Origin of the sequence: Corynebacterium sp. HMSC065D07 (assembly GCF_001810695.1) — a bacterium.
Lineage (GTDB): Bacteria > Actinomycetota > Actinomycetes > Mycobacteriales > Mycobacteriaceae > Corynebacterium > Corynebacterium hesseae.
In genome coordinates, this window is the sequence record NZ_KV802476.1 from 1 (window position 1) to 111,621 (window position 111,621).

At 60.9% G+C, this 111,621-nt stretch carries 107 protein-coding genes, 1 tRNA gene and 3 pseudogenes (1 of these 111 only partly in view); 55 read left to right on the forward strand and 56 right to left on the reverse strand.

Annotation, left to right across the window (positions count from 1 at the left end; all coding sequences use genetic code 11):
* Window positions 1-181, forward strand: a pseudogene (locus HMPREF2760_RS12645) (hypothetical protein); the annotation flags it as partial.
* Window positions 182-264: 83 nt separating this feature from the next.
* Here the strand turns inward: HMPREF2760_RS12645 and HMPREF2760_RS11555 are convergent.
* The 5 genes from HMPREF2760_RS11555 to HMPREF2760_RS11575 all read right to left on the reverse strand — a co-directional run bounded on the left by HMPREF2760_RS11555 (window position 265) and on the right by HMPREF2760_RS11575 (window position 2,847).
* Window positions 265-337 (reverse strand) — tRNA-Arg (locus tag HMPREF2760_RS11555).
* A 71-nt stretch (window positions 338-408) separates the two neighbouring features.
* Complete coding sequence (locus HMPREF2760_RS11560; protein WP_010187687.1) at window positions 409-702, reverse strand: mycoredoxin; 294 nt, start codon at window positions 700-702, stop codon at window positions 409-411.
* Window positions 702-1,247, reverse strand: coding sequence for a dihydrofolate reductase (locus HMPREF2760_RS11565; RefSeq protein ID WP_070520619.1), 546 nt, complete (start codon window positions 1,245-1,247; stop codon window positions 702-704). The genes HMPREF2760_RS11560 and HMPREF2760_RS11565 overlap by 1 nt, the downstream gene beginning before the upstream one ends.
* Entirely contained in the window at window positions 1,247-2,053 is an 807-nt protein-coding gene (locus HMPREF2760_RS11570) for a thymidylate synthase (RefSeq protein WP_070597462.1), read from the reverse strand. Before HMPREF2760_RS11570 ends, HMPREF2760_RS11565 begins: the two co-directional genes overlap by 1 nt.
* A gap of 35 nt (window positions 2,054-2,088) precedes the next feature.
* The gene (locus HMPREF2760_RS11575) at window positions 2,089-2,847 is read right to left on the reverse strand and encodes a 3'(2'),5'-bisphosphate nucleotidase CysQ (RefSeq protein ID WP_198530301.1); all 759 of its coding nucleotides are present in this window, start codon (window positions 2,845-2,847) and stop codon (window positions 2,089-2,091) included.
* Window positions 2,848-2,881: 34 nt separating this feature from the next.
* Here HMPREF2760_RS11575 and HMPREF2760_RS11580 point away from each other — a divergent pair, with 34 nt between their 5' ends.
* The 5 genes from HMPREF2760_RS11580 (at window position 2,882) to HMPREF2760_RS11600 (ending at window position 11,574) form a co-directional block, all read left to right on the forward strand.
* Complete coding sequence (locus HMPREF2760_RS11580; RefSeq protein WP_070597463.1) at window positions 2,882-7,825, forward strand: Lhr family ATP-dependent helicase; 4,944 nt, start codon at window positions 2,882-2,884, stop codon at window positions 7,823-7,825.
* An 87-nt stretch (window positions 7,826-7,912) separates the two neighbouring features.
* Window positions 7,913-9,181, forward strand: coding sequence for an alpha-hydroxy acid oxidase (locus HMPREF2760_RS11585; protein ID WP_070597464.1), 1,269 nt, complete (start codon window positions 7,913-7,915; stop codon window positions 9,179-9,181).
* 27 nt (window positions 9,182-9,208) lie between these two features.
* On the forward strand, window positions 9,209-10,030 hold the full coding sequence (locus HMPREF2760_RS11590; protein WP_070597465.1) for a DNA-formamidopyrimidine glycosylase family protein: 822 nt from the start codon (window positions 9,209-9,211) through the stop codon (window positions 10,028-10,030).
* 10 nt (window positions 10,031-10,040) lie between these two features.
* The gene (locus HMPREF2760_RS11595) at window positions 10,041-10,454 is read left to right on the forward strand and encodes a YccF domain-containing protein (protein WP_046646988.1); all 414 of its coding nucleotides are present in this window, start codon (window positions 10,041-10,043) and stop codon (window positions 10,452-10,454) included.
* 52 nt (window positions 10,455-10,506) lie between these two features.
* On the forward strand, window positions 10,507-11,574 hold the full coding sequence (locus tag HMPREF2760_RS11600) for an HNH endonuclease signature motif containing protein (protein ID WP_070597468.1): 1,068 nt from the start codon (window positions 10,507-10,509) through the stop codon (window positions 11,572-11,574).
* Window positions 11,575-11,708: 134 nt separating this feature from the next.
* Here HMPREF2760_RS11600 and pgi read toward each other — a convergent pair whose 3' ends face one another.
* The 3 genes from pgi to HMPREF2760_RS11615 all read right to left on the reverse strand — a co-directional run bounded on the left by pgi (window position 11,709) and on the right by HMPREF2760_RS11615 (window position 14,778).
* Entirely contained in the window at window positions 11,709-13,343 is a 1,635-nt protein-coding gene (pgi, locus tag HMPREF2760_RS11605) for a glucose-6-phosphate isomerase (protein ID WP_070520639.1), read from the reverse strand.
* Between the two features lie 101 nt (window positions 13,344-13,444).
* Window positions 13,445-14,347 (reverse strand): chymotrypsin family serine protease, encoded by a 903-nt coding sequence (locus HMPREF2760_RS11610; RefSeq protein WP_070520642.1) that lies wholly within the window; start codon window positions 14,345-14,347, stop codon window positions 13,445-13,447.
* 68 nt (window positions 14,348-14,415) lie between these two features.
* On the reverse strand, window positions 14,416-14,778 hold the full coding sequence (locus tag HMPREF2760_RS11615; protein WP_070520647.1) for a chorismate mutase: 363 nt from the start codon (window positions 14,776-14,778) through the stop codon (window positions 14,416-14,418).
* Window positions 14,779-14,899: 121 nt separating this feature from the next.
* On the opposite strand from HMPREF2760_RS11615, the gene pcrA reads away from it, so the two are divergent.
* On the forward strand, window positions 14,900-17,425 hold the full coding sequence (gene pcrA, locus HMPREF2760_RS11620; RefSeq protein WP_070520652.1) for a DNA helicase PcrA: 2,526 nt from the start codon (window positions 14,900-14,902) through the stop codon (window positions 17,423-17,425).
* Window positions 17,426-17,429: 4 nt separating this feature from the next.
* On the opposite strand, the gene HMPREF2760_RS11625 is transcribed toward pcrA, so the two are convergent.
* From HMPREF2760_RS11625 to HMPREF2760_RS11645, 5 genes are all read right to left on the reverse strand, one after another.
* A complete protein-coding gene (locus HMPREF2760_RS11625; RefSeq protein ID WP_070520656.1) occupies window positions 17,430-18,185 on the reverse strand; it encodes a M23 family metallopeptidase in 756 nt (251 codons plus the stop codon).
* A 386-nt stretch (window positions 18,186-18,571) separates the two neighbouring features.
* A complete protein-coding gene (locus tag HMPREF2760_RS11630) occupies window positions 18,572-21,268 on the reverse strand; it encodes an FtsX-like permease family protein (RefSeq protein WP_070597470.1) in 2,697 nt (898 codons plus the stop codon).
* 1 nt (window position 21,269) lies between these two features.
* Window positions 21,270-21,986: an ABC transporter ATP-binding protein gene (locus HMPREF2760_RS11635; RefSeq protein WP_070520666.1), complete on the reverse strand. Its 717-nt coding sequence runs from the start codon at window positions 21,984-21,986 to the stop codon at window positions 21,270-21,272.
* Complete coding sequence (locus tag HMPREF2760_RS11640) at window positions 21,983-22,534, reverse strand: PadR family transcriptional regulator (protein WP_070520673.1); 552 nt, start codon at window positions 22,532-22,534, stop codon at window positions 21,983-21,985. The genes HMPREF2760_RS11635 and HMPREF2760_RS11640 overlap by 4 nt, the downstream gene beginning before the upstream one ends.
* Before the next feature lie 252 nt (window positions 22,535-22,786).
* The gene (locus HMPREF2760_RS11645) at window positions 22,787-23,539 is read right to left on the reverse strand and encodes a M23 family metallopeptidase (protein WP_070520676.1); all 753 of its coding nucleotides are present in this window, start codon (window positions 23,537-23,539) and stop codon (window positions 22,787-22,789) included.
* A 366-nt stretch (window positions 23,540-23,905) separates the two neighbouring features.
* On the opposite strand from HMPREF2760_RS11645, the gene HMPREF2760_RS11650 reads away from it, so the two are divergent.
* The 3 genes from HMPREF2760_RS11650 to purH are packed head-to-tail and all read left to right on the forward strand — an operon-like array spanning window position 23,906 to window position 27,837.
* Window positions 23,906-25,618 carry a cell division protein PerM gene (locus HMPREF2760_RS11650; protein ID WP_246818499.1) on the forward strand — a complete coding sequence of 571 codons (1,713 nt, stop codon included), beginning with the start codon at window positions 23,906-23,908 and terminating at the stop codon, window positions 25,616-25,618.
* A gap of 41 nt (window positions 25,619-25,659) precedes the next feature.
* Entirely contained in the window at window positions 25,660-26,265 is a 606-nt protein-coding gene (purN, locus tag HMPREF2760_RS11655; RefSeq protein ID WP_070520680.1) for a phosphoribosylglycinamide formyltransferase, read from the forward strand.
* A 39-nt stretch (window positions 26,266-26,304) separates the two neighbouring features.
* Window positions 26,305-27,837: a bifunctional phosphoribosylaminoimidazolecarboxamide formyltransferase/IMP cyclohydrolase gene (gene purH / locus HMPREF2760_RS11660; protein ID WP_070520683.1), complete on the forward strand. Its 1,533-nt coding sequence runs from the start codon at window positions 26,305-26,307 to the stop codon at window positions 27,835-27,837.
* Between the two features lie 115 nt (window positions 27,838-27,952).
* Here the strand turns inward: purH and HMPREF2760_RS12650 are convergent, their stop codons facing one another.
* Window positions 27,953-28,396 carry a hypothetical protein gene (locus HMPREF2760_RS12650; RefSeq protein WP_232755556.1) on the reverse strand — a complete coding sequence of 148 codons (444 nt, stop codon included), beginning with the start codon at window positions 28,394-28,396 and terminating at the stop codon, window positions 27,953-27,955.
* 277 nt (window positions 28,397-28,673) lie between these two features.
* Here HMPREF2760_RS12650 and HMPREF2760_RS11665 point away from each other — a divergent pair, with 277 nt between their 5' ends.
* Together HMPREF2760_RS11665 and HMPREF2760_RS11670 are read left to right on the forward strand one after the other, a co-directional pair.
* Window positions 28,674-29,588 carry a hypothetical protein gene (locus HMPREF2760_RS11665; RefSeq protein WP_070520686.1) on the forward strand — a complete coding sequence of 305 codons (915 nt, stop codon included), beginning with the start codon at window positions 28,674-28,676 and terminating at the stop codon, window positions 29,586-29,588.
* Window positions 29,588-30,547 (forward strand): serine hydrolase, encoded by a 960-nt coding sequence (locus HMPREF2760_RS11670; protein ID WP_230310895.1) that lies wholly within the window; start codon window positions 29,588-29,590, stop codon window positions 30,545-30,547. The genes HMPREF2760_RS11665 and HMPREF2760_RS11670 overlap by 1 nt, the downstream gene beginning before the upstream one ends.
* Before the next feature lie 17 nt (window positions 30,548-30,564).
* Here the strand turns inward: HMPREF2760_RS11670 and HMPREF2760_RS11675 are convergent, their stop codons facing one another.
* The gene (locus HMPREF2760_RS11675) at window positions 30,565-31,230 is read right to left on the reverse strand and encodes a hypothetical protein (RefSeq protein ID WP_070520688.1); all 666 of its coding nucleotides are present in this window, start codon (window positions 31,228-31,230) and stop codon (window positions 30,565-30,567) included.
* 144 nt (window positions 31,231-31,374) lie between these two features.
* Between HMPREF2760_RS11675 and HMPREF2760_RS11680 the strand changes: the two genes are divergently transcribed.
* Window positions 31,375-32,715, forward strand: a complete 1,341-nt coding sequence (locus HMPREF2760_RS11680; protein WP_070597472.1) for a serine/threonine protein kinase — start codon at window positions 31,375-31,377, stop codon at window positions 32,713-32,715.
* Between the two features lie 134 nt (window positions 32,716-32,849).
* Window positions 32,850-33,530: a DNA-binding response regulator gene (locus HMPREF2760_RS11685; protein WP_118781208.1), complete on the forward strand. Its 681-nt coding sequence runs from the start codon at window positions 32,850-32,852 to the stop codon at window positions 33,528-33,530.
* On the opposite strand, the gene HMPREF2760_RS11690 is transcribed toward HMPREF2760_RS11685, so the two are convergent.
* From HMPREF2760_RS11690 to rpmB, 6 genes are all read right to left on the reverse strand, one after another.
* Window positions 33,527-34,243 carry a TetR/AcrR family transcriptional regulator gene (locus HMPREF2760_RS11690; RefSeq protein WP_070597474.1) on the reverse strand — a complete coding sequence of 239 codons (717 nt, stop codon included), beginning with the start codon at window positions 34,241-34,243 and terminating at the stop codon, window positions 33,527-33,529. The genes HMPREF2760_RS11685 and HMPREF2760_RS11690 overlap by 4 nt on opposite strands.
* Before the next feature lie 88 nt (window positions 34,244-34,331).
* Window positions 34,332-35,126 carry a hypothetical protein gene (locus HMPREF2760_RS11695; protein ID WP_070597477.1) on the reverse strand — a complete coding sequence of 265 codons (795 nt, stop codon included), beginning with the start codon at window positions 35,124-35,126 and terminating at the stop codon, window positions 34,332-34,334.
* Window positions 35,127-35,366: 240 nt separating this feature from the next.
* Entirely contained in the window at window positions 35,367-35,621 is a 255-nt protein-coding gene (rpsR, locus tag HMPREF2760_RS11700) for a 30S ribosomal protein S18 (protein ID WP_010187626.1), read from the reverse strand.
* Between the two features lie 15 nt (window positions 35,622-35,636).
* Complete coding sequence (rpsN, locus tag HMPREF2760_RS11705; RefSeq protein WP_010187625.1) at window positions 35,637-35,942, reverse strand: 30S ribosomal protein S14; 306 nt, start codon at window positions 35,940-35,942, stop codon at window positions 35,637-35,639.
* Window positions 35,943-35,945: 3 nt separating this feature from the next.
* Window positions 35,946-36,110: a 50S ribosomal protein L33 gene (gene rpmG / locus HMPREF2760_RS11710; protein WP_010187624.1), complete on the reverse strand. Its 165-nt coding sequence runs from the start codon at window positions 36,108-36,110 to the stop codon at window positions 35,946-35,948.
* 2 nt (window positions 36,111-36,112) lie between these two features.
* Window positions 36,113-36,349, reverse strand: coding sequence for a 50S ribosomal protein L28 (rpmB, locus tag HMPREF2760_RS11715; protein ID WP_005279911.1), 237 nt, complete (start codon window positions 36,347-36,349; stop codon window positions 36,113-36,115).
* 474 nt (window positions 36,350-36,823) lie between these two features.
* Here rpmB and HMPREF2760_RS11720 point away from each other — a divergent pair, with 474 nt between their 5' ends.
* From HMPREF2760_RS11720 to HMPREF2760_RS11750, 7 genes are all read left to right on the forward strand, one after another.
* Complete coding sequence (locus HMPREF2760_RS11720; protein ID WP_070520710.1) at window positions 36,824-37,093, forward strand: type B 50S ribosomal protein L31; 270 nt, start codon at window positions 36,824-36,826, stop codon at window positions 37,091-37,093.
* A gap of 15 nt (window positions 37,094-37,108) precedes the next feature.
* On the forward strand, window positions 37,109-37,282 hold the full coding sequence (gene rpmF, locus HMPREF2760_RS11725; RefSeq protein WP_010187615.1) for a 50S ribosomal protein L32: 174 nt from the start codon (window positions 37,109-37,111) through the stop codon (window positions 37,280-37,282).
* A gap of 239 nt (window positions 37,283-37,521) precedes the next feature.
* Entirely contained in the window at window positions 37,522-38,220 is a 699-nt protein-coding gene (locus tag HMPREF2760_RS11730) for a response regulator transcription factor (RefSeq protein ID WP_070563351.1), read from the forward strand.
* A complete protein-coding gene (locus HMPREF2760_RS11735; RefSeq protein WP_070597479.1) occupies window positions 38,217-39,827 on the forward strand; it encodes a HAMP domain-containing sensor histidine kinase in 1,611 nt (536 codons plus the stop codon). Before HMPREF2760_RS11730 ends, HMPREF2760_RS11735 begins: the two co-directional genes overlap by 4 nt.
* A 111-nt stretch (window positions 39,828-39,938) precedes the next feature.
* A complete protein-coding gene (locus tag HMPREF2760_RS11740; RefSeq protein WP_070597481.1) occupies window positions 39,939-41,417 on the forward strand; it encodes a S1C family serine protease in 1,479 nt (492 codons plus the stop codon).
* Window positions 41,418-41,526: 109 nt separating this feature from the next.
* Window positions 41,527-42,120, forward strand: coding sequence for a MogA/MoaB family molybdenum cofactor biosynthesis protein (locus HMPREF2760_RS11745; protein ID WP_070597483.1), 594 nt, complete (start codon window positions 41,527-41,529; stop codon window positions 42,118-42,120).
* Complete coding sequence (locus HMPREF2760_RS11750; protein WP_070520730.1) at window positions 42,120-42,359, forward strand: hypothetical protein; 240 nt, start codon at window positions 42,120-42,122, stop codon at window positions 42,357-42,359. Before HMPREF2760_RS11745 ends, HMPREF2760_RS11750 begins: the two co-directional genes overlap by 1 nt.
* An 87-nt stretch (window positions 42,360-42,446) precedes the next feature.
* Here the strand turns inward: HMPREF2760_RS11750 and mscL are convergent, their stop codons facing one another.
* The 3 genes from mscL to HMPREF2760_RS11765 form a co-directional block, all read right to left on the reverse strand.
* The gene (gene mscL / locus HMPREF2760_RS11755) at window positions 42,447-42,875 is read right to left on the reverse strand and encodes a large conductance mechanosensitive channel protein MscL (RefSeq protein ID WP_070597485.1); all 429 of its coding nucleotides are present in this window, start codon (window positions 42,873-42,875) and stop codon (window positions 42,447-42,449) included.
* Between the two features lie 374 nt (window positions 42,876-43,249).
* Window positions 43,250-43,894, reverse strand: a complete 645-nt coding sequence (locus HMPREF2760_RS11760; RefSeq protein WP_070597487.1) for an SAF domain-containing protein — start codon at window positions 43,892-43,894, stop codon at window positions 43,250-43,252.
* Between the two features lie 55 nt (window positions 43,895-43,949).
* Window positions 43,950-44,516, reverse strand: a complete 567-nt coding sequence (locus HMPREF2760_RS11765) for a 5-formyltetrahydrofolate cyclo-ligase (RefSeq protein WP_070597489.1) — start codon at window positions 44,514-44,516, stop codon at window positions 43,950-43,952.
* Window positions 44,517-44,586: 70 nt separating this feature from the next.
* Here HMPREF2760_RS11765 and HMPREF2760_RS11770 point away from each other — a divergent pair, with 70 nt between their 5' ends.
* The 4 genes from HMPREF2760_RS11770 to glpR all read left to right on the forward strand — a co-directional run bounded on the left by HMPREF2760_RS11770 (window position 44,587) and on the right by glpR (window position 49,022).
* The gene (locus tag HMPREF2760_RS11770; protein ID WP_070520743.1) at window positions 44,587-45,516 is read left to right on the forward strand and encodes a UTP--glucose-1-phosphate uridylyltransferase; all 930 of its coding nucleotides are present in this window, start codon (window positions 44,587-44,589) and stop codon (window positions 45,514-45,516) included.
* Window positions 45,517-45,604: 88 nt separating this feature from the next.
* Window positions 45,605-46,897 carry a molybdotransferase-like divisome protein Glp gene (gene glp, locus HMPREF2760_RS11775; RefSeq protein ID WP_070520746.1) on the forward strand — a complete coding sequence of 431 codons (1,293 nt, stop codon included), beginning with the start codon at window positions 45,605-45,607 and terminating at the stop codon, window positions 46,895-46,897.
* 18 nt (window positions 46,898-46,915) lie between these two features.
* Window positions 46,916-47,632: a GNAT family N-acetyltransferase gene (locus tag HMPREF2760_RS11780; protein ID WP_070520749.1), complete on the forward strand. Its 717-nt coding sequence runs from the start codon at window positions 46,916-46,918 to the stop codon at window positions 47,630-47,632.
* Window positions 47,633-47,792: 160 nt separating this feature from the next.
* Entirely contained in the window at window positions 47,793-49,022 is a 1,230-nt protein-coding gene (glpR, locus tag HMPREF2760_RS11785) for a divisome protein SepX/GlpR (RefSeq protein ID WP_338025100.1), read from the forward strand.
* Window positions 49,023-49,041: 19 nt separating this feature from the next.
* Here glpR and HMPREF2760_RS11790 read toward each other — a convergent pair whose 3' ends face one another.
* Together HMPREF2760_RS11790 and HMPREF2760_RS11795 are read right to left on the reverse strand one after the other, a co-directional pair.
* Window positions 49,042-49,659: a DNA-3-methyladenine glycosylase I gene (locus HMPREF2760_RS11790; protein WP_083299262.1), complete on the reverse strand. Its 618-nt coding sequence runs from the start codon at window positions 49,657-49,659 to the stop codon at window positions 49,042-49,044.
* Window positions 49,660-49,700: 41 nt separating this feature from the next.
* Entirely contained in the window at window positions 49,701-50,330 is a 630-nt protein-coding gene (locus tag HMPREF2760_RS11795) for a methylated-DNA--[protein]-cysteine S-methyltransferase (protein ID WP_318278302.1), read from the reverse strand.
* On the opposite strand from HMPREF2760_RS11795, the gene HMPREF2760_RS11800 reads away from it, so the two are divergent.
* Both HMPREF2760_RS11800 and HMPREF2760_RS11805 read left to right on the forward strand, forming a co-directional pair.
* The gene (locus tag HMPREF2760_RS11800; protein ID WP_070520761.1) at window positions 50,293-50,706 is read left to right on the forward strand and encodes a DoxX family protein; all 414 of its coding nucleotides are present in this window, start codon (window positions 50,293-50,295) and stop codon (window positions 50,704-50,706) included. The genes HMPREF2760_RS11795 and HMPREF2760_RS11800 overlap by 38 nt on opposite strands.
* Complete coding sequence (locus tag HMPREF2760_RS11805) at window positions 50,693-51,382, forward strand: zf-HC2 domain-containing protein (RefSeq protein ID WP_070520764.1); 690 nt, start codon at window positions 50,693-50,695, stop codon at window positions 51,380-51,382. Before HMPREF2760_RS11800 ends, HMPREF2760_RS11805 begins: the two co-directional genes overlap by 14 nt.
* On the opposite strand, the gene HMPREF2760_RS11810 is transcribed toward HMPREF2760_RS11805, so the two are convergent.
* A complete protein-coding gene (locus HMPREF2760_RS11810; protein WP_148138861.1) occupies window positions 51,379-52,992 on the reverse strand; it encodes a dolichyl-phosphate-mannose--protein mannosyltransferase in 1,614 nt (537 codons plus the stop codon). The genes HMPREF2760_RS11805 and HMPREF2760_RS11810 overlap by 4 nt on opposite strands.
* 38 nt (window positions 52,993-53,030) lie before the next feature.
* On the opposite strand from HMPREF2760_RS11810, the gene rsmI reads away from it, so the two are divergent.
* The 6 genes from rsmI to HMPREF2760_RS11840 all read left to right on the forward strand — a co-directional run bounded on the left by rsmI (window position 53,031) and on the right by HMPREF2760_RS11840 (window position 59,803).
* A complete protein-coding gene (rsmI, locus tag HMPREF2760_RS11815; RefSeq protein WP_070597491.1) occupies window positions 53,031-53,879 on the forward strand; it encodes a 16S rRNA (cytidine(1402)-2'-O)-methyltransferase in 849 nt (282 codons plus the stop codon).
* A gap of 296 nt (window positions 53,880-54,175) precedes the next feature.
* A complete protein-coding gene (locus HMPREF2760_RS11820) occupies window positions 54,176-56,017 on the forward strand; it encodes a BCCT family transporter (protein ID WP_070597493.1) in 1,842 nt (613 codons plus the stop codon).
* 77 nt (window positions 56,018-56,094) lie between these two features.
* Window positions 56,095-57,927 (forward strand): methionine--tRNA ligase, encoded by a 1,833-nt coding sequence (gene metG, locus HMPREF2760_RS11825; protein ID WP_070597495.1) that lies wholly within the window; start codon window positions 56,095-56,097, stop codon window positions 57,925-57,927.
* A gap of 5 nt (window positions 57,928-57,932) precedes the next feature.
* Window positions 57,933-59,126, forward strand: a complete 1,194-nt coding sequence (locus tag HMPREF2760_RS11830) for an MFS transporter (protein ID WP_070597497.1) — start codon at window positions 57,933-57,935, stop codon at window positions 59,124-59,126.
* A 100-nt stretch (window positions 59,127-59,226) separates the two neighbouring features.
* Window positions 59,227-59,508: a type II toxin-antitoxin system RelE/ParE family toxin gene (locus tag HMPREF2760_RS11835; RefSeq protein ID WP_070565735.1), complete on the forward strand. Its 282-nt coding sequence runs from the start codon at window positions 59,227-59,229 to the stop codon at window positions 59,506-59,508.
* Window positions 59,509-59,542: 34 nt separating this feature from the next.
* Window positions 59,543-59,803: a HigA family addiction module antitoxin gene (locus tag HMPREF2760_RS11840; RefSeq protein ID WP_070520778.1), complete on the forward strand. Its 261-nt coding sequence runs from the start codon at window positions 59,543-59,545 to the stop codon at window positions 59,801-59,803.
* Window positions 59,804-59,986: 183 nt separating this feature from the next.
* On the opposite strand, the gene HMPREF2760_RS11845 is transcribed toward HMPREF2760_RS11840, so the two are convergent.
* The gene (locus tag HMPREF2760_RS11845; RefSeq protein WP_070597500.1) at window positions 59,987-60,490 is read right to left on the reverse strand and encodes a GNAT family N-acetyltransferase; all 504 of its coding nucleotides are present in this window, start codon (window positions 60,488-60,490) and stop codon (window positions 59,987-59,989) included.
* Window positions 60,491-60,498: 8 nt separating this feature from the next.
* Window positions 60,499-60,993 (reverse strand): GNAT family N-acetyltransferase, encoded by a 495-nt coding sequence (locus HMPREF2760_RS11850; protein WP_083304530.1) that lies wholly within the window; start codon window positions 60,991-60,993, stop codon window positions 60,499-60,501.
* A 24-nt stretch (window positions 60,994-61,017) separates the two neighbouring features.
* Here HMPREF2760_RS11850 and HMPREF2760_RS11855 point away from each other — a divergent pair, with 24 nt between their 5' ends.
* The 5 genes from HMPREF2760_RS11855 (at window position 61,018) to HMPREF2760_RS11875 (ending at window position 66,933) form a co-directional block, all read left to right on the forward strand.
* Window positions 61,018-61,842: a TatD family hydrolase gene (locus tag HMPREF2760_RS11855; protein ID WP_070520929.1), complete on the forward strand. Its 825-nt coding sequence runs from the start codon at window positions 61,018-61,020 to the stop codon at window positions 61,840-61,842.
* A gap of 246 nt (window positions 61,843-62,088) precedes the next feature.
* Window positions 62,089-63,237 (forward strand): resuscitation-promoting factor, encoded by a 1,149-nt coding sequence (locus tag HMPREF2760_RS11860; RefSeq protein WP_070597502.1) that lies wholly within the window; start codon window positions 62,089-62,091, stop codon window positions 63,235-63,237.
* A 33-nt stretch (window positions 63,238-63,270) separates the two neighbouring features.
* Window positions 63,271-64,113 carry a 16S rRNA (adenine(1518)-N(6)/adenine(1519)-N(6))-dimethyltransferase RsmA gene (rsmA, locus tag HMPREF2760_RS11865; protein WP_070597504.1) on the forward strand — a complete coding sequence of 281 codons (843 nt, stop codon included), beginning with the start codon at window positions 63,271-63,273 and terminating at the stop codon, window positions 64,111-64,113.
* A complete protein-coding gene (locus HMPREF2760_RS11870) occupies window positions 64,110-65,048 on the forward strand; it encodes a 4-(cytidine 5'-diphospho)-2-C-methyl-D-erythritol kinase (protein WP_070597506.1) in 939 nt (312 codons plus the stop codon). The genes rsmA and HMPREF2760_RS11870 overlap by 4 nt, the downstream gene beginning before the upstream one ends.
* A 49-nt stretch (window positions 65,049-65,097) precedes the next feature.
* Complete coding sequence (locus HMPREF2760_RS11875) at window positions 65,098-66,933, forward strand: ABC-F family ATP-binding cassette domain-containing protein (RefSeq protein ID WP_070597508.1); 1,836 nt, start codon at window positions 65,098-65,100, stop codon at window positions 66,931-66,933.
* A gap of 36 nt (window positions 66,934-66,969) precedes the next feature.
* Here HMPREF2760_RS11875 and HMPREF2760_RS11880 read toward each other — a convergent pair whose 3' ends face one another.
* Window positions 66,970-67,884, reverse strand: coding sequence for an AEC family transporter (locus HMPREF2760_RS11880; RefSeq protein ID WP_070597510.1), 915 nt, complete (start codon window positions 67,882-67,884; stop codon window positions 66,970-66,972).
* A gap of 147 nt (window positions 67,885-68,031) precedes the next feature.
* Here HMPREF2760_RS11880 and HMPREF2760_RS11885 point away from each other — a divergent pair, with 147 nt between their 5' ends.
* Complete coding sequence (locus HMPREF2760_RS11885) at window positions 68,032-68,622, forward strand: hypothetical protein (RefSeq protein WP_070597512.1); 591 nt, start codon at window positions 68,032-68,034, stop codon at window positions 68,620-68,622.
* 99 nt (window positions 68,623-68,721) lie between these two features.
* Window positions 68,722-69,042 (forward strand): putative quinol monooxygenase, encoded by a 321-nt coding sequence (locus HMPREF2760_RS11890; RefSeq protein WP_070529295.1) that lies wholly within the window; start codon window positions 68,722-68,724, stop codon window positions 69,040-69,042.
* A gap of 69 nt (window positions 69,043-69,111) precedes the next feature.
* Here HMPREF2760_RS11890 and HMPREF2760_RS12975 read toward each other — a convergent pair whose 3' ends face one another.
* Entirely contained in the window at window positions 69,112-71,679 is a 2,568-nt protein-coding gene (locus HMPREF2760_RS12975) for an acyltransferase family protein (RefSeq protein ID WP_246823696.1), read from the reverse strand.
* A 226-nt stretch (window positions 71,680-71,905) separates the two neighbouring features.
* Here HMPREF2760_RS12975 and HMPREF2760_RS12980 point away from each other — a divergent pair, with 226 nt between their 5' ends.
* Complete coding sequence (locus tag HMPREF2760_RS12980) at window positions 71,906-72,088, forward strand: hypothetical protein (protein ID WP_070597514.1); 183 nt, start codon at window positions 71,906-71,908, stop codon at window positions 72,086-72,088.
* A 58-nt stretch (window positions 72,089-72,146) separates the two neighbouring features.
* Here HMPREF2760_RS12980 and HMPREF2760_RS11905 read toward each other — a convergent pair whose 3' ends face one another.
* A complete protein-coding gene (locus tag HMPREF2760_RS11905; protein WP_239248546.1) occupies window positions 72,147-72,944 on the reverse strand; it encodes an HAD family hydrolase in 798 nt (265 codons plus the stop codon).
* 99 nt (window positions 72,945-73,043) lie between these two features.
* Between HMPREF2760_RS11905 and HMPREF2760_RS11910 the strand changes: the two genes are divergently transcribed.
* Window positions 73,044-74,078 carry an enoyl-CoA hydratase/isomerase family protein gene (locus HMPREF2760_RS11910; RefSeq protein ID WP_070597516.1) on the forward strand — a complete coding sequence of 345 codons (1,035 nt, stop codon included), beginning with the start codon at window positions 73,044-73,046 and terminating at the stop codon, window positions 74,076-74,078.
* Window positions 74,079-74,081: 3 nt separating this feature from the next.
* Here HMPREF2760_RS11910 and HMPREF2760_RS11915 read toward each other — a convergent pair whose 3' ends face one another.
* From HMPREF2760_RS11915 to HMPREF2760_RS11925, 3 genes are read right to left on the reverse strand one after another with little or no spacing between them, the layout of a single operon-like run.
* Window positions 74,082-75,218 (reverse strand): DUF6882 domain-containing protein, encoded by a 1,137-nt coding sequence (locus HMPREF2760_RS11915; RefSeq protein ID WP_070597518.1) that lies wholly within the window; start codon window positions 75,216-75,218, stop codon window positions 74,082-74,084.
* A gap of 20 nt (window positions 75,219-75,238) precedes the next feature.
* Window positions 75,239-76,381 carry a glycosyltransferase family 4 protein gene (locus tag HMPREF2760_RS11920; RefSeq protein WP_070597520.1) on the reverse strand — a complete coding sequence of 381 codons (1,143 nt, stop codon included), beginning with the start codon at window positions 76,379-76,381 and terminating at the stop codon, window positions 75,239-75,241.
* Between the two features lie 6 nt (window positions 76,382-76,387).
* Window positions 76,388-77,584, reverse strand: a complete 1,197-nt coding sequence (locus HMPREF2760_RS11925) for an NAD-dependent epimerase/dehydratase family protein (RefSeq protein ID WP_070597522.1) — start codon at window positions 77,582-77,584, stop codon at window positions 76,388-76,390.
* Between the two features lie 247 nt (window positions 77,585-77,831).
* Between HMPREF2760_RS11925 and HMPREF2760_RS11930 the strand changes: the two genes are divergently transcribed.
* Window positions 77,832-78,488 carry a hypothetical protein gene (locus HMPREF2760_RS11930; protein WP_070597524.1) on the forward strand — a complete coding sequence of 219 codons (657 nt, stop codon included), beginning with the start codon at window positions 77,832-77,834 and terminating at the stop codon, window positions 78,486-78,488.
* A gap of 127 nt (window positions 78,489-78,615) precedes the next feature.
* Here the strand turns inward: HMPREF2760_RS11930 and HMPREF2760_RS11935 are convergent, their stop codons facing one another.
* Together HMPREF2760_RS11935 and HMPREF2760_RS11940 are read right to left on the reverse strand one after the other, a co-directional pair.
* The gene (locus HMPREF2760_RS11935) at window positions 78,616-79,161 is read right to left on the reverse strand and encodes a gamma carbonic anhydrase family protein (protein ID WP_070597526.1); all 546 of its coding nucleotides are present in this window, start codon (window positions 79,159-79,161) and stop codon (window positions 78,616-78,618) included.
* Between the two features lie 6 nt (window positions 79,162-79,167).
* Window positions 79,168-79,575, reverse strand: coding sequence for a hypothetical protein (locus HMPREF2760_RS11940; RefSeq protein WP_070597528.1), 408 nt, complete (start codon window positions 79,573-79,575; stop codon window positions 79,168-79,170).
* A 35-nt stretch (window positions 79,576-79,610) separates the two neighbouring features.
* Between HMPREF2760_RS11940 and HMPREF2760_RS11945 the strand changes: the two genes are divergently transcribed.
* Both HMPREF2760_RS11945 and HMPREF2760_RS11950 read left to right on the forward strand, forming a co-directional pair.
* Window positions 79,611-80,480, forward strand: coding sequence for a patatin-like phospholipase family protein (locus tag HMPREF2760_RS11945; RefSeq protein ID WP_070530593.1), 870 nt, complete (start codon window positions 79,611-79,613; stop codon window positions 80,478-80,480).
* A gap of 122 nt (window positions 80,481-80,602) precedes the next feature.
* Window positions 80,603-82,168, forward strand: coding sequence for an aspartate-alanine antiporter-like transporter (locus HMPREF2760_RS11950; RefSeq protein WP_070597530.1), 1,566 nt, complete (start codon window positions 80,603-80,605; stop codon window positions 82,166-82,168).
* On the opposite strand, the gene HMPREF2760_RS11955 is transcribed toward HMPREF2760_RS11950, so the two are convergent.
* The 3 genes from HMPREF2760_RS11955 to pth (HMPREF2760_RS11965) are packed head-to-tail and all read right to left on the reverse strand — an operon-like array spanning window position 82,165 to window position 85,398.
* Complete coding sequence (locus HMPREF2760_RS11955) at window positions 82,165-83,796, reverse strand: peptide chain release factor 3 (protein WP_070520842.1); 1,632 nt, start codon at window positions 83,794-83,796, stop codon at window positions 82,165-82,167. The genes HMPREF2760_RS11950 and HMPREF2760_RS11955 overlap by 4 nt on opposite strands.
* Before the next feature lie 24 nt (window positions 83,797-83,820).
* Window positions 83,821-84,678 (reverse strand): SDR family NAD(P)-dependent oxidoreductase, encoded by an 858-nt coding sequence (locus tag HMPREF2760_RS11960; RefSeq protein ID WP_070530588.1) that lies wholly within the window; start codon window positions 84,676-84,678, stop codon window positions 83,821-83,823.
* 42 nt (window positions 84,679-84,720) lie between these two features.
* Window positions 84,721-85,398, reverse strand: coding sequence for an aminoacyl-tRNA hydrolase (gene pth, locus HMPREF2760_RS11965; protein WP_070597531.1), 678 nt, complete (start codon window positions 85,396-85,398; stop codon window positions 84,721-84,723).
* 39 nt (window positions 85,399-85,437) lie between these two features.
* Here pth (HMPREF2760_RS11965) and HMPREF2760_RS11970 point away from each other — a divergent pair, with 39 nt between their 5' ends.
* The gene (locus HMPREF2760_RS11970; protein WP_070597533.1) at window positions 85,438-86,421 is read left to right on the forward strand and encodes a nitronate monooxygenase; all 984 of its coding nucleotides are present in this window, start codon (window positions 85,438-85,440) and stop codon (window positions 86,419-86,421) included.
* A gap of 64 nt (window positions 86,422-86,485) precedes the next feature.
* The gene (locus tag HMPREF2760_RS11975) at window positions 86,486-87,940 is read left to right on the forward strand and encodes a glyceraldehyde-3-phosphate dehydrogenase (RefSeq protein ID WP_070597535.1); all 1,455 of its coding nucleotides are present in this window, start codon (window positions 86,486-86,488) and stop codon (window positions 87,938-87,940) included.
* A gap of 177 nt (window positions 87,941-88,117) precedes the next feature.
* On the opposite strand, the gene HMPREF2760_RS11980 is transcribed toward HMPREF2760_RS11975, so the two are convergent.
* The 14 genes and pseudogenes from HMPREF2760_RS11980 to HMPREF2760_RS12040 form a co-directional block, all read right to left on the reverse strand.
* A complete protein-coding gene (locus tag HMPREF2760_RS11980) occupies window positions 88,118-89,518 on the reverse strand; it encodes an ABC-2 family transporter permease (protein WP_239248527.1) in 1,401 nt (466 codons plus the stop codon).
* A gap of 124 nt (window positions 89,519-89,642) precedes the next feature.
* Window positions 89,643-90,386: an ATP-binding cassette domain-containing protein gene (locus HMPREF2760_RS11985; protein WP_070597539.1), complete on the reverse strand. Its 744-nt coding sequence runs from the start codon at window positions 90,384-90,386 to the stop codon at window positions 89,643-89,645.
* An 86-nt stretch (window positions 90,387-90,472) separates the two neighbouring features.
* Entirely contained in the window at window positions 90,473-91,144 is a 672-nt protein-coding gene (locus HMPREF2760_RS11990; protein ID WP_070515891.1) for a response regulator, read from the reverse strand.
* Window positions 91,125-92,330, reverse strand: a complete 1,206-nt coding sequence (locus HMPREF2760_RS11995) for a sensor histidine kinase (protein WP_070597541.1) — start codon at window positions 92,328-92,330, stop codon at window positions 91,125-91,127. The genes HMPREF2760_RS11990 and HMPREF2760_RS11995 overlap by 20 nt, the downstream gene beginning before the upstream one ends.
* Before the next feature lie 30 nt (window positions 92,331-92,360).
* Window positions 92,361-93,266, reverse strand: a complete 906-nt coding sequence (gene ppk2 / locus HMPREF2760_RS12000; protein ID WP_070447108.1) for a polyphosphate kinase 2 — start codon at window positions 93,264-93,266, stop codon at window positions 92,361-92,363.
* 75 nt (window positions 93,267-93,341) lie between these two features.
* Window positions 93,342-93,806, reverse strand: coding sequence for a PepSY domain-containing protein (locus tag HMPREF2760_RS12005; protein WP_246823697.1), 465 nt, complete (start codon window positions 93,804-93,806; stop codon window positions 93,342-93,344).
* A 95-nt stretch (window positions 93,807-93,901) separates the two neighbouring features.
* The gene (locus HMPREF2760_RS12010) at window positions 93,902-94,780 is read right to left on the reverse strand and encodes a fumarylacetoacetate hydrolase family protein (RefSeq protein WP_070597543.1); all 879 of its coding nucleotides are present in this window, start codon (window positions 94,778-94,780) and stop codon (window positions 93,902-93,904) included.
* A gap of 5 nt (window positions 94,781-94,785) precedes the next feature.
* The gene (gene pth, locus HMPREF2760_RS12015; protein ID WP_070597545.1) at window positions 94,786-95,334 is read right to left on the reverse strand and encodes an aminoacyl-tRNA hydrolase; all 549 of its coding nucleotides are present in this window, start codon (window positions 95,332-95,334) and stop codon (window positions 94,786-94,788) included.
* A 98-nt stretch (window positions 95,335-95,432) separates the two neighbouring features.
* The gene (locus HMPREF2760_RS12020) at window positions 95,433-96,089 is read right to left on the reverse strand and encodes a 50S ribosomal protein L25/general stress protein Ctc (RefSeq protein WP_070597547.1); all 657 of its coding nucleotides are present in this window, start codon (window positions 96,087-96,089) and stop codon (window positions 95,433-95,435) included.
* Window positions 96,090-96,354: 265 nt separating this feature from the next.
* Window positions 96,355-96,492, reverse strand: a pseudogene (locus tag HMPREF2760_RS13125) (DNA alkylation repair protein); the annotation flags it as partial.
* Window positions 96,493-96,566: 74 nt separating this feature from the next.
* Window positions 96,567-96,626: pseudogene (locus HMPREF2760_RS13130) on the reverse strand (hypothetical protein); the annotation flags it as partial.
* Between the two features lie 158 nt (window positions 96,627-96,784).
* Window positions 96,785-97,759, reverse strand: coding sequence for a ribose-phosphate diphosphokinase (locus tag HMPREF2760_RS12030; RefSeq protein WP_070520869.1), 975 nt, complete (start codon window positions 97,757-97,759; stop codon window positions 96,785-96,787).
* A 36-nt stretch (window positions 97,760-97,795) separates the two neighbouring features.
* Window positions 97,796-99,247 carry a bifunctional UDP-N-acetylglucosamine diphosphorylase/glucosamine-1-phosphate N-acetyltransferase GlmU gene (gene glmU, locus HMPREF2760_RS12035; protein ID WP_070565805.1) on the reverse strand — a complete coding sequence of 484 codons (1,452 nt, stop codon included), beginning with the start codon at window positions 99,245-99,247 and terminating at the stop codon, window positions 97,796-97,798.
* Between the two features lie 64 nt (window positions 99,248-99,311).
* The gene (locus HMPREF2760_RS12040; RefSeq protein ID WP_070565807.1) at window positions 99,312-100,571 is read right to left on the reverse strand and encodes an MFS transporter; all 1,260 of its coding nucleotides are present in this window, start codon (window positions 100,569-100,571) and stop codon (window positions 99,312-99,314) included.
* A gap of 70 nt (window positions 100,572-100,641) precedes the next feature.
* On the opposite strand from HMPREF2760_RS12040, the gene HMPREF2760_RS12045 reads away from it, so the two are divergent.
* Window positions 100,642-102,276, forward strand: coding sequence for a multicopper oxidase family protein (locus HMPREF2760_RS12045; protein WP_070565809.1), 1,635 nt, complete (start codon window positions 100,642-100,644; stop codon window positions 102,274-102,276).
* On the opposite strand, the gene HMPREF2760_RS12050 is transcribed toward HMPREF2760_RS12045, so the two are convergent.
* Entirely contained in the window at window positions 102,273-102,608 is a 336-nt protein-coding gene (locus HMPREF2760_RS12050; protein WP_246817364.1) for a hypothetical protein, read from the reverse strand. The genes HMPREF2760_RS12045 and HMPREF2760_RS12050 overlap by 4 nt on opposite strands.
* Window positions 102,609-102,793: 185 nt before the next feature.
* Window positions 102,794-103,288 carry a GIY-YIG nuclease family protein gene (locus HMPREF2760_RS13135; RefSeq protein WP_246816504.1) on the reverse strand — a complete coding sequence of 165 codons (495 nt, stop codon included), beginning with the start codon at window positions 103,286-103,288 and terminating at the stop codon, window positions 102,794-102,796.
* A 253-nt stretch (window positions 103,289-103,541) separates the two neighbouring features.
* Between HMPREF2760_RS13135 and HMPREF2760_RS12060 the strand changes: the two genes are divergently transcribed.
* The 7 genes from HMPREF2760_RS12060 to cas1e all read left to right on the forward strand — a co-directional run.
* A complete protein-coding gene (locus HMPREF2760_RS12060) occupies window positions 103,542-106,352 on the forward strand; it encodes a CRISPR-associated helicase/endonuclease Cas3 (RefSeq protein ID WP_070565811.1) in 2,811 nt (936 codons plus the stop codon).
* 100 nt (window positions 106,353-106,452) lie between these two features.
* Window positions 106,453-108,198, forward strand: a complete 1,746-nt coding sequence (gene casA, locus HMPREF2760_RS12065; protein ID WP_070565813.1) for a type I-E CRISPR-associated protein Cse1/CasA — start codon at window positions 106,453-106,455, stop codon at window positions 108,196-108,198.
* On the forward strand, window positions 108,191-108,859 hold the full coding sequence (gene casB, locus HMPREF2760_RS12070; protein WP_070565815.1) for a type I-E CRISPR-associated protein Cse2/CasB: 669 nt from the start codon (window positions 108,191-108,193) through the stop codon (window positions 108,857-108,859). Before casA ends, casB begins: the two co-directional genes overlap by 8 nt.
* 33 nt (window positions 108,860-108,892) lie before the next feature.
* Window positions 108,893-110,047 (forward strand): type I-E CRISPR-associated protein Cas7/Cse4/CasC, encoded by a 1,155-nt coding sequence (cas7e, locus tag HMPREF2760_RS12075; protein ID WP_070562520.1) that lies wholly within the window; start codon window positions 108,893-108,895, stop codon window positions 110,045-110,047.
* A gap of 16 nt (window positions 110,048-110,063) precedes the next feature.
* Window positions 110,064-110,780, forward strand: coding sequence for a type I-E CRISPR-associated protein Cas5/CasD (gene cas5e / locus HMPREF2760_RS12080; RefSeq protein ID WP_070565817.1), 717 nt, complete (start codon window positions 110,064-110,066; stop codon window positions 110,778-110,780).
* Window positions 110,777-111,469, forward strand: a complete 693-nt coding sequence (cas6e, locus tag HMPREF2760_RS12085) for a type I-E CRISPR-associated protein Cas6/Cse3/CasE (RefSeq protein WP_070597552.1) — start codon at window positions 110,777-110,779, stop codon at window positions 111,467-111,469. Before cas5e ends, cas6e begins: the two co-directional genes overlap by 4 nt.
* Window positions 111,469-111,621: the beginning of a type I-E CRISPR-associated endonuclease Cas1e gene (gene cas1e / locus HMPREF2760_RS12090; protein WP_070597553.1), read on the forward strand. It continues 786 nt past the right edge of the window; the window shows 153 of its 939 coding nt (coding positions 1-153); its start codon is at window positions 111,469-111,471; the stop codon falls past the right edge of the window. Before cas6e ends, cas1e begins: the two co-directional genes overlap by 1 nt.

Here is a 111,621-nt window from a genome sequence, read left to right on the forward strand (position 1 = left end):
TCCACTACGTGTCCACGATTTGCGGGCAACCCCACTACGCCGCCTCTACATCGGACGCAGATGGGGCGGGGAACCAATCACCATGGTCTGCATCGACAACCACGTCGACGTCAAAATAGCCATCACTGGGGCACAAATCGCCGCCTACACACTCACCGAAGAAAAGATCTACTACAACTAGAAAGACAACGAACTCAACCCCAGTCGGGGCAACTAAAAAATCTCGAGACACCGACCGGAACGATGTCTCGAGACTTCACAGCGTGCCCCAGAGAAGATTCGAACTTCCGACACCGGCTTTAGGAGAGCCGTGCTCTATCCCCTGAGCTACTGGGGCGGGGGTGCGTTGCGCACCTAGGTAAGACTAGCAGCCCCGCGTGGGGCGGCGTTAAATGCGTCGCCTTTCGTTTATTCGCCGGCCAGCTCCGCGTACTTGGCGCGGACCTCGCTGGCGGAAGGGTTGGTGGCGTGGGTGCCGTCGGAGTAGAGGACGGTGGGCACGATGCGGTTGCCGTCGTTGACGGACTCGATCCAGGCGTTGATGTCGGCGGTGTCGGGGGAATCCGCTTCGACGTTGACGAGCTCGTATGGGGTTTCGGTGCGGTCCAGGTTTTTGATCAGCTTGGCACAGAACGGGCACCAATCGGCGAAGAAGATGGTGACGTGCTCAGTGGTTTCGGGAGTGGCAACGTTGGTGCTCATTAAGCAGCAGCCTTTCTGTCGTAGGTGAGGAAACGGTATTTCATCGGCAGCTCGCTGGGCGGCTGGCCGGGAATGGTGAGGTGGCCTGATTCGGAGGTCAGCCAGTCACTATCGGCAGATAGGCTGAATTCCTCCGGAACGCTCGGGGCCAGGACGGCATCTGCGCCGTAGGCATCGCCGACTTGTACACCCATGAGGGTGAGCTCGATTGTATCCACGCGGTCGAGGGCGGAGCTGTAGAGCTGGCCGCCGCCGATGATCCAGGCGTCGTCAAGCGTGGCGTCAAGTGCGGCGTCGAGGTTGTCCACCACGGTGGCACCCGCGGACCATTCGCCCGGCTGACGGCTGGACAGCACAATGTTCTCCCGGCCTGGCAACGGGCGGAACTTGGGGTTGAGGGACTCCCACGTCTTGCGGCCCATGATGACAGGCGCGCCCATGGTGACCTCTTTGAAGTGCTTGAGGTCCTCCGGCACGTGCCAGGGCATGACCACGCCGTCACCAATGACCCCGTCGAGGGATTGAGCCCAGATTGCGCCCAGCATTAAACGGACACCTGCGCCTTGATGGTGGGGTGGGGGTCGTAGCCGATGACCTCAAAATCATCGAAGTCATAGTCAAAGAGGCTTTCGGCCTTGTGGAGCTTGAGCTGCGGGTACTCGCGGGGCTCGCGGGAGAGCTGTTCCTTAACCTGCTCGATGTGGTCGTTGTAGATGTGGCAATCCCCACCGGTCCAGATGAGCTCGCCTACCTCTAAACCTGCTTGCTGCGCAAACATGTGAGTCAGCGCCGCGTAGGAGGCCAAGTTGAAGGGGACACCGAGGAACATGTCCGCCGAGCGTTGGTAGACCTGCATGGAGAGTTTGCCGTCGGCGACGTAGAGCTGGAAAAGCAAGTGACAGGGCATGAGCGCCATCTTGTCCAGCTCAGACACATTCCACGCGGAGACCAAGTTGCGGCGCGAATCCGGGTTGTTTTTCAGGGTATCGAGCGCGACCTGAATCTGATCGATGTGCTGGCCATCCGGCGTGGGCCAGGAGCGCCATTGCACGCCGTAGACGGGGCCCAGCTCACCGTCCTCATCGGCCCACTCGTTCCAGATACGGACCTTGTTTTCCTGGAGCCACTTCACGTTGGAGTCACCGCGCAGGAACCACAGCAGCTCACCAATCACGCCGTGGAAGTAGACCTTCTTGGTGGTCAGCAGGGGAAAAGACTCCGCCAGGTTATAGCGAAGCTGGGCACCGAACAGGGAGAGGGTGCCGGTGCCAGTGCGGTCGCCTTTGGGAGCGCCTTCTTCCAGGACGCGGCGCAGGAGGTCCTCGTACGGAGTCTCAATCATGGTCGCCATGATAGCGCTCTTGCGCCCGTGCCACGCGCGTGGGGTTAGTACCCGCCGTTGGCCTCCGCGTAGGCGGCGGCGTGTTCCAGAATCTCCTCTGCCAGCTCCGGGCGGCAGATCAAAAGATCCGGGATGAAGGTGTCCTCATTGTTGAATTTGATCGGGGAGCCATCCAGGCGCGAGCAGTGCAGGCCCGCGGCCAAAGCCACGCCCACCGGGGCGGCCTGGTCCCACTCGTACTGGCCGCCGGCATGGATGTAGCCGTCATAGTCGCCCAAGAGCACGTGGATCGCCTTCGCACCTGCGGAGCCCACGCCGACGGTCTCAAAGCCCATCTTCTCCGCGACGTAATCCGCAACCTTCGGCGGACGGTTGCGGGAAACCACAAACTTCTTCGACAGCGGGCCGGTCACCGCGCGCACGTCGGAGGACTTAAAGGTCACGCCCATGTCCGGCATGCCGACGGCCGCGTGGATGGGGGTGCCGTTTTCCACCAGCGCGATGTGGACGGCCCAGTCCTGGCGGCCGGTAGCGAATTCCTTGGTGCCGTCGAGCGGGTCGATGATCCACACGCGTTCCTTCTTTAGACGGCTCAAGTCATCGGCAGCCTCTTCCGACAGGACGCCGTCCTTGGGACGGTGCTGCTCAAGGACGCGGGAGATCCACTCCTGAGCGGCCTCATCGCCGGCATCACCCAGCGCCAAGCCGCGCAGCAGGCCACCGTTGCGCACGCCTTTGAGGATTTCGCCGCAGCCATCGGCGAGGGAGTTGGTTAGACGGGAATCAGAAATCTCAACGGTCATAGTGACCAGATTAGCGCGCGCGATACAGTAGGGCATGTCTAAAAACGTTCTGGCGAAGTTTCGCCCACAGGTGGCCGGGTGGTTCCAGGACGTTTTCGCCGCCCCCACCCCCGTCCAAGAGCAGGCATGGGAGGCGATTTCCGGTGGTGCGAATGCGCTGGTTGTGGCACCGACCGGCTCTGGTAAGACGCTCGCGGCATTTCTGTGGGCGCTGAATTCTTTGGTGGAGCGCGAAGGCCAGACCGCGCTGCCGCTGAGCAATGAACCCTCCCGCGAGGGAGCTCATGATGGCGTGAGAGTGCTGTATATCTCACCGCTCAAGGCTTTGGGCGTGGACGTTGAGAATAATCTGCGTGCCCCGCTCAACGGCATTGCCCGCACCGCCGAGCGGCTGGGCCTGGAGGTGCCGGATATTACCGTCGGCGTGCGCTCGGGGGATACCTCGCAGGCAGAGCGGGCCCGCCAGGTGCGCAAGCCCCCGGACATCCTCATCACCACGCCGGAGTCGGCCTACCTCATGCTCACATCCAAAGCGGCGGGGATTCTGAAGACCGTGGATACCGTCATCATCGATGAGATCCACGCGCTGGCCGGCACCAAGCGCGGCGTGCACCTGGCGCTGACTTTGGAGCGCCTCGGGCTCATCGCCGGGGAGTTCCAGCGCATCGGGCTCTCCGCCACGGTGCGGCCGCTGAGTGCTGTCGCGAACTTCTTGGGCGGCGACCGTCCCGTGGATATCATCGCCCCGCCCGCAAAGAAGCGCTGGCAGCTCGACGTCCACGTGCCGGTCGAGGACATGTCGGACCTGCCCACCCCGGAGCAGGGTTCCCCCATCGGGGAGGCGACTGTCGACGACCCCCTGGGCATCACCCAAGGCCCCCAAGACGCGTTGCGCGTAAACGCGCAACGCAAGGAAGAGAGCGGGGTAGGAGACTCCGCCCTGCCCACGGCGAAGTCCATCTGGCCCTTCATCGAAGAAGAGCTCTACGCCGAAATTATGGAGCAGCGCTCCACGCTCGTCTTTGTTAATTCCCGTCGCACCGCCGAGCGGCTTACTAGCCGGTTCAACGAGCTTTATGCCCAGGAGCACGATCCGGAATCCTTGAGCCCAGCGACCCGGCGCGACCCAGCCCAGCTGATGAAACAGGTGGACGTTGCCGGGAAGGCACCTGCCGTTATTGCCCGCGCGCACCACGGTTCGGTGTCCAAGGATGAGCGCGCGCTGACGGAGACGATGCTCAAGGAAGGCACGCTCAAAGCCGTTGTGGCCACGAGCTCCCTGGAGCTGGGCATCGACATGGGCGCGGTGGAGCTGGTGGTGCAGGTGGAATCCCCACCCTCGGTGGCTTCTGGTCTGCAGCGCGTGGGCCGCGCCGGGCACTCCGTCGGCGCGGTCTCCCATGGTTCCTTCTATCCCAAGCACCGCGCGGACCTCGTGCAATCAGCACTCACAGTCGCCCGCATGGAGGAGGGCCTCATCGAGGAGATGCACACCCCGCGCAACCCGTTGGATGTCTTGGCACAGCAGACGGTAGCGGCGGTGGTGGCGTCGGCAAGCGCGGGCACGAGCGAGGGACTCGAGGCCGACAGTTGGTACGACACCGTGCGCCGCGCTTGGCCCTATAAGGATTTGGCGCGCGAGGTTTTTGACTCCGTTCTGGACCTGATCAGCGGCGTGTACCCGTCGACGGATTTTGCAGAGCTCAAACCCCGTGTGGTCTATGACCGCGTGACAGGCATCCTCACCCCGCGCCCCGGCGCGCAGCGCGTGGCGGTGACCAACGGCGGCACCATCCCGAACCGCGGCATGTTCGGCGTCTTCCTGGTGGGTACTGGTGAGGCCGGTTCCGCGCCGCGCCGCGTGGGTGAGCTCGATGAGGAAATGGTCTATGAAACCCGGGTGGGAGATATTTTCACCCTCGGCGCGACGAGCTGGCGCGTGGAGGAGATCACGCGCGACCAAGTGCTCGTTAGCCCTGCGCCGGGGCACACCGGGCGTTTGCCTTTCTGGAACGGTGACCAAGCTGGGCGGCCCTATGAGCTGGGCAAGGCGCTGGGCGCATTTCGGCGGGAGGCACACGCGGACCCGTCGGTGGTGCGGTATGCGGATGAGAACGCGCGGCGCAATATCGCCGCCTACCTGCAGGAACAGAACGAGGCCACCGGGCTCATCCCGGATGAGAAGACACTTCTGCTGGAGCGCTTCACGGACGAGCTGGGGGATTGGCGCGTGCTGTTGCACACCCCGTTTGGCCGGCCGGTGAATGCGGCGTGGGCGCTGGCGGTGGGACAGCGTGTGGCGGAGCGTACCGGGATGGATGCACAGGCCGTGGCGGGCGATGACGGCATCGTGCTGCGCTTGCCGCAGGGCGAGGCGGATCCGGATGCCGCGCTCTTTCTTTTCGACGCCGATGAGATCGCGGACACCGTCACCGAGCAGGTGGGCAACTCCGCGCTTTTTGCCTCCCGGTTTAGGGAATGCGCGGCGCGAGCTCTCCTGCTGCCGCGGCGCAACCCGGGCAAGCGCGCGCCCTTGTGGCAGCAGCGCCAGCGCGCGGAGCAGCTTCTCGACGTCGCCCGCAACTACCCCTCTTTCCCCATCATCCTGGAGACTGTGCGCGAGTGCGTGCAGGATGTCTATGACCTGCCGGCGTTGACGGAGGTCATGCGGGAGCTGGCGCACCGCCGCATTCGCATCGCGGAGGTCACCACGGAGCAGCCCTCACCTTTCGCGTCCTCGCTGCTGTTTAACTACACCGGCGCGTTCATGTACGAGGGGGACTCGCCCCTGGCGGAAAAGCGCGCGGCGGCCTTGGCCCTAGACCCCGCGCTGTTGGCGAAGCTTCTGGGCACGGTGGAGCTGCGCGAGCTTCTCTCCGCTGAAGTTATTGCTGAAGTCCACGCCCAGCTGCAGCGCACCACTGTAGAACGCCAGGCGCGGACCACCGAGGAGGTCGCGGACCTGCTGCGCGTGCTGGGCCCCATCCCGGTCGAGGAGTTCGGCGCGCACGCCACGGTGCCATTGAGTGCACTCGATGCGCTCGGTGCGCGGATCATGCGGGTGCGCATCAACGGCCGCGAGCACGTGGCCCAGGCGCTTGATGCGCCGCTGCTTCGCGACGGCCTGGGCATCCCCGTCCCGCCCGGCATCCCCGCCCAGCAGGCCACGATTACCGACGCCCTGGATCAGTTAGTCAGCCGCTGGGCGCGCACGCGCGGGCCCTTTGTGGCGCGCGATGTGCAGGAGGCCTTTGGCCTGTCGGCCGCGGTGACGCATTCCACGCTCAATGGGCTGGACTCCATCCTGGCTGGGCACTACCGGCAGGGCGTGGAGGAGCAGGAGTACTGCGCGGCGGAGGTGCTCAAGGTCATCCGATCGCGCTCGCTGGCGGCCGCGCGGGCGGCCACGCAGCCGGTTTCGCCTGCGGCCTTTGGGCGTTTCCTCCCTGACTGGCAGCAGGTGGCGGCGGTGGGCCGGCGCCCGGTGCTGCGCGGGGTGGACGGCGTCTTTGCGGTCATCGAGCAGCTGGCCGGGGTGCGCCTGCCAGCCTCTGCCTGGGAGAGCCTCATCTTGCCTGCGCGTGTAGGGGACTATTCGCCGACGATGCTCGATGAGCTGACCACCGGCGGCGAGGTCCTTATCGTGGGCGCGGGCAAGGCTGGCTCGAACGACCCCTGGATCATGCTGCTACCGGCGGACTATGCCGCACAGCTCGCCCCGCAGGTTTCTGCAGAGGAGGTGGGCTTGTCCATGCTGCAAACCCAGCTGCTCGAGGCCTTACAGGGCGGCGGCAGCTATCTTATCTCCGATATTCAACCGCAGCTGAGCGGTACGCCCGAGGAGGTTCGCGAGGCCCTCTGGGGACTGGTGGAGGCTGGCCTAGTCAGCCCCGATTCCTTCGCTCCTATCCGGGCCCACCTTGCCGCAGGCGGTCCCGCTGGGCGTGCGGCGCATCGCGCGCGGCGCAGACCATCGCGTTCGCGACTGCGCATGGGGCGCACTTCCTTTGCGCAATCGCTCAATGTGTCTGGTGCGCAGGCCGCACCAGACGTGGTGGGGCGGTGGTCGCTGTCCGTGCCCGCCGCCACGGATGCGACGTCGCGCTCCATCGCGCACGGCGAGGCCTGGTTGGACCGCTACGGCGTGCTCACCCGCGGATCCGTGGTGGCCGAGGACGTCCTGGGTGGCTTCGCCCTGGCTTATAAAGTGCTCTCCGGCTTCGAGGAATCCGGCAAGGCCATGCGCGGCTATGTCATTGAAGGCTTGGGGGCCGCGCAGTTCTCCACGCCTGCGGTCATTGATCGCCTGCGCGGCGTGGATGATTCCCCCGATGTTACGGGCTGGCCCTCCGGCACCCGCGAGCCGCAGGCCTATGTCCTTGCCGCGACCGACCCGGCCAACCCCTATGGTGCGGCGCTGTCGTGGCCCACTACGGATGCCGGCGAATCCGCAGCCCGCCCGACCCGCGCCGCGGGTGCCTTGGTGGTGCTCATGGATGGCTTGCCGGTGGCGCACCTGACCCGCGGGGGAAAGACGCTGACCACGTTCTTCAACGCTCTGCCCGAGGGCATCGAGCGCACCGAGGTACTAGCCGCAGTGCTTGCAGGCCTCAACGAGCTGGTTGCCGCCGGGCGCTTGAACAAGGTGGTTATTGAAAAGGCGAATGGGCGGCCCATCTTCGATTCAAAGCTCGGCGGCGAGCTGCGCGCACTGGGCGCAGCACTAACTCCAAAGGGCGTGCGGATTACGGGGGCTGCCCACACCGCCTCTTCCGGCCGTGCAGGACAGCACGGCCAATCTGGAGAAGCCGCGCGCTCCGCCGAGTCTTACCGTCCCGCACGTCGCGGTGGGCGCCGTGCTGTCGAGGCGATGGAGGAGCTCACCTTCGATGATCCGGAGGATTCCACTGAGTCTGGTGGCCCATCGACTGCACCGGGCAGCCTAGGTGGTTTCCGCCCGCGCCGTCGACGCCGCTGAATGATATTCACCTTCATTTAGCCCACGGGCTTTTCATGGGTCTAACCTCAAAAGCTGATAGCCCAATAGAAAAGGAGTCTTGTTTTCATGCGGCTGAAGCGCCAACTGCCCAACGTGTCCGAGCTCAAGAACCTCATGCGGTTCGAAGCACCCAACCTCGACCGCCGGGCAGCACGCCTGGCAGAGGCCGCTGATGTGTGGGATCTGCGCAAGATTGCCAAGCGCCGCACCCCGAAGGCGGCCTTTGACTACGTCGATGGTGCAGCCCGCGATGAGGTCAGCTACCGCGAATCCCGCGATTTCTTCCGCGACGTTCGCCTCATGCCCAACGTGCTCAATGGCGCGCACGACATCTCCTTAAACACCGAGATCGCCGGCGAGCCGGCAGCATTGCCCTTCGGCATCGCGCCGACCGGCTTTACCCGCTTCATGCATGCCGAAGGCGAGGACGCTGGTTCCCAAGCCGCCCGCGACGCAGGCATCCCGTTCACGCTCTCCACGATGGGTACGCGCTCGGTGGAGGAGGTCGCGGCGTCCCAAGGCAATAGCGGGCGTCGTTGGTTCCAGCTCTACCTGTGGAAGGACCACTCTGCCTGCCAAGAACTCATCGAGCGTGCTGCTGCCAACGGTTATGACACCCTCGTGGTTACCGTGGACACGCCCGTGGCGGGCCAGCGCCTGCGCGATACCCGCAACGGCATGCGCATCCCGCCGCACCTGACCGCCGGCACGGTCTTCGATGCCGCGTGGCGCCCCGAGTGGTGGTTCAACTTCCTCACCACGGACCCGGTCACCTTCGCGTCGTTGACCTCGACCACGGGCACCCTGGGCGAGCTGGTCAACACCATGTTTGATCCAGGCCTCAACTTCGAGGACCTGGCGTGGATTCGCAAGCAGTGGACGGGCAAGCTCTTCGTCAAGGGAATCGTCAACCCAGAAGATGCACGCAAGGTCATCGATCTTGGCGCCGATGGCATCGTGGTCTCCTCCCACGGCGGGCGCCAGCTCGACCGCGTGGTCAACACCCTCCAGGCCCTTGAGGCCGTGCGCGCAGAGGTGGGACCCGACGTGGAAATCATCTACGACTCCGGTGTGATGTCCGGCGTCGACATCGCTATTGCGCTGGCTCTGGGGGCGGACTTCGTCCTTATCGGCCGTGCCTACCTCTACGGGTTGATGGCCGGCGGCAAGGAAGGCGTGGACCGCGTCATTGAGCTGTTGGCGGAAGAGTTCAAGAACACCCTCCAGCTGCTCGGCGTGAAGAGGATCGAAGACCTGTCTCGCCATCACGTGGTCACCCCGTGGGAGCCGGGTGCGCTGGCATTCGGTGCGGGAAAGGATACGCCGGTAGAGTAGGCACCCGTTTGGTGAGGAGGTTCTGCTGTGCCTGAGGGTGATTCCGTACTGCAGCTGTCGAACCGGCTGCAGTTCATGGAAGGCCGGCGCGTGACCTCCTCCTCCCTGCGCGTGCCGCGCTATGCCACCGTGCGCTTCGACGGGCTGGTGTGCGAGGAGGTCTGGCCCTATGGCAAGCACCTCTTCATGGATTTCGGCGGCGAGCTCATCCTGCATACCCACCTCAAGATGGAGGGCACGTGGGCCATCCACTATGCCGGGGACCGCTGGCGCAAGCCCGGTCACAGCGCACGCGTGGTGCTGCAGATGGAGAACACCCCGCGTGATATTGAGTTGGTAGGGCATTGGCTAGGGCTGGTCGAGGTCTTTCCAGCCCGCGAGTTTGAGCAGCGCATGGCGTACCTAGGCCCCGACATCCTCGCGCCAGAATGGGAAGAAGGCGGATTCGAGGAGGCCGTTCGCCGCATCGAGTCGCGCCCTCAACGCAGCATCGGCGCCGCACTCTTGGACCAGCGCAACGTGGCGGGCTTGGGCAACGAATACCGCGCCGAGATCTGCTTCCTGGCCGGCGTTCATCCAGCAACACCTGTAGCGCTTGTCGACGTCTCCCAGATCCTCATCATCTCCCGTCGCCTCATCTGGGCCAACCGCGATTCCCCGGTACGGGTGACCACCGGCGTGAAAAGGGCAGGGGAGACAACTTATGTCTTTGGGCGCAACCGTCAGCGCTGTCGGCGCTGCGGAACGCTCATTGAGAAGTCCACGCTGGGTGGCGTGGACGCCGGCGGCGACGAAGGAGAGTTGGAGCGCGTCATCTGGTGGTGCCCACACTGCCAGCCGCGTCGCTAGGCTGGGATGCATGAAGATCATTTTGAACATCATCTGGTTGGCAACTGGTGGCCTTGTCCTCGCACTGGGCTACTTTCTCCTAGGCATCCTGGCCTGCATCCCCGTCGTGACGATTCCTGCCGGTGTGGCCTCGATGCGTATGGCGAATTTCGCGCTGTGGCCCTTTGGGCGCTCCGTCATTCAACCGGTCAAAGGTACCGGTGGCATGTCGCGGTTCTCTAACGCTGTCTGGTTCCTTGTCGCTGGCCTGTGGTTGGCTATCGGCCACGTCACCACTGCAGCGGCGCAGGCCGTGACCATCGTGGGCATCCCGGTGGCTCTGGCCAACCTGAAGATGATCCCGGTGACGTGCTTCCCGTTCGGCCGCAAGATCGTGGACTCTGACCACATCCCCTTTGGCTGGGAATCGATGATTAAGCTCTAGCGTTTCTGTCTCCGGTTGCGGGGTAGCTCAGAGTGGTTTAGTGTGCTGAGTCATGGGGGATTTAGAAACCTATTTCTCCTACCGCAACTCGGGGATCACACTGGTGAAGCAAGCGGTAGGAGGCGAGAAGCGATTACGCGCACTCGGCGCTTCATCTGCCGACGCCGCCGAAATGGCGCGCTTAAACTACATCTACTTCGGAGCCACCAAGTTCACGGGTAAGCAACGCACGGCCCGCAGCCGAGCCGCCGAACAAGGCCATGACCTGGCCACGCTGAGCCTCATCGAGGCCTACACGAAGAAGCTGCAGAACCAGCTGCATGCCTGGAACCTACGGGTCAAGCTGGCCGGCACACCGGCGCCGAACATCCCAGCCGTGGCGGCAAAGCGCTTAAAGGAGCTCAAGCCCAAACGTATTCCTACGCCTGGGGTGCGCATGACCTACCGTGCTGATGGGCCGCACTCGCTGACCATTACTGATGACCCTCTGACCGTCACTGAGATGCGCGGCGTGCTGGAATCCATCAACCAGAGCAATCTGCTGGAAGCAGCCAGCCACGTCTTCTTCAATAAATCCCACGGCGGAACCAAACCGGCGGTGCTCACCAGCGTGGTCGTCACCTTGGACAAGCTCGACAAGATTGTGAGCAGCGACGGCGATGACATCGTGCTCGAACTAACCAATGGCGGCCGGATGACCGGCGCGGAGTTTCTGAACTACAAGTTCGCCGAGATCGGCTACGTAACCCTCATCCACCCCACGATCGGGCCGGTGTGGCTGCACCGGATGAAGCGTTTAGCCGGGTTTGAGCAGCGCATGATGGCCAGCGCCGAGCATCCCACCTGTGCCAGGAAGGGCTGTAATAAGCCTGCTGATTATGCCCAGGTGCATCACCTAGTGCCGTGGAAAGCAGGAGGTACCACCGATCCACCGAATCTGACAATGTTGTGTGCCTATCACAACGGCGTCAATGATGACGACCCAGAGAAACCAACAGGTGCTGGCTACGTGTTTAGGATTCGCGGCGGTGTGGACTACATCCCGCCCTGGGGAGAACCAATCACCGCTCAAGTGGCATATCAAGCCGCGCAACGCGGACTCGGACCGCCCGGCGGGTAAACCGACACGAAATACAAAGGACATGCGGACGCCCACAGGGCATCCGCGGCCTTGGCGATCCCGCACGTCGATTGCCCGCTAAAAACGGGTGAACCCCCGACCGTTCGGCCGGGGGGGACGTCGCCAAGCAGTGCTTAGCGGTGGTTGCGATACCAACCGATCAGAGCATCGGTCGAGCCGTCGCCGGATGCGGCCTCCTCCTTTCCGGAGACTGCCGGTGCCAGGTCATTGGCCTGCTGCTTGCCCAGCTCCACGCCCCATTGGTCGAAGGAGTTGATGTCCCAGATGATGCCCTGGGTGAAGACGATGTGCTCGTAGAGTGCGATGAGCGCGCCGAGGGCCTGCGGGGTGAGCTCCTCCGCCAGGATCGTGGTGGACGGGCGGTTGCCCGGCATCACCTTGTGCGGGACCACGGCCGGGTCCACGCCCTCGGCGGCAATCTCTTCCGCCGTCTTACCAAAAGCCAGCACCTTGGTCTGTGCGAAGAAGTTACCCATGAGCAGGTCATGCATCGAACCGGTGCCGTCTGCGGTGGGGAAGTCCTCCTTCGGGCGGGCAAAGCCGATGAAGTCCGCCGGGATGAGGCGGGTGCCTTGGTGCATGAGCTGGAAGAAGGCGTGCTGGCCATTGGTGCCCGGCTCGCCCCAGTAAATTTCACCGGTGCCGGTGGTGACAGCGGTGCCGTCGCGGCGCACGGATTTGCCGTTGGACTCCATAGTCAGCTGCTGCAGGTAGGCAGGGAAGCGGCCGAGGTCCTCGGAGTAAGGCAGCACCGCGTGGGTCTGCGCGCCAAAGAAGTTGGAGTACCAGACACCGAGCAGGCCCATGAGCACCGGCACGTTCTGCTCCAGAGGCGCGGTGCGGAAGTGCTCGTCCATGGCGTGGAAGCCCTCGAGGAAGCGCATGAAGTCTAGTGGGCCGATGGTGCACATCAGGGACAGGCCAATAGCGGAATCAACGGAGTAGCGGCCGCCCACCCAGTTCCAGAAGCCAAACATGTTCTGGGGGTCGATGCCGAACTCCGCGACCTTCTCCGCGTTGGTGGAAACGGCAACGAAGTGCTTGGCGACGGCCGACTCATCACCATCAAACTGCTCAATCAGCCAGCGGCGTGCGGCGTGAGCGTTGGCCAGGGTTTCCTGGGTGGTGAAGGTCTTCGAAGCGACAATGAAGAGGGTGGAGCCGGCGTCGAGGCCGTCGAGAGTCGCGGCGAGATCCGCCGGGTCGACGTTAGAAACGAACTCCGCGCTGATACCCGCTACCTCGTAGGAACGCAGCGCCTTGGCAGCCATAGCGGGGCCCAAGTCGGAGCCGCCGATGCCGATGTTGACGACCTTCTTGATGGTGTGACCCGTATGCCCCAGCCACGCACCGGAGCGTAGTGCAGTGGCGAAGTCACGCATGCGGCCCAGAACCTCGTGGACGTCGGCAGCAACGTCTTGGCCGTCGACGCTCAAGTCCTTCTCCACAGGCAGGCGCAGCGCGGTGTGCAGCACAGCACGGTCCTCGGTGTTGTTGAGGTGCTCGCCGGTGAACATGGCGTCGCGGCGGCCCTCGACGTCCGCGGCGCGGGCAAGATCCACCAAAGCGGTGACGACTTCCTCATCGATGAGGTTCTTCGACAGGTCCACGTGCAGGCCCGCAGCATCGAAAGAAAAGTCTGCGGCGCGGGAAGCGGAGTTGGCAAAAAGCTCACGCAGGTTGAGGTCCTTCTTGCTCTCAAAAAGCGAGGTGAGCGCGGCCCACTGCGGCTGAGCGGTGATGTCCATTGCAAAAGCCTTTCTGGCAGGTAGCAGACATGAAACTTACTGTGTCCACCGTAGTCCAGAAATCTCTTCGGTGCCGAGACAGAAGGCTGCGCTGGGTTGAGCTAGGCGTAAAGCTTGAGGCCGAATTGCTTCATTGTGTTTGCGATCTCCATGGCGCCCGTCTCGGAGCCGGAGTAATCGTAATAGTCGCCAAAGGACACGACTCCTGCTGCATATAGTTTGCCGTCGATGGAGGCGTAGACAGGACCACCGCTATCACCGGTATCGCTGTAGCTGCCGAAGGTGAAAAGCCCTTGAGCACCGAATCGGTCGATGAAAGGGTCGCAGGCAATGCCTGCTGTGGAACCGGCAAAGCACAACGTGGGCTTCTTTCGCGTGATTTCTTCCAGGCTCATCCATCCGGCTAAAGGCGCATTGAGCGCCGGTGAGGTAGATACTTCGGCGTCGGGGTTGGACACTTCGATCAGCGCAATGTCGGCCGAGTTGATGCTATCTGTGTTGGTGTTGCTGGCCTTCATTACCATCTGGCCTATCTCTACCTCGCTGCCGGAGCGATCTTCATAGTAGAAGCTGTCGCCCTTGTCCCCGCAGTGTCCGGCGGTAAGGATAAAGAGGCGCTGCCCATCGCCGGCGAAATGACCGGTAGAGCACCGGCCATCATTCGTGCGGTTATAGATAGCCGCACCCGGCGTCAATACTCCCACGTCCATGTAGTAGTCGGCTTTTAGTGCGTTGTACAAGTTATTGCGGGGCTCAAGCAGCTCTGCATGGGGGATTTCAGTGGAGTTAACCCAGAGCGCATCGCCGTCGAGGACCTCTTCGGAGCCTTGCATTGTTCCGGATGCTCCGGAACCTTGTCTGCGTTCGGAGTCGCTGACGGAGGGATGGTCGAGTGGAGTAGCGGAATTTGAGGTCTCAGGTGAAGAAAAGCTGCCGCAGGCGGTCAACACTAAGGCAGTGGCAACTGCGGTGAGAACTACAGCGGAGCGAGAGTACACATGCATGCTGAGAGCCTAAAACACCGCTACTTCAGGTGCGCGTGCGTTGGGGATTAGTCCGAGTTGGTGCTAGATTAGCCGAGCTTGCCGCGCCCCAACCGCAGCAGGGCAGAGGCAATCGCGGGGCCCTCCTCGCCAAGCTCGTCGCGGAACTCATTGAGGATGGCAATTTCGCGGGTGTGTACCAAACGGGTACCGCCCGAGCTCATGCGCGTCTTACCAATCGTGCGGGAAATATCGGTGCGGCGCTTAATAGCGTCGAGGATCACGCGGTCGAGGCGGTTGATCTCCTCGCGGTAGCGTTGGATTTCAGCATCGCTGAGCGGGTCATCCGTGCCCGAGGGCATGCGGATGTCGAGGCCGTTGTCCACGACGTTGGGGTCTTGGTGCTCGGGGGTTAAGCCCGAATCTGCGGTGTCAGGATGTGAAGCGCTCATGAGTGAAGATTGTGCCACCACGTTAAGACAAACGGGAATCGCGTGCCGTGACGTCGGTATTCGTCGATAAGAAGCGGCGTGGACGGCAATGTCCGGTGGTGCTAGTAGGTTGGAGAGCATTATGAACAACACTTCTCCGTTTAGGCCTCGTTCTTCGTCTGATCCTTCCGCCGACACCTCCGCCGGTGGCCTGTTTCCCGCGTCCGGGCACAACGCGGATGCCCCTTCCAGCCAGGGAAATGATCTTCTGCTGGAAGGTTTAAACCCGCAACAGGAGGAGGCCGTGACACATTCGGGCTCGCCGTTGCTCATTGTGGCCGGCGCGGGCTCGGGAAAGACCGCGGTGTTGACCCGTCGCATTGCCTATCTCATGCGCGAGCGTGGGGTAGCGCCGTGGCAGATCCTCGCCATTACCTTTACCAACAAGGCAGCCGCGGAGATGAAGGAGCGCGTCGGCCAGCTTGTCGGCCCCGTGGCGGAGCGGATGTGGGTGTCAACCTTCCACTCCATCTGCGTGCGCATCCTGCGCAACAATGCTCAGCTGGTGCCGGGGTTGAACACGAACTTCACCATTTATGACGGCGATGATGCGCGCCGGCTGCTCACCATGATTGCCAAAGACATGCAGCTGGACCTGAAGAAGTACTCTGCGCGTGTTTTGGCTAACCAGATCTCGAACCGCAAGAATGAGCTCATTTCCCCGGAGCGGGCCCGGGCGGAGGCAGAGCGGACGAAGAATCCTTTTGAGCTCACTGTGGCGAGCGTGTACGAGGAGTATCAGCGCCGCCTGCGCGCCGCGAACGCGGTGGATTTCGACGACCTCATCGGGGAAGTGGTGCGCATCTTTAACCAGCACCCACAGGTGGTGGAGTTTTATCGCCGCCGCTTTAAGCATGTGCTTATCGACGAATACCAGGACACCAACCACGCGCAGTACGCGCTCGTTTCGGCCTTGGTGGGCAGGGGCGAGCTGCCGCCGGATGCCCCGGAACTTTGTGTGGTGGGTGATTCTGATCAGTCGATCTATGCCTTCCGCGGAGCCACCATCAGGAATATCCAGGAGTTCGAGCGGGACTACCCGCAAGCGCACACGATTCTGCTTGAACAAAACTACCGTTCGACCCAGACCATCCTGAACGCGGCGAATGCGGTGATTGCGAAGAATGAGGGCCGCCGCGAGAAGAATCTGTGGACCGCCCACGGCGAAGGCGACAAGATCGTCGGGTATGTGGCGGATAACGAGCACGACGAGGCGCGGTATATCGCCTCGGAAATTGATTCCCTGGCGGATAAAGGCACGGCGTATTCCGATATTGCGGTGATGTACCGCACCAATAACGCCTCCCGCGCGTTGGAAGATATCTTCGTGCGCTCGGGTATCCCGTACAAGGTGGTTGGCGGCACGCGCTTCTACGAGCGCCGCGAGATCCGGGACATGGTGGCTTACCTGCGCATTATGGATAATCCGGATGACACGGTGAGCTTGCGCCGCATCATCAACGTGCCAAAACGCGCCATCGGTGACAAGGCGCAGGCGCAAATCGCTCTACATGCGGAGAACCTTGGCGTTAGTTTTGGGGCGGCTCTCCGTGATGCGGCCGAAGGAAAGGTCGCAGGCCTTGGCACGCGGGCGGTCAATGCCGTCACCAAATTCAACGAGATGATGGACGGCGTGCGCGCACAGATTCCGGGCATGGTCAATGAGGTGACGGGCCAGCCGGATTTGGGGGAGCTGCTCAACGCGCTTTTGGACGCCACCGGCTACCGCGCGGAGCTGGAAAACTCCAATGACCCGCAGGATGGGGCACGCCTAGACAACCTCAACGAGTTGGTATCGGTGGCCCGCGAGTTCAGCTCTGAAGCCGCCAATGAAATGGCCTTTATGGGCGCGGACGCAGAGGCAGCCCCGGAGCTTTCGGAAGGCGAAGCCGCGCCGGGCTCGCTTCAAGCGTTCCTCGAAAAGGTTTCGCTCGTGGCTGATGCGGACCAGATTCCAGATCATGAGTCCGGGGTAGTAACGTTGATGACCCTGCACACCGCGAAGGGCCTTGAGTTTCCCGTCGTTTTCCTCACCGGTTGGGAGGATGGCCAATTCCCGCACATGCGCTCCCTGGGAGACCCGAAGGAGCTCAGTGAGGAGCGCCGCCTTGCCTACGTGGGCATTACGCGTGCTAGGGAACAGCTCTACCTCACGCGTGCGATTCTCCGCTCGTCTTGGGGCAACCCGGTGACGAACCCGGCCAGCCGCTTCCTCGCCGAGGTCCCTGAGGACCTCATCGACTGGCGCCGTGAAGAACCGGACAGCTCGCTGTCCAGTGCGTGGGGCGGAGATGATTCCTACCAATACGGGCGAACCTTCGGCTCAGATAGCGGGTTCTTCCGTTCCCGTGGCGGCGGCTATGGCTCGCGGAGCGCTGCGTCTTCCCCTTCGCAGCGCTCGCGCAAGCCAGCTTCGGCGACATCAATGCCGAAGAATAACCATCTCAATTTAGTTGTGGGGGACCGTGTCAACCACGCAAAATACGGGCTAGGCACGGTCATCGAAGCCTCCGGTACCGGCGCGCGGGCGACAGTCACCGTGGACTTCGGCTCAGCAGGCAAGGTCCGCCTCATGCTCATCGGTGGTGTGCCGATGGAAAAGCTCTAAGGCTTTAGATGTGGATGCCGCGCTCGCTGAACCACTCCACCGGGTCAACGGCTGCGCCGCCGCCCGGGTGAACCTCGAAGTGCAGGTGCGGGCCGGTGGAGTGGCCCTCGTTGCCGATGACGGAGATTTGGTCGCCGGCCTCGACGCGGTCGCCGACGTCGACCAGCAGCTGGTCGCTGGGCATGTGGCCGTAGACGGTGATGGTGCCGTCGTCGTGCTGGATGCGGATCCAGTTGCCGAAGCCCTGGGCTGCGCCGGAGGAGATGACCTCTCCATCCATGACGGCGTAGATGGGCGTACCGATTGGGTTCGCCACGTCGATGCCATTGTGGAAGGAACCCCAACGCGGTCCGAAGCCGGAGGTGAAGGTTCCGGAGGTCGGAAAGACCACGGTGTTACCGTTTGCGTCCTGGCTGCGGGTAGGGGTGAGGCCGGAGTGATCGCCTTGCGGCGCGAAGGCTTCAGCGAGTCCGGGAATGCTGGAGGGGTCGAGGACGATATCGAGGCCGTCCTGCGTGGAGTTGATCTCTGGAGTGGATGCCCCGTTGAGGGCCCCGGCCGTCGAAACGAGCAGCCCGGAGAATGCTTTGAAGAGGTCGGCCTTGGAGTCTTCCTTGACTTCGACGTCGTCGGCAGTCGGGCCCTGGCTGGACCCGTCGGAGACATCCACGCTTGCTGCCGGTTCGGCAGCGAACGCTGGGGCCGTCACGGTGGCGGTGGTGACCGCCATGGCGGCGAGTGCGCTGAGCGTGCGCTTCATTACTTCACGTCCTTAAGTCCTGCGGTGGCTCGCTTCCGCCGTCGTAGCCGGCGGAAAGCCTGTGAGCGATAGGATGCGGCCATATCAGCCGCGTTGTGCCTCGAAGTCTGCGACACGCCGGTGCGGTTTCGGCCGTGTGCTGAGCTTCCGTGGCAACGAGATACAAACTATCCCGTGCTATCACCCTGCGCAATGCGCAAAAATGCAGGTAAATACAGGAATTGTTCGAAAAACTATCGAACAGCCCAGCGTGTTACGTGTGTGAAAGAAGTGAAAATTGTTACAGGGGTAAAGTGAAGGTTTAAAGAATGGGGGTAGGGGTTGGGGGTGTGAAAAGAGTTGTTCCCCGGCCGAAGGCTCGGTCGGGGAACGGTGGGCCACGAAGGCTAGGTCAACGAACGCGACTCGCTGCGATCCCGTGCGGTGAGCGGGGCTGTCTTATCGCTGCGATTGACCGCGGCCGCTATAGCGGCGGCTATGAGCGGCACAACAAGCACGGCGAGGAACTGCCACCAATCCGGGGTGAAGTAGTCCTGCGGGCGCAGGCCATGTGGGGGTTCAGAGAAGGTGAAGGCGGACCTATCAGTGAAGAGGAACGTGCCAAGGTGTCCCGCGATCACTCCGAAGAGCATGCTTGCGGTGGCCACTATCCAGGTTTGCCACGCGGCTACCTTGGACATCAGCGAGGGGTGCGCGCCAATCGACTGCAGCACGGTGCTTTCATGGCGCATGGTGTTAGCCGCATTGGCGATGATGAGCGCGAGCACGATGAGGCAGATGATTCCCATTCCTAGGCCGAGGTAGTAGCGGAAGCTCTCGGGGGAGGAGACACCGAACTCCAGTGAGTATCGCGACTGCGAAGCGCTCGCTGTTAGGTCTCGCAGCTCCTCTCGCTCTGCTTCGCTCGGCGCCTCATCCAACGCCAGGGCCTGGCCTACGTAGAAGGGCTTCATGTTCAGCTTTTGAGCGGCCTGCTGGCTAATCAGGACCACGTCACGATCCACGGTAGGCAAGGCCTCAACAACTGGCAGATCGGCGTTGTGGGCTCCGCTTGGCTCTTGACTGTCGACGCGGTTATACGTCTTTACGGTTACCGTGCCGTGTGTCTTGTCCCCGACGTGGCTGCTGTGGGGGAGCACGATGCCGCCGGCCTCCAATGTTTGTGCCGCCGCACGTCGATCCTCTTCCGAGTCGAACTGCCACAGCTCGAGCTGCGAGGAATCAGCTTGGATCATCCTGCTTTGATAGATCAACGGGCTATAAGGGAAGGTCGTCATCAACTCGTGCGCGCACTCTTGGCGGGCCTCCTCGGACTCATCGGTGCGCCGCCCTTGGTTGTCCACGAAGACTGCCCTCTCAACCGGTTTGCTGAGATCGACCTGTGAGCACTGGTAGTCAAATTCGGTGCTGAGCTCATAGAATTCACCATCGTCAGGAAGGCTAAAAGACGTGGTCCACGAGGGGAAAGCATAGAAGGAGTGTGTGCGAGCACCGGTAGCCTGCTGGATGGCCTTTACCGCTGCGCGTTCTTCCGGCGTAGAAGCCTGCGTAGGTTGGTCAAACGTCGTCTCCTCAATCAGCGCTGTGGTCTCCGGCATAACAAGCGCTTCTTCGGCTACGCTCTTTGCGCTATCGGTCATGACGCCTACACCAAACAGGGAGGCTGTGAAGGAGACCGATACGAGAGCGATGGACGTCGGCAAGGCATGCATGCTGCGCCGGGTAAGGCCGCGCCCGGCAAGGCGCAATGCGAGTGGGCCTCGGCGAGACAACAGGGAGCACAGGAAGACCAAGGCCGGGGCAGACGCGGCAACCGCGATGACTCCGAAGAGAGCCAGCACCGTGGGGATGTACTCTCCCCAGGGAGTGAAGCTGAATAGTACGAGCAGAAGAAGGAATGCAGGGCCGATGGCCATCCACTTCCTAAAGCGCAGCAGGCGGTCGGGAGAGGCTCCCTGGATTGCAGCGGAGAGGGCACCACGTTGTGCCAACCATGCGGGAACGATGGAGACAATGACACAGCCTGCCACCGCCACGAGCCACGCGAGAGCAATCGCTAGGAAGGGCAGGCGTGCAGCAAAGTCCGGATAGCGGGCTGTCCACCACACCCACGAGACCGTGAGGCCAACGATCCCACCGATGGTGGCGCCGATTAGTCCCATCAGCAGGCCATAGGCCATCACTGCGAACATGATGTGGCGTGGTAATGCACCCTGGCTCGACATCAGCGCGTACAGGCGCGTATTGCGTCCGGTAGCCAGCGTGAAGACGGGCGCGAGAAGGAAAAGGATGAGCAATCCGGCGATGGCGTAGAGGCCGAAGAAGAAAAGCACGAAAAGAATGCTGCTCAGGATTCCACCAAAGGAATCCGACTCAGAATCGGGTCGGTCCGTATCTCGCAGCTCCGGTGCCCAGATTTCCAGCCCAGCTTCATGGGCGCGGTCGGCGTCCTCTTTGGTCAGCGGCGTGTCACCCACGATGACCCAGGAGGTGCGTATCTGAAAGGACGGGTCGCTGAGAGCGTCATTGAGGGTGGGGGAGGTGACAAAGTCATAGTTTTCGGGAGCAATGGCCGCGACTGTGGCTTGGCGATCGCCGCTGAGGGCGTTGGTGCGCACGGTGATGACGTCTCCGACGGAGGCGTCGATCTTGCGTGCGGTCGAACGCGACAGAACTGCCTGGTTGGGGCCAAGGTTGAATTTATCGACGGCCTCCTGTGCCGGTTCCGGCGGATTCTCTGTGTCGAACTGATCTACCCAGGAGTTGGTTGACTTCCCATTATGGATAAGTGACGTGCTAGAAAAAGTGGTGACCGGGCTGACGCTGAGGCCTTTTGGCAGCACCTGGGCGGCCAGGCGGGGAACGTCTTCGTTGGCAATGTCCTGACGCTCGTTGCTCACCTGAAGGGACCGATCGGGCGAGCTCAAGGCTGCGGAGAGCCGTCCGGAGGAATTATCAAAGAGCGCAATTCCGATGACTAGGGCCACCGGCAAGGCAATGAGCATCACGGCGGCCAGAGTGCGCCATGGATGAAGCTTGAGATCACGCCTCGTCGGGCGGGTAGCGGCATTAATGCCGGACATATTAGCGCACCTCCTCGCCGGTGAGGCGCCCGTCGCGAACCATAACGACGCGGTCGGCCCAGCCCGCGAAACGCGGCTCGTGGGTGACCAGAATGCCGGAAGCACCGGCGTCGATACGCGCGCGTAGAACCTTCATGATCTCCTCGCCCGTCGAGGTATCCAAGGCACCGGTGGGCTCATCCGCGAGCAGAACTTTGCGCGGTCCAATGAGCGCGCGGGCAATCGCCACGCGCTGGGCCTGACCACCGGAGATTTCCTCGGGGAAGCGGTCAATGGTGCCGTCGAGGCCGACCTCGCTCAGCGCTTCCTCTGCTGCCTCACGGCACTGCGCAGGCGATAGGCCATCGAGTTCAAGGGGAAGGGAAACGTTTTCACCAACGGTCAGGGAAGAAACCAGGTTGAAGTGCTGAAACACGAGGCCCAAGTGGCGGCGTCGGGCAATTGCGGCCTTGGCTTTGGAGAGCTGGGAGGCATCGGCGCCGTCGAGAAGCACGCGTCCCGATGTCGGCGGTTGCAACAGTCCTGCGACGTTGAGCAGGGTGGATTTGCCGGAGCCGGAGGGGCCCATGACGGCTACCAACTCGCCCGGTTGTAGCTGCAGGTTGACGGAATCCAGCGCGGTGACCTGGCGAGCGCCGCTGCCGAAGATACAGGTGATGTTTTCGAGTTCGAGCGGGAAAGGAATGTGCTGGGTGGTGGGCACGGAGTCGGGGGTCATCGCGGTTCCTCCTCGGCGGCGGTGGGGGTGGTCGGGTTGGTCAGAGATTCCACGCGGTCGAGCCAACGTGAGAGAGATTCCAAGTCGAAGATTTGGCGCTCCACGGCCAAGCGCTGGGCGCTGCGCTCCGCAGGCAATTCCGAGGCTCGGCGGTTGAGTTCGCGGAGCTGGCGAACGGTGGCGAAACGCTGGGCGTCAAGGACGGCGATAACGTCGACGTCGGAGCGCCGAGCGGCAAGGGACACTTTGAGCACGAGCTCATCGCGTTCGATGGCGTCACTGTGCAAGGTGGACTTCCACCATTGCGAGAGCTCTGCGCGCCCGTCAGGGGTGATGGCGTAGCTGGTGGCGCGGCGCCCGGTGGGGCCGGTGAGCTCGCCGTCGGTGGCGATGAGCCCATCGCGCTCTAAGCGGCTTAGGGTTTGGGCTACTTGGCCCATGTTGAGCGGCCAGAGGTTGTCGAAGGTCTCCGCAAAGCGGGTCTTGATGTGGCTGGCTGTGGAAGGTTGATCACTGAGCAGCGCAAGAACGGAGTGTTTGACGGACATGGTCACCTCCTGCGCGGAGGACAAGGGGAGGATTAGTTAGGTGCATACCCGGTAAGTTACCGGGTAACTATCGGCTTGGCAAGAGGTTCCGGAACGGAGAGTGGTGTTTACCCCCGCCCGGTGTCCCGCGAGGTGGCGCGCGACCCTACGCGCCTGACCATCGGTGAGTGGGGTGAAATACGCAAAAGACGGCATAGAGCAGATTCGCTCTATGCCGCCTACGTGGTGTTGGAAGGTTTGGTCGCGTGAGTTTTAAGCGACGTCGATGCCGCGCTCTGCGAGCCACGGAACCGGGTCCACGGCACCTTCACCGGTGGGGTGAATTTCGAAGTGCAGGTGGGAGCCAGTAGAGAAGCCGAGAGAACCCATGCCGGCGATCTTCTGGCCAGCGTGGACGCGCTCGCCAACAGCGACGTCAAGGGTCTGCATGTGGCCGTAAACGCTCATGGAGCCGTCATCGTGCTTGATGCGGATCCACTGGCCGTAGCCGGAAGCCGGGCCGGAATCGATGACGGTTCCATCCATAACGGAAAGGATCGGGGTGCCCACGGCATTAGCGATGTCGATGCCGGAGTGGAAGGAGCCCCAGCGGGGGCCGAAGCCCGAGGTGAAGGTACCTTCTGCCGGGCGGGCTACGGAAGGCGCGCGGTTTGCCTCATCGGCGGCGGCGCGGGCATCAGCGGCCTGAATGGCCTTATCCAGCTGCGTGGACAGGTCAGCGACCGGCTTGGTTTCCGCGATGGAGAGGATCTGCGGTGCTGCGTCCTCGACGGCGGCCTGTGCGTCCTTGAGCGGATCGGTGTCTGCCTGCAAGGTGTAATCGATGGACTGCGCCTTGGTCTCGCCGGTGCCGGCGGATTGAATGGTGCCAGCTGCGGCACCGCCAACGCCTGCGGTAGATACGGCACCAGCCGCGATGGTCATAACCGCCAGGCGTCCCTTTGCGGTCTGCGAGGTGGTGATTTTGCGGTGGCGACCTGCGCTTCGCTGAGTCTTGCTTCGCATGAACTCTTCTTCCGTCTTAATTCACTATCGTCCAACCAAAATAATCGTTACGTCTAAATCTGGTTGGTTATCCGATTGTGACCTTCCTGTTACCAACGAGATGTAACAGTAGCGTCTCGACGGATGCAGAGCAACCCGGATTGCAGTTTTTCTTCTGAATATGCCGAAAGATTTCTATGTCATGATACGACAGCTGTTTCCTGTGAATGAAGTGAAGCTATGGTCAGGGAACCGGGCAGTCAGCGCAGAGGACGCAAGTAAAGGAGTCCCGCAGAGTTGTTGATTCGGGGGAGTATCGGATCAATCGGATCGGATATCGACGCGCCACCCCCGGTGGGGGAGGTGCTCGTGGCAAAGTGGACGCCGATGAATAAGAACACGAGCCCCCAGTCCAGGACGTCAGCTCGCCCCCGCGCGCATGTGCGTGGACGCGGCGATGGCGCTGAGCGCTCTGAGCGAGGCTACCGGCGAGACCGCCGGGCTCCTGCTGAGCGCATCAAGGGAATTGAATCGGATAAGGCTCGCGCTCGTCGCGCGCAGGCCCCGACGACGTTGCGCGGGCGAATTCGCCGCATGCTTATCGTCGTCGGCATCCCGCACCTCGTCGTGGTTCTGGGCATACTCGTGGTCGCTATCGCCGCGCTCCTCCTCACTAGCTCCCCCTTCGCGTGGCTGAACACCATCGTGGGGGAGGCGTGGATGGTGTTTAACCTGGCTCCAATCCGCGCTGGCGGGATTGATATCGGTGTCCTACCTGTTCTTCCTGCCGCCTTCTTGGCCTGGCTGGTAGGCCGCCGCGTTCGAGCGGCGGTCAAGGACAAGGTGAGTATTAATGACTTGCTTGTCCTGAGCTGCTGCGTGCTGGCAGTGCCGGTGGTTCTGACCATTATTGCGTGGTTGATGCTCTGGGATGCCGGAAAGGTTTACGACGTCTCTCCGCCGGAGTTGTATCGCGTTGTGCCCCGCATGCTCCTTCTGCATGCCGCTGCTCTCATTGGAGGCATGGGCCCGCGCTTGTGGAAGGCCTTGGCTAAGCGCAGCGGAGTTCCCCGCGTATTCGTCGACGCCGCCCAAATCGGCCTGAGCTACCTTGGCTACCTTGGCGCCGCAGGGCTGGTTCTCGTTGTGATTATGTGGGGGTGTGGCTGGTCGCGCCAGGCTGAGATGCTCGCTAGCTATCCGGTTCTCACAGCGATGGGGACCGTGGGGCTTTTCCTGCTAAGTATTCTGTACCTCCCGAATGCCGCAGTTGCTGCGGGGGCGGTGCTGAGCGGCTCGGAACTGCACATTGGTGAAGGTACTAGCGTGAGTCTGTTCAGCGGCCACGTAGTTCCACTTCCGCCGCTGCCGTTGGCCGCAGCCGTTCCTCCTTCCATCAGCTCGTGGTTCGCGGTTCTCTTGGTTGTTCCAGTACTCGCTGCGGTGGCGGCGTTTTATCGTCGCCGAGCGCTGGTGTCTTTCCACGTAGCGCTTGTTGCAACCATCACTGTTGCCGTGTCCTCTCTCGTGGCGTACTACGCCGTGTCCGGCGCGCTAGGCGTGTACGGCTACACCGGGCCGGAGCTGTGGACAGCGGTGGGGCTGAGCTCCCTGTGGTGCCTCGTCGTGGGGTGTGCCTTTGCGACGTCTCAGGCGGTGTCCGCATCGCGTGCTCGCCGCGCTACCGCCCCGGCTGCTGAGGCAGAAGCCCCCGCGGCTGCCGAGGAGACGACGACAGACTCCACCGACACTGCTCAGCCGGAGCAGGATTCTGCAGTGCTTGGCGACGCCACCGCTGCCGAAGCGGAAGAAGCAGAGACTGACGCGGAGGAATCCAACCCCGACGAAGAAAGCGAAGCCGAGGCCGACGCTGAGGACGAAATAGAGGACGAGCAAGAGGGCCAGACTAAGGAGCAAGCTGAGGCGCCAGCTGAGGAACAGGTCGAAAGCCAGACTGAAACCGACGTAGTTGACGCAGAAGTCGTGGACGTAGAAAGTGCCGAAACCGAGGCTGAAACCGATGAGACCGCTGAAGCCACGGGGAAGCTCGACACAGACGCAGAGGAACACCAAGAAGCTGAAGGCCCCACAAAAGAGTAAAAATTCCGCGGTTCACGGCGGTAGCGGCTAGGCTGTAGCGCGTGACTACACCGCATCAGCCCGCTGCTATTGCCCACCTCAACGTTGTTGTTCTGGTTTCCGGAACTGGCTCGCTATTGCAGGCCATCGTCGATGGCCAGGATGAGCATTACAGCGTCGTGAAAGTCATCGCGGACGTGCCTTGCCGGGGCATTGAGCGCGCGAGGGCGGCGGGAATTGCCACCGAAGTCGTAGAGATGGGCGCTGACCGTGCCGAATGGAACCAACGTCTGGTTGCCGCAGTGGATGCTGCGCAGCCAGACGTTGTTGTTTCTGCAGGCTTTATGAAGATCTTGGGCAAAGATTTCCTGGATCGCTTTGAAGGTCGCACCATTAATACCCATCCAGCGCTTTTGCCTGCCTTCAAAGGCGCGCATGGCGTACGCGATGCGCTGGCTTATGGTGCCAAGGTCACAGGCTCGACCGTCCATTTCGTTGATGCCGGCGTCGATACCGGCTCCATCATTGCCCAGGAACCCGTCCGGATTCTGGCAGAGGATGATGAGGCCAGCTTGCACGAGCGCATCAAAGTGGTCGAAAGAGAACTTATCGTTAGCGTTCTCCGCGCGGCGCGCGTGGAGGGCGAAGCACTCAGCATTCAGCTCTAATTAATTCATTACCGCAAGGAAGGCTTAAGTCCCCGTACCATGAGCGAAGATCGTAAGAACATCAAGCGCGCGCTGATTAGCGTTTATGACAAGACCGGTCTAGAAGACCTCGCCCGGTCCCTCGATAACGCTGGCGTGGAGATTGTTTCCACCGGTTCCACCGCGAAAAAGATCGCAGACTTGGGCATTGACGTCACGCCCGTCGAGAAGCTCACCGGCTTTCCAGAGTGCCTTGAGGGCCGTGTGAAGACGCTGCACCCCCGCGTGCATGCGGGAATCCTGGCGGATACCCGCAAGGACGATCACCTCAAGCAGCTTGAGGAGCTGGAGGTAGAGCCCTTCCAACTCGTCGTGGTGAACCTGTATCCCTTCCGTGAGACGGTGGCCTCCGGAGCCGACTTTGATGGCTGTGTCGAGCAGATCGATATCGGCGGCCCGTCCATGGTGCGCGCGGCCGCCAAGAACCACCCCTCCGTTGCTGTGGTTGTAGACCCTGCGCGCTATGGCGAGGTCGCAGACGCCGTGGTCAACGGTGGCTTCACGCTGGAACAGCGCCGCGGCCTAGCCCGCGATGCCTTCCTGCATACCGCTGATTACGACGCCGCGGTGTCTGCGTGGTTCGTCGATCAGCTCAGCGAGGGCGAGGAGACCACCCCGCTGCGCTACGGCGAGAACTCGCACCAGTCCGCGACCGTGACCCGCATCGGTGCCAAGGGACTGGCCAATGCGACGCAGTTCAACGGCAAGGAAATGAGCTACAACAACTACCAGGATGCTGACGCCGCGTGGCGCGCCGCCTGGGATCATGAGCGCCCGTGCGTGGCAATCATCAAGCATGCCAACCCGTGTGGCATCGCGGTGTCTGACGAGTCCATCGCGGCTGCTCACCGCGCGGCCCATGCCTGCGACCCGATGTCCGCATTCGGCGGCGTCATCGCTGTGAACCGCGAGGTCACCGTGGAGATGGCGGAGCAGGTCAAGGAGATCTTCACCGAGGTCATCGTGGCCCCGTCCTACGAGGAGGGCGCCATCGAGGTTCTTAAGGCCAAGAAGAACCTCCGTGTGCTGCAAGCTGAGTACGAGGCTCCGCAGGTGGAGCGCAAGTACATTTCCGGCGGTGTGCTCACCCAAGAGCCGGATACCTACCAGGCGGAGGGCGATAACCCGGCCAACTGGACGCTGGCTGCGGGCGAGGCCCTGAACGAATCCGATCTAGCGCAGCTCGAGTTTGCTTGGCGCGCCGTGCGTGCGGTGAAGTCCAACGCCATCCTGTTGGCTAAGGATAATGCCACCGTGGGCGTGGGCATGGGCCAGGTCAATCGCGTCGACTCCGCCAAGCTCGCGGTTGAGCGCGCCAACACGCTGGCCGACGGCACCAACCGCACCGAAGGTTCCTTCGCTGCATCGGACGCCTTCTTCCCGTTTGCGGATGGTCTCGAGGTTCTCCTCGATGCCGGTGTCAAGGCCGTGGTTCAGCCGGGTGGTTCCATTCGCGATGAAGAAGTCATCGAGGCCGCTAAGAAGGCTGGCGTGACCATGTACCTCACCGGAACCCGCCACTTCTTCCACTAGAGCCTGAACCAAAGCGTTCCAGCAAACTTCAACTGCCCTAGCTGACGAATCTAGCCGCGTAATTCGACGCGGAAGCGCAAGATTTGGCGGCTAGGGCAGTTATGATCTCAGTTTCTTAAGCGCCCGTGATGGTCATAGGCGTGGTCGCAAGCGCGGCCGTCGAGGTTGGCTCGGAGCTTGTACCAGTCTGCTCCGTATTGGATGATTCGCGGCCCCAGATAAACCACGCGCCGACGCCAAGGACGACAGCCAGGATGAGGAGCAAAGCAATCAGCGCCGCGATGGCGCCGCTGAAGCGCCCTGTGCCTTTCGGCGGGGTAGGAGCGGCATAAGAGTTGGGCTGGGGTGGATTTGGGGGTGTTGGCGCGCCACCACTGAACGGCTGCGGGGCGGGGCTAGCGGGGTGCCCACCGAACGGGGGAGTGCTTCCGAATCCGCCGCTCGGACCATTTGTGCCGCCGGGATGGCCCGGGCGGCCAAACCCGGGAGCAGGTGAACCGAAGCCGGAGGAACCGGAGTCGCGTGGAGGGGTGCCCGAAGGACCAGTAGGAAATGACATGGCGGGAGATCAGCAACCTTTCCGTGCACAGGAAGTTAGAGCATCGAGATACCTCTAACAATCTAAACCCTTAAGCACCGTCCGTGGGGACTTCAATGGAAGCTCGTGGGAATACTCCCCAGTGGGGCAGGAAGCGCTGGCAGCACAGCAGAGCACACACTGTGCAAAGCGCGAGTAAAGACGTAAACGCTGCGCAGAGAATTGTGACTGTGCAAAGATAGGACAGATAGAAAACGCCTATTGGCAATTGCAAACGTCACGATCTACGGAGGCTTCGGTGACTGATTCAGATCGCAATCATGGATTCGGCGCGCATCCCCAGCAGGGAAACGGCAGCCAGCCACAGCCTTCTCATCAAGAAACCCACCCGGAAACCGCGGATTTTGAAGCCCCGCCAACACAACAGCGCCCAGTACAGCCCCAGCAATACCCCCAAAACATGGGAAATAATCCGGGCTACTCGCAATCGGGTGAGCACAACTACTCAAATCCTTTTGCTCCCTCCGGATCCCAGGGCCAGTATCCTCAGCAGCAGCAATTCCCCACGCAACAGTTCCCGCCCCAGGCGGCGCCGCAGGACGGATTTGGCCAGTACGATCAGCAGCCGGCTGCCTATGCGAATTCCTATGCACAGGACGATGCCGGAAACCATGGTTCCTCTAATTCCGGAAAGCTTGTGCTCATCGGCGTGCTGATCTTGGCAGTAATCCTCGTTATTGCCGCGTTGGCCTACCTCATTTTCTTTAAACACGCTGACTCAGGATCCCAGGCTGAATCGCCCCAGGCGCCAGCCCAACTCACCGAGCAGAATGAGGGTCCACAAGACAGCACTTCAGCTGCGGAGGAACCTGAGAAGACCTCAGAGCAGTCCACGACGACCTCCAAGGCGCAGAAGCGCCCCGAGCACCCTGACCTGCCCGCGGGCGCTATCCCGGCGAACGACGCCGCGCGTAACAACGAGCCCGGCGGCAACTTCAACAGTGTCTATCGCGGCACTGAGGTGACGACGGAGCCGTTCGCCAACTCCGTGCGCGATGAATACGTCAAACACTACGTCGATACCCACGAGTTTGACGCCACGATTAGGGCTTTTAGCCCGAAGACCAAGCTGTTCTACACCATGGATTGTTCCGATAACGGCGAGTATGTGACCTGCACTGGCGGCAATAATGCGGTTGTATACATCCTCTAATGTGTAAGCGAGTATCGATGAAATTCGGAACACGACCAAGCCGCACGCATGAACACCCGCGACGCCGGCCGGCGGCACTGGCAGCGCTGGTGGGGATCGCGGTGGCGTCGCTCAGCGCCTGCACCATTGGGGACGTCTCTCAGCCGGAACCAAGTGCTCCAGCAAGCAGCCCGCAGCCTTCCCTTCCTGATTCTGGATCCGGCTCGTCCGCAAGTCCTGCCCCTGATTCCATCCTCGACAAGGAACCATCCGTGATTAAGGCCACCGACCTTCAGGAAGCCGTCGACGCCATCGCCGCCGACAACCCAGGAACCGGAATCGCGGTGGCTGGGTCACAGACCGTCGCGGCTGCCGGCATCACCGACCCGCGGCCCGCATGGTCCACGGCGAAAGTCCCCCTGGCCATCGCCGCCGAACGCGCCGGGGTAGCGGATCCGGACGCTGTGTCTCGAGCAATTACTTTTTCCGATAACGCTGCGGCAGATTCTCTCTGGGAAGCCCTCGGCGGGGGAGCGCAGGCGGCACAGGCTACCCAGGAAATCATCGGAACCGCCACCGTTCCCGCCACGCCACCGCGCCCCGGGTTTAGCGCCTTCGGCCAAACTCAGTGGCCGGTGTCCGAGCAAGCAAAATTCGTCGCCGCGCTGGGATGCCAGGAAGGCGCAGATCCCATCCTCGCGGCCATGGGTGACGTTGATCCGGCACAGCAGTATGGCCTTCGCACCCTCGACGGGGCGGTGGTGAAGGGCGGCTGGGGGCCTGCCGAGGACGGTTCCTATGAGGCCCGTCAGATGGGGCTTATCACGCTAGGTGGACACACGGTGGCGGTGGCAATTTTTGCCGCAGCACCATCCGGTGATTACGGCGAAGCCCAGCAGATGCTCACCCGACTAGCCAGGCAATTAGAAACCGCTCAGGTGGAGTGGCCGGACGCGGGATGCCAGCAGGGAGCTGTCTAAAAGCCCTAGTGCGGTTCCTAGTGAGGCCAGTAGTCCTCGAATTTTCCGGCCTCCCCGTCGATGTCATAGTCCGTACCCCGGATGTTGAGCACGGAGCCGGTGTCATCCCCGCTGGTGGGATCGAGGATTGTGGCGCTAAAGGAGCTTCCCTCACCGCGCGCCGGACCAAAGGCAGCACCGCTGGACCAGACTCCGCGGTAGAAAAGGGAGTCCTGCTTTTCGCAGACCACAATGTGCGAATCGGGATCCGAGCCATGGGCAGCGAAAACCATGCTCTCGCCTTGCTGGCAGCGTGCCTCTGGGTAGTCGGACCATCCGGCCGCGGTGAGTCCTTCGGGGACATCGGCAGCATCAGGATTGAGAGAAGTCTTCGGCGCCTGCTCATTTGCAGTTTCCTCGTCGTCAGCTGTTCCTTCTTCTGCGGCCGTCTCCTCCGGCGCAGCCCGGCCTACGCGGGTGGGTTCCTGCTCCGTTGCGCTGCCGGCTTCGGGGCTTGCCTGGCTGGTGGAACGGACATCATTCCAAATCACGATTCCGGCAATCAGCAGTGCGATAAGGATCGCAATGGCGCAGATGATCGGAACGAGGTTGCGTTGCTCTGACTGGGGCCGTTGAGTCTGGCCCGACGCCGGCGTAGGGGGCTTATGCGCGTAATGGTTAGTGCCAAATCCTGGGGTGCTCATAGGGTCCTTGGAAAACAGTAGAGAACTACAGGTAGCATATCTGGCTCCGCACAACCAGACGGAACTGCGGGGTAGCACCCTCCATTTGGGGGCGATGGGACATGGCAACCTCAAGCCTTGCTATGCATATGGTGCAATGGGGCGGTGACTAATTCCTACTTCGTGCAATGGCTTACCCAGCAAAAGCGGTATACCACCGTGTACCTGCTGGGCGAGGGCGGCATGGGGCAGGTTTTTCATGCAACCGATCCGGACCTGTCCCGTGAGCTCGCGGTTAAAGTGCTGCTGGATGATGTTCGGGATGAGGCCTCTCGAGCCCGTTTCCACAACGAAATGAAGGCTCTCACCAGGATCGGTAGCCACCCGGGGGTGGTTCAGTTCTATTCCAAGGAGTCGACGCCGCGCGGGGATGACGTGATGGTCATGGCGTTCATTGACGGTGGAACCTTGGCGCAGGCGATCCGGGAACGAGCCAACAAGGGGAGGGGATTTACGGTCGCCGAGGTGGCGTACTACCTCAAACCGATTGCCGCGGCGCTGGACTATATGCACCACGAGCTGCACCCCGGGTGGGTGCATCGGGACATCAAGCCCGCCAATATCTTGCTGCGCAAAAACCCGGGCAGCCTGCCGCCGGCTGTGCTGAGTGACTTCGGGATCAGTATCGAGGAAGGCCAGTCGCGCCTGACCAAGGTCGGTCACATCGTGGGTACCGAAAAGTATTTGGCCCCAGAGAATAACGGCCATGCTTATGGTGATGATGACATGTCGGCGCGCGCGGACGATTACTCGCTGGCGCTTATCGCTTTCGAGATGCTCACGCTTCACCACCTCAAGGACACGATGCCGCGCAGCGAGTGGGAAGGACAGCGCCGTATCCCGGATCTGTCCAGCGATGCCTTCGCCGTATTCCTTGCAGAAGACACTGCTCGCGTTGCCTCGGAGCTACAGACCGTGCTGAACAAGGCGCTCAACAGCGTGCCCATGCAGCGCTATGCGCGGGCCCAGGATTTCATCGCCGCGCTTGACGACGTCTCCCGTTCCCGCCCCTCCCAGCCCGCTTCCGGCCCTACTTCCTCTGCCCCGCGTAGCGCCCCAGCCCTGCGCGGCGCCCCAGCCCCGCAGCCTTCGTCGCAACCAGAGCAGCCGCGGAATGAACGAAGCACTGCGCGGACGGGACAGTTTGGCCAACAGGGGCAATCACCCCAGCGTTGGCCGGAGCCCTCCGCCTCCTTTGGGTCCATGGATCGGGCAAGGCCAACTGGCTTCGTCGCTCCCTCTAATCCGATCGCGTCTTCGGGAACCGTGTCACCCTCCACACCAGTTACCCCGGCGATGCCAGGGTCTACGGTGCAACGACGGTCTACTCCTCAACGGGCAACCCGCAAGCCGGCCGCGAAGGATAATTCGAATGCCCTCATCATCACGGTCACCGTCGTGGTCATCATCCTTATTTTCATAGTGACGTGGGCTATCGTGGCCTAGCCCCAGCTGAATTGGGCTGTGGCTTAGCACGCCGAGACATAGTGAGAGCCGCTACACTGAAGGGCACTGTTTGAAGGCGCCTCGCCGACATACCCGGCGAAGAGCGCGAGTTGTCCAGCCCTACGGAGGTGTCTATGAGCCAGCAACAACCACGCCCGCCGCAGAACGCACCGCGGGGGCCCAGGCTGCGCATCGATGACCTGATCGGCGGCGTGAAGGTTATTTCCCCGGGTGAGGAAGTCATCGTCGGCCGCGCCGGTGACTTCCGGGTGGGTGAGGAGGACCTCAGCCTGCACCGCCAGCTCTTCCAGCTGTGGTATGGCGGCCAGGGGTGGATGATCTGCAACGTGGGCAGTCACATCCCGCTGCGCATAGAGCTACGTGGGGTCAAAGGATTTTCGCGCATTGACCTCGGCCCCCGCTCGGTCGCGGCGGTACCCCCAGGGCCATCGAGGGTTACCTTTGAGACGCCAGAATGCCCCTACGAGCTGTATATCGACGTAGAAAACAGCAACTATTCGCGCCGTACCAAGCGCGAGCAGGACGTTGATGAAGAGCGCACACGCACCCGTCACGTGCCCAATGATGAGCAAGAAGAGCTGCTGCGCCAGCTAGCCAGCTACCTCAAGAAGCCGGGCTCCACCGACGCCGATATCCCCTCGGTGCGCGACATTGCTGAGGCGCTGGGGTGGACCGAAAAGAAGACGAACCACAAGATGGATCGCCTCGTCGATAACCTCCGCGCTGACGGCGAAAAGGCCTACAAGCCTTATAAGACCTTCTTGGCGCACTACGCCATTCGACACGGCCGCTAGCGGGCCGACCTCTTGCGGTCCGCGGCGGCCGCGGCGGCGGAAGAAATAGAGTCGTTGCGGTTCTTGAGCAGCTCCAGGGTGGTCGCCTCGGCGTCGTCGGGAGGGGTGGCGCCGAGGACTGCTAGGGCGGCGTCGGCAAGCATGGCGGACTGCTCCGGCACGCGCTGCGAGGCATCAAACGGTGCGTTGCCATCATTGGGGCGCATTTCAATGACGGAGAGCGCGATGTGGAAGGGGAGCTCGATGCGCGGATCGTCCTCGCCCACAATTCCTGCGGCGGCAGTACGGAAGTGATCCTTGAGGCGGTCGCGCTGCTCGTGATATTCACCGAATTCGGGGGAATTAGCCACCGGCAGCTGATAAAGGCGGCCGACGTTCCACGCCGAGGTCAAAAGCAGGCGAGATTCGGCTGCTACCAGTGACCACAGGCGCTGCGCCGGCGCGGCATCGGAGGCCGCAAGCTCATCCGCCAGCTCCAGCGAGGGTTCGATGGTGGAATTCAGCAGAGTGAGGAAGATATCCGTCTTCGAAGGAAAGTGATAGTACAGCGAAGCCTGACGGATGCCGACGGCATCAGCAATTTGGTGCGTGGAAGTTGTAGCAAAACCCTGGGTGGTAAAAAGCTCGGATGAGGCATCCAGGATTTCTTCGCGCGCGGTATTACCCCGGCGGCGTGGGCTATTCTTCCGTGGCCTGCCAACGCTACCTGCCATGAGGCGGACTCCCTTCGATAATGTTCAAGCAATAACTGACGGCAAATCAGTAATCGTACACTCCGCCGCAAACGGCGATTGCTAAAGCTCAGCTTTCACTACTGCCAACCACATTACCGTGCCGAATCATGATGGATTCAAAGGCAGCGGAGACTGTGCGGCACGCCGATCCATAGGCGGTGCGGTCCAGTGGAGGCAGATCCCCGAGCACGACACTGTGCTGGACGACGCCCTCGTACCACCGCCCCAACTCCAGCGCGATGCCCGTGCCCCAAGCGAGACTCAGGCCCTCCGCCTCCGCGGTGGTGAGCAGCTCACGCTCCACGCCGATGGCAAGACGGTCTTGGGTGGGGCGGGGCGCTGGTGCTGCCCAACGCGCGATGGCAGAAATGGGCGCCAGCAAAGAAAAACGAATTGACACATCGGCTAAACGATCGGGAAGCCCATCCACGAGCTTGAGCGGTGCTGGGCGCTGTGACACAGCCTCGGCGTAGAGCTCCTCCTCGCCGCCAGACCCCAGTGGGCGGCCAGCATCGGCACGGGTTGATGCGCAATCCTGTACCGCGCCGCAGGTCAAACCGGCCTCGGTGATGACCTTCGCTAGCTGTTCGTCAGTGCCTAACCACGTGATGGGTAGTGAGGGGAGGAGGTCGCCGCGGGCAGCGGCGCCGGTGAGGCGAACCGGGCTGGCGAGGCCTGGAGAACGGATGATGTCCGTGACCACGCGAGAAAACCACGCAGCGAGTTCCACACCGTCTCCCCGGTGGGCAGTTGCGTTGCGCACCAAATCCTGCGCTTCTTCTAGCAAGCCGCGTGCATGGGCGGGGGACTGGCAGTGGGTAGCGAGTTCGCTGAGGTCTGTGAGTGATTCGTGCAGTGGCATAAAGGCTTAAGTTCCCTTTCCATCAGGGGCGTTCTAACCCTTCAATGTAGCACTCGGGGGTGCCAGCTCTGGCTAAGACAGGTGCGGTGCACGATCCCCAAGAGGACAGCGGAAAACGAAAGCCGCCGCCTACCATGCCCCTTAAACGGGGAGGTAGGCGGCGGCTTAAAAGCTCTTTTGTCCTGTCCTAGTGAGTCACGAGTACAGCGGCAAAAGTGCGCTGTTGAAACCAGCTAGTGTTTAGCGGGACGTGAACGGCAGGAGAGCCATTTCGCGAGCGTTCTTGACGGCAGTAGCAACCTGGCGCTGCTGCTGCGGGGTCAGACCGGTGACGCGACGGGAGCGGATCTTGCCACGATCGGAGATGAACAGACGCAGGGTCTTGATCTCCTTGTAGTCAACCTTCTCAATGCCCTCGGCCTTGAGCGGGTTCTTCTTCGGGCGACGGGTCTGCTCCATACGGAACTTCTTGTGATTATTACGCTTGACAGCCATTGTATGGGTACCCCTTTACCAGCTGGACTTGCGAACGCCCGGCAGCTCACCACGGTGAGCCATGCCGCGCATACGGACACGGGACAGACCGAACTTGCGGAGGTAACCGCGCGGACGTCCATCGGCGGAGTCGCGGTTACGGACGCGGACGCGAGCAGCGTCGCGCGGCTGACGGTTCAGCTCGAACTGCGCCTCGAGGCGCTCTTCGTCCGGGGTGTTCGGGTTCTTGATGATTGCCTTGAGCTCAGCGCGACGCTCCGCGTAGCGGGCGACGATTTCCTTGCGCTGCTCGTTCTTGGCGATCTTTGACTTCTTAGCCATAAATTATCGCTCCTCGCGGAATTCGACGTGCTTGCGGACGATCGGATCGAACTTCTTCAAGGTGATGCGATCCGGGTTGTTGCGCTTGTTCTTACGGGTCACGTAGGTGTAGCCGGTGCCCGCAGTGGACTTCAGTTTGATGATTGGACGGATGTCATTACGTGCCATCTTTAGATCTTCTCCCCACGTGCGCGAATCTTGGCCACGACGGACTCGATGCCGTCACGGTCGATGATCTTCATGCCCTTGGTGGAAACATTCAGGGTGATGGTACGGCCCTCAGAGGGCAGGTAGTACCGACGACGCTGCACGTTGGGGTTCCAACGGCGCGAGGTGCGGCGGTGCGAGTGCGAGACCTGCTTGCCGAATTCCGGCTTGCGGCCCGTTACCTGGCAAATAGCCGACATGGGTCTTCTTTCTCCTAGCCGCCCACATCGAAAGCGACTAACGGAGTGCCTATATCCGCGGTGAGGCGCGGCGCTCTAAAAAGTGAGGTTGAGCAGGAGGCTTAATCCGTTGAACACCAGTTGATGGGGCGTAAAACGATTACTTTGACAACAGCAAGGGGAAATCTTACATGCCGCGGCCTGTAGAACCTAATCACCGCTGTCGTGCAACCCGGCTTTGATACCTATTATCCAAGCGCCATTTCCGTCGAAGGTGCTGGCGGGGTGATTGTTTGTGCTTGCCGTTGCGTTGCTCTGAGGAGTATGAACTGCGGCGATTTCGATTTTGATGCCTGCGGCCTGTAGGATGTTTCAAGTTGTCGGCGCGAGCCGCACGTTTGTAAGTATAGAGACCCAACTCGGGCACGATCCTTTCACGCTCTCACGCGTCACGGAAGGAACCGACCCGTAGTTCAACCCTGAGGGAATCGACATATGAAGAAAGACATCCACCCGGATTACCACCCGGTGGTCTTCAAGGACGCCGGTACCGGCCACTCCTTCCTGACCAAGTCCACCGCTACCTCCGAGCGCACCGTTGAGTGGGAAGACGGCAACGAGTACCCGCTCATCGTCGTCGACGTGACCGCTGAGTCCCACCCGTTCTGGACCGGTGCGCAGCGCGTTATGGATACCGCTGGCCGCGTTGAGAAGTTCAACCAGCGCTTCGGTGCAATGGCTCGCCGCAAGAAGAAGAACGCGTAAGGAGGATAGGAAAAGATGGCAACTCCTAAGTTTAAGAAGTCCCGCGCGAACACCCACTCTCGCCGTTCCCAGTGGAAGGCTGACAATGTCGCCCTCCAGGAAGTCACCATCGACGGTCAGACCGTGCGCATCCCGCGCCGCCTGGTCAAGGCTGCAAAGCTTGGCCTGGTTGACGTCGAGCAGTTCTAAGGCCTCTTAGGTCTTCAGTCTGTGACTGTAGCCCCGAAGATTCACCGCTTTGAGTGAATCTTCGGGGCTTTTGTCGTGCGCATGTAGTGCGCGCTCGCAGTGCTCCCTGATTGCTAAGGCGTGGGCCGCCGAGGCGGTCTTGAATTTTTTGGGGAAATTAGCGGCCTAAGGGGGTATAAGGGGGCGAAAGAATGCGGCCTACTTCGTGAAAACGTCCTAGATAGGACATAATTGAGATTATGAAGATTCTTGTCGTGGATGACGAGCAGGCCGTACGTGAATCGCTTCGGCGCTCCCTGAAGTTTAATGGCTACGAGGTTGTGTTGGCCGCCGATGGCGTTCAGGCTGTCGAGATGGTTCACAGTGATAACCCCGAGCTACTGATCCTCGATGTGATGATGCCGAACATGGACGGCCTTGAAGTCTGCCGCACCCTGCGCAGCGAAGGCTGGGACCGCCCCATTCTCGTGCTGACGGCTCGTGATGGCGTGTCCGATCGCGTTGCAGGTCTCGATGCGGGCGCCGACGATTACCTGCCCAAGCCATTCGCTCTGGAGGAGCTTTTGGCTCGCGTGCGTTCTTTGGTTCGGCGTGCCGCCGCGGACTCCATCGGGACGAAGCAGCCGGTTGAGACGCAGCTAAGCTTCGAGGACCTCAAGCTTGATGCAGATACGCGTGAAGTTACTCGCGGCGACCGTCCAATTTCCCTGACCCGTACCGAGTTTGCTCTCCTGCGCTTGTTGATGGAGAACCCCCGCAAGGTTCTCTCCCGCAACACCATCTTGGAAGAAGTGTGGGGCTATGATTTCCCCACCTCCGGAAATGCGCTTGAAGTGTATATTGGCTATCTCCGCAAAAAGACCGAGGAGAATGGTGAGCCGCGTCTTATCCACACCGTGCGCGGTGTTGGCTATGTCATGAGGGAGGCTATCGCGTGATTTTGCGGAGGCCCGCGCCTGATGCGGTGCCTTCTGAAGACCTGGATACCACTGCGTGGTTAGGCCGCTCAGGCCGACGCGGCTGGGCTTCACGGGCGCCGCTTCGGTGGCGCCTTTCTTTGGTTACCGGCGTTGTTGTCGCCTTCTCCGTGGCAGTGATGACGTTTGTGACCTATTGGCTTGTCGCGGCGTCGATGACGGCGAGCGTCGATAAGCAGCTTATTCAGCAAGCCGACGTGCTCATACAGCAGGCGCAGGATCCGGCCTTCGTGGAGAACATCGACCAGGAAATTTCCTCATTCAAGCTCTATAACCCCTCGACTCGAATCTCAATCTCCCCACCGTCGGTGGCGTTTGCATTTGGTGACGCACTGCCCGTGGGCGGCGATTTTAAGCCCGACGGGGACACTATGGAAAGCTCCATCCGTACTTTGGGCGGGGAGCGCGTGCTGGCTAAGCATGAGGACGGCGGGACCACGGTAGTCCTGGCTAAGGACCTAGGACCGACCGAGGAAATCGTTTCCGCGGTGGGCTCGGCTCTGCTCATCATCGTGGCGTTCGGCGTGCTGCTTTCCGTTTTTGCGGGAATGGTGGTGTCCAAGACCGGCATGGAACCCATCGCACGCCTCAAGCGCGCGGTAGATTATGTGACGCAGACTAATGACTTGCGGCGGATTGCGGTGGAGAGCAATGACGAGATGTCGCAGCTGACGGTGTCCTTCAACCGAATGTTGTCTGCCCTGCAGCATGCGCGCGTGCAGCAATCGCAGTTCGTGGCAGATGCCGGCCACGAGTTGAAGACGCCGCTAACTTCCATGCGTACCAATATCGAGCTGCTCATGATGCTGAATAAATCCGGCGGCGGATTCGGCATCAGTGAGGAAGATCGTCGCGACTTGGAAGACGACGTGATGGCGCAGATGTCGGAGTTGTCGACCCTGATCGGTGATCTCGTGGACTTGGCACGCGAAGATGCCACTGAGAAGGAACCGGAACCTGTCGAGCTGCACGAGGTTCTGGAGAATTCCCTTAACCGTGCCAAGCGCCGGCGCCCTGACGTGGACTTCCGCGTGAGGTTTATTCCGTGGATGTTGGATGGTGACCCATTTGCCTTGGGGCGTGCCACGCTCAATCTCATGGATAACGCCGCGAAGTGGTCGCCGCCGACGGGTACCGTGCGCGTTTCCATGCGGCAAGTGGCAGAGGACAAGGTGCGCCTGCGTGTGGATGACTCGGGCCCCGGTATCGCGCCCGAGGAGCGCGACAAGGTGTTTGAGCGTTTCTACCGTTCGGCCGAAGCTCGTGCAATGCCTGGTTCCGGACTAGGCTTGGCCATCGTGAAATCCGTCGTTGAGCGGCACAATGGAGAGATCACCATTAAGGATTCCGCGGACGGTGGAACACGCATGGAGGTTATCCTGCCGGGGTATCCCACCGAGGGGGATGCCATGGTGGATGGACTGGAAGAAATTCCGAACGAGTTTCAGCCAGAATCCTTCGATGCGCAAGACGCAGAGGAGACATCTCAGGAGCCAGCCGAGGAGCACTCGGAGAACCCGCACGACCGGGGTCATATCTTTGCGGAGCGGTGGTTTAACCAAAGCTAGTCTTCCAAGTATCGCACCAGTTCAGAGCGTACAGGAAATGTACAGCTTTTCCTAGCACACTGGCAGAGCAGAGACAGATACACCCCAGCGCGATGGTGCACACTACCTGACATGAATATGAGGAATTCGAACATGGATAATCCCATGGATACCCCGCAGAACTCTGATGGACGGGGACAAGCACAGCAGCAGGGCGGGGCGCCTTCTGCGGGAAGCTCATCAAACGGCTGGAATCAGCCGCGCTCGGACTCGTGGGCACAGGGAAGGCAGCAGCAAGCGCCCTACGGCGCACAGGGCGGGCCGGGAAGCCCATCGTCGTTTGGTATTCAGCCCTCTCAGGCTCCAAGCGCAGGACAAGCACCGTATGGTGGCTCAACCTATGGCTTCGGTCAGCAAAGCCAGGTGCGACAAAGCACAGCGCAACCATATGCAGGACAGCGCTTCGCTGGTCAGCAAGGCGCAGGCGCACACGTCGTGGAGCCGGGAAGCGAACCGAAGAACAAGCGCAAAGTAGGAATGGGCACCGCGTTGGCGATGATGCTTGTTGCAGCCATTGCGGTTGGCGGCGTCACCGGTGCCGTGGTTGGCAAAGCAGGTGACGATAAATCCTCCACCTCGACGGTCAACGAGGTTCTCGAGCGCCAGCCGGTGGCCAATAGCACCGGTAACGAGCCGGCCGCCGGCTCTGTGGAGGACGTAGCATCGAAGGTTCTGCCGTCGGTGGTGTCGATTTACTCCATGACCCGCTCTGGCGGTGCCGAGGGCTCCGGTTCAATTATCTCCCCAGATGGTTATGTGCTGACCAACCACCACGTGGTTGCTGGCGCGGATCAGGGAGGGAGGCTCGAAGTGACGATGAATGATGGTTCGCGCCATAGCGCTACGTTTGTCGCGTCCGATGCGACGACAGACGTCGGGGTCATCAAAATCGACGACGTCAGCGATCTTCCTTTCCTCCAGTTTGGTGATTCGGACGCGGCCGCAGTGGGGCAGGAGGTAGTTGCCGTTGGCTCCCCGCTGGGGCTTAATGCCACGGTGACGTCCGGAATTGTGTCGGCTAAGAACCGCCCAGTGCGTGCGTCACAGGAAGGTGGGGAGTCCTCGCTTATCGACGCCATCCAGACCGACGCAGCCGTCAACCCCGGTAACTCCGGCGGTCCCCTGGTGGATATGGAAGGCAACATCATTGGCATGAACTCGATGATTGCCTCGCTATCTGGCGGTTCGAATGCCGAAGGCGGCTCCATCGGCCTGGGCTTCGCCATCCCCTCAAATTTTGCTAAGCGGATGGCTGATGAACTCATCAATAACGGCAAGGTCAAGCATCCCACGTTGGGCGTTAAGGTCCGTGCGCAGAGCGATACCCTTGGCGCGGAAATCGTTGATGTGGAATCTGGCAGCCCGGCTGATAAGGCAGGACTGAAGTCCGGTGATGTGGTCACTCGCGTCAACGACCGGCTCATTGAAAGCTCCGATGCCCTGATTGCAGCAACCCGCTCGCAGGAATTTGGGGCAACCGTGACACTGGAAGTTAAGGGCCGCGACAACGAAGACGTGAGAAAGGTAGAGGTAACGCTGGCGAGCGAGTAAGTTTACAAATACTCGGGCGGTGCGCAAGCACCGCGTGAATACCGCACCCTGACACCTTTTTAAGCAACTACTTCCGGAAGATTCCGTCCCACCTTTAAGGAGAACCTCCGTGGCAGACAACACCGACGCAACTGAGCTGTTGGGGCGCGATGCCTCACACGAACTTGATGATGTTACCGAGCCCGATGACGCCTTCCTCATTGCGAGTGAGCAAGAACAAAGCGTTCAGGCGCCGCGTCGCGCGCTCGTCGTGATCGTTACCGACCATCCAGATGAGGCAACGGAGGACACATCGCGTTTGGCAGGTGAATTGCTGGCCGAAGCCGATTTCACCTTCGACGGCGCAGTGATTGTTCGCTCCAAGAAATCCAAAATCCGGCAGGCGATTGAAACCGGTGTGGTCGGGGGAGTTGACCTCGTACTGACTATCGGTGGCACGGGCGTTGGCCCCCGCGATAAGACCCCTGAGGCAACTCGCGCGGTGCTGGATCAAATGGTTCCGGGCGTGGCGCAGGCGCTGCGCTCTTCCGGCCAGGCATGCGGCGCGGTGGATGCCTGCACCTCCCGCGGTATTTCAGGAGTGTCCGGATCGACGGTAATCGTCAACGTGGCTTCGTCCCGCGCGGCAGTGCGCGATGGTATGGCAACGTTGACTCCCTTGGTGCATCACCTCGTCGATCAGCTGCAGAAGTCCAGCGTCTAATGGCTGATTCCGCACCACGTGCCCGCCGTCGTCGTGCTCAGCGCCCGTCGACCGCTCAGAATTATGACCGCAGCTTCGACGTGCCCGGCGGGCCAGTATCGCAGGCGGCTGGTACCTCTGCTGGGGCTGGCGCCGATGAGCTGCGCATCGTAAGCCTTGATGGCAACAGCGAAGACGAAGTCACCGGTGAGGCTTTCTACCGCGAGAATATGCCGCCGCACTTTGGTACTACGCAGTAGCGCGTCGAGGGCCTAGAGCGCATAAGGAAATCCCGCAGAGCTTCAGCATTGTGCTGGCTCTGCGGGATTGCAGGTTTTGCTTGTGAATTAGAAGCTGGAACCTGGCTTCTCAGCGGTGGTGCCACCGTTCTCAGCAGCGAGCAGGTCGCGGATCTCAGCGAGCAGCTGCTCGGCGGTCGGAGCCGGCTCCTCCGGGTCAACACCCTGGCGGCGCTTAGCGTGCTCGGTGACGGCATTGAGCGGAGCGACAATGACGAAGTAGATGACGGCAGCGACGATCAGGAAGTTGATGAGTGCCGTGATGACCGCACCAAAGTCAAGGAAGGTCTCGGGATTGTCGGTAATCGCGAAGCCCAGGCCACCGAAGTCCGGGGAACCGAAGGAGTTGATCAGCGGCTGGATGAGGTGGTCCGTGATGGAGGTAACGATTGCGGTGAATGCAGCACCGATGATGACGGCCACGGCCAGCTCGATGACGTTGCCGCGCAAGATGAAATCTTTAAAGCCCTTAAGCATGGGAATATGTCCTTTTCTGCGGAGTAAATGCTTCTTCGGTAGTGCGCGGCTGCGGCGCAGCGCGCGGTGAGAGAACCAACGCTGTTCAATGAGGCGGTACCTAGCACGTGATGAGCCGGAAGGGGCCGAAAGGAGCGAGATTCTTGAAGCGGTAGGAGTGCCTGATTAGGAAGAAGCATCGGGGGAAATTGCTGGAATAGAAAAGACCACTGTTGAGCGCTCACAGCATGCGTTGCCACGACGTTGTGAGACAGGAAAGACACACAAACATTAGCGCCTGAGTGGATGCGCCCATACTAGGCAGAGATTGTTGGTGGTGGCAACATCCCGCGGCACCATTGATGCGCAAACGCGGCGATCTTCACAGTGTCATCTTAATTGTGGGCACGGTCGCCCACGATGACGACCGTGAGCGGTTGCGCAAGGGAAGCGGCAGCGACGTCCTCGGCCGCCTCGGCGGGGAGGGCAACGAGCAGCGATTGTGTGCGTGCATCATCTCCGCCTGTTCCCACCGACACGACGCGAGCGCCACGGGCAATAGTCGTTCCGCGTGCGGGGGCGGTACCGTCGGGCCCATCCTCGACCGTGCCGACGATATTGACCGTATCTCCATGGTGGAGATTACGAGAAATCTCCGGCTCAGCCAGCGTAAGCGGGATGAGGTGGCCGTTGTCCATACCGAAATCTGCGACGAGATCTGAGCTGAGTAGGCGAGTTGTGGTCAAGATTTCGCCAGCGCTCGCGGCCGCTACCAGCACGCGTCCCACGGCATCCTCTGGGTTATTTCCCAACGCCGTGGCGGGAAGAGCGGAGGAGGGGACGCGGGCCACGGAGACATCGCCAAGCGCTAGCGTCTCCCCGGCCGCCACGTCCCGGGCCATGACCACGACGCGGGGCTGCTCACGCGTGGAAGCGAGCGCACTGGCCGCGGCGGTCACGAGCAGGACAGCTGCGATAACGCGGCGCAGGAACACGCTGCGGCGATGTCCCGGGGTGCGCAGAACATGTAGAAAATCCATACCTTCTTAGACTGCGCGTGGCGCCGCGTGGTTCCCGGGCGGGGCCCGAAAGCGATTAAAGCCAGCGCAACCCGCGCTCGGTCAGGACGCCATCGACTGGACGGTCGTGCTCATCGAAGGGGACATCGCGGATCTCGCTGGAATGCACCAAGGCGACGACAGGCGGGCGCCCAGTGGGGAGAGGCGTGAGCGCGCGGTCGTAATACCCTGCCCCCTTGCCCAAGCGCATGCCTGATTCGCTGACTGCCATCGCGGGCGCGAGGATGAGATCGAGCTGGGCCAGGATTTCGCTGCTGTGGCGCTGGCCGACGGGCTCCGCAATCCCCAGCGCCCCCGGGCGCATGGCCTGTGGGCCGGTATATAGCGTCCACAAAAGCTCCCCGTCTGCACCGGAAATAGGCAGGTAAACCTCTTTGCAGAGCTGCGCCACGGTATCCACGAAGCTGGGCCCGCCCGGCTCTGTGCCCAGTGGGTGGTAGGCGGCAATGCGCATCGCGGGAGTCAGGAGCTCTCTTACACCAGCACCCCACGCGGCGTTGTCGTCGGCTCGCTGTTCAGAGGTGCGTTCGCGGCGGGCGCTAAGGAGTGAGGCTCTTAAGGCGTCCTTGGGGGAGGTCGTCATGGTTGTTAATCATAATGTGAGGGCGTAGCGCAGCGCAGGAGAGCGGTGGGTGCATTGTAAAGTGGAACTTATGGCTATTGCACATGAGGATTCCCACACCGGGATCGCTACGGTCGTTGTCCCCGCTGCTGGCATGGGCACTCGCTTCCTGCCTGCCACCAAGACCGTGCCCAAGGAGCTGCTCCCCGTCGTTGATACGCCGGGCATCGAGCTTATTGCGGAAGAAGCCGCTTCGGTTGGTGCTCAGCGCCTCGCGGTGATCACCGCACCAAACAAGCAAGAGGTGATGCGACACTTCGAGGAGTTTCCGGATCTGGTTGAGACACTCGACGCCCGCGGCAAAGACGAGCAGGTTGCTAAGGTCAAGCGCGCCGCCCAGCTGATCCACCCGATTTCGGTGGAGCAGGAAAAGCCGCTGGGCCTGGGCCACGCGGTGGGCCTGGCGGAATCCGTGCTCGAGGATGACGAGGAATTCTTCGCCGTTATGCTGCCGGATGACATTGTTCTGCCCGCCACCGTCATGGGGGAGATGGCCCGTGTTCGCGCAGCTCTAGGCGGCAGCGTGCTGTGCGCCTTTGAGGTCGCGCGCGAGGAGACCTTTAACTACGGCGTGTTCGACGTCGAAGACACCGACGCGCCGGGAGTGAAGAAGGTTGTGGGCATGGTGGAGAAGCCGGATCCGGCTGATGCGCCGTCCAACCTTGTGGCCACGGGGCGCTACCTGCTCGACAGGAAGATCTTTGATGCGCTTCGCCGTATCAAGCCGGGTAAGGGCGGGGAGCTGCAGTTGACCGATGCCATCGAGCTCCTCATCAAGGAGGGACACCCAGTTCACGTCGTAGTCCACCAAGGCAAGCGCCACGACCTTGGCAACCCGGGCGGTTATATCCCAGCCAACGTGGACTTTGGTCTGCGCGATGAGAAATACGGTCCCGCGCTCTACAAGGCGATTAAGAAGATTGTGGAGGATTACGAAGAAGAAAACGGGCTGAAGGGCTAAGTCTTGACGCACCAAGCGCGCTAAGCTCTACTCCAGTAACTTCCATCCCTTTAGGCCCCACATACCCCAGAGCAAAGGTAGGCGGTACATGCGTTCGGTCGATGACCAGATGGCGTTCATTCTTGATGCAGCGATGACTCCGGAGCCGGTACGCATCGCCATCGCGAATGCGCTGGGTCTCAAGTGCGCGGAGGAGGTGCAGGCTAATCAGCCGCTGCCGGGCTTCCCGCAGGCGGCGATTGATGGCTACGCCGTGCGTGCCGTGGACGTCGGGGGAGAAAAAGCCCTCAAAGCGCGCACTCGCCACGACGCTGAGGATGCGGATGCTCCTGCTTCGGAGACTGAGATTGAGCGCTCGCTTCCGGTGGTGGGGGAGGTTCCGGCAGGCTCGCGCCAGCCTTTGCGTTTGCAGCCTAAGCAGGCGGTGCGGGTGTATACGGGCGCGCCTTTGCCCACGCTTGCCGACGCCGTCCTTCCCCTCGAGTGGACCGACCGCGGCCGCAAGCGCGTGACCTCACACCGGCCAGTGCGCTCGGGAGACTTCGTGCGCCGTGTGGGCGATGATATCCAACCCGGCGATGTGGCAGTGTCCTCTGGAACTGTCTTGGGACCGGCGCAGATTGGCCTGCTCGCGGCGGTGGGGCGCTCGAAGGTGCTGGCGTACCCACGCCCGCGCGTGACCATCGTCTCTTACGGCAAGGAGCTTGTCGACGTCGACCGTGAGCCCGGCCTGGGTCAGGTCTTCGACGTGAACTCTTACTCACTCGCAGCGGCCGCGAAGGAGGCCGGCGCGGACGTGCACCGCGTGGGCATTGCTGCCGGTGAGCCGCGCCGCGTGCGGGAGGCCTTGGAGACTTACCTGGCGCGCAGCGAGGTGTTGGTGATTTCCGGTGCCGTGGGTGGTGCGGGCGCGGATGAAATCCGCGAAGTCCTCGATGAGCTGGGGGATGTCGATACCACTCGTGTGGCAATGCACCCCGGTTCGGTCCAAGGTTTTGGTCTGTTGGGGGAGGAGCGCATCCCTACCTTCCTGTTGCCTTCGAACCCCGTGTCTGCGCTCGTCATCTTCGAGGTTTTTGTGCGCCCGTTGATTCGGTTGTCCCTAGGCAAGCGCAGCGGTCAGCGTCGCGTCGTACGCGCACGCGTGCTCAACCACATGGAGTCCCGCCCGGGCCGTCGCGGATACATCCGTGCCCGGCTGATGCGTGACGCCGAGACCTCCGATTACCTAGTGGAAGGGCTAGGTGGCGCGGCGGGCGCGCCGGCACACCTGCTCGCCGGGTTGTCAGAGGCGAACGCGATGATTCGCATCCCGGAGGAGGTCACCGAGATCCGCCCGGGAGATGTGGTCGACGTCCTCTTCCTGACCCAACGAAGCTAGCCGGCAGCTACGCACGCCATGCTTGATCCTTTTGGTACTGCCGCAGGGAGGTTTTCCACCCCCGCCAGCGGTGAGGCTCACCCCGAGCATCCGGGGTGGCCTGAGGCGACCCCTGCTGTGCGGCTGCGAGGTTCCAGCGTCTTCCCGCACGGAGCGACGGTGCGCCTGCGCCCGCTGTTGCGTCGGGATGGTGAGGCGTGGCGGCAGCAGCGCATGGCGGATCGGGATTTTCTTAAGCCCGTGGAACCTACGCTGCCGACGTCATGGGATGCGGCGCATTCGCAGTCTGCGTGGTGGAATCACCTGATGTTTTTGCGCGATTCTGCCCGCGTTGGAACGGTGGTGCCGCTCGTCATTGACGTCGATGGGCAATTTCGAGGCCAATTGACCCTGGGAAATATTCAGCACGGAGGGGTCAGTGAATGCTGGATCGGCTATTGGGTCCATTCCGGGGTACACGGCGCCGGCGTGGCCACCGTTGCGTGCGCCCTCGGCGTGGACCACGCTTTTTACCGAGTGGGGCTGCACAGAGTCACCGCCACCTACCTGCCGGAGAACCCTGCTTCGGGCAAGGTGCTACACAACAATGGCTTTCGGGATGAGGGATTTCTGCGCCGCAACTTACACATTGACGGCGCATGGCGGGACCACCACTTCTTGGCGCTCAATCGTGAGGATTTTGCCTCGAGCGCGGTGGAGCGCCTGCACGCGGCGGGGCGGATCCTCGGTCTCTAGATCGCGCTTGGATTAGTTCAACTACCTCTATTTTCACTTAAGTAACAACCTTGTAATTTATGGGCTCGTTGATGCCCATGGAGCCGGTGTGGGCGGCTAGAGTAGGGGCCTAGTTATATTCCCTTTTCGTCGACCCCTGAAAGTGGGACACAGCCGCATGATGACTGCCGTGCCGATCATTCTCGTAATCGTGTTGTGGCTCTTCATCCTCGCCCCGTTGCTTTTGCGTTCGCAACGTCCGATGAGCCACACGGGTGAGGCCTTTGAAGAGACCCGCGTGCTCTTCGAAGGTGATTCCGGCTCTGTGCCGGGCCGTCGCAAGCCGCGCCTGGGCAAGGAAGATATCCGCCCGCGCGCCCAGGCAGGAACGGGGGCTGCAGCGGACGAAGCGGAGTACGAGCTGGTGGAGGCCGAAGGCGTAAGCGAGGATTCGCAGTCCTCCCGCGCTGAAACCGCTACCTCTGACCAAGCTACTTCGGACGTCGCGGAGACGATTGACGGCGAGGTTGTTGAGGAAGACGCCGTTGAAGAGGACTTCGAGCTCGAAGCGGAGCCCGCCCACGTCGCCGAGGCCGAGCAGGAAGCAGGACAGGACACCAAGGACGTTGAAGCAGATGCTGCTGAAGTGTTTACAGCCCCAGCAAATGCTGAGGTGGCGGAGGATGCTTATGACTTCGATGACGCCTACACTTCTCCGGTCGATTTGATGTACCCGGGTGCTATTGACGCTGTGGAGGAGGCGCCGACGACGCCCAACGCCGAGGATTCAGATGGGGCCGATGATGCTCCCGACGCGGAAGAATCCACGGCGGCGGAAATCGAGAGTGCTGATGCCGCGGAGCTGAACGCCGAGGACTCTGAGGCCGGCAGCAGCGATACCGAGCTGTCTGAGGACGAGCTCGCCTTCGCACAGCGCCGCCTTGGCCGCGGCGGATGGGATCCGGTGAAGGAGAAGGAAGCTTCTGCCACGCGTTACCAGCGCCGTCAGCGTACGCTTATCGGATTGGCGGTAGCAGTGGTAGCTACGGTATGCCTCGGCATCGTCGTGGGTGGATGGACGTGGTGGCTGGCGGCTATCGCTGGTGTTATGACCACGGTTTACCTGGTTGCGCTGCGCGCCCAGGTACGCCGTGAACGGGAGTTGTTGCGGCGCCGCATTTACCACCTACGCCGCGCCCGCCTGGGAGTGCGGAACGCGGAGAACCCCGCCGAGTCGCTTCCGCCGAAGCTGCGCCGCCCGGGCGCGCTCATCCTGGAAATCGATGATGAAAGCCCGGACTTTGACTACCTTCCGGTGTACTCGGAGGATGATTCCGACGGTGGGTTTGACGGTCCTCATCCCACCCCGCGTCAACGGCGTGATGATTTGGCGGAGCGTCGAGTTGGCTAAGCGCTGTGTTGGCTGAGCGCTAGGCCGGCCACACACCGGATGTACCGCGACGGTGCGAGCCCACGAGGTGGGCATCGACCATGCCGATGGCCTCCATGAGTGAGAAGCACGTTACTGGGCCGACAAACTTGAACCCGGCCTTCTTTAAAGCCTTGGACATGTCCAAGGCTTCTTGCGTGTATTTAGGGATGTCTTCTTCGCGCTCCGGTGCGATGGTCTCTTCCGGCAAGAAGCTCCAGATGAACTCATCGAGTCCGCCCTGCTCTCTTAAGGCCACCGTGGCCTTCGCGTTGGCGAGTACCGCATTGATCTTGAGGCGGTTCCGGATGATTCCAGGATTATTCATCAGGCGCTCCACTTCCTCCTCGCCGAAGCTTGCCAGAAGGTCAGCATCAAACCCCACGAAAGCGGCGCGGAAGGCTTCGCGTTTGCGCAGAACGATCTCCCAGCTCAGCCCAGCCTGGAAGCCCTCCAAACAGAGGCGCTCTAGCAGTGCGGATTCCTCATGGATGGGCATACCCCATTCGGTGTCGTAGTACTCCTTGAGGAGTGGGGAGGTCATTGCCCAAGCAGGGCGGCCGAGCCCCGCGGAGTCAAAAACAAGTCTCGTATCGTTTGCCATCTGTGTACTAGTCATGCCTTTTTAGACTGCAGAAGTTATTCATCGGTTCCCCAGGGCTACCCGTGGTTGCCAAGGGCTCTCTGCGGATTAGTGCCGCAGCACGCGGCCTCGTGGTCCAGAAGCATCTGCTTCGCGGCTGCGCCTCCGCGATAGGAACCCACACCGCCGCCAGCCGGTACGACGCGGTGACACGGCACCACAATAGGAAGCGGGTTGGTGGCACAGGCGCTCCCCGCGGCACGTGCGGCCTGCGCGCTACCGGCGGCGGTGGCAAGAGTCGAATAGGTCCAACGTTCCCCGAATGGGATATCGCGCAGAGCACGCTGCGCCCGATCCCGGAAGGTGCGCGGGGACTCAGGCACGGCGAGAAGCAGCTCAAAATCCCTCCGCGTGCCGGCAAAATACTCGGCAATTTGTTGAGAGGCGTCGACAAGCACCGCGCCCGCAGAGCCAGGTTCGGTGACATCCGTGAGGCGTTGCATGCTTCTAAGATCCGGAGATTCGCCGTCGAAATACACATGAGATAAACCTCGCGCAGATCCCACGAGGGTGAGGCAACCTAGAGGCGTGTTCGTAGTGGTCCACGTAAGCATGCTGGGTGGGGAGTCCTTTCGGAGGGAGGTGGCTATCCAGGGTAGTCTATGAACCATGAATAGACCCGCCGTACGCGATGCCGCGCTCCTCATCTTCCGCGCGGTGCTGGGAGTAATCTTCGTGGCGCACGGCGTGGACAAGATGTTCTTTAGCGGGATGGACGAAATTACCGGGCAGTTCTCCGCCATGGGGGTCCCACAGCCGCAGACCTCGGCATACTTGGCTGCCTTCGCGGAAATGCTGGGCGGGGCGGCCCTGGTGGTAGGCCTTCTCACGACCTTTGTTGCGGGGGCTTTAGCGCTGCTCATGGCGTGCGCATTGTATTTCGTGCACATCGGTAACGGTCTCTTCGCGGCCGATGGCGGCATCGAGTACCCGCTGGTTCTCATCGTGTCATTGCTCATGATCGTGGTCTTCGGTTCCGGCCGGGCGAGCGTGGATGGAGTGCTGAGCCGTGCTGACGCATGAGCAAGTGCAGGCAGCGATTTCCGCGCAGTTAGACGGGGAAGCCCCGCAGCTGTCGCCTGACGTCATCGAGGCACACGTTTCCAGCTGCCCAGACTGTGCGGCCTTCCGGGACAAGGCAGCGGCTCTATCCCGGTCGTTGAGCCTTGTGGAACCGGATGGAGCACCGCCGCAGGATCTATCCGAGGTAATCCTCGCTGGCGTGGAGCCAGAATGGCAGCGAGCTTCGAGCACCCGGCAGGCTTCGCTGTCGTTGGCGCGAGTAGCCCTCGGTGTGCTGTCCGTGGCATTTCTTGTGTGGGCGATTGTGGTCGTCGTCAGCGCTTCGGGTTTGACCACCCTGGAGAGCGAAGGGACCCTTGCAGAAGGCGCTGACCCGGAGCGCGCGCGCCTGTTGATCGAGGCCGCAGCACTGCGCTTCGGCCTTGCCAGCGGTTTGGGTTTTGCTGCATGGCGCCCTGCCTCAGCGCCCGGATTGCTGCCGGTGGCGTGCACAATGTTCGCGTTCCTGTGCGGCTTTACCATGCGCGATTTTGCCCTGGGTAGCGTCGCCGCGGGGCAGCTTTATATCCTCATCGGCACCGGGCTCGCCACCGCCTGCCTGGGCTGGGCTTGGGCGGCGGACCGGGGGTTCCTGCTGCGGGACGTTTATCGGACGCTATCTGCTAGCCCGCGTTAGGTCCACGACGGCAGCCACATGATGGAGTTGTACCAAGAATCCGGGATCATGTAGCCGTAGAGGATCGGGGAGAAGTAGGCAAACATCGCTACAACGAGTGCGGCGTAGCACACCGTGATGAAGGTGCCCAGCGGCATCGCGGAACCGAAGAGCCTTGCGAGCCAGTGCCATTCCAGTTTGCGGCCGCGCCCGATCATTTGGCCCAAGGCCAACGCGATGAGCACGATGATGAACGGGATAAACGCCGTGGCATAAAAGAAGTACATCTGGCGGTCGAAGACCGCTAGCCAGGGTAGGAAACCCGCCGCGGCGCCCACGAGCGGGATGAGGAAGGCGCGGTTGCGGCGCACGAGCAAGGACCACAGTCCCCACAGCACCGCTGGAATGACCAGCCACCAAATGGCCGGGGTGCCAAACAGGTACAGCATCTTGCGGCAGGATCCGCCGTCGCCACAGGAAATGTCGGTGGAGGAGTAGTAGAGGATGGGGCGTGCGGCCACCAGCCAGGCCCACGGCTTGGAATCCCAGGGGTGGCTGTGGCCGCCTGAAGTGGTCAAGGAGGCGTGGAATTCCAGCACGGAGGAGTGGTAGTAGAACCAGCCGGCGAGCGGCTCGGGGAGGTTGAGTAGCCAGGACCCTTCTTCGATAGTGCCGTCAACCTTGGCGTGGTGGTAGACGGCGGTTTCATCGGCGAACCAAGCGCGCCATGACCACGCGTAGAGCGCTACAGGAACCGCGACGATGGAGGCGAGGGCCGCGGGCGTATCGCGTACCAGCGTGCCCACGATGTAGCGGCGCACGCCATAAAGACGGCGCAGCGCGAGGTCCGAGAAGACGCTCATGAGGCCGAAGAACATGATGTAGTACAGGCCTGACCACTTCACAGAAAGTGTTAGCCCCAGGAAGACTCCGGCCGCAAAGCGCCACCACCGGAAACCAAAACGAGGACCGAAGTCGGAATCACCCATGGTGCCCGAAAGGAAAGCGGCGTGGAGGCGCTCGCGCATCTGCTGGTGGTCGCGCGCCAAGGCCCACGCGGCGGCAACGACGAAGAAGACTTGGAAGATGTCCAGCATGCCAAACTTGGAGGCCACGAGAAGCACACCATCGCACACTGCGAGCAGACCAGCCAGGAATCCAACCTGCCATGAACCAGACAATCGGCGAGCCAGCGCCATAGTCAGCAGGACCGTGCCCACGCCAAAGAGCGCGGCCATGCAGCGCCATCCCAATGGGGTGTAGCCGAAGAGGGCCTCCGAAATCGCAACAATCTGCTTGGCCAGCGGCGGGTGGACGACAAGGCCATAGCCCGGATTGGACTCGATACCGCCGATAAAAAGGTTATGCCAGCTGGTAACCATGTCCCAGGCCTGCGGCACGTAGTGCTTCTCATCGAAGACGGGCGTGCCTTCGGAGACCGGGGAGGTCAGGCCAATGAAGCGCGTGAGAAAAGCCAGCGCCGCGATGATCGCGGTGCTGATCGTGTCAGCCGTTGTCCAGACATAGGGCCGGGGAGCAGGAGGCGCTGGCCGGGTATGGGCGCCGCTTGCGAGAGAAGGACGCGGGCGCTTGATGCGGCCAGATCGATCGGTAGGGGTTGCGATACTCACTCGGATGAGTCTAGCGTGCGTGTGCCATGCTGGGGAGTATGAGTCTTCAGCTTGAACCCTTGCCGCGTGGGGTCATCCTTGCCGCCACGCCGCTGGGAAACCCCGGTGACGCTTCAGCCCGCTTGATGCAAGCTTTGGGTCACGCAGATGTCATTGCCGCGGAAGATACCCGTCGCGTTCGCAATCTGGCCCAGGCATTAGGGGTGGAGATCCGCGGCAGGGTGGTGTCCAATTTCGACCACAACGAAGAGGAGCGTTCGCGTGCTCTCGTCGCCGCCGCCCGGACCGGGACAGTGCTCGTGGTGTCCGACGCCGGTATGCCCCTGGTGTCTGATCCTGGGCACTCCATCGTCACCGCAGCAGTGGAGGCAGACGTGCCCGTGACCTGCTTCCCAGGACCCTCGGCGGTGCCGACGGCTCTTGCGCTGTCTGGTCTGGGGGTGGGGCATTTTCTCTTCGATGCCTTCCCGCCGCGCAAGCCTGGGCCGCGCAAGGCGTGGCTGGAGTCCTTGGTGGGGGAGCAGCGCGCGATTGCGTTCTTCGAGTCCCCGCACCGTTTGGCGCAGACGCTTGGCGACGCCTCCGCGATCCTCGGCGCCGACCGTCGCGCCGCTGTGTGCCGGGAGCTGACGAAGACCTACGAGGAGATTAAGCGAGGCTGCCTAGGCGAGCTCGCGGAGTGGGCTGAAGAGAATGCGCGGGGCGAAATCACCGTAGTAATCGAGGGCGGTGAGGCCGCACCCGTGTCGATGGAGACCCTCGTTGAGCAGGTCCGGGCAGAAGTAGAGCGGGGTGTGCGTGCCAAGGATGCGTGCAAGAAGGCGGCGGCGGGAACGGCATGGTCCAACCGTGAGCTCTATGACGCTTACCTTGCTGCGCGCGGCTGAGCACCACCTCAGGTTTCTGGTGATGACCGTCTCTTTTCGGGCAATCGTTATGGCATCGTTATTCGCATAAAGGTTGAGGGAGCCTGGGCGGTAGCCGGAGGCAGAGACGGATTGTATGGACACGCTGCACAGTTGGCGCACAGAATGGTGCTGAAGGGTGTGCACTGTGTGGAGAAGTGCATGGAGGAAATTGCCCGCCTTCCGAGCGCTGCGGCTGTGAAATAAGCCCGCTGTGCAGCTTTTTTATGAGCGCTATGGTTTGACTAGTTGATGGGACAGCACCATGGTTTGAAGGTATGACAGACTCGACCAATACAGACAATGTGAAGGACACGGGGGTGTCTTCGGCCGCCTCCCAAGAACAAAGCTCGCCGGCCGCGTCGGATGATTACCGCACTGTCGACGAGCGCCTAGAGGCGACGTCAGCTACGAGCCAGCTTCAGGACATGCTCACCAATAAGGAGTTTGACCCTTCGGCTGCAGCTTTGCCCGTAGAAGCAGAAGAGGACGACAAGTTTGGGCCCGGTGGCATCGACTCACCGATTGATTGGAGCATCGTCGGTATCGCGGGCCTCCTCATCGCTGCCTTCGTGGCATGGGGACTGGTCGCGCCGGAGAGCTTCGGTTCATTCTCCAGCAACGCTCTCAACTTTGTGGTGACAAACTTTGGCTGGGCTTATGTGCTCTTCGGCACCATCTTCGTTATCTTTGTCATCTGCATCGCGGCCTCTAAGTTCGGCACTATTCGTTTGGGCAAGATCAACGAAGAGCCGGAATTCTCCACGGTCTCGTGGATTGCGATGATGTTCGCGGCTGGCATGGGCATCGGCCTGATGTTCTACGGTGCTTCCGAGCCGCTCAACTATTTTAAGAACGGAGTTCCCGGCCATGGTGAGCACGAGGTAGGAACCTCAATGGCCACGGCCATGTTCCACTGGACTCTCCACCCGTGGGCGGTATATGCCATCGTCGGCCTCGCCATCGCTTATTCCACCTTCCGTATCGGCCGTAAGCAGCTATTGAGCCAGACCTTTGTGCCGCTCATCGGCCAGCGTGCTGCCGATGGCGCCGTGGGCAAGATCATTGATATCTTGGCCATCTTCGCCACTGTCTTCGGTACTGCCTGCTCGTTGGGCCTAGGCGCTATGCAGATCCAAGCGGGGCTGGAAGCGTCCGGGATTATTGAGAACCCCACGCAGAGCGTCGTGATTGGCATCGTTGTGGTACTGACTTTGGCCTTTATCTTGTCGGCCATGTCTGGTGTGGGCAAAGGTATTCAGTACCTCTCTAACACCAACATGGTCCTGGCAGCCCTGCTGGCCATCTTCGTGTTCATCTTTGGCCCGACGGTGTCGATTCTGAACCAGATTCCGGGTTCCATCGGTAACTACCTGGCGAACTTCACCGAGATGATCGCTCGTACCGCTGAGTCCGACAATGGAACCGCCGGCGAATGGCTGTCGACGTGGACAATCTTCTACTGGGCGTGGTGGGTTTCCTGGTCGCCGTTTGTTGGTATGTTCCTTGCGCGCATTTCCCGCGGCCGTTCCGTCCGCGAATTCTGCATTGGTGTGCTCTTGGTTCCAGCCGGCGTCTCCACCGTATGGTTTGCCATCTTTGGTGGTACCGCTATCCACATGGAGCAAAACGGCAACTCCATCTCTGGCGACTCTGCCGAGCAAGAACTGTTCAACCTCCTGCAGAACTTGCCTGGTGGTTTCGTTGCGGGCATCGTTGCCGCCCTGCTGCTGGCCACGTTCTTCATCACGTCGGCCGACTCGGCGTCGACAGTCATGGGCTCGATGTCCCAGTCTGGCGCCACCACCGCCAAGCCGTGGCTATCTGCAGCATGGGGCGTGTTGACCGCAGCCGTCGGTCTGACGTTGTTGCTGTCGAGCGAGGATTCCCTGTCGAACCTGCAGAACGTCACCATCGTGGCAGCTCTGCCATTCCTCTTCATCCTTGTCGGACTGATGTTCGCTATCTTCAAGGACTTGCGCAATGACGTGATTTACCGCGAGTACCGCGAATCCCAGGCCTTCCAGCGCAAGATGGCGCGTGAGCGTCGCCTGCACCGCGAATTCCAGCGCGAACAGGCCTTCAAGGCCCGCCGTCGCCAGCACAGCCACAAGAACTAGTTCTGGCGCGCGAGCTTTTCTCCTCTGCACCCCCTCACTGCATTGCCGGTGAGGGGGTGTTCGATAGAGTAGAGGCCATGACTGAGACAGTTGTCGTTAATGTTGCTTGGCCCTATGCCAACGGACCCCGCCACATCGGACACGTGGCGGGCTTCGGTGTTCCTTCCGACGTGTTCGCCCGGTTCCAGCGAATGCGTGGCAACGACGTCCTCATGGTTTCTGGTACCGATGAACACGGCACCCCGCTGCTGGTTCAGGCGGACAAGGAAGGCGTGACGGTGCGTGAGTTGGCGGATCGCTACAACCGCCAGATCGTCACCGACCTGGCTGGGCTCGGCCTGTCTTATGACCTCTTTACCCGCACCACGACGCGCAACCATTACGCGGTGGTGCAGGAGCTGTTCAAGGGGCTCTACGAGAACGGCTACATGATTAAGGAGACCACCCAGGGCGCGATCTCGCCGTCCACTGGCCGCACTTTGCCGGACCGCTATATTGAGGGCACCTGCCCGCTGTGTGGCGCCGATGGCGCGCGCGGTGACCAGTGCGATAACTGCGGCAACCAGCTCGATCCGGTGGACCTGATTAACCCAGTATCCAAGATCAACGGAGAGACCCCGGAGTTTATTGACACCGAGCACTTCCTGCTGGATCTGCCTGCGGTCAAGGAGGTCCTCGAAGAGTGGTTGAAGACTCGTGAGGATTGGCGCCCCAACGTTCTCAAGTTCTCCCTCAACCTGCTGGAGGACATGCGCCCGCGCACCATGACCCGAGACATCGACTGGGGAATTCCCATTCCAGTCGAGGGCTGGGAGGACAATGGCGCGAAGAAGCTCTATGTGTGGTTCGACGCGGTCATTGGTTACCTGTCTTCTTCCATCGAGTGGGCACACCGCACCGGCAACCCGGATGCGTGGAAGGACTACTGGCAGAACCCGCAGGCGCGCCACTACTACTTCCAGGGCAAGGACAACATCACCTTCCACTCCCAGATCTGGCCGGCGGAGCTCTTGGGCTACGCAGGCAAGGGTTCTAAGGGCGGTGAGCTGCATACCTATGGTGAGCTCAACCTGCCGACGGAAATCGTGTCTTCGGAATACCTGACCATGTCCGGGTCCAAGTTCTCCTCTTCCAAGGGCGTCGTTATCTACGTCAAGGACTTCCTTGAGGAGTTTGGTCCTGACGCGCTGCGCTACTTCATTGCCGTTGCCGGTCCGGAAAACAACGACACCGACTTCACCTGGGATGAGTTCGTGCGCCGCATTAACAACGAGCTCGCCAACGGCTGGGGCAACCTGGTTAACCGCACCGTGTCGATGGCTCACAAGAACTTCGGTGAGGTGCCGGCACCGGCCGCGCTGGAGCAGGCAGATAAGGACATCTTGTCGCTTGCAGAGGAAACCTTTGCCACCGCCGCGGGCTTCCTCGAGCAGTCCAAGTTTAAGCAAGCCATGACCGCCATCATGCACGTCGTGGGTGAGGCCAATGCCTACATCGCTGCTATGGAGCCGTGGAAGCTGGCCAAGGATGAGACCCAACGTGAGCGGCTGGCCACGGTGTTGTGGACCGCGCTGCAGGTGGTCTCCGATTGCAACGTGATGCTGACCCCGTTCCTGCCGTTTACCGCCCAAAAGGTGCACGAGACCCTGGGCCGCGAGGGAGTGTGGGCCGCACAGCCGCGCATCGAGGAAGTGACGGATGACATGCCGGTTGAGCTTGTTGGCGTAAACCTTCCGCCGGAGAATCACCCGTACCCGATCATCACGGGTGACTACTCCGCGCAGCAGGCCGCGTGGAAGCGATTCGACATAACCCCGGGTACCGCGCTGCAGAAGCCGAAGCCGCTGGTAGCTAAGCTTGACCCAGAGCTCGGTGAGACCGGCCCTGAGTGGGCCCCGGTTCAGAAGTAGAAGGGGTGGGTTTGGCGTTTCGGCGCACACTTGCGCCTGTCCTACTCTTCACAGTTGTTTGCCTGACCGCGCTGAACCTGCGCTCCGGTATTGCTTCGGTGGCACCGGTGCTGGGGCAGATCCAAGACTTCTTTGGAATCAGCTCTGGGCAGGCAGGCTTGTTGACCGCACTGCCGGGGCTGTGTTTTGCCGCCATGGGGTTGGCGGCGGTTCCCATCGCGCGCCGCGTGGGCCTAAGCCGAACCCTAGCCGGCGGCACGGTGGCCTTGGTTGCGGGGCTCGGCCTGCGTCCATGGGTCAGTAGCTTTCCGCTTTTCGTAGCGCTTACCCTGTGCGTTGTTGCCGGCATCGCGCTTGCAAATGTGCTGCTTCCTGCATGGATCAAGCAGCATGGGTCGGGCCGCACGTTGGTGGCGCTGATGACCACCTACACCACGATGTTGGGCGTTTCCAGTGCACTCGGCCCATTGTCCGCGGTGACGCAAAGGTCGTGGCAAGGTGCGTTGTGGATTTGGTGCCTGCCCGCCATCGCCCAGCTGGTGGCGTGGATAGTGGTCCTGCCTAAGGCCGGCAAGGACGTCGCCCACGGCACGGTTGATGGCGCGGAAGTGCAACGCCCCATGTTCACCTCACCCACTGCGGTGGCCATGCTCTTTTTCTTCGGATTGCAGTCCACCATGGCCTATGTCCAGATGGGCTGGCTGCCGCGCATGCTGGTAGAAAAAGGCGTGAGTGAGAACACCGCCAGCGTGGCGCTGGCCGTCATCGGAGTCTTCAATATTCTCGGCGGCGTAGTCATGCCGTGGCTCATCTCGCGTCTTAACCGCCTGACTCCCGTTCCCGTGGTGCTTTCTTTGTGCACGTGTGCCGGGTGGAGTGGAGTGCTCGTGGCTGCCGACGCCGCCCCGCTGGCCTGGGCCTCGTTGATGGGGATCGGCGGTATGTGCTTCCCATTGGCGCTTGCTCTGCTCACTGCCCGCACGCGCACCGCGCTCACCACGGCGCGGCTCTCCGGCTTCGTTCAGCCGGGCGGCTACGTCTTGGCGGGCCTCGTACCGCTGTCCGTGGGAGTGGTGCGCGGGGCCACCGGGGATTGGACCGCTGTGCTCATTGGTCTCATGGTGCTCTGTTTCTGCATGCTGGTCGCGGGTCTGCGTGCGACCACTCGGGTCTACATTGACGACGAGCTCGCTGCCTAGCAGGTCCTCGCCAGTTGCGGTAGCTTTTGTGTTACAGCGTTAGTTAGAGTTAACGTCTCGCGTTATTGACGCGTCGCGTTATGGGGGGTATGGTGCGTTTATGATTCAGTCGTTCGCGGATAGGGCCACTGAGCGTCTATGGAATCGAGAGAGGGTGCTCTCGATTGATTCACGTATTCACTCGGTAGCTCTTCGCAAGCTGAGGCAATTGGGCTACGTTCAGAGGCTCGATGAGCTTCGGATTCCTCCAGGAAATAGGCTCGAAGCTTTGAAGGGCGATCGGCGGGGTCAATATAGTATTCGTATCAATGACCAATGGCGGATCTGCTTCCGGTGGACCGCTTTAGGGCCAGAGGAGGTTGAGATCGTTGACTACCACTAACAAGCTCCCCCCAGTACACCCAGGTGAAATCCTTATGGAGGACTTTCTCAAGGACATGGGGATTACCCAACACAAACTCGCTGTTTCGATAGGGGTCCCGCCTCGACGTATTAACGAAATCGTCCACGGAAAGCGGGCTATTACCGCCGATACGGCTCTTCGTTTGGCTAAATATTTTGGAATGTCCCCACAGTTCTGGCTGGGACTGCAGACTCACTACGATTTGGATGTCGCGGAAGACAAAATTCTTGCTGAGTTGGACGATATTGTGCCGCTTCAGGCAGCGTCGGCTTAACTTGTGCGCGGGGAGTGACTGAGCAGCACAGTGTGAGTCTCTTGGGTTGAAACTGCCGTTGTTGCCAAAGTTTCCCGCTTCGCCTCAAGATCTGGCTTGTTCTTTGGCAACAATGGCAGTGCCGTCACTGAGGTGGGGCGTAGGGCAGTGCCGTCACTGGGGTGGGGCGGCAATCAAGCCGCTTTAGGAGCGGTTGAAGTCGCGCTGCAGGTGCACCAGCCCTAGCCGCACGCCGTCCTTGGTGTGGATATTGGGCATGCGGCCGGTTTCCACGAAGCCGAATTTCTTGTGCAGGGCGATGGAGGACTCGTTGGTGTCCACGATGTAGGTGATTATCGTCTCCACGTAGTCATTTTCCTTTGCGTGATCCATGAGCGTGTCCATGAGCTCGCTGCCCACGCCCTTGCCGCGCGCTGATTCCGCGATGTAAATGGAGTCCTCCGCCGTGCCGTAGTAGATGGCTGGGGTGACGAATTGGAAGTAGGCGGCCCAACCGACAATTTCGTCGTCGTCCACGGCGACATAGACCGGATAGTTGTCCTTTTCCATCTGCGCCAGCCACTTCTCGCGGTCCTCTACGGACTCCTGCCATGTGACGAGGTTGGCGGCCGGTTTCGCGGCGGAGGCGGAGTTGTAGATGGCGGCGATTGCGGAGGCGTCGGCAAGCTCTGCGGGACGGACGTGCATGATGTTCCTTAAACCATGAGTTGCAAGTGGGTGAGGTCTATCCAGCGCCCAGCTTTGCGGCTGACTTCTTTTAACGTTCCTACAGTGGCAAAGCCGAACTTCTCATGCAACTTGATGGATGCGGCGTTGTCCGCCACGATGAGTGCCAGCAGCGTATGGACCTGCTCTGCCTTGCGGGCATGCTGAACGACTGCATCAAGCAAGCGCGTGCCTACCCCGCGGCCGTGGGCGGTGGGATCAACGTAGATCGTGGTCTCGTAGCATCCCAGCCACACCTTGGGATCGCGGTAGGGGCGGTAGAGAGCCCAGCCCAAGTACGTGCCGTCGTCAGTGAAAGCCACGAAGCAGGGGCAGCCGTCGCGGCGTAGCTGGTGGAGATACTCGGTGCGCTCTTCCACCGTGGCGGGTTCGCTGCGAAAGATGAAGTGGGTCTCCCGGATGGCCCAATTCAGCGTGGCGGTCATCGCGGGGACGTCGGCGTCCGTCGCTTCACGGATAATCATGCGCGCAAGACTACACTCGCAGCCATGTCTAAGAAGAAGCCACGCCCCACGCCCGTTCCCGCCGAAGGTTTGAGCCAGCTTATCGACGCCCACACGCACCTTGCCTCCTGCCGTGACGATGATTCCGAGCTCGTTGCCCGCGCTCGCGCAGCCGGGGTAGAGCGCATCGTTACCGTGGGTGATGGCTTGGCTGAGGCGGAGAAGGCTTTGGCAGCGGCGCAGGAATTCGACAACGTGTATGCCGCGTGCGCCATTCACCCCACTAAGGCGGCTGAACTTGATGAGGCTGCTCGTTTGCGCTTGAGCGAGATGGCTGCGGATCCGCGCTGCGTGGCCATCGGGGAGACAGGCTTAGATACCTATTGGATTCACCACGAGCCGGAAACCACCGCGCCCCTCGAAGTGCAGGAAGAGGCTCTTCGATGGCACGCGGAATTGGCGGCCAAGGTAGGAAAGACGCTCATGATCCACAACCGTGAGGCCGATGAGGACCTCATGCGTGTGCTGGGGGATTGCCCCGAGCCGCCGACGGTGATGCTGCACTGCTTTTCCTCGCCGCTCGCTGTGGCCAAAGAAGCCCTTGAGCGCGGCTATGTTCTGTCTTTCGCCGGCAACGTTACTTTCAAGCGCAATGAGGAAATGCGCCAGGCCGCTGCCATTGCCCCGGCAGGGCAACTGCTGATTGAAACGGATGCGCCGTACATGACGCCGGAGCCTTTCCGGGGTGCGCGCAACGAGCCTTCCTTGATTGGGCACACGTACCGTTGCGTGGCGCAGGCGCGTGGTCAAGAAGTGGAAGACCTCGCGGCGGAGGTGGCCACGACCTTCGCGCGGGTCTTTGGTGTGTGAGGATTTTCACTTTATCTAAAGGTGCTGCTCAGTGGTGGCGCACGTGTTTGTTGTGACGAGTGTGCTGCTAGTGGCCGCGGCGCGTGAATGCATTTTCTAAGTTACGTTCTGTTACCGTATTGTTATTCAAAGTTAGTCCGGTAGTGATGTCGCCGGCAGGCGCGCGTGGGGCGCGCCGAGACAGGCGTTCAGAATGCGGGTTCCTGCATTGTGAACACGAAGCATCGTGAAGACGAGTAAAGGTTTATGTCCCCGAAGAAGCAGATCAAGCGAATCAACAATTCCCGCTCTTTGCCGCTGCGCATGGCTACCGGTGGTGTGCTTGGCACCCTAGCCGTGGGCGGCGTCGTTGCCGTCAGCACGCAGAAGGACATCACGCTTGACGTGAACGGCGAGACCACTCAGCTGGCCACTTTCGCCGGTGATGTCAACGCTGCCTTAGAGGCTGCCGGAGTCAACGTTGGGGGAGAAGACGTTGTCTACCCGGCCCTGTCGGAGCAGGTCGCTGACGGTGACTCGATCACCGTTCGCACTGCCAAGCCTGTCGCGGTTACCATCGATGGCGTCGAAAAGCAGCTCTCGTCTACCGATCTCACGGTGTCTGACCTGCTGGGTGGCCTCGATGGAATCGCCCCGGGTGCTGCCATCACTTCCGGTTCCAAGACCGTGGAGGAGGATGAAACGGTGACTGAGGGAATGAACCTTGAAGTGGTGTCCCCGAAGATCGTTAAGCTTACTGACGGCGGTTCCGTTTCCTATGCCAGCGTTGCGGCCAAGACTGTGGGGGACGTGCTTGAGGCTCGTGGAATCACGGTGGGCAAGGATGACCGCGTATCCCCAGCTCTGGATACGCCGGTGAAGGCGGGTACCGCCATTACTGTGGACCGCGTCGAGATCTCCGAAGAGGAAAAGACGGAGGACTTTGACGCGCCGGCTAATTATGTCGATGACCCAGAGCTCGAGGAAGGCACTGAGGAAGTCCGCGAGGAGGGAACCCCCGGTTCGCGCGCCGTGACCCGCAAGATTGTCAAGGTCAACGGCAAGGAAGAATCCAACGAGATTATCAAGGAAGACGTGCGCAGGGAGGCCGTTGCTGCCGTGATTGCGCGCGGAACCAAGCCGAAGTCCACCGCCCCGGCCGTTGCGGATGGCTCCGTGTGGGATTCCATCGCACAGTGTGAGGCAACCGGCAACTGGGCAATCAATACCGGCAATGGTTTCTCCGGTGGCCTGCAGTTCACCCCGTCGACCTGGGCTGCTTTTGGTGGCACCGAGTATGCCCCGGAGGCATGGCAGGCTTCTCGCGAGCAGCAGATCGCTGTGGCAGAGAAGGTTCAAGCCGCGCAGGGCTGGGGTGCATGGCCTGCGTGTACCGCCAAGCTCGGCCTGCGCTAAAGCTTACGAGCCACGCGTATTAGTCTGAGTGGTATGATTCAACCCCATCTGCTGGGCCCAGTGGAGATCCGCGAACTCGCCGCTGAGCTTGACGTGACGCCGACGAAGAAGCTGGGCCAGAACTTTCTGCATGACCCGAACACCATCCGCCGCATCGTCGCTGCTGCCGACTTGTCCCCAGAGGACCGCGTGGTTGAGGTGGGCCCCGGGCTGGGCTCGCTGACCCTAGGTCTGTTGGGGGAAGTTGCGCACGTAACGGCCGTGGAAATTGACTCGCGTCTGGCTGGCAAACTCCCAGATACCGTGGCCGCGCGCGCAGCCGATTTTGCTGACCGTCTTTCGGTCGTGGAAAAGGATGCGCTCACCGTTGAGGCGGGCGAGTTGGGGGAGCCCACCGCCTTGGTGGCCAACCTGCCCTATAACGTCGCGGTACCGGTGTTGCTCCACCTGCTGGAGGTCTACCCATCCATTCGCCGCGTTTTGGTCATGGTGCAGCTGGAGGTTGCTGAGCGCCTCGCTGCCGCTCCGGGCAGCAAGGTCTACGGCATTCCTAGTGTGAAGGCATCTTTTTATGGCCCGGTTAGGCAAGCCGGGACGATTGGGAAGAACGTGTTTTGGCCGGCGCCGAAGATTGAGTCGGGCCTGGTGCGCATTGACTGCACCCGTCCCTTCGACGAGGCGCTGCGCCCGCGGCTTTTTGCGCTGATCGACGCCTCCTTTGCCCAACGCCGTAAGACCCTCCGCGCCGCCTTGGCGGGCTTTTATGGCTCCGCCGCGGCAGCCGAGGAGGCGCTGCGCGCGGCGAATATCGATCCGCGCCTGCGCGGCGAGAAGCTAGGAGTAGAGGACTTCGTCCGATTGGCGGAAGCCTCATGAGTAATACAGTGACTGATTCCATGCAGCTGTGGCAGGCGCATGCCCACGCCAAGGTTAACCTGCACCTGGGTGTGGGCGAGGCCCGCGCGGATGGTTTCCACGAGCTTGCCACCGTGTTCCAATCCCTCGATGTACACGACCGCGTGAGCTACCGCTGGGGCGAGGGCTGTGCCGTGGAGGTCACGGGTAACCACGCGACAGGCGTGCCGGCATCGACCGAGAACCTGGCATGGCGCGCGGTGGAGCTGGTGACGAAAAACCTCATGCTACCGGCAGCTGGCACGCTCACGATGGAAAAGAACATCCCCGCTGCCGGCGGGATGGCCGGCGGGTCTGCCGATGCCGCCGCGGCCCTGCTTTTGGCCAATCACGCGCTGAGCGCTGAGTTTGGTCGTGAGCCTCTCAGCATGGAAAAACTCTACGAACTCGCCGCGGAACTCGGCTCCGATGTGCCTTTTACCCTCATGGGCGGCACGGCTTTGGGACGCGGCCGCGGTGAGCTTCTGACTCCGATGCTGGCGCGTGGGCGCTATATCTGGGCGATCATCACCAATGCTGAGGGCTTGTCCACGCCGTCGGTATTCCGCAAGCTGGATGAGCTGCGGGATGCCGGACGCGGAAGTACCCCGCACCTCGATACTGAAGCCGTGGGGCAAGCCCTCGTGGGTGGCAACCCCCGTGAGCTCGCCGCAGTGATGCACAATGACCTCCAGCCAGCAGCGCTCTCGCTGCGCCCGGACTTGCGCAAGATTCTGGATACTGGTGAGGCCGCCGGTGCCCTCAAGGGAATTGTCTCCGGTTCCGGTCCTACCTGCGCCTTCCTCTGCGAAGACGAGGAGACCGCGCAGGAGGTGGTGGCCCAGGTGTGCGCCGATAACCGCGGAACCCGCGGATTGGTGACCTATGGGCCGGCTGCTGGTGCAACGCTGGTGTAGAGGCCTGCAGCCAGATTTCCACGCTGAGACACTAAGATGAACTCTCGCTATGGCGAACCTCATTAACCTCGAAAACGTAACCAAGTCCTTCGGGCTCAAGACCCTGCTGAACGGGGTCTCCCTCGGTGTTCAAACCGGTGACCGCATCGGCATCGTCGGCGTCAACGGCGGCGGCAAGACCACGCTGCTGGAGGTCCTCACCGGCATTGAGCCACCGGACGCGGGCCGCGTATCCCACAACTCGGACTTGCGCATGGCGGTGGTAACCCAGCGGTTCGAGCTGGAGGAGTCCCTCACCATCGCCCAGGTCATCATTGAGCCGCTCGGGCTAGAAACCTTCGAGTGGGCATCCAACGCGAAGGTGCGCGATGTTCTCGGTGGCCTCGGCATCGTTGACCTGGGGCTGGACACTCCCGTCGGTTCACTTTCCGGTGGTGAGCGCCGCCGAGTCAACCTGGCCGCCGCACTCGTTCAAGATCTTGACATCGTGGTACTCGATGAGCCGACCAACCACCTCGATGTCGAGGGCGTGCAATGGCTGGCCAGCCACCTGCTTTCGCGCAAGCTGGCGGTGGTCGTTGTCACGCACGACCGCTGGTTCCTCGACACCGTCGCCACCACGACCTGGGAGGTGCACGACGGCGTCGTCGATGCCTACGAGGGCGGCTATAACGACTGGACCTTTGCCCGCGCTGAGCGCGCCCGCCAAGCCGATGCCATCGAGCAGCGCCGCCAGAATCTGGCGCGCAAAGAGCTGGCGTGGCTGCGCCGCGGGGCGCCTGCCCGTACCTCAAAGCCGCGTTACCGCATCGAAGCGGCTGAGGCGCTCATCGCGGATGTTCCCGCGCCGCGCGACAAGGTTGAGCTCATGGCCTTTTCCAAGCAGCGCCAGGGGCGAGTCGTCATCGAGCTCGAGGATGCGAAGGTCACGACACCAGATGGCCGCACGCTGGTAGATCACCTCACCTGGCGGCTGGCGCCGGGCGAGCGCATTGGCCTCGTCGGCGTTAATGGTTCCGGCAAGACCACGCTGCTGCGCGCGCTTGCTGGCGAAGTCGAGCTTGCCGCTGGCAAGCGCATCGAGGGTAAGACCGTGCGCCTGGGCTGGCTGCGCCAGGAGCTCGATGACCTGGATCCACAGCGCCGGCTTCTCGACGCTGTCGAAGACGTCGCCACCTACGTCCACCTGGGCAAGAAAGAGCTTTCTGCCTCCCAGCTGGCCGAGCGCCTGGGCTTTTCCGCCAAGCGCCAGCGCACACCCGTCGGTGATCTATCGGGCGGTGAGCGCCGCCGTTTGCAGCTGACCCGTGTGCTCATGGCGGAGCCAAACGTGCTGCTTCTCGACGAGCCCACGAATGACCTCGACATCGATACCCTCCAAGAGCTTGAATCCTTGCTGGACTCGTGGCCGGGAACCTTGGTGGTCATTTCTCACGACCGCTACCTCATTGAGCGCATCGCGGACAACACCTATGCGTTGTTTGGGGATGGCAAGCTCACCAACCTGCCGGGCGGAATCGAGGAGTACTTGCGCCGCCGCCAGGAGATGGAAGCCGCCACCACCGCCGGTGTGCTCGACTTGGGCGAGGTCTCGAAGAACGCCGACGATCAGCGTACGGAAACCGCCCCGGTAAAACGGCTGAGTTCCCAGGAGGAGCGCGAGCTGACCAAGAAGATGAACGCGCTGGAGCGCAAGATGTGCAAGCTCGACGATAAGACGGCGAAGCTGAATGAAAAGATGGCGCAGGCCGCGGAGAAGATGTCTTCCGGAGAGGGAGACAGCGGCGAGCTGGCCAAGCTCGACGCCGACCTCAAAGCGGTGGCCGCCGAGCGCGAGGAGCTAGAGATGGAATGGCTGGAGCTGGGGGAGAAGCTGGAAGGCTAGCGTTCGACGGCTAGTGCTCGCCAGCGAAGGCCAGCCCTACCCGAACAATGCTGCGATGGCGAGCATGGCCGGCAAGGAGAGAAAAGTGGTGAGGAAGACCGTATCGCGCGCCACCGTCTCTCCCGACTGGTAGGTCGCGGCGTAGTTATAAACATTCTGCGCGGTCGGAAGCGCAGACAAGATGAGTGCCGCGTATAGCTCGTTGCCGCTCAGGCCCAAGGCTAGGCCCGTCGCCAAGGCGATGGCTGGCATGGCTACGAGCTTGAGCACGGTGGCGGTCATGGTTGGTAGGCGGTCGCTAGCCAGCAACCCGTCTCCGGTGAGGGAAGCGCCGAAACTCATCAGGATCATCGGGATGGAGGCCCCGCCGAGGATCTCGAGGGGAGCCATGATGACTTCGGGTACCTTCCAGCCAGCCGCAGAAACGATGAAACCGGCGACGGCAGCGATGACAACCGGCGCCGTGAGCCCAGAATATACAGAGCTGCTTATTGAACGCAGGCTTGTCCCCTGTGCATTGAGACCGGCGATGATGAAGGGGGAGAGTACTGCCATCTGGAGCACGAGTGCTGGCACCACAAAGGTGGCATCACCGATGACATAGGTGGCGATGGGCAGCCCGATGTTGACGGAGTTGTAGTAGCTGGCCGCGGCCGCTCCGGCCATCGTCTCTGCCCCGCTCCGCCGGAAGAACAGCGCACTGAGCAAGCCATACAGCGCCATCGTGGCAACCGAGGCAATCGCTATGACAGCGACAACCGGAGACATAAAAGCAGAGGTATCCGAGGTGGCCACGCTGGAGAAGATGAGCGCCGGAGTCGCAGCCCAGAACGCTGTGCGGTTGAACTGCAGGCGCGCCTCACCGTGGCCGATAACGCCCCGGTGACCCAGAAAGAACCCCACACCGATAACCACAAAAATGATGGCAAACCCGGTTAAGACATCCAGCACCAGTGAACAACCTCTCGAAGAATCCTAAAAGCACATTCTTCCACGCCGGTCCTTTCCACCGGCAGCTGATAACAAAGTGATATCGAAAATGCCGTATGACCGGGAAGTCTTTTTCAAGGCGGGCGGACTTATGGCACGGTGGTAGTTATGAATTCTTTGCGTCGTGTTTCCCGCCTGTCCGCTACCTCCGCCGTGGCAGTATCCCTCACCGCCCTTCTTTCGGTCTCCGCGGCCCAGGCCGCCCCGGCTAACCCATCGTCCGCACAGCCCCAGGAACTGAACCAGCTGTCTTCCCAGGCTATGGAGCAGGTTAACTCCTTTGAAGTTGAGTTTCCTGCGCAGGCTTATGACCTGGCTAAGCAGTACAACGTCCAGCTGCCGGACTTCATCAAGAAGCCGACCCCGGCGGTGGCCGATGAGCTCGTTGGCGCAACCCATGCCCACCTGATTAAGCAGGGCCACCACGAAGATGCCAACGCCAAGAACATTGCCCAGGAGTGGGCAAACCAGGCTGCGGCCGGCAAGGTTACCTTCCAGGACAATGCAGGCGATGGCCTGACTCATTTGGAAGAGGGCAGCGGTAACATTTACAAGCTCACGGAGCAGGAAGCTAAGGATCGCGTGAACTGGCTCAACCGCGATGTTCCTGTGACCAAGACTGACGGCACCGGCTTCGGCGTTGCGCAGGCCTTCGACGGCACCCACGTCTACGTTGCGGAGTACTTCTTCAACAAGTAGACCTTCATGCGGCCGGTGATAAGCCGCTATTACAGAAGGCCCTGCCGCTACAGGCAGGGCCTTCTGCATGTTTTCGCGGAGAAGGTTACAGTGGGGCCCATGATTTTGATCAACGTACAGTTCCACGTCAAGCCCGAGTACGCCGATACCTTCCTGGAAGAGATCGACTGGTACACCAAGGCCTGCCAGGCAGAGCCCGGCTGCATTGACTTCAAGTGGTTCCGTGATCCGGAAGACAAGCAGCGCTTCTTGCTCCTCGAGTCCTACAAGGACGGCACTGATGTTGACCACGTCAACACCGAGCACTTCAAGCGCTCGTGCGAGGAGCTGCCGAAGTACCTGGTAGAGACCCCGGACATCATCAATACTTCCATTCCTGGTAAGACGGCATGGGATAAGATGGCTGAATTCTCGGTCTAAACCCCACGCGTTTACAAAAGCCGCCCGGCAGAAGCCGGGCGGCTTTTAGCGATCATCAGGGGCTTTTAGCTAGCGGGAGCAGACGGTGGTGAGGTCTTTCTCCTCGTTGGCGTATTGCTCCACGGCGTCGTACAGCGCATCCGCGTAAAGATGTGCGCCTTCGGGGAGCGGGTGGACGCCGTCGTCGTAAAGCATGGCCGGGTTCTCCTGAGCCATGCCGCACCAGTCTGCGATGTAGACGTTGTCGTGAGCAGTCGCGGCGTCAATGATCTCGGCGCGTGCCTGTCCCATCCAATCGCGCTCGCCGTAGGGCAAGACGAGCACCAGCGTGCGCTCGGGGCCGACGATGTCGATGAGCTCGTCCATCTGGCCCTCAAACGTAGCCCCGTTTGTTCCTAAACCCACAAACACGGTGGAGCGCAACTGCCCGGAATCCTTCTGCGCCTTGATGACGGGAAGGGCTGCCGAATAGTGGCGGGAGATCGTGGCGTCGATGCTAATGCCCGGGAAACGCTCATTGAGAGCCTCGGAGGCAGCGAGCATGACGGAATCACCGATAGCACTAATCTCGTTTCCAGTGGGAAGCGCACGCTTTTCCTTCGGCTTCGTGGTCTCGGAAGGCTTTGCGGGGACAGACGATGACTGAGCCGGGGCAGAATTCTCCGCCTGTTCGTTGGACAGCGCCATGCGCTCGAGCTCGCGCTCCAGTTCGCTCTTATCCTCCGAAGTCACCAGCGCGTAGCCCACGCCCAGTACGGAAAGAACAACGAGGACGGGAACGGCAGGCCACATGGCCTTGCCAAAACCATCTTTGACCTCTTGCGCGCTGGGGCGTGCAGCCCAGTAGGCGTGCCACGTAGGGCGGAATCCGGCGCGGCGGAAGGGGTTTTCTACAAACTGGTAGGTCACCTCAGCCAGCACGCAGCTCAGCGGAAGCGAAAGGAGGCCTAGGAGCCAGGAGGGGGCGTCGGACAGCGCGTGGACAATCATTACCACTGGCCAGTGCCAGAGGTAGAGGGAGAAGGAGCGCTGGCCCAGCCACCGCATCACACGGGTGCGGAAGATCCACGTGAGGGGACCAGATTCGCGCACCACTGCCCAAATCATTGCCGCGCCGAGGACGCTGGTAAGGACGAGGCCGCCGCGGTAGGTGAAATCCCGATCTGCGCCCATCCACACCAATTGCGCGAGGTAACCAACTAATGCGAAGGAACCAACGGTTCCGGCGAGTATGCCCTTGTTTGCGGCCGGCCAAGAATCCGCGTCCATGTCCTTGTCAGTGGAGGTCATGAGGAGGGACAGCATTGCGCCGATGAGGAGACCGAACGCGTGGGTATCGGTGCCGTAGTACACACGCGTGGGATCCTCGCCTGGGCTATAGAGCAGTGCCATGGCGACGGCTGAAGCAATGGCGAGGATGAGCGATACGGCGATGGGCAGGCGCTTGGGTTTGCGGCGGGAAATGGCAAAGACGCCAAACATCAAAAGCGGCCAGATCAGGTAGAACTGTTCCTCGACGGCCAAGGACCAATAGTGCGCGAAAACCTGCACTTCATTAGGCGCAAAATAGGTTTGGCTCGTGGCGATTTGGGTCCAGTTGTTGACAAAGAAGAACGTGCCCAAGAATTGTTCGCGGATGCCAACGGCCAGGTCCCCACCAATGAGCGCCACTATCGCTGTGCATATTGACAGGACTATGAGTGCGGCCGGGAGGATTCGCCGGAAGCGGCGGAGCCAAAAGCCTTTGAGGCTGATGCGTCCAGTGACGTTGAACTCGCGAACAAGCAGCGAGGTGATGAGGAACCCGGAAAGGACAAAGAACATGTCCACACCGAGGTAGCCGCCGGGGAGAATATCCCCGAAGAAGTGGTAGATCACCACGGCGAGGACCGCTAGACCGCGCAGACCATCCAGGCCCGGCACTTGGCGCAGGCGGGCACGCGCACGGCGCTTTGAGCCAGCGGGGGCAGTGGGGGCAGTGGGGCCAGAGGCGGCTGCGTTGCGGGCGGACGCAGAAGCAGCTGCTGGAGCTGCGGCGGCTGTGCCCGCCGCGACGGTTGCGGTTGCAGGGGCGGCTGCAGCGGCGGCAGTGGGGGAAGCCTGTGCTACTCGCCGCTTTTCTGATCGGCGTTTTTCCTGCTTGGCGCTTAACGCCCCGACGGATTGCGAGCGGCGGGCCAGAGCACGCGAAATCTCGTTCTCGGTGCCGGTTGAAGCCTTCTTCTCAGGCTGCTTGGAATCCCCAGTTTCTTTGCTCTTCTGAGGCGTTGTGGTTTCCCGGGGCTTTGCGGCCGCCTCGGTCTTTGTCTCCTCGTTGGCCTTTGCAGTCGCCGGGGCTTTCTTGGGTTTCTGGGCCGACGTGGCCTTTTCGGCTCCTTCTTGCCGTTTGGGGTGTGCTGGAGCCGGGGAAGGAGACTGTGCTTTGTCGCCGTGTGCAGGTGGCTGCTTCGCAGCGGGCTGAGTTTGTGATGGCTTGGTTGTTGAAGCCTTGTCGGCGCTGGGCGTTGCAGGTGCTTGGCGTCGTTGGGCGGGGGCGTGCGGGTTCGGATGCCGCGGAATGGCCCGACGTGGGCCGCGCCGACTGGCCGAAGCTACTTCGGCTTCCTCGCGGGCCTTAACTAGTTTGGCCTTTTTCACCGCCGAGGCTTTGGGAAGTGCATCCGGAGTCAGATCTAGAGTGAAGTCTTCAGCCGAACGCGGGCGTACGCGGCCAGGCCGAGCGGCAGGACGCTGGGCATTACGGGGTCCGTGCCCAGTGGGTGCCGGTGGAGTCTTAGGGGCGCTTGCCTTAGCAGGCTTATCGTTCGCGGCAGGCGCGGTGGACTTAGCAGGTGGCGGGGACTGAGAGGGCGTAGCAGGCGCAGTGCGTGCGGAAGCTGCAGCGGGTGAAGACGAGGTAGTTTTCGAGGAATCCGCCGAGGAGGACGGAGCGGGACTCGATGCAGACGACTCGCCCTTTGCCAAACGTGACATCATCGACCGCAAAAACTTCTTCACTACACACTCCGCAGGTAGACACCGGGGTTCGGGTACTGAGGCTCAGTAACCCGAGTAATCCTACTCTGTGCGTGCGGGCTACTCGGGCAAGGCTGCGGGGGAGCGTGTTAGGTGCGCAAAAGCTGGCGAAGGACGGTGCTAACCCCGTTGTTGGTATTAGCCGGGGCGATGATATCTGCGATTTCCTTCAGCTGAGGATGCGCGTTTTCCATGGCCACAGCCGTCCCGGCGGCGCGCAGCATCTCGAAATCATTGAGGTAGTCACCGAAGGCCACAGTGGCTGCGATCGGAATACCGGCGAGCTCAGCGAGCTTAGTTAGCGCCGTACCTTTTTCCACGCCGCGGGCCATCACATCGAGCCAGACCTTGCCGGATACGGCGACATTGTCCTCCGGGACGGCGCGGACGATGGGATCGTAAATGTGCGCCTCAGTACCGGATTCGCAGAAAATAGCAATCTTGATGATGTTGCTATCCGGCACTGCATCCAAGTCATCGACCCAAGTGACCGCCTTGTAGTACTTTGCAATCTCTGTACGTGCCGCGTCTGACACATCCCGTGCAACGTAGGCGGTCTCCGGGGAACATAGAACTACGGTATGTTCCACGCCGATGGCCGCAGCAGCCTCTCGTGCCGCGTGCACGGTGGATTCCGCAAGCGGGAATGCCGCGATGATCTCACCGCCGCGCATGATGACCGAGCCGTTTTCGGCGATAAACGTTTCGCCTTTCGGGAACATGTCCTTCAAGGTGGCCAGTTGGCGCCCCGAGGCCGGAACCAGTTCGCAGCCGCGGGCAGTGGCCAGGTCCTGGAGCTCCGAAAAGTCTGCAGGGAGTTGGCCATGCGCGTCGAGGAGCGTGCCGTCCATATCAAGGGCAACAAGTTGTGGGAGCAAGTAAGTCACACCAATCTAAAAGTGTTGGGCTAGAGGCGGGGAACCATGTCCAACGTAGCGCCAAGAAATAGGTGGCTGAAACTTTTGTGATATGGAACACTGGTGCGCATGACTACGACTGAACCAGTACTCGTTTCCGTGCGCAACCACACCGGAGTTCTCGAGCTCAACCGGCCGAAGGCCCTGAACTCTTTGAACCCGGACATGATTGACATCATCCGCCGCTCCCTCGAAGCGTGGGCGCAGGATGACGACATCGAGCAGGTCCTTATTTACTCCAACAGTCCCAAGGCATTCTGCGCAGGCGGCGACGTGCGCCACGCGCGGGAGGGAATCGCGGAAGGCAAGCTGGAAGAGGTCGATGCCTTCTTCGCCAGCGAGTACCTCACCAACGGCGATATCGCCGAGTTTCCGAAGCCCTACATCGCCGTCATCGACGGCGTCGTCATGGGCGGTGGATTGGGCATTTCCCTGCACGGTTCGCACCGCGTGGTGACGGAGAAGGCCTTCGCTTCGATGCCGGAGATGAATATCGGCTACGTCACGGACGTCGGAGTAGCTTATGCGGCCCAGCGCATGGTGGGCACCCGCGGTGTAGCCTCGCCGGGTTTGGCAAAGTTTTGGGGTCTGAGCGGGTACCGCATGTATGCCGCGGACATGCTGTGGACGGGCGTGGCAACCCACGTGGTCAAGGATGCAGCCGAGCTGATTGAAGCCGCTATCGAGCGCGGTATTGATGCCGCACTGGAAGAGCTGGCCCTACCCGCGCCACAGCAGCCAGCACCGCTCGAGCAGGTGGCTCAAGACCTGGAGGAGACCTTCGCGCTGCCCACGTGGGAGGAGATTTCCGCGGAGCTGGACAAGCGCCCGCAGATTGCCGGCGAGGTGCGTCGCCTCATGGCAGCCGCGTGCCCAGCCGCCATCATCGCGGCCAATGAGCTCTATGAGGCGGAAGCCGCTGTCGACGACATCCGTGAGGCGCTCCTGCTAGAACTCAAACTGGGCATGCACATGTACCGCCGCCCCGACTTTTCCGAAGGCGTGCGTGCGGTACTGGTGGACAAGACCCAGGACGCAGCGTTTAACCCGGCGACCACGGAGGACGTTGACGTCGAAGAATTCCGCGCGGTGCTCAGCTCCTAGCGGTTATAGCGGGCGTGCCCGCTGGTAAGCGGCGCGCGCCCGTTGCTCATCCACTCCCGCCGGCACCGCAACATTGAGCGTGGCCTGCGCGGCGGCCCGTGACGGCGCGGGCAGGTGAAACGCGGGGGCGTCAGAAAGCGCCAGGCCTTGGCGGCCGTCGGGTAGCTGCACTGGCAGCAGGGTCCACAGCCCCAGAATTGGCATGGCTAACTGCGGCAAGCGCAGAGAGCGTGCCTCGGGGATGGGTACGCGGGCGCGAATCAGCTCGGGGATGGCATTGTCATATCCGAAGCGGCGAAGGTTCGCCGCGGCGTGGGCGGACATGGAACCGGAGAGCTCGTCCGCCCATGCCCACGTAAAGGTGTTCGTCGTGGCGTTGAGGGTGGCGATGAGATGGGAGGGAACCGTAAGCGAACCATAATCGGAGTTCACCACGGTGCGCGACGTGTCAGGGTCAAGGTCAGCCCACAGGTTGGGGAATCGGGCCTCCAGGAAGAAATTGTGCTCGGTGGCCATAAAGTGGGCGTCGGCCAGCACATCGCGTGCGCTGAGCCCGCCGCGGCCCGAGGGATGGGGGAGAGCCGTGATCCGGGTGCCGTGGAAGTGCGCGAGGCCTTGTACAACATCTGCTGCCATGCCCACATAGGAGGCGAGCTCGGCGGTGGCGAGGCGTTCGTCGACGCCTCCCTCAATATCCCCCGTATGCTCAAGCCCGGCCAGGATGCTGACACGGGGATCCGGGTGGATCTCCGCGAAGTCGACGGCGACGAGCGCCTCGCCCTCGCCCTGCGGGACGCGGATGACTGGGCGGTCACCCACCAGCCGCCGCGCCAAGCCGCGCAGCAGGGCGGAATCGGGCTGCGGACCGTGGAACTCCGGTTGCGGCGCGTGTTCCGTCAACCCCGTAGACCAGTGCAAGCGGCCATCCTGGATTGTGGCTAGGCGCAGGCCATCGAAATCATAGGTCCCAGAGGCGGTAGTAAAACGCACCACTGCACGCTGATCGGTGGCGGGCTCGGAGTCGGAAGATGCAAAGTTCACCTCGACGTCGCGCACGTCGCCCAAGCGTGAGGAGAACGCGGCGTCGATGCCGGCTTGAATGAAGGCGCCAGCGGAGTACAGGTCCTGGGCTGAGTCCATTAGTGCTCCTTGACTTGGTTTTATTCCCTGAAGAAGGGATGCTCGATAGCCTCCTCATAGGCCTGAAGGAGGGCTTGGGTGGATTCTACCCAGGAATACTTTTCGGCTTCGCGGCGGGCGGCAGCACCCATCGTCTCCCGACGCGTGGCGTCACGAAGAAGATTGACGGTAGCGCTGGCCCAGGCTTCATCATCGGCATCGGGCTCGATGAGATGTCCTGTAACGCCCTCCTCAATGACGAAGGGAATACCGCCGGCATTCGTGCCGATGACCGGCACACCCGAGGCGAAGGACTCTAGCGCCACAAGGCCCAGTGTCTCCGTGGCGGAGGGGAAGAGGAAGACATCTCCGACAGCGAAGGCAGCGGCGAGCTCCTCACCGGACAAGTAACCGGTGAACACGGTGTGCGAAGGATCGAAGTTGGCCTTGAGCTCCTCCAGCGCAGGACCATCTCCGACGACGGCAAGGCGGGCGTCACCAAGCTCTGCCCGAACCAGGTGCATCACGTGATCGAGGCGCTCCAAGTCCTTTTCCTTGGAGACCCTCCCGATATAGGTCACCAGCGGGGAGTCCGGGTTACCACCGGTGAGGCGCTCGCGCATCTGCGCGGTGGCGCGGATGGGGTGGTAGGCCTGCGTATCGACAGCCTTGGGCCACAGGTGCACGTTGTGGATCCCCACCTCCCGAGCCTTATCCACCATGGGGCCTGAGGTGCAGAGATTCACCGCAGCCTGGTTGTGCAGGTACTTCAGAGCGGCCTCAGTCAGCGGGCGGGTCCACCCGATGCCCAGTGCATCGACGTATTCAGGCACGTTGGTGTGGAAGCTAGCCACCAGCGGCACGGCATCGCGCTGCGCGGCAAAGACACCGAGCGCCGCTGTCCAAATGGGATTGACCGCGTGGATGACATCGGGATCGAAATCCCTGATTTCCTTGAAGAACTTCCACGAGGGCAAGCCGAATTTGATTTCCGGGTAGACCCACAGTGACAAGCTGGGTATGCGGGTGACCTCGAAGCCGGCGTAGGTTGCAGGGGCCTTGCCCGTGGCAAAAATCCGGACCTCATGGCCCATCGCGGCCAGTTGGTCCAGAGTGCGCGTCAGGCGCGTGACCACGCCGTCGATCTTGGGGAGGAAGACCTCGGTAACGATTGCGATGCGCACGGAGGACTAGGCCTCCGTGGAGGGGACGCCGGCGTGCTGCTGGCGCGTCCACAGCGATTGCGCCGGAATCTTGGAGCGGTCAGCGCGGTCGGCGTATTTGCGCGCGACTTCTTCCACCTCGTGCAGCAGCCCTTCAGACAAGGTGGTCGGTTCCAGCCCCAGGTTGAGGAAAGTGTCGTTGGTAACGTGGAGCTCATTTTCCGCGGATTCCTTGCGCGGGTTCGGCACGTAGGCCACCTCTGCGCCAGAGATCTTCGCAACCAACTCCGCTAAGTCACGCACGCGGTGGGTCTCTGTCATCTGGTTGATGATCTTGACGCGCTCACCGCGCGTCGGCGGGTTCTGCAAAGCTAGCTCGATGCAGCGCACCATGTCCCGGATGTGGATAAAGGCGCGGGTCTGGCCACCGGTGCCGTGCACGGTCAGCGGATAACTAATGCCGGCCTGGATGAGGAAGCGGTTGAGCACCGTGCCGTAGTCACCGTCATAATCAAAGCGGTTGATAAGGCGCTCGTCCTTCTGGGTCTGCTCCGTGTGCGTGCCCCAGATGATGCCCTGGTGCAGATCGGTGATGCGCAGCTCATCGTTCTTGGCGTAGTAGGCAAAAAGATGCTGGTCCAGCACCTTCGTCATGTGATAGACCGAGCCCGGGTTGGAGGGGTACAGGATCTGCTGCTTGACGACGCCCCCCTCGCCCGTATCCACCTGCACATCCAGGTAGCCTTCCGGGATCTTCATTCCGGCGGTGCCGTAGCCGTAGACACCCATGGTGCCCAAGTGGGCGACGTGGATATCTTGCTCAGATTCCACGATGGCGGCGAGCAGGTTGTGGGTGGCGTTGATGTTGTTATCCACCGTGTAGCGCTTGGTGCGCGAATTCTTCATGGAGTAGGGCGCGGCGCGCTGCTCAGCGAAGTGCACCACGGCATCCGGGCGTTCGGTGTTCAGGAACTCCAACAAGCCGTCGTAGTCCTGGGCCACGTCGAGGTTGCAAAAGCCGATGGTCTTGCCGGAGACCTCGGTCCACGCAGCCAGGCGCTCTTCAATGGAAGCGATAGGTGTTAAGGATTCCGCGCCCAACTCCTCATCGATGGCGCGCCGGGAGAGGTTGTCCACGATGATGACGTCATGGCCTTGGTCGGAGAGATAAAGGGAAGCGGGCCACCCACAGAAGCCGTCTCCGCCGAGAATCGCTACCTTCATTTTTTATCTCTCCACATCTCTGTCGGGGGCATGAGTTAGGGTGCCGCCGCGACGGGGGAGAAACCCGTCGCGGCGGCAAGCACTTTTCAATACCTTACCGTTGACGGCCCTCACATGAGGGCCCTTAACGGTAAACAGTGAGTGAATGTTTCCTCGGGCTGCACCACTAGAGCAAAGCATGGTGCAGAGCGCAGGAGGCTCGGTGTCCAGAGTAAGTTCTGCAAACGCGCCCTGTACACTGGCCCGCATGCTCGAAGCCGTGCTCAATGCCTTTGCCGATTCCGTCAACGCTCTACTGATCGGAATCCTGGTGGCTATCGGCATCATGCTTCCGCGGGGCAGCTACCGCAAGATTGCGGCCTTCGTCATCGTCGGCGATTGGTTCGGTGTGCTCACCGCCGCCGCTGTGGTGATGTTTGTGTTCGTCGGAATCCAGGACAAGGTTGCCGCGGCCTTGGAATCGCCTCTGCTGGGGTGGGGGCTGGTAGTCATTGGCCTTGCTCTGGGACTTCTAGCCTGGCGCTCCAAGGGTGAACCCAATGACATGGTGCAGAAACTGCTCGGCCCGCTGCGCACTCCTTCGGCTAAAACCGTTGTGGTGGGCTATGCCATGGGCGTTATCCAGTCCTTGACCTCCGTGCCCTTTTTCTATGGCCTGATGCACCTAGCGGCCGGGGACTTTAGCAATACCGTTAAGTATGGTGGCCTCTTTTTCTACGCCACGTTTGCGCTCTCATTGCCGACTGTGTGCGGATTGTTCATCGCGCTTGTGCGGGCGAAGCCAGAGTCCTGGGCCGGACGCGCCTTCGCGTGGGCGCGGGAGAACTCCACCACCGTGGCGTTGTGGAGCGGCTACGGCGTGGCAGCCTTCCTTGTGGTCATGGGTTTCTTCGCCCTGCTATAAAGTCTTGCCTTTAAAGCGACTCGGCAGCTGTCCTAGCTTCGCGGTGGTGGAACTGCCCTAGTTGCCAAAGTTCTGGCCAGATCGTGCGGCAGGCTTAAGAGTTTTGTCAACAACGGCAGTTGCGGAGCTAGTCGTAGAGGACGGCATCGAGAGGGAGGGCGTCGCCAAGCAGCGCCTGATTTTTAGCAATCTCGACGTAGCGCGCGGCGTGCGGGATGAAGGCGGCGGATTCCTCAGGGCTCAGCTCGCGCCGCACCTTGGCTGGGACCCCGGCGGCTAGGGCGCCGGCTGGAATGTCTTGGCCTTCGAGCACCACCGCGCCGGCCGCAATAAGAGAGCCAGGGCCCACGGTGGAGCCCGAAAGCAGGGTGGCTTTCATCCCGACGAGCGTGCCCGCGCCCACCCGCGTGCCGTGGAGCATGGCCATGTGGCCCACGGTGACGTCATCCTCCAGCACGCAAGGCTCGGTGGATTCAACGTGGATGACGCAGTTGTCCTGGATATTGACGCGGGCGCCTAGACGGATGGAACCAACGTCCCCGCGCAGCACGGAGCCATAAAACACGGAGGAGTCCGGACCGATGGTGACATCACCGATGATGGTGGCATTCGGGGCGATCCAGGCGCTGCGGTGGATGCGGGGCGTACGCCCTTGGAAGGGGAGGATGAGCATGGCAGGCTAGCTTTCTTCAGGGGTGGTTTCGATGGAGACCGCAAGCGACTCGGAGACCTCATAGTCGCCGGGCGTGGCGCTGATCTGGGCCAGCGTGTCCCGTTCCGCAGGGGATAGCGGGATGGCCCAGCCCCGCTTGGGATCATGGACCGGACGCTGTGCCTTTGTCGTGGGGGAGAGGTGCACCGTGGTCTTAGAGCCATTTAAGCGCGCGGGCTCGCCGGAGCGCGCCACCTCACTGAGTATTTGTGCGCCGGCTGGGGAAGTAACCAGGATGATGAGGCTGCCGGCCGTGTGGACGGACAGGTGGTCTATAGAGACCTCGACGGCGTGGGGATCCGGGGAAGCCAAGCGGACGGTGGGGGAGCCGCCGAGCTTATCGACGATATCCTTTACCGCAGAAAACAAACTCATGGCGCGATCCTAGCGCGGGGGTACCATCGTGCAGTGTGATTGACGCGAAAGATACAGCACTCGTCATTGAAGGCGGCGGCATGCGCAATTCCTATACCGCCGCGTGCATCGTCAAACTCTTAAAGGAGGAGGTGGAATTCGGCTGGGTCGGAGGCGTGTCCGCGGGCTCCTCGCACACCGTGAACTTCCTTTCCCGCGATGTGGTTCGCTCCGAGGAATCCTTCGTGGACTTTGCCAAGAACCCCAGCTTCGGCGGCCTGGGCTCGCTGTTGCGCGGTAGCGGCTACTTCAATGCGGAGTTCATCTACGAGAAAGCTGCGGACCAGGACATGCCCTTTGACTGGGAAGCCTTTGACGCCAACCCAGCGCAGGTGTGCATTTCCGCCGCGCGCGCCGATACGGGGGAGAGCGTGTATTGGGGGCGTGAAGACATCAAGACGCAGGAAGACCTGATGGTGCGTGTGCGCGCCTCCTCGACGCTGCCGTTGATCATGCCGATGCGCGTCATCGACGGTGCGCCGTATGTCGACGGCGCCATGGGGGAATCCGGCGGCATCCTTATCGAGCAGGCGGAGAAGGCCGGGTTTGAGAAGTTCCTGTTCCTGGGGTCGAAACCGCGTGGCTACGTGCGGCCTGAGGTGGGGCGGCCGGCGGCGCTGCGACGAATCTTCCGAAAGTACCCTGCCGTGGCGGAGGCGATGATTGCCCGGCCGGCCCGGTACAACGCCTCCAAGGACCGGCTTCTGGAGCTGGAAAAGGAGGGGCGCGCACAGCTTTTCTTCCCGGAGGATATGCAGGTGGCATCGACTGAGCGTTCTGTGACAAAGCTGCGCTCCAACTATGAGGCTGGGCGCGCGCAGACCTATGCCGAATGGCCGGCGTGGAAGGAATTCCTCAGCAGCTAGTGAGCTCAGCGGGGTCGTGCGCGACTCACTTTTGCCAACACGGTGTGAGTCGCGCCTCCTCTGGGGAGGAGAAGCGGACCCATGCATGGAGTTTTCTGAGTGTTTTCTTACAATGATTTCCCGTGTTGGCACTATTTGATGGAAATATTTGGCTGAGCATTTTCTTTATTGCTTTGCTCGGCACGTTATTTGGCATGATCCCCTTCGGCCCGCTGCGCTTTGGCGCAGCCGGCACCTTGTTCGTGGGCTTGGCCATCGGCGCCTTTATCGATCTCGACGGCACGATTTTAAGCAGCTTGCAGGAGATGGGCCTTGGCCTCTTCATCTATATGCAGGGCTTGTCTGCCGGCGAGCGCTTCTTCAAAGGCTTCTCTGAGCAGCTCAAGCACATGATTACTGCCGCAATAGCGGTGGTGGGTGCTGCCGCCGTGGCGCTTCTCGCGGGCGGCTGGTTGGGACTGTCGCCCTTGCTCTCCGTGGGCGTGTTCTCCGGTGCGACGACCTCGACGGCATCGCTGGCCGTGGCGCAACAGCAAACGGGCGAGGAACTGCCGGCCGTGGGCTACTCCTTGGGCTATCCGGTAGGCGTGGCCGTCGCTATCCTCCTTGTAGCTTTTCTGCTCAAGCAGTCCTGGCCGGCCACTAAGGATAAGGACAATTCTGCGGAGGAGGTCTTTCGCTCCCGGACTATTCGGGTAACCAAGGACATCACCTACGAGGAGCTGGTGGAGCGATTCGAGGATCAGTTCGTTATTGCCACGATTCGCCGTGGCAATACCCGAACCGTGGCCGGGGACCATCCGGAGATTCGCAAGGGTGACATCCTGCGCGTACTCGTGACGAAGGCGAAAAGGCACGAGCTTACCGCTGCTCTAGGCAAGCGCCAGCCTCAGGTGCCCTTCGTGGACAAGCGTTTGGTCATTGAAACCGTGGTGGTGTCGAACTCCGATATTGCTGGTCGAACCGTGGAGGACCTCAACCTCTTCAAGCGCTATGGTGGCCGCATTGTCCACGTGCAACGCGGCGATGAAGAGTTCCTGGCCAGCTTCGATACGCACCTCGATGCCGGTGACCGGGTGACGGTGATTGTGGATCAAGACCGCCTGGGCGATATTCGTGATTACTTCGGTGACTCGGTTCAGGGGTATTCCCAGCTGAACTGGGTTGCTGTCGGTGGTGGTCTGTTCCTGGGCTACCTCATCGCGCTCATTGTGGTTCCGCTACCAGGTGGTGCGTCCTTTGAACTTGGCTTTGCGCTGGGCCCATTGATTACCGGACTTGTCCTCGGTGCTCTGCACCGCACGCGCCGCGTGCCCTGGAAGGTTCCGGCTTCAATCAATCTGGCTCTTCAGCAGTGGGGCCTGGTTATCTTCTTGGCTTCGGTGGGCTTGGCCTCAAGTGAGGCTTTCCAGTCCACGGCATTCTCCTGGATGGGCCTGAAATGCATGGCTCTCGCCGCCATCATTACCGTGGTTGTCGTCGTCCTCTTCGCTGTGGCTAACAGGTTCCTTGGCCAGTCAGAAACCCGCACCGCGGGCGGCGTTTCCGGCATCTTTGGCCAGCCTGCCGTGGTCGACTACGCCACAGGAATCAGCACGGATTCCCGCATTATGACTGGCTATGCGGCCACCATTGTGGTGGCGCAGATAGTCAAAATCGTGGTCATTCCGTTGATGCTCACGGTCTAATCCGCCACAAGTGTTTCGATGGTGAGCTCCGGGTGCTCCTTCTCAATGAAGGCCAGCTTCCATTTATCACCAAAGAGCGCGATGAGCTCGCCGTCGCTGCGGGTAAAGATCTCTACGCCGCGCTGGCGGCCCAGTTCGGGCGCGGATTCGGCGTCGGTACGGCGGGCCACCGAGTAGGGGATGGGCTCGGTGATGGTCTCCACGTTGTACTCGACCTCCATGCGAGCCTGCATGACCTCGAACTGCATGGGGCCCACCGCAGCCATGACCGGGGCGGCATCGCCACGCGTATCGTTGCGCAGAATCTGGACCACGCCTTCCGCAGCCAGTTGGTCCAAGCCCTTGCGGAATGCTTTGTAGTCACCCAAAGACTTCGCGCGCAGGATGCGGAATGCCTCCGGCGCGAACTGCGGCATGGGCTTGAACTGCACCTTCTTGCCCGTGTAAATCGTGTCACCAGGTGCCAAGGAACCGGCATTGACCAAGCCCACGATGTCACCCGGGTAAGCCGTATCCACGGTGTCACGCGTGCGGCCGAAGACCGTCAGAGCGTACTTAGTGGAGAAGCTGCGCCCAGACTGCGCATGGTTGACCTGCATGCCGCGCTCAAACTCACCGGAGACGACGCGCATGAAAGCCAGGTTATCGCGGTGCTTGCGGTCCATACCCGCCTGCACCTTGAAGATGACGCCCGCGAAGTCATCGGTGACCTCACGTACCTCATCGATGGCGGAGGTAGCGGCCTCGATGGCCTGCGGATCTGATTCGCGCGAGCGCGGAGCCGGGGCGATGGCGCACAGAGTATCCAGGATCTGGTGCACGCCGAAGTTCAGCATCGCGGAGGCGAAGATGAGCGGGGACGTCACGCACTGTTCGAAGAGCTCCTGGTCGTGCAGGGCGCCGTCGGCTGCCAGCAGCTCTGCTTCCTCCACGGCTGTCTCCCAAGCGTCCTCTTCCTTCGCGGCTGCATCCTCAGGCGCGTAGTGCTCCTCCGGGGCGATGGTGGAACCACCGGCGGTGCGCAGGAAGTGCACGTACTCATCAGCCTCGCCGTCATCGTTGATGTGGGCCAAGCCGCGGAAGTCGCCAGCGATACCCACCGGCCAGTACAGCGGGGTGGGCTGTAGCTGGATTTCGTTCACGATTTCATCGACAAGCTCCAGCGGTTCCCGTCCCACGCGGTCCCACTTGTTGATCACCGTAATGATCGGCAGGCCGCGGGCCTTACACACGCGGAAGAGCTTGAGGGTCTGCGGCTCGAGGCCCTTGGCGGCGTCGATAAGCATGACGGCAGCATCCACCGCCGTGAGCACGCGGTAGGTATCCTCCGAGAAGTCCGCGTGGCCCGGGGTATCCACCAGATTGATCATGTAGGGCTCACCCTCGTGGCCCTCTGGGGCGTATTCGAACTGCAGCGCGGAGGAGGCCACGGAAATACCGCGCTCCTTCTCCATCTCCATCCAGTCAGAGACCGTGGACTTGCGGTTGCCCTTGCCGTGCACCGCGCCGGCCTCGTTGATGACGTGCGCGTGCAGCGCCAGCGCCTCCGTCAGCGTGGACTTACCAGCATCCGGGTGGGCGATGACGGCGAATGTGCGGCGGCGGGAAGCTTCGGAGGCAATACTCATGCGGGCTAGTTTAGCCGCTGGCTGTTACCACTCCACATTGAGCTGGCGGCCCAAATCATCGAAGACGCGCCGCGCCACGGAGAGCTTCTTCGCAATCGGCCTCTGCAGGCCTGGCTTGCGCTTGTTGTTGTAATACTCGCCGGAATTGAAATGGATGCCCGGAGTGCCGCTGAGGAAATAAGCAAGGTTCTCGCCGCCCTTGTCCGCCTTGCCCAAGAAATGCTTTGCTGCAGTGGTCGAATACAGCTTGCTCGTCCTACTCGTTGAGTTCTGCCCGAAGCCAGTATTCAACACGCCCGGGTGGAAGGCCACGGAGGTCAGACCGTGCGAGTCGAGGTAGCGGGTCAGAAGAATATCGCCCAACTTGGCGTTGCCGTAAGCGCGCTCCGCGGTGAATTTTTCAAAGGTGTTTGGGTCACCGGGGTCGAAAGCGGAATACAGGACGTTGGCCAACGAGGCGGTTTGCACCACGGTGGCGTCGCTGGCCCGCAGGGTATCGCGCAATAAAGAGGTCAGAAGAAAAGGCGCCACAACGTTGATCTGCCACGTGCGCTCGAAGCCATCGGCGGTGGCGAAGGGGCCGTCGAACATGCCGCCGGCGTTATTGCCCAAGGCATCGATCTGCGGGTACTGGCTCAGCTCTTCCGCGAGGCGGCGAACCTGGCCCAAAGACTCGTAGTTGGCCACGTGAAAGGCCGCACCATTTTCTTCGGCTACGGCCTGCGTCTTTTCCGGATTCCGGCCCACGAGCACGAGCGAATCCTGCGGGCGGCGCTGGTGAAGAATGCGGGCAGCGGCCGCGCCCACCCCGCTCGAAGCACCGGTAATGACAATTGTTCGAGGGTCATGATTAGAAGGCAGGTTCTTGCTCGCGCGGCTCATACTTGGACAGTGTAGGACGTTGAGCGTGGTCGCGCCGGGGGTTTATTTAGCCCGGGAATGGATTTCCTGTTGGGCCTTACTGAGCCCCTCTGTCACGATGAGGCGGGCGGCCTCAGCAGCGGTGGCGATGGTGGAATCGAGGGCAGCGCTGGCGTCGACAGGCGCGAGCACCCAGTCCGGAATGGAACCACCCTTGGACGGGCGCCCGATGCCCACACGCACGCGCAGATAATCGCGCGTGCCCAAGCGCTCGCTCAGCGACTTCAGTCCGTTATGGCCATTCTCGTTGCCGCCCTTCTTAATGCGCACCTTGCCGGCGGGTAGGTCGAGCTCGTCGTGGATGACGATGATGTTCTCTGCCGCAACCCCCAGCTGCGCGGCCAAGGGTGCGATGGGATCACCGGAGAGATTCATGTACGTGTGTGAGCGCAGCGCCACGACCTTCGTGCCCCCGAGCTCGAGCTGTGCGGCGCTGAGCTGGTGCCCGGTGACGGGTTCAAGCATGTCGCCAGATTCGGCGAGGAGATCATCCACCGCCATGTACCCCACGTTGTGACGGGTCGCGGCGTATTTCGCGCCGGGATTGCCTAAGCCGACGATGAGCCACTTAGCGCTTAAATCGGCTGGACTTAGTCCAGGGTTGACTGCCTTTTTCGTCTTCTTCGGCGCAGCCTCAGCGCTGCCAAAGAGACGGGTGAAAAAGTCACGGATGGCGGACACAACAACTCCCTTGATGGATTTTCTTTAGGCTGGGGGACCATGAGTCAACTTCTAGAGGCTATCACCTGTCCCGTCCTACCTGCCCCGATGGCCGGTGGGCCCACCACGCCTGAACTGGTTGCCGCCGCTGAGTCCGCCGGTTCTTTTGGCGCGCTGGGCCTGGGGAGCTCTTCAGTAGACGCCGCGCGGGAGGCCATCGCTGCGTGCGCCGGCACGCGCTTCGGCGTCAACCTCTTTTATCCGCAGAGGGAGCTGACAGAATCGGAGCTCGCGGCTGCACGGTCCCTTGCCGCCGAAGAGAACGCCGTGCTTGGCGACGTCCCCCTAGACTTCGGTTGGCAGGACAAGCTCGACGCCGCGCTGGATGGTGGGGCAGCGGTGCTGTGGTCGATGTTCGGGGTCTTTGAAGAAGAGGAGATTGCGCGCATCCACGCCGCTGGGGCTGAGGCGTGGACCACGGTCACCACCCCGGAGGAGGCGCAGTCCGCGGCCGCGCGCGGCGTCGATGTGTTGTGCGTGCAAGGGCCTGAAGCCGGGGGACACCGCGGTGTATGGGACCCGAGTGCGGAACCCGATCCGCGCCCGCTCAAAGAACTTGTTGCGGCGGTGCATCAAGTCACGGGCATTCCGCTCATTGCCGCGGGTGGGCTGCGCACCGCGGAGGATGTCGCCGAGGCCTTGGCGTGGCCGGGGGTAGAGGCAGTCAGCTGTGGCTCTGCCTTCTTGCTGTCCGATGAAGCCGGAACGAGTGAGCACAACCGTGGCCTTCTGCGCCGCGGCGGCCGGACGGTGTCGACCCGCGCGTTCTCCGGGCGCTACGCCCGCGGGCTGGAGACTGCCTACACACGGGTACACCCGGACCTGCCTTTGGTCTACCCCTATCTCAACGCGTTGCTGAAAACGCGTCGTGCGCAGCTCGACGCCGACGTGGACTATTGCCTCGTGGGCGTCGACGTGGAGAAAATCGGCGGGGGTAGTGTGGCGGAAATCCTCGCGCAACTACACCCAAACGGGCATGAATAGGGGTTAAGATTTACGGATGGACATAGTTTTACACCCTTTTTGACGAGTAAAGGATACAAAGTACGTGACTTCGAACGCGCACATTGGGCACGAGGATTGGAACGAGCGCCTGGAGCTGGCCCAAGAGATGATCCCGCTCATCCACCAGCTGCACCGCAATAACAACGTTGTCACCTCTATCTACGGCCGCCTGCTCATCGGTGTGACCGATATCGACATCATCAAGGCGCACCGCTACGCCCGCCGCATCGCTGAGCGCGAGCTTCCCACCGCAGAGACCCTGCCCATCCTCAAGGAACTGTGCTCGATGAACCTGGGCACCGCTTCCATCGACTTGGGCCGCCTGGCCACTGGCTTCGAGGAATCCGGCTCCGACAACCTGCGCAACTACCTCGAGGAGACCCTCGTGGATCTCGTCGGCGCTGCTGTGGATAAGGAATCCACCGACGTTGTCCTCTACGGCTTTGGTCGCATCGGCCGCCTCCTAGCCCGCATCCTCATCGCCCGCGAAGCTGCCTACGGCGGCGTGCGCCTGCGCGCTATCGTCGTGCGCAAGAAGGGCGACATTGACATCTTCAAGCGCGCCTCGCTCCTGCGTCGTGACTCCGTACACGGTGCTTTCAACGGCACCATCGCCGTCGACGAGGAGAATGAGGTCATCTGGGCCAACGGCACCAAGATTCAGATGATCTACGCCAACAACCCGGCGGAGATCGACTACACCAAGTACGGCATCGACAACGCCATCGTCGTGGACAATACCGGTGTCTGGCGCGACCGCGAGGGCCTGTCCCAGCACCTGCAGTCCAAGGGTGTGGCTCGCGTGCTGCTGACCGCTCCGGGCAAGGGCGACCTGAAGAACATCGTCTACGGCATCAACCACGGCGATATCGAGGATTCCGACCAGATCCTCTCCGCCGCATCCTGCACCACCAACGGCATCACCCCGGTGCTCAAGGTCATCAACGACCGCTACGGCGTGGTTCACGGACACGTGGAGACCGCACACTCCTTCACCAATGACCAGAACCTCATCGATAACTTCCACAAGGGTGACCGCCGCGGCCGCGCAGCCGGCCTGAACATGGTGCTCACGGAGACTGGTGCCGCCAAGGCTGTGGCCAAGGCTGTCCCGGAATTCGCTGGCAAGCTCACCGGTAACGCCATCCGTGTTCCTACCCCGGATGTCTCCATGGCTGTGCTCAACCTCGAGCTGGAGAAGGAAGCCGACCGCGACGAGGTCAACGACTTCCTGCGCAACGTCTCCCTGCACTCTGACCTGCGCCAGCAGATCTCCTACATTGCCTCCCCGGAGGTTGTGTCCTCTGACTTCGTGGGCTCTACCCACGCTGGTGTCGTCGATGGCCTCGCCACCATCTCCTCCGGCAAGCACCTCGTGCTCTACGTGTGGTACGACAACGAGTTCGGCTACTCCAACCAGGTCATCCGCATCGTCGAGGAAATCGCCGGCGCTCGCCCGGTGGTCTACCCGAAGCGCGTTGATGTTTCTGAGCTCTAAACGCTAAAACACTGCTACCGCCCGTGCTGCATGGCGCGGGCGGTAGTGCTGTTTTAGGGTCCTGCTCGGCTTGCGACCTAGCATTGCCAGGATGCTTCACGCCCACAACTGCCCGATCTGCCAAAAGTAGGGGCCGAGATCGAAAAATCTAGACTGTTTTCGTCAGATTGGTCAGTTTTAGCGGGAAGACAGCGCTCGAGTATGGAGTAAATGTCGTGCGCGCAATGTCGCGGCCACCCCGAGCACTGCGGCCAACACCACAGCGACGGCATAGCGCAAAGGTGAGTGCGCAACCAAAGGCCAGGCGGGGAAGGCGAGTACCCACAGACCGGTATCAGCCAAGACATCGCCGCCCAAGGTGACGGAGACAATCGTCCCTACGATTGTGAGAGCGATAGCGCTCACAGTGCCGAAGCGAATCACCAGAATGAGTGATACAGCTGCGATGACATAGCCCACCCCAACCGCAAGGGGCAAAGCGGAAAACTGTGCAGCGCCATCACCACCTGCGAGCGCACTGGCCAGGTATGCGGCAGCGCATACCGCCAGGATGACACACAGGAACCAGAGGAGAATTCCGGATGTGCCGAACCGTGTTTCCATATGGACCAACGGCCATGAATCAGCTACACGGGGCCAAACGAGGACCGGCAAGATACCTGCGCCGACCGGAAGCAGAAAGTAGTGAAAGAAACCTTCGACGTAGTTAGCGGGATATTGCAGGGCGACAAAGCCTAGCGCCAGAATGCTGAGCATCAAGCAAGAGAACACCGCTGGGCTAAAAGCTGCACGGTGGAGTCCTAGCAACGTGGACCACAGCGAGGACTGTGCCGCCGCACGGGGGTGGCTCGTTGGCTGCCATACTTGGGCTTCTTCCATGGTGGTATTAGCAACGTCGGCATCAGTCTGGGCCGTTGTGGAACGCGCGAAACGGTGTCGCAGCGAGAACATTGGCCGGTATCGTCGCGGCGTGTAGACCGCGGCTAATGCTCCGAGAACGGCGAGGATGACGCACAATATGAAAGCCGGTAGTGGACTGCTGGTGAGAAGTGGGTCGTGTGGTTCAAGAGGCACCGAGTTCTGGTGAATACGCAATGCGCGCAGAAGCAATCGTTGCGGCCATGCTGGGGGAAAGGCCCACCACCTGCCTGATTCGACAGTGCACGGAAGGATGCTGATTATTTGCCATAGGGCCGCGGCTACCAGCGTTAAGCCGAAGCCCAGTCGGCGGGCACAGGCGGCGGAAAGCCCGGCAATGCCAAGCGCGCCAAGGAAGGAGTAGAGCCCAGCTACGAGGATAAGTTCATGATTCTCCCGCCCCTGGGCAGCGACAACGAACCAAGAAACACCAAAGTTCAGAATATGGAAGAGCGCAAGGCTGACAATGACAACGATAAAGCGGGCAGCATTCTCGAGACGCGGGTTGAGGTTTCTCCATTGCGTTCCGCCGCTGCGAGTGATGGTCTCGCGGCGTTCTGGAATGGTAGCGAACAGCCCAGTAAGAGGGGAATACATGCCGGTAACAAACAAGGATTGCCAAGCCAAGACGCCTGTGGCATCACTGTGCACCGATGCCATAGATGAAAAGATCACCGTCATGATGACCAGCGGTAGAGCAAGTAAAGGCAACCACTGTAAGGTGCTTCCACGGCTGCGCAGTAGTTCTGCTGAAAGGTAACTCGGGCGAGGATCAGTAGTGTGCTTAGGCATGTGACTCTCCTCCCCGGTTGGTAGGCGCTTGGGAGGGGTGGCTCGGTGAGGTAAGTCGGAAGAATTCTTCCTCCAACTGACCACGTGGAGCTAGCTCCTGCAAGGAACCGGAATAGCGAATCGTGCCCTCGGCCAAGACGGTGATGTCATGGGCAAGGTGCAGTACCTCTCCAAGCTGGTGGGAGCTGACGATAACGGTGTGCCCAGCCGCGGCTAGTTGTTGTAGTAGCTCTCGCAATTCCATGATTCCTTGGGGATCGAGGCCATTCTGGGGCTCATCAAGAACAAGAACCTCTGGATCGCCGAGGAGAGCTTGCGCTAACGCTAGGCGGGCCTTCATACCAGTGGAAAAGGATTTCGCCTTCTTGGAGCCAACGCCGCTGAGCCCAGCGATGGAGAGAACCCGGTAAATCTCAGAGTCGGGAAGCCCCAGAAGTCGAGCGTGAACGCGAAGATTCGCCGCGGCAGACAGATGACCATAAAAGGCTGGCCCGTTCACTGAGGCACCAATGCGGCGAAGCACATTGCGGTTCCAAGGTTGGCCCGCCACGCTGATGGAGCCCGAGTCAGGAGGCAGGAGGCCTAAGAGGATGGAGAAGATTGTTGATTTTCCTGCCCCGTTGCGCCCGAGGAGCGCATGCACGCGGCCAGGGGAGATGTGGAAGGAAACATCATCGAGGACTCGTTGCCGACCGAAAGATTTCGAGATGTGCTCAAAAGAGATATCGCAATTCATAGAATGCAGTATCGCCGGGGCTCATCATAAAGGAATCCGCCTGCATGATGGTCTTCAGCGAGCAGACCTCCTACCGTGGTAGGAGCTTAGGCAACCCCAGCACGCTGCGCTAAGAGAACGAGGGCCACTCGGTCACGTGCGGCGAGTTTAGACATGAGCGCGGAGACGTGAGTTTTCACCGTGGTTTCTGCGATGACCATGTCGGCGGCTATCTCCGCATTTGTAGCACCACGCGCGATGAGTGAAAGCACTTCCATCTCGCGGCGCGTTACGAGGCTGAGTCCTTGGCGTTCCTGGGCGCTGAGGGTATCGCGTGTCAGCGCTGAGCGATAAGCCTCTAGCACTGGGCCGGTTACCTCGGCGGCCAGCACCGATTCTCCTTGCGCCACGTTGCGAACGGCGGTCACAAGGACCTCTGGGTCGGCATCCTTCAGCAGGAAGCCGTGGGCGCCAGCGGAGATGGACCGCGCCACGAGTTCTTCATCATTGAATGTGGTGAGCATGATGATGCGGCACTCGGGCTTGCGCTCGAGTATGGCTTGAGCCGCTGCAATGCCGTCCATGCCGGGCATGCGAATGTCGAGGATCGCCACATCAATGTGGTGGCTCAGCGCTGCTGTCACGGCGTCCGCCCCCGTGGCAGCGGTTGCCGCGACCTCGATGTCTTCTTGCGCAGTGAGGATGGTAGCCAGTGCTGAGAGCAGCATTGCTTGATCATCGGCCAATAAGACGCGGATTCTAGAGCTGCTGGGTTGCATCCTTGGTCTCCTTCATCGGTATCTGTGCGTGCAAGGAAAAGGAATGAGCATCGCCGGAATAGTCGAGGCGACCGCCGAGCGAACGAGCTCGTTCCGCTACTCCGACTAAGCCCACGCCGCTGCCCGCGACGTTGCTTGGCGTGGGATGAGGATTGGTGGAGGTGAGGGTGAGCGCGGCGGCGTCATCAAGTACAAGCTCAACCACGACATGCGTGCCGACGCCCTGATGGCGCAGAGCATTCGTCAAGCCCTCCGTGGTAATGCGCACCAATGCCATCTGCACCAACGACGGCACGGCGTATTCAGCTGGGAGGTTTGCGTCGACTTTCAGCCCAGCAGCGCGGAAGCCTTCGAGGATTCCTTCGATGTGCTCAAGTTGTTGAGCAGGCTCCAGAGCCGTGGGTCGGGGTGAGCGCAAGGCAGCGACGATTCCGCGAACCTCGCGCAGGGCGGTATCCGCATTATCGCGGATCGAAAGAAGTGCTTCTTCAGCCGCGCCGGAGTCCGCAGTCGCTGCAATGATGCCTGCATTAGCCTGAACCTTAATCAGGGTGAGGGAATGGGCAAGGACATCGTGAAGTTCCCGTGCAATGAGGAGGCGTTCTTCTTCTTGTGCTTGGTGGAAGCGCTCGCGCGCTAGTATCTCCCGTTGGCGATCACGGTCAAAATACCGGGCAGCGATGAAATACGTGCTTCCCAGCACCGCCCAGTGAGCCACCACCATGGCAAGGAAGGGTGTGTCGACCTCATAGCGCAGAAGGTAGGTCTCAGTGTCGATGCGCCACATGAAGGGGGAGATAAAGGTACCGATCACGGTGATGAACAGAACCACCCGCGGAATCAGCCTCTGGGTGATGTACCGCGAGGTGGTGTACACGGCCATGGGGGCGGTCAGCGCCCACGGGGGCAGGCCGCTATTGGCAGGGAGCTGGCTCAGCCAGATTACAGCCCAGGCCAGGAGAAGAACTAAGAAGCCTGTTGCGCTTACGATTGGCCTCGAACGCCACACGAGGAAGAACGGTATGAACAGCAGTGACAAGAGAGCCTGGAGTACTTCCACCGTTCCGGAAGAGGAAAACGCCAAGGCACAATAAAAGGCCGCTACGAGCCCCGCGACTCCTGCGAGTAGCGCGTCCCCCAAATGCACCGAGGACAGGAAGGTACGCGCGGTGCGGGAAGAGCTCATAGACGGCCATGGTAGTACATGCCGAAAGTACTACTTCTTTTTCTTGTCCTTCTTGCCCTTCTTTTTCTTTCCCTGCTTCTTGCCGGAGCCGTTGCCGTTGACCTTGTCGCGCTCCAAATCGGCGGCGACATCCGGGACGTAGGCAAATTCGTTGCGCGGCGGGCGGACGTACTCGGCTTCGAGCTCGGGGCGATCCGGGATCTCAGGGACATCCTGCTCTACGTGCTGGTACGGAACCATCTTGAGGATGTGGTTGATCACGTTGATGCGCGAGCGCTTCTTGTCCTCGGATTCCACGGTGTACCACGGGGAGGACGGGGTATCGGTGTGGACGAACATCTCATCCTTGGCGCGCGAGTAGTCTTCCCAACGAGTAATGGACTGCAAGTCCATGGGGGAGAGCTTCCAGCGGCGCAGCGGATCGTTGCGGCGGGACTTAAAGCGTGCGAGCTGCTCCTCATCAGAAACGGAGAACCAGTACTTAAGAAGGATGACGCCATCCTCGATGAGCATGTGCTCCAGCAACGGAGCCTGGTGGAGGAAGCGCACGTATTCTTGCTGGGAACAGAAGCCCATGACACGCTCCACGCCGGCGCGGTTGTACCACGAGCGGTCGAAGATGACGATCTCGCCTGCGGTGGGCAGCTTCTCAATGTAGCGCTGGAAATACCACTGGCCCGCCTCGCGGTCGGTGGGCTTCGGCAGCGCCTCGATGCGGCAGGTACGCGGGTTCAGGTATTGCGTAATGCGCTTGATGGCGGAACCCTTGCCGGCGGCGTCGCGGCCTTCCATGATGATGACCACGCGGGCGCCGGTCTCAACGACCCACTGCTGCATCTCGACGAGCTCTGCTTGGAGGCGCTTGAGCTCGTCCTCATAGGCTTGCTTATCTAGCTTCGGCGGCTTGGTGGCAGACTTCTTAGACTGTGAACTCATACCTCTAAATTTACCGCTTAGCTGGGAAAATACCTAACCGCGGGGGTTAGGTAAGTGGGGCGAATTGGGAGGTATTTAGTCAACCTCGTGTTGCGTCACCGCGCCGCTGGCGGCGTCGACGTCGAGTTCATGTTCCTGGCCATTAGCCTTGAATTCAATCTCCCAGTGCGGGCCCTTGCCGTCATCACCATCGTCGTAGTCGACTTCCTTCTCCGTGACGGCCTGGGCATCAACGCCGGCATGGGCTAAAGCTTTCTCGAATGCGTCATCGCCGGTGCGTTTCCCAGAATCCACTGCATTTCCGGCGTCCCCGGCAGCAGCGGTGTCTGCAGGCTGCTGGGCGTCGTCATCGCGGTCATCGTCGTCATCATCATCGCCCTGGTCCGCGCCAGTTGCAACGGCTGTTTCCGTCACGGTTTCCACAGTCGCGGGAGTCGGCGTCGGGGCGGGATCGGCCTCTTTATCTGAAGAGCACGCAACCAGCGCGGTGCTGGCGCATAGTGCGAGGCCTGCGGCGGTGAAGCGGGAGCAAAGAGTCATTGAGGCTCATCCTCCTTGGTCAGTCGGGCACGTGTGGTGTCCCACCCTAACGAAGCCTGTCAGTTTTCGCTGAAGATCCTGGATAAGGCTGAATGTTAACGGCCGTGACAGGTACAGTCTTCGCCGCAGCCCCCGGCAGCGGGAGGTTCGCCGAAGCGCGTGGTGTTCTCAATCGCGCCGAGCCCTTCGATACTGATGCGGGTGCGGGAGCCGTCGCCAAGCAGCGCCTCCTCACCGCGCGCGAAGCCCACGCCTTCCGGGGTTCCGGTGGCAATGACATCGCCCGGATTCAGGGGGTAGAGGGAGGAACAGAAGGCGATGAGCTCGGCCACGGAGAAGATGAGGTCATCAGTGTTGTCATCTTGACGCACGTCGCCGTCGACGGTCGTCATAAGCCGCGCGGCTTTGCCCGGTGCCCATTCATCAGCTGTGGTTAACCATGGCCCGAAGCCGGCGGTGCGGTAGAAGGATTTGCCGGCGTGGAACTGCGTGGTGGCACGCTGATAATCGCGCAACGTGTAGTCATTCATGATGGCATAGCCAGCCACGTGCCCGAGTGCCTCCGCTACCGGAACGCGATGGGCGCGGCGCCCAATGACCACGGCGAGCTCTCCTTCATAGTCCAGCTTCTTCGTGGCATAGTCCGGGACATAGACGTCATCGAAAGGGCCGGTCAGGGCCTCTGGAAACTTGATGAAAAGCGTGGGTTGTGTAGGCAGCTCGCGGCCCATCTCACGGGCATGCTTGGCGTAGTTAACGCCAACACAGATGATCTTTCCTGGGTTCGGGATGACGGGGGCGAGATCGGCATCGTCGAAAACCACGGGCTCACCGGAGAGCTGCGCAGCTTTGTGCCAATCGGGGCTGGCGAGTAGTTCTCCTACGTCCTCATAATCCAGCTCGGTGCCCAAGTTGGGGCCGTCAATACGGATAGCGCAGGTGCCAAAACTGGTGCGGAGGGTAGCGAGTTTCATGGCAGTTAGTTTAGCGCGCGAAGAATCTCATCGACCGCGTCGGCGCACATGATGGGGACCTCCTGCGCCTCCTGCTTGTTCCATGTTTTAAGCACAAATGCGGCTGGGTCCATGCGCCCGGGCGGGCGGCCGATGCCGACTGAAAGGCGCTGGTAGTCCTTGGTGCCCAGAGATTTCGTGGTGGAGCGCAGCCCGTTATGGCCGTGGTCCCCGCCACCTAAGCGTCGCTTGATGGTAGCGAAATCAAGCTCAAGTTCATCGTGCACCACGATGATGTGATCAGCGGGTACAGAGAAATATTGAGCGAGTGCTTTGATGGGGCCGCCGGATAAGTTCATGAAGCTGCGCGGCTTGGCGACGATCACCTTGGTGTCCCCGCGCCGCGCTTCGGCAATATCGGTGTTCGTCTTCTTGTGAACTGAGAAGGAAGCAAAGAGCTCGCGGGCTAGCTCATCAGCCACGTCAAAGCCGATGTTGTGGCGGGTACCAGCGTACTTCGGGCCGGGGTTGCCCAGCCCCACGACGAGGAAAGAAGAGTGAGTCACGTCGACCATTCTAAACAGCGCATGGGTGAAAACGGCGAACCGCGCCCGCCTCCCCGAAAGCAGGGAAACGGACGCGGTGCGCTAGATAGGTGAGGGGGAGGGGAGCTTTACTCCTCGTTGCCCTTCTCCTCGGAAGCGGACTCGTCGGCGGACTCGGCGCCAGCCTCAGCGCCACCTTCCTCAGCAGCCTCAGCGGCAGCCTCGACGTCCTCATCAACCTCCGGCTCGGAGATGGAGACGATGACGGTGTCTTCCTCGGCAGCAAGGGTGGTGCCCTCCGGCAGGGAAACCTCGCCAGCGGTGACCACGGTGCCATCCTCGAGCCCCTCGATGGACACGACGATCTCTTCCGGAATGTTGAGTACGTCTGCCTCGACGAGGAGGACGTCGGCATCCTGGATGGACATGAGGCCCGGAGCCGGCTCGCCCTCGAGGACAACCGGAACCTCGACCTCAACCTTCTCGCCACGCTTAATGGAGAGCAGGTCGATGTGGTCGATGTTGAAGGTCAGGACGTTCTGGTCAATGTGCTTGACCATGACCAGGTGCTGCTCGCCCTCGAGCTCCAGCTCGAACACGGCGTTGACGCCGTGGTTACGGACCAGTGCGGTCATTTCCAGGCGGTCAACGGCGAAGTGCAGAACGTCGACGGCGTGGCCGTAGACGACGCCCGGGATCTTGCCTGCAGCGCGCAGACGGCGAGCGAAGCCCTTGCCGAACTCGGAACGGACTTCAGCCTTCAATACGGGGCGCTCAGAAGCCATAAGTAAATCTCCTTAAAGTATCGTTGTGCGGCAAGGGCTCATGAAGAACCGTGTAGATACGACAAAAGCCTGCCGATGGACGTCTTGGACGAGTCATCGCAGGCTTAAAAGAATTCCGCAAAAAGAATTCACTGCTTAACTTATATAATCGCGTCGATAACGGATTTCTCCCTCGCCGAGACTCGGAAAGCATAGCACGTACTTGACCGCCTCCACAAAACACATCCTTTTGCTATCGCTCCTGCTTAAAGGAGATGACGATGGTCTAAGAAAGGTGTTTGAGCGCCTCGCGCTGAGACAATGGTGCCAGCTCGTGGTCGCGGACAAAGTCCCGCACCCACTCTGGATCGCGGCGCGCATGATCCCGCAGCGCCCAGCCGATTGCCTTGCGGATAAAGAACTCGTCGCCGTACGGAGAATGCTCAGAATCATCGGCCAATCTAGGGGGCAGCGGGCAAGGATTGACCGCACCGCCTGCCGCCGTGGCGTCGATTTCACGCCTAAGAAGGCAAATTGGTGCTTCATATAGGCGGACATGGGTTCGGCCTGGGAAGCATCGGCGAGCGACGTTAATGCTCGTTGTACATCGGCAAATGCTGTCTGGGGGTTGGTCACCCTAACAGTATGACCATAGGAACGCCGCCACTCGCAGTCCCAAAGGACTGAGAGTGGCGGCAGCAGGTTCGGTGAAGGCTCTAGTGAGTCTCGAAGAGGGTAGTCACGGAACCGTTCTCGAAGATTTCGTGGATGGTGCGAGCCAGCAGCGGGGCGATGGACAGGACCGTGAGGTTGTCCCAGCCCTCGGTGGACTGCGGCAGGGTATCGGTCGTGATGACCTCGACAGCACCGCACTCGGACAGGCGCTCGCGGGCCGGGTCGGAGAAGACACCGTGGGTACACGCAATAACCACGGACTTGGCGCCGGCTTCTTTGAGCACGCGGACAGCGCCCGCGATGGTGCCGCCGGTATCAATCATGTCATCGAGCAGGATGCAGTCCTTGCCCTCGACGTCACCGACGACGCGGTTGGACACCGTCTTGTTGGCCTCGGTAGTGGAGCGGGTCTTGTGAACGAAGGAGAGTGGGGCGTCGCCAAGCTCGTGCGCCCACTTCTCCGCCACCTTCACGCGGCCAGCATCGGGGGAGACCACAGCGAGGTTGTCCAGCGGGTACTTGGACTTGATGTAGTCCACCAAGATCGGCATCGCGTGCATGTGGTCGACCGGGCCATCGAAGAAGCCCTGAATCTGGTCGGTGTGCAGGTCCACGGACACGATGCGGTCGGCACCAGCAGCAGCCAGCAAGTCTGCCACCAGGCGGGCGGAAATAGGCTCGCGTCCCAGGTGCTTCTTGTCCTGGCGTGCGTATGGGTAGAAGGGCAGGATGGCGGTGATGCGCTTAGCGGAGCCGCGCTTGAGCGCGTCGATCATGATGAGCTGCTCCACCAACCACTTGTTGAGCGGCTGAGTGTGGGACTGCATCACGAAGCAGTCGGCACCACGGACGGACTCCTCGAAGCGAATGAAGATCTCACCGTTGGCGAAATCGCGCGCGGTGGTCGGAACCAGATCGGTCTTGAGCTCCTTGGCCACAGCCTCAGCCAACGCTGGGTGAGCGCGCCCAGTGAAGAGCATCATGTTCTTGCTGCTGCCGGTAACCTTGCCAGTCATAGGTAGATATCCCTTTACTTGTTGTTAGTTAGTGGTCTATTCGTCAGCCTCGGCGTCCTGTGCCTTGCCGGCGGCTTCTGCTGCCGGCGTGCCCGGACGCTTCTTTTGCACCCAACCTTCGATGTTGCGCTGCTTGCCGCCGGAGACCGCGAGCGCTCCCGCAGGAACGTCGTCCTTAATCACTGTACCCGCACCGGAGTAAGCGCCATCACCGACGGTGACGGGGGCGATGAACATGGTGTCCGAGCCGGTGCGCACGTGGCTGCCGATGGTGGTGTGGTGCTTGTTGACGCCGTCGTAGTTGACGAAGACGGAGGAAGCACCAATGTTGGAGTAATCACCCACGGTGGCGTCACCGATATACGTCAGGTGAGGCACCTTGGTGCCGCGGCCGATCTGTGCCTTCTTTGCCTCGACGAAGCCGCCCAGCTTGCCTTCTTCACCCACGATGACGCCGGGGCGGATGTAGGTAAACGGGCCGATCTGCGCGTTGCTGCCAATAACGGAGTCGAAGCCGTGCGTGCGCACCACGTGTGCGCCTTCACCAACCTGCATGTTGGTCAGCGTGGTGTCGGGGCCGATTTCGGCGCCATCGGCGATGGTCGTGGCACCCCACAGCTGGGTGTTGGGGTGAATGGTGACGTCCTGGCCAATGGTCACGTTGACGCCGATCCAGGTGGTGTCGGGGTCAACGATGGTGGCGCCGCCGCGCATGGCTTCCTCAACCACGCGGCGGTTGAGCAGGCGGCCGGCTTGAGCCAACTGCACGCGGTCGTTGACGCCGGAGAGCTCCTCCGGATCGGTGGCGACGTGCGCACCAACGCGGTGGCCGTCTTCGCGGGCAATCTCCAACACATCGGTGATGTAGAGCTCGCCCTGGGCGTTATCGGAGTTGAGCTTCGTCAAAGCGTCACGAAGCACGGCACCGCCGAATGCAAAGACGCCGGAGTTGACCTCGCGCACCTTTCGCTGTTCCTCAGAGGCGTCCTTCTGCTCCACGATGGCGGTGACGGATCCATCCTCGGCGCGCAGCACGCGGCCATAACCGGTGGGATCCTCCAGCGTCATGGACAGAACTGTTACGGCATTGCCCTCGCTGGTATGGGTCTCCTGCAGCTGGCTCAAAGTTTCCGGGCGCAGAAGTGGAACGTCACCGTTAGTCACGATGACGGTGCCGTTAAAGTCCGGCAGAGCGCTCAAGCCACACTGCACGGCGTGGCCGGTACCGTTCTGCTCCTCCTGAACGGCCTGGGATACTGCGCAATCCAGTTCCTCGGCGATGGCATCGACAGCGGGGGAGACCTGATCGCGCTGGTGGCCCACGACGACCACGAGGTGCTCCGGGTTGAGGCCGGCGGCTGCGTGGAGGGCGTGGCCGAGAAGTGACCTCCCGCCAATCTCATGCAACGTCTTTTGGGTTGAGGATTTCATGCGGGTACCTGCGCCTGCGGCAAGGACGATGGCGGCGCAGTCAGTTACTTCAGCCACGAGTGTGTGCTTCTCCTGTGATTGGGGGTCAGGACTTACTGTGTTTCATCATAACGCGTGCTGCCTACTTCCCGTGTGAGACCTCCGGGAGTGCGCGGGCACGCCACGCGCCGACCAGACCGATGCAAGCCAAGAACAGGATGGCCGCCGAAGGGCCCGCCAGCGCGATGACGGCGGAGATACCGCCGACGACGAGGAGGATGACGCCCATCATGGTGTTTGCAGCCCCGACGTAGCGGGTGCGCTTATCCTCACCAGCCATGTCCACCACATAAGTCTTGCGCGCCACGCGGATAGCGGCGTGCGCCAGGTTGACCAGGAAGAAGCCGAGGGGAAGGGCCCACATGCTCACCGCTGTCGGCGCCCACGCGGCACAGGCCACGATGCCCAGCAAGATGATCGCCGCGGCACCCGCAGCCCAGGACATGACGAGGCGGGAGGACTTATCGGACAACACACCGGAAACCCGGCCGCCGACGAGACTGGCCAATCCCGAGGCCAAGACGAAGCCGCCGAGCCCGCTCAAAGCCTGTGAGCCGATGCTCTGCGAAAGCACCACGATAAAGGAGGTGGACAGGGCAGACACCAGCAGCAGGGCGCGGACGTTGACGAAGCCACGGAAGCGGGCATCCTGGGTATACAGCTGCCAGGTGTCCTTCCACCAGCTGCGGTTCATACCTTTCTGGCCGGAGTCCTCCGGCACTGGCTCCTCGATGCTGCGAAAGACCGCTGCCGCTAGGAACCACGTGGCCGCGCCGATAGCTAGCAGTACCGCCAGGCTCCACCGCGGGAGCTCGCCCAGCATGGCGAGGATGCCACCGGTAATCAGGGTGACTGCCCCGCCGAGCTGCGTGGCCCGTCCGGTCACCACGCCGCGGCGCCCCTTGGAGATGGTGCGGCCCTGGACGTCCTTGCCGGTGAGCGAACACAGCGCGCGGAGCACGGCGAGAACAGCAAGCGCGAGGCAGACGATGAGGCCGAGGAGGGGGCCGCGAACAAGCACGGCAGCCGCTGCAATGATCGCCGCGCACACACCCTGGCCCACCGAGCCCAGTACCCACAGGCGCTTGCGGGCGGGATGGGACACCACCCATGGGGTGAGCGCTGCTTGCGGGAGCATGGAGCCGGACTCGCGCAAGGGGACTAGTAGGCCCGTGAAGAAGCCCGGCACCCCGGTCGCACTGAACAGCCAGGGTAGAACCGTCTTGCCGGAGAGCAATTGATCGCCCACGCCCTGCAGGCCATTCGACCAGACGAAGCGGCGGGCATTGGCGGATTCCTGGGACGGTGAAGAGCCGTGGGGAGATGCAGAACGCGAAGCCATGACTGTGATCTTAAGCCCGGCTCGACCTTATCCGGGCCCTAAGGTTTGCCTGATCTCTATCCTGGAAAACATGTCTATCTCCGCTCGTCCCACAGTGTCCCGCCGTGTCTTCGTCCAAGGCTCCGTGCTCACCATCGCCGGTGCCGCCGTAATGGGGTTGAGCTCATGCTCTGCATCGTCCTCGAAGAATCAGCCGGAGCCACAGGGCTACGACGGTGAGCCGCGCGCCCTGCCCATCCCGCCTGTGGACGAGGGCGAAGTTATTGACGGAACGCGAGTTTTCAAGCTGACCGCGCAGGACGGTTACTCGGAGGTCCTCCCTGGCAACGAGCGCACGCGGACGTGGGGTTTCAACGGTCCCTTCTTAGGGCCCACCTTGCGCGCCCGGCGCGGGGAGAAGGTCCGCGCGGAAATTACGAACAACCTCATCGAGATGACCACGGTGCACTGGCATGGCATGAAGCTGCCTGCCTACTCGGATGGCGGCCCGCACTCGCCAATTGAGGTGGGCAAGACCTGGAAACCCGAGTGGGAGATCACCCAGCCGGCCGCCACGCTGTGGTACCACCCGCACCCGCACATGGCCACGGCCACGCATGCCTACCGCGGGCTGGCGGGGATGTTCCTGATTGATGACGACGTGGCCTCAGATCTTGATCTGCCCCAGGACTACGGCGTGGATGATATCCCGGTGGTCATCATGGACGCGAAGTTCACCGAGGACGGACAGATCGATGAGAAAAGCGATAACACCCTGGGGCTTCTGGGGACCACGCCTCTGGTCAACGGCATTACCAACGCGCGCTTCGACGCCATCACGCGCCGGGTCCGCCTGCGTCTGCTCAACGGTGCCTCGATGCGCTTCTACACACTGGAGCTGAGCAACGGCCCCTTCCACGTCATTGCCACGGACACAGGGCTTCTCGACGCCCCCGTGGAAGTCGACTCCCTCCTCTTCGGCCCGGGCGAGCGTGCCGAAATCATCGTGGATTTGGAGCCCGGCGAGGAAGTACAGCTGCGCTCGGTGCCGCGCAAGGATAACTTTGGGGTGCCCAAGGACAAGGATGCGGCTGACTTCGGCTTCCAGGATTCCTTTGACATTCTCACCATCTCCGGGCCTGCGGAGTCCGCGACGGAGCCACCGGCCCTGCCGGCAACGCTTGACCCGGCCGCGGCGAAGACCCCGTCGACGGATGGACTCACGGAGCGCGAGTTCGTGCTCAACACCTTCATGATTAATGGTGAGCAGATGGACATGGCGCGGGTGGATACCGTCATTGATCATGACGCCCCGGAGATCTGGACCGTGACCAATGAGAACTCTGATTGGCCGCACAACTTCCACATCCACAATGCCCGCTTCAAGGTCCTGGACTGGGACGGCGATGAGAAAATGAATGTGTTCAACTCCGGGTGGAAGGACATTGTGAACCTTCCGCCGAAGGCCACCGCGCGCCTGCTGGTGGAGTTTGGACACTTCCCGGACAAGACCATCCCGTACATGTACCACTGCCACATGTTGCTGCATGAGGATGAAGGAATGATGGGGCAGTACGTCATGGTCAATAAGGGTGAAAAGCCCGACGTGCGCGTGAAACCAGCCGCCTTAGTCTTCGACCAAACCGCCACCGCCCACTCCGCGCACAGCGGCCAGGTGGTGGATTCCTCCCGCAGCCCCTATGCGACGCCGGAGGCGAAGGGCTAACCCTTCACGATGCTCTCGTAGGCACGGCCCGCTAGCGCCGAGCTGTGCCAGCGGCGGAAGAGGTTGGATGGGCGGTTGCGCATCAAGGTGACTGCGAATTTACGTGCGTCAGAGATGACTTCAGGATTTAGAGCGTTGAAGGTTTCCTCTAGTTGGCCGATGGGGTAGTAATAAGCCTCAGTTGGCGTGACGTTGTAATCATGGGAAGAGACGAAGTGGTAAGGGGATTTGCTAAACCAAACGGTATCGGATTCTGCTTTCCAATCGCCGCCCTCGCGTGGAAGAAGGCTAAAGAATCCGGTGCCGAGGGTGTAGCCGTCAAGAAAACCCAAGTCTAAGTTAGTTGGATCAGTGATGACACTGCTACGCGGGAAGACAAGAAACTCAAGTATCCCGGTATTGAGGGTTGCATATCGGCCACCAGCGGTTGAAGGATAGTCCGACAACGTCCAGTACGTTTTCTCTGTTTCTGGCGCAACAGGGATGATGTGCTCGAGGGCGAAGACGATGTCTTTGATTACGGCTTGAGAAACTTCTGGGGGTGCGTTCTTTTCCAGCTTTGTTGGCCCCGATGCTTCAGCGCCACGGACAAAAGCTGCGCGATCAAACTGTGATGGTTCCCAATCCCCAAGGATCCAATGTTTTGATCGGTGACGGTTATGACTAAATCGAGTGGGCTGGGGCCTTCGGAAGCTAATACACCGCTGCGATTGCGGAGTAAGACGCCGGCATCGAGTTGGTACTGGATCATTTGTTTTTCAAGGATGTCCAGCTCCAAAGGCGGTGCGGGCGCAAATGATAGTGCTACGACATCGCCCCAGGATTCATGGTGGTTGGAACCATGAGTGTGATCTCTGAACCGCTTGACGACGTCGATGGATTGGCCCACGTACTTCGTGCCATCGTCGAACTCGATGACATAGATTCCACACCGCTCATTGGCGGGGAAGATGGGGCCGATGGGTGTGTTTGAGTCAAGTTCCAAGCGCTTGAAGTCGAGGGGAGAAGCCATGATGACAACGTAGACGATGCCTGGGGCCCAGCGTCCGCAGATTGGGTGTTTCAGATAAAAGAAAGCCCCGCTGACGCGGGGAAGTGATGGTGTTAAGCATCAGCAAGGGCTCATCCCAGCAGCGCAGGGAAGTTAAATGGCCCATCATGAAGCCTACATTGCGATTGTTAAAGAACAATTTTCAGAAAACAATGAACTTGCTAATGCTAACAATGCTATGCAAGTTTTAAACCACTTCTTATGAAGGATGATCATGGAAAAGACTGCTGGACAGGGACCGAACTCAAGTTTAATTCCGGACCGGACACGTGATTTTTGTCTTAGGGCTGATGGCTGGGCGCGCGAGCGTAGTCCGCAAGCTCAAAGTTTGTGGGCTAAATCAGGTGATGGCACAGATTTCTTGACGCTGCCGCAGCATATGGTGGATTCGGCATGCGCTGCCTCTTTCTTGTATAACTCCTGGTTGGCTGCTTCTGTGAAGCGCTATCTTTCAGAAGGGCTGGGGGTCGATGAGTCTGGGGTTGAGGCGCTATATGTGTGGCTTGCGGGAGTCCATGATGTGGGAAAAGCAATACGCACGTTCCAGCGCCTACTCCTGGAAAGTGATAAAGCGTATCTCGTGCATGCCGTCTCAGATGCGGGTTTAGATATTGAACTCAGTGTTGATGAGGCCAACTTTGACAAGCTTCCGCATGGCGTTGCGTCAGGAGAGATTCTATCTCAGTGGTTATGTGCACGAGGTGTTCGTCTCCCAAAAGCTAACGCATTGGCGGCGGTTGTTAACGCACACCACGGCATCGCGAATAAACCCTCGAGGCAGGTGCGCGAACTTATTGAGGATTACCCCGATCCATGGAAGCGCGTGCACAAAGAACTGCTCGACGCTATGACGGATCCCTGTGGTGCTGACTCAGTGATTGAGAAGGTTTGTCGTGGCAACAAGCTGCATCAAGGCGTGGCGGAAATTCTCACTGGGCTCGTGGTGATGGCGGACTGGATGGCTTCTAATGAGAACGCGTTCACACTGCACGTGAGCGGAACGCAGCTTGAGCGGGTCGAGGCAGCTGCCGCAACTATCGACGTAACGACGCCTTGGGAACCTGAAAGAGGGGACTGGCGGGATATTGACGCTCACTTTCGGCGCTCGTTTGACTGGCCGGGGGAGTATTGTGCCCGGCCGGTGCAGCGTGCAGTCGTCGAGGCAGCGCAACAGCTGGAAGGGCCAGCACTTGTTGTCATTGAGGCCGAAACTGGAGTTGGAAAGACTGAAGCAGCCCTTGCTGCTGCAGAAATCCTGGGGGCTAACAGTGCAGCGCAAGGAGTTTTCTTCGCGGCACCGACCATGGCAACGGCTAATGGGTTGTTGGAGCGCACTATTGAATGGGCCTCGAACAATAGCGTTGACTCGGTGAGGAGCATGTACCTTGCGCACTCCAAGAACGATCTTTCGGAGCCGTACCGGCAGCTGAAATTCTCGCAAATTGGCAAGGACTCCGGCGAAGGCGGCGGAGTTATTGCGTCACAATGGATGTCTGGACGCCGTCTGGGGCTGTTGTCCAATTTTGTGGTCGGCACTGTGGACCAAGTCTTGATGATGGCGCTTCAGCAGCGCTTCCACATGCTGCGGCACGTGGGTCTGGCGGGGAAGGTCATCATCTTTGACGAGGTGCATTCTTTCGACGTCTACACCAGTGACTACCTCCAAAGAACCATTGAGTGGCTTGGTTATTACGGTGCCAGCGTCATTCTCATGTCAGCGACGCTTCCGCCAGATAAGCGACGTTCACTGGTACAGGCATACTCCAGCGCACCCTGGCCTGATGAAGAACCTACTGGGTATCCACTGCTTACGCTTGCAACTAGGGATTCCGTGGAGTTTCATTCGGTGCCGCCAACGCCAACGAACTTAGAAGCACGCATTGAGTACCTAGACGATGACGCGGAGAAGCTCGTAAGCTTCGCGGATTATTACCTCAATGAAGGCGGCTGCGCACTCATCATCTGCAACACGATTGCCCGCGCACAAGAGGCATATCGCGTTTTAGAAGGCGTTTACGGCGACGAAGTACAGCTACACCATGCAGGCTTCGTTGCGTGGGAGCGCGTAGCGAAGGAAGATGGCCTTCGCGAGGAACTCGGACCTGATTCTCACCGGGGAAGTGGGCGTCCGCAGCGCAAGATTGTGATCGCAACCCAAGTGGCGGAGCAAAGCCTCGATATTGATGCTGATGTTCTTGTCACGGATATCGCACCGATGGATCTCATTATCCAGCGCATCGGACGTTTGCATCGCCATGCGCGTCCAGCCACTGATCGACCGGAGAAGCTACAACAGCCACGGGTGATGATTCGAGGACTCCTTAAGCACGAACCCGTCCCTGAGTTTGATTCGGGAGCGGAGTTTATCTACGGCCAAACCCTGCTCCTATCGACGTATGCGATGCTTCCAGAACTCTTTCGACGCCCCGACGATATTGAAGGACTTGTCCAAGCAGCATATGACAAGAACTTTATGCCGCCGGAGGAGTGGGAAGAGGCGTGGGAGAACGCAAAAAATGACAGCGATTCGACCGAAGATAGAGCTCATACCCGATCATCGACGCATCAGCTGCCGCGCCCGTGGCCCCGCGTCAAATACCACGATCTTTTCCAACAACTCATTAGCGATGACGCAGCATCGGGAGATGAACGCGGAGCTACTCAAGTCCGAGATGCTGAACCTTCGGTGGAAGTCATTCCAATTAGGAGCACTGAATACGGCTATCAGCCGTGGGGCTTTGAGGAAGAAGTACTTGATGGCACCGAGCTGTCCTACAACGTTGCGTTCCATTTGGCTTCGAGCACGGTCCGTCTACCGACTCGTTTGACGAGGTGGGAATCTGATTTTGAGGCGGTCGTCAGCACTTTGGAAGAAGCTACGCCGGCACAATGGCGTTCGCATTTCCTTCTAAGGGGACAACTGGCATTGCTGCTCGACGATTCTGACACCGCACAGCTTGGGCGGTTTACCGTGACTTATTCCTCCGAGCTGGGTATCGAAATTCTTAGCGATGGAGGAGAGTGAATGTCCGTCGCCCTTTGTACTCTGAGGGCACCTCCTCTCAGAGGCTCCTCTACGAGAATCAACAACCCACAACAAGACAAAGAAAGGAGGCGAAAGAAGAATGACTGACACCTCAACGTTTAACCTTCTCGATGAGCCATGGATCAAGTGCATGGATGGTACCAACCAGCCTGTAACCCTGAGCATCCGCGATATCTTTTCTGGCCGCGGTGACGCTTACAAAGTCGTTGGTGACTCACCAACTCAGGACTACGCGGTGCTTCGTGTGCTGCTGGCCATTTTTTGGCGGGCGCATGCTCTAGATCTTGTGGAGAGTTACGCGGGCAATAATTGGGAAGACTTTGATTGGCCGGAATGGTTCGATGATCTGCGTGATCAGCTTGTAAACGAGAAGCGTGATGACGCGGTCCTTGACTACCTTGATGGCCTTGAAGATCGGTTCGATCTTCTTTCACCGATTGCTCCCTTCATGCAAGTCGCGGACTTGCATACGAAGTCAGGAGCCACAAAACCTGTAGCCTTCATTGTTCCGGAAGCTGCTGATGACTTCTTCACCATGCGTACAGCGGAAGGACGAGAATCTCTCGCTCTCGATGAGGCCGCTAGATGGCTGATCCATGCGCAGGCATTCGATTACTCGGGAATCAAGTCGGGTGCGGAAGGAGATCCCCGCGTTAAAGGCGGACGAGGCTACCCCATCGGAACTGGTTGGACCGGACGCACTGGCGGCACGATTGTCCTAGGCGAAGGTGGGATTCTTGAGACTCTGATTCTCAATACCCCGCCGTCAGCGGTCTTGGATTCCCAAGAGGGAGGAGCTGTGAGCGCGGATACTCCCGTTTGGGAACGTGAACCTGACACCGCAGCGCAGCGGCCGGGATCAAGCGATGACATTGGTGCCGTCCCACACGGTGCGGTCGATCTTGCGACCTGGCAGGCACGGCGTATTCGCCTCTTCTTTGAAGGCGACCGCGCGGTTCAAGTATTGGTCTCGAACGGCGACCGTATTCCAGATGCAGGAAAGAATGTCATGGGCGATCCCATGACTCCTTACCGCTACAGTCCGAATCAATCGAAGAAAGGCACCGACGCCTACTATGCGCGCCCTTATGACCCGACGCGGACAATGTGGCGAGCACTCGATGCATTGATCGCGTTGGAGGACGACCCCGGATTCGATAACGGAAAGAACAAAGCTCCGAAGCGACCGAGGAACCTCTCCAACCTGGCGGCTCTCGAAGCGGATGGGTACTTGGACAAGAGCCTTCTCGATCTCGCATTGGTGTCGATGGAGTACGGCCCGCAGGAGTCGTCCGTGGCCTCGACGTTTATCGCCACGATAGGTTTGCCACTCGTCGTACTGCGTGCCGATGAAACTGGACGCAAGGTGCGCAATGCCGTACGTACCTCCGCTGAGAAAACTGGCAAAGCTGCAATCAGCCTCGGCTGGTTTGCCGGTCAGTTGCTCGTCGCCGCTGGCAGTGACTATGAATTCGGAAGCAGTACTGCTGACCGTTTCTATGCTCGTCTTGAACCGCTCTTCCTGGCATGGATGGCAGGGTTGAGCTCTGACAACGCTGAGAAAAGGCAGATTGATTGGCAAAAGCAGGTCCGCGAACAGGTTCTTCGTGATGCCCGCGAACTTCTTCGTGGGGCAGGAACAAAGGCCATCGTGGGCAGAGAAGTCGACGCCGGAGACAGCGGTAAGGGACGAATAGTTTCAGCCGGCTCGCTCTACCGACAACTGCATCGAAGGCTCGATAAAGACCTACCGTTGACGGCTTCTCTCACCATCCCAGACACAGGTGCCTTTGGAAACTCACACGAGGATGACTCCGATGACTAACACTTCAACTAGCACTGATTACCCGAGCACGTCGACAGGGCCAACCTTGCGCCAAGCAGTTGCTCGGACTGCGAACGACCTTCAGTTTGCTATCTTGCGCTCGCCAAACCATTCGCAAAGCGCACAGGCACGCGCAACGCTTGCGAGACTTCGCAAGTATGCTTCCGTGCCCCTCAACGACCAACCTCTAGCTCTAGAGGAAGTCCTGCTGAGCCTTCATCCGCCTCTTAGCGAGAAGGAACTCGGCAGAGGAAACGCTCCTTCAGCGTCGGAGTCTGCAGCATTTCATGCCCTCGTCATGTTTGGCATTCACATGCAAAGTGCGACGACTGACGCCCACGTTGAAGGTCAAAGCTTTGCCCATGCATGTGGCCGCTTCTTTGCACAGAGCGAATCGCAGTCCACAAAGCCCCGCTTCGATGCCATGCTCGTTTCACGCGATGAAGCATCTCGATTGATCCATATCCGCTCGCTCATCACGCTGCTTCGCGGCGCAAAGATTGGCTTTGACTATGGGCAATTTGCACAAGACCTCAGAATTCTCAGCGCTCGGACCTCCACCCAAGCTGATCAGAATCGCCGCCAAGGGGTTCTTTTGAGATGGGGGCGTGACTTTGCCGCTGGTGCTTTTGTCAAGAGCACGAAAGCTACTGAATCCTAAACAACAATCTTGAACTGAAAGGAAAAGTTCACCATGTCCCTTGTTATTGATATCCACGCACTACAAACCCTGCCGCCGTCTCTGATCAACCGAGACGATACGGGTGCTCCCAAGTCCGCAATTTTTGGTGGGGTCCCGCGCCAGCGCGTGTCCTCACAATCCTGGAAGCGCGCAATTCGAAACTACTTTGAAAAGAACGTCGATCCTGAGTTCGTGGGGGACCGCTCAAAGCGCCTGCCAGAGAAGATCGCGAAACTCGTTGAGAACCACGATGGCTGGGATTCTAAGCGCGCTATCAAACAGGTTTCTGATCTTTTCAAGGCCGCAGGTATTTCGACCGAAGTCGATAGCAAGCGGATCAAGGAACTAGAAAAGTCCGACGCCGAGGACAAAGAGGAGCTCATTAAGGAAGCTAGCTATCCGCGAACTAAGTACCTCATCTTCTTGAGCCCGCAGCAGATTGATCGCGCAGTCCGAGCGATCGTCGATGCTGACGGAGAGAAGATCAAAAAGGCTGAGGCTAAAGAGATCCTCGATACGCAGCATTCTGTCGATATGGCGATGTTTGGTCGCATGATTGCTGATGACGCTGCCTTCAATGTTGATGCCGCAGTGCAGGTTGCTCATGCATTGGGTATCCACAGCAGCGCTCCAGAATTCGACTATTTCACTGCGGTCGATGATCTCGCAGAAGATGGTGAAGAGACGGGTGCTGGGATGATCGGCACGGTACAAATGATGTCTTCTACCCTGTACCGGTTCGCCACTGTGAACGTAGCTGGCCTTACAAAGAATCTCGACTCCGAAGAGAACGCAAAGCAGGCTGCGGTTCAGTTTGTCGACGCGTTCATCAAATCCATGCCCACCGGCAAGATCAATTCTTTTGCCAACCACACGCTGCCTGAGCTGGTCTATGTCACAGTGCGCGATACCCGTCCGGTCAGCCTTGTGACGGCGTTTGAAGAACCTGTCCAAGCCACCGACGACAAGAACTTGCGCTTAGCAGGTGCCGAAGCTCTGGCAAAGGAAGAAAGGGAGTTTGAGGAGAACTACGGTCTGAAGCCATTGGCTGCATTCGCGGTTGGTGTAAGCGTAGCGCGAGCACCGTTCGCTGACATCGCTGAGACCGTAACTTTGCCCGAACTAGCGGACCGTCTTGCCGCAGCGTTGAATTCCTCCCAATCCTAGTGAAGGGAGTCACCTCATGACATCGAGCTTATTACTGTTGCTCAAGGCCCCCTTGCAGTCTTGGGGCAATGATTCGCGCTATGCGACGCGAACAACCTCGCAGATACCATCGAAATCCGGAGTGCTCGGTATGCTTGCCGCTGCGGAAGGTCGCCGGCGGACCGACGACATTGAGGACCTCGCCCGTCTTACTTTCGCTGTGCGGGTTGACCAGTCCGGTAGTCTGCTGCGTGATTACCAGACCGCACAGAATTGGCAGCGGAATCCAAATGCATCCGCAAAATTGATTACGCGCTATTTCCTCTCTGATGCTGCCTTTGTTGCCGCCATCGAGGCAGAGGACCGCGGTTTGCTTGAAGGTTTGGCTGAGGCGCTGAACAAACCTGCATTCCCCATTTTCTTGGGACGACGTTCATGTCCGGCACCGCCAAATTTGGTGCAGGGAATCGACGGCAAACCCGCGGTTGAGTCGCTTCAAGCGCACTCTACGTGGCATGCCACAAAGGAGTACATGAAGACCTGTGGAGAGAAGGTAGCCCTGCCGATTTATCGCGATGCAAAGCCAGGTGAACTCGGGGAGTCGTTGCAAGACGTGCCCGTGTCGTTCGATCCGAGGCACCGAAAGTACTCCTGGCGCACGGTTGTTCAACGTGAGCGCGCCATGGTTGATAATCCCTTGGACGCATCGCAGCTGCGGCCGGACCCATTTATGGAAGCGGTGATGAACGCGTGACCACGCTAACTAAGATCCTGATCAACCCTCAGTTGCGTCAAGGGCGGAAGCTCCTTACGAATCCACATGCCATGCATGCGGCAGTTAGTGCAGCTTTTCCGCCGGACATCGATACCGATGAAGCACGGTTGTTATGGCGGATTGATCGAAATAGTCACGAAAACGCTCTTTACATTGTTGGCCCCGAGAAACCGACGGCGTCTGGAATCGTAGAGCAGGCTGGCTATGACACACGGCCCGCCCAGTCCCTTGATTACACTCGCCTTCTGGGGTCCTTGCAGAAGGGGCAGCACTGGAGGTTTGAGCTGCTTGCAAACCCAACCTATTCTCAGTCCAACAACGGAAAACGTGGCAAAGTTAAAGCCCACGTTTCAGTGGAGCATCAGCTTGAGTGGCTCTATTCTCGGGCGGAAAAGGCTGGTTTTGCGTTGGCTCCGCGTGCCAATGACACGGTGCCTGCGGAAGAACGAGCACGTTGGTCGGGAGAAGATGAAACAGCCATCGTGGAGAGGCGGACCCTTGATTTCCGCAAAGGTGGGAACCGACGCCACATCCGCATTGTAACGGCCCGCTATCGTGGCACCCTGGAGGTCACAGATTCTGCGCTCCTCCGCTCCACTCTTACTCACGGTATAGGGCGTGCTCGTGGTTATGGTTGTGGTCTGATGACGTTGGCGGCAGTTTCTTAATGGCTACGCCACATGAGGTCCCTATCGCACGCCAGGCTTTGGCGCGCGTAGGGGACCGGATCAGTTTTCTTTACGCCGAACGCTGTGTAGTGAATCGTGATGGCAATTCGCTCACGATAATGGACCAACGGGGCATTGCTCATCTTCCAGCT

Excerpts from the sequence above, each read along its gene's own strand:
- HMPREF2760_RS11560 (WP_010187687.1), bottom strand. The coding sequence starts at position 702 with ATGAGCACCAACGTTGCCACTCCCGAAACCACTGAGCACGTCACCATC.
- HMPREF2760_RS11565 (WP_070520619.1), bottom strand. The coding sequence starts at position 1,247 with ATGCTGGGCGCAATCTGGGCTCAATCCCTCGACGGGGTCATTGGTGAC.
- HMPREF2760_RS11570 (WP_070597462.1), bottom strand. The coding sequence starts at position 2,053 with ATGGCGACCATGATTGAGACTCCGTACGAGGACCTCCTGCGCCGCGTC.
- HMPREF2760_RS11575 (WP_198530301.1), bottom strand. The coding sequence starts at position 2,847 with ATGACCGTTGAGATTTCTGATTCCCGTCTAACCAACTCCCTCGCCGAT.
- HMPREF2760_RS11580 (WP_070597463.1), top strand. The coding sequence starts at position 2,882 with ATGTCTAAAAACGTTCTGGCGAAGTTTCGCCCACAGGTGGCCGGGTGG.
- HMPREF2760_RS11585 (WP_070597464.1), top strand. The coding sequence starts at position 7,913 with ATGCGGCTGAAGCGCCAACTGCCCAACGTGTCCGAGCTCAAGAACCTC.
- HMPREF2760_RS11595 (WP_046646988.1), top strand. The coding sequence starts at position 10,041 with ATGAAGATCATTTTGAACATCATCTGGTTGGCAACTGGTGGCCTTGTC.
- HMPREF2760_RS11600 (WP_070597468.1), top strand. The coding sequence starts at position 10,507 with ATGGGGGATTTAGAAACCTATTTCTCCTACCGCAACTCGGGGATCACA.
- pgi (WP_070520639.1), bottom strand. The coding sequence starts at position 13,343 with ATGGACATCACCGCTCAGCCGCAGTGGGCCGCGCTCACCTCGCTTTTT.
- HMPREF2760_RS11610 (WP_070520642.1), bottom strand. The coding sequence starts at position 14,347 with ATGCATGTGTACTCTCGCTCCGCTGTAGTTCTCACCGCAGTTGCCACT.
- HMPREF2760_RS11615 (WP_070520647.1), bottom strand. The coding sequence starts at position 14,778 with ATGAGCGCTTCACATCCTGACACCGCAGATTCGGGCTTAACCCCCGAG.
- pcrA (WP_070520652.1), top strand. The coding sequence starts at position 14,900 with ATGAACAACACTTCTCCGTTTAGGCCTCGTTCTTCGTCTGATCCTTCC.
- HMPREF2760_RS11625 (WP_070520656.1), bottom strand. The coding sequence starts at position 18,185 with ATGAAGCGCACGCTCAGCGCACTCGCCGCCATGGCGGTCACCACCGCC.
- HMPREF2760_RS11630 (WP_070597470.1), bottom strand. The coding sequence starts at position 21,268 with ATGTCCGGCATTAATGCCGCTACCCGCCCGACGAGGCGTGATCTCAAG.
- HMPREF2760_RS11635 (WP_070520666.1), bottom strand. The coding sequence starts at position 21,986 with ATGACCCCCGACTCCGTGCCCACCACCCAGCACATTCCTTTCCCGCTC.
- HMPREF2760_RS11640 (WP_070520673.1), bottom strand. The coding sequence starts at position 22,534 with ATGTCCGTCAAACACTCCGTTCTTGCGCTGCTCAGTGATCAACCTTCC.
- HMPREF2760_RS11645 (WP_070520676.1), bottom strand. The coding sequence starts at position 23,539 with ATGCGAAGCAAGACTCAGCGAAGCGCAGGTCGCCACCGCAAAATCACC.
- HMPREF2760_RS11650 (WP_246818499.1), top strand. The coding sequence starts at position 23,906 with ATGAATAAGAACACGAGCCCCCAGTCCAGGACGTCAGCTCGCCCCCGC.
- purH (WP_070520683.1), top strand. The coding sequence starts at position 26,305 with ATGAGCGAAGATCGTAAGAACATCAAGCGCGCGCTGATTAGCGTTTAT.
- HMPREF2760_RS12650 (WP_232755556.1), bottom strand. The coding sequence starts at position 28,396 with ATGTCATTTCCTACTGGTCCTTCGGGCACCCCTCCACGCGACTCCGGT.
- HMPREF2760_RS11670 (WP_230310895.1), top strand. The coding sequence starts at position 29,588 with ATGTGTAAGCGAGTATCGATGAAATTCGGAACACGACCAAGCCGCACG.
- HMPREF2760_RS11675 (WP_070520688.1), bottom strand. The coding sequence starts at position 31,230 with ATGAGCACCCCAGGATTTGGCACTAACCATTACGCGCATAAGCCCCCT.
- HMPREF2760_RS11685 (WP_118781208.1), top strand. The coding sequence starts at position 32,850 with ATGAGCCAGCAACAACCACGCCCGCCGCAGAACGCACCGCGGGGGCCC.
- HMPREF2760_RS11690 (WP_070597474.1), bottom strand. The coding sequence starts at position 34,243 with ATGGCAGGTAGCGTTGGCAGGCCACGGAAGAATAGCCCACGCCGCCGG.
- HMPREF2760_RS11695 (WP_070597477.1), bottom strand. The coding sequence starts at position 35,126 with ATGCCACTGCACGAATCACTCACAGACCTCAGCGAACTCGCTACCCAC.
- rpsR (WP_010187626.1), bottom strand. The coding sequence starts at position 35,621 with ATGGCTGTCAAGCGTAATAATCACAAGAAGTTCCGTATGGAGCAGACC.
- rpsN (WP_010187625.1), bottom strand. The coding sequence starts at position 35,942 with ATGGCTAAGAAGTCAAAGATCGCCAAGAACGAGCAGCGCAAGGAAATC.
- rpmG (WP_010187624.1), bottom strand. The coding sequence starts at position 36,110 with ATGGCACGTAATGACATCCGTCCAATCATCAAACTGAAGTCCACTGCG.
- rpmB (WP_005279911.1), bottom strand. The coding sequence starts at position 36,349 with ATGTCGGCTATTTGCCAGGTAACGGGCCGCAAGCCGGAATTCGGCAAG.
- HMPREF2760_RS11720 (WP_070520710.1), top strand. The coding sequence starts at position 36,824 with ATGAAGAAAGACATCCACCCGGATTACCACCCGGTGGTCTTCAAGGAC.
- rpmF (WP_010187615.1), top strand. The coding sequence starts at position 37,109 with ATGGCAACTCCTAAGTTTAAGAAGTCCCGCGCGAACACCCACTCTCGC.
- HMPREF2760_RS11730 (WP_070563351.1), top strand. The coding sequence starts at position 37,522 with ATGAAGATTCTTGTCGTGGATGACGAGCAGGCCGTACGTGAATCGCTT.
- HMPREF2760_RS11740 (WP_070597481.1), top strand. The coding sequence starts at position 39,939 with ATGAATATGAGGAATTCGAACATGGATAATCCCATGGATACCCCGCAG.
- HMPREF2760_RS11750 (WP_070520730.1), top strand. The coding sequence starts at position 42,120 with ATGGCTGATTCCGCACCACGTGCCCGCCGTCGTCGTGCTCAGCGCCCG.
- mscL (WP_070597485.1), bottom strand. The coding sequence starts at position 42,875 with ATGCTTAAGGGCTTTAAAGATTTCATCTTGCGCGGCAACGTCATCGAG.
- HMPREF2760_RS11760 (WP_070597487.1), bottom strand. The coding sequence starts at position 43,894 with ATGGATTTTCTACATGTTCTGCGCACCCCGGGACATCGCCGCAGCGTG.
- HMPREF2760_RS11765 (WP_070597489.1), bottom strand. The coding sequence starts at position 44,516 with ATGACGACCTCCCCCAAGGACGCCTTAAGAGCCTCACTCCTTAGCGCC.
- HMPREF2760_RS11770 (WP_070520743.1), top strand. The coding sequence starts at position 44,587 with ATGGCTATTGCACATGAGGATTCCCACACCGGGATCGCTACGGTCGTT.
- glp (WP_070520746.1), top strand. The coding sequence starts at position 45,605 with ATGCGTTCGGTCGATGACCAGATGGCGTTCATTCTTGATGCAGCGATG.
- HMPREF2760_RS11780 (WP_070520749.1), top strand. The coding sequence starts at position 46,916 with ATGCTTGATCCTTTTGGTACTGCCGCAGGGAGGTTTTCCACCCCCGCC.
- glpR (WP_338025100.1), top strand. The coding sequence starts at position 47,793 with ATGACTGCCGTGCCGATCATTCTCGTAATCGTGTTGTGGCTCTTCATC.
- HMPREF2760_RS11790 (WP_083299262.1), bottom strand. The coding sequence starts at position 49,659 with ATGACTAGTACACAGATGGCAAACGATACGAGACTTGTTTTTGACTCC.
- HMPREF2760_RS11800 (WP_070520761.1), top strand. The coding sequence starts at position 50,293 with ATGAATAGACCCGCCGTACGCGATGCCGCGCTCCTCATCTTCCGCGCG.
- HMPREF2760_RS11795 (WP_318278302.1), bottom strand. The coding sequence starts at position 50,330 with ATGAGGAGCGCGGCATCGCGTACGGCGGGTCTATTCATGGTTCATAGA.
- rsmI (WP_070597491.1), top strand. The coding sequence starts at position 53,031 with ATGAGTCTTCAGCTTGAACCCTTGCCGCGTGGGGTCATCCTTGCCGCC.
- HMPREF2760_RS11820 (WP_070597493.1), top strand. The coding sequence starts at position 54,176 with ATGACAGACTCGACCAATACAGACAATGTGAAGGACACGGGGGTGTCT.
- metG (WP_070597495.1), top strand. The coding sequence starts at position 56,095 with ATGACTGAGACAGTTGTCGTTAATGTTGCTTGGCCCTATGCCAACGGA.
- HMPREF2760_RS11835 (WP_070565735.1), top strand. The coding sequence starts at position 59,227 with ATGATTCAGTCGTTCGCGGATAGGGCCACTGAGCGTCTATGGAATCGA.
- HMPREF2760_RS11840 (WP_070520778.1), top strand. The coding sequence starts at position 59,543 with ATGGAGGACTTTCTCAAGGACATGGGGATTACCCAACACAAACTCGCT.
- HMPREF2760_RS11845 (WP_070597500.1), bottom strand. The coding sequence starts at position 60,490 with ATGCACGTCCGTCCCGCAGAGCTTGCCGACGCCTCCGCAATCGCCGCC.
- HMPREF2760_RS11850 (WP_083304530.1), bottom strand. The coding sequence starts at position 60,993 with ATGATTATCCGTGAAGCGACGGACGCCGACGTCCCCGCGATGACCGCC.
- HMPREF2760_RS11855 (WP_070520929.1), top strand. The coding sequence starts at position 61,018 with ATGTCTAAGAAGAAGCCACGCCCCACGCCCGTTCCCGCCGAAGGTTTG.
- HMPREF2760_RS11860 (WP_070597502.1), top strand. The coding sequence starts at position 62,089 with ATGTCCCCGAAGAAGCAGATCAAGCGAATCAACAATTCCCGCTCTTTG.
- rsmA (WP_070597504.1), top strand. The coding sequence starts at position 63,271 with ATGATTCAACCCCATCTGCTGGGCCCAGTGGAGATCCGCGAACTCGCC.
- HMPREF2760_RS11870 (WP_070597506.1), top strand. The coding sequence starts at position 64,110 with ATGAGTAATACAGTGACTGATTCCATGCAGCTGTGGCAGGCGCATGCC.
- HMPREF2760_RS11875 (WP_070597508.1), top strand. The coding sequence starts at position 65,098 with ATGGCGAACCTCATTAACCTCGAAAACGTAACCAAGTCCTTCGGGCTC.
- HMPREF2760_RS11885 (WP_070597512.1), top strand. The coding sequence starts at position 68,032 with ATGAATTCTTTGCGTCGTGTTTCCCGCCTGTCCGCTACCTCCGCCGTG.
- HMPREF2760_RS11890 (WP_070529295.1), top strand. The coding sequence starts at position 68,722 with ATGATTTTGATCAACGTACAGTTCCACGTCAAGCCCGAGTACGCCGAT.
- HMPREF2760_RS11910 (WP_070597516.1), top strand. The coding sequence starts at position 73,044 with ATGACTACGACTGAACCAGTACTCGTTTCCGTGCGCAACCACACCGGA.
- HMPREF2760_RS11915 (WP_070597518.1), bottom strand. The coding sequence starts at position 75,218 with ATGGACTCAGCCCAGGACCTGTACTCCGCTGGCGCCTTCATTCAAGCC.
- HMPREF2760_RS11925 (WP_070597522.1), bottom strand. The coding sequence starts at position 77,584 with ATGAAGGTAGCGATTCTCGGCGGAGACGGCTTCTGTGGGTGGCCCGCT.
- HMPREF2760_RS11930 (WP_070597524.1), top strand. The coding sequence starts at position 77,832 with ATGCTCGAAGCCGTGCTCAATGCCTTTGCCGATTCCGTCAACGCTCTA.
- HMPREF2760_RS11935 (WP_070597526.1), bottom strand. The coding sequence starts at position 79,161 with ATGCTCATCCTCCCCTTCCAAGGGCGTACGCCCCGCATCCACCGCAGC.
- HMPREF2760_RS11940 (WP_070597528.1), bottom strand. The coding sequence starts at position 79,575 with ATGAGTTTGTTTTCTGCGGTAAAGGATATCGTCGATAAGCTCGGCGGC.
- HMPREF2760_RS11955 (WP_070520842.1), bottom strand. The coding sequence starts at position 83,796 with ATGAGTATTGCCTCCGAAGCTTCCCGCCGCCGCACATTCGCCGTCATC.
- HMPREF2760_RS11960 (WP_070530588.1), bottom strand. The coding sequence starts at position 84,678 with ATGAGCCGCGCGAGCAAGAACCTGCCTTCTAATCATGACCCTCGAACA.
- HMPREF2760_RS11970 (WP_070597533.1), top strand. The coding sequence starts at position 85,438 with ATGAGTCAACTTCTAGAGGCTATCACCTGTCCCGTCCTACCTGCCCCG.
- HMPREF2760_RS11980 (WP_239248527.1), bottom strand. The coding sequence starts at position 89,518 with ATGGCATCGGTGCACAGTGATGCCACAGGCGTCTTGGCTTGGCAATCC.
- HMPREF2760_RS11985 (WP_070597539.1), bottom strand. The coding sequence starts at position 90,386 with ATGAATTGCGATATCTCTTTTGAGCACATCTCGAAATCTTTCGGTCGG.
- HMPREF2760_RS11990 (WP_070515891.1), bottom strand. The coding sequence starts at position 91,144 with ATGCAACCCAGCAGCTCTAGAATCCGCGTCTTATTGGCCGATGATCAA.
- HMPREF2760_RS11995 (WP_070597541.1), bottom strand. The coding sequence starts at position 92,330 with ATGAGCTCTTCCCGCACCGCGCGTACCTTCCTGTCCTCGGTGCATTTG.
- ppk2 (WP_070447108.1), bottom strand. The coding sequence starts at position 93,266 with ATGAGTTCACAGTCTAAGAAGTCTGCCACCAAGCCGCCGAAGCTAGAT.
- HMPREF2760_RS12005 (WP_246823697.1), bottom strand. The coding sequence starts at position 93,806 with ATGACTCTTTGCTCCCGCTTCACCGCCGCAGGCCTCGCACTATGCGCC.
- HMPREF2760_RS12010 (WP_070597543.1), bottom strand. The coding sequence starts at position 94,780 with ATGAAACTCGCTACCCTCCGCACCAGTTTTGGCACCTGCGCTATCCGT.
- pth (WP_070597545.1), bottom strand. The coding sequence starts at position 95,334 with ATGGTCGACGTGACTCACTCTTCTTTCCTCGTCGTGGGGCTGGGCAAC.
- HMPREF2760_RS12020 (WP_070597547.1), bottom strand. The coding sequence starts at position 96,089 with ATGGCTTCTGAGCGCCCCGTATTGAAGGCTGAAGTCCGTTCCGAGTTC.
- HMPREF2760_RS12030 (WP_070520869.1), bottom strand. The coding sequence starts at position 97,759 with ATGACTGGCAAGGTTACCGGCAGCAGCAAGAACATGATGCTCTTCACT.
- HMPREF2760_RS12040 (WP_070565807.1), bottom strand. The coding sequence starts at position 100,571 with ATGGCTTCGCGTTCTGCATCTCCCCACGGCTCTTCACCGTCCCAGGAA.
- HMPREF2760_RS12045 (WP_070565809.1), top strand. The coding sequence starts at position 100,642 with ATGTCTATCTCCGCTCGTCCCACAGTGTCCCGCCGTGTCTTCGTCCAA.
- HMPREF2760_RS13135 (WP_246816504.1), bottom strand. The coding sequence starts at position 103,288 with ATGGCTTCTCCCCTCGACTTCAAGCGCTTGGAACTTGACTCAAACACA.
- HMPREF2760_RS12060 (WP_070565811.1), top strand. The coding sequence starts at position 103,542 with ATGGAAAAGACTGCTGGACAGGGACCGAACTCAAGTTTAATTCCGGAC.
- casA (WP_070565813.1), top strand. The coding sequence starts at position 106,453 with ATGACTGACACCTCAACGTTTAACCTTCTCGATGAGCCATGGATCAAG.
- casB (WP_070565815.1), top strand. The coding sequence starts at position 108,191 with ATGACTAACACTTCAACTAGCACTGATTACCCGAGCACGTCGACAGGG.
- cas7e (WP_070562520.1), top strand. The coding sequence starts at position 108,893 with ATGTCCCTTGTTATTGATATCCACGCACTACAAACCCTGCCGCCGTCT.
- cas5e (WP_070565817.1), top strand. The coding sequence starts at position 110,064 with ATGACATCGAGCTTATTACTGTTGCTCAAGGCCCCCTTGCAGTCTTGG.